Origin of the sequence: Micromonospora sp. NPDC050397 (assembly GCF_044901685.1) — a bacterium.
Classification (GTDB): Bacteria; Actinomycetota; Actinomycetes; order Mycobacteriales; family Micromonosporaceae; genus Micromonospora_G.
The window spans coordinates 1-115343 of the sequence record NZ_JBJDPS010000014.1; the positions used below are offsets into that span (position 1 = coordinate 1).

The window sequence follows — 115343 nt, forward strand, 5'->3', positions numbered from 1 at the left end:
CATAACAGCCGCCCACCCGGCAAGCACCCATCCCGCTCCGCTTCGCTACGCGGGATGCTGCCGCGCGTCTGCCTGCGGTTCGATTTTCGAGTTAGAAGCGGGGCATGCCGCCGAACTGGCGGTCACCGGCGTCGCCGAGGCCGGGCACGATGAACTTGCGCTCGTCGAGCTGCTCGTCGATGGCGGCGGTGACCAGGCGCAGCGGCAGACCGGAGCGCTCCAGCCGGGCGATGCCGTCGGGGGCCGCGAGCACGCAGATCACGGTGATGTCGGTGCAGCCACGGTCGGCGAGCAGCCGGCAGCAGTGCTCCAGCGAGCCGCCGGTAGCGAGCATCGGGTCGAGCACCAGCACCGGGCGGCCGGTCAGGTCGCGGGGCAGCGACTCCATGTACGCGCGCGGCTCGAAGGTGTGCTCGTCGCGGGCCAGCCCGACGAAGCCCATGGACGACTCGGGCAACAGGGCGAGCGCCGAGTCGGCCATGCCGAGACCGGCCCGGAGCACCGGGACCAGCAGCGGCGGGTTGGCCAGCCGGATGCCGTCGGTCTGGGCGACCGGGGTCTGGATCGGGTACCGCTCGATCGGGAAGGAACGCGCGGCCTCGTACACCAGGGTGGTGGTGAGTTCGTGCAGGGCGGCGCGGAACGACGCCGCGTCGGTACGGGCATCGCGCATTGCGGTGAGCCGCGTCTGGGCGACAGGATGATCAACGACGAGTACGTCCACGATCGTTCAACCTACCGAATGCGCCGACCGGCTGGGCCGGCCCCGGTCGAGCTGACCAGCCCGCCTGCCTGCGGGCGGCGTGCGCGTAGACGTCGCAGATGGCCTCGGCGTACCGCTCGGGGGTGTGTTCGGCGGCCCGGTCGGCGGCGAGTTGACCGAGTCGCCGGGCGGCGGCCGGGTCGCTGAGCAGACGGAGCAGGGCGGCGGCGAAGCCGGTCGGGGTCGGGGCGGCGCAGTCCGCGGCTCCGGCCAGCGGGCCGTGCCGGTGCAGCACCGGGTCGACCAGCACGGCGGGTACGCCGGCCAGGGCGGCCTCCTGCAACACGAGCGCCTGGGTGTCGGTGCCGGAGGGGAAGGCGAGCACGTCGGCGGCCCCGTACGCGGCGGCCACCACGCTCGGCGGTTGCTGCCCGATCACGTTGACCCGCCCGGCCACCGCCGGTCCGACGCTGCGGAGCAGTTCGGTGAGCCAGCGGGGTTCGTAGATCGCGCCGACCAGCACCAGCCGGGCCCGGGGGCAGTCGGCGAGCAGTTCGGCGAAGGCGTTGATCAGGAGGTCGACGCCCTTCTCCCGGTTGACCCGGCCGACAAAGAGGACCACCTTGTCGGTCGGGGCGAGCGCGTGGGTGGCCCGGAACGCGGCGACCTCCGCCGGGCTGGTCCGGCGGGCGCCGACGCCGGTCGGGACGAGGAAGACCCGGTCGGCGGGGACGGGAAGGCTGACCCGGTCGAGCACGGCCCGGGTCGGCACCACCACCGCGTCGGCACCCCCGAGCAGGAGCGAGTTGGTGGCGTCCAGCGCCGCCTGGCGGTGGGTTGCCGCCGGTGGCCGGGGTACGCCGAGCCGGTGGGCGTAGAGGCGGACGGCACCGCGCAGCGCCCTGGTCGGCACCCGGTACGCGTCGACGTACGCGTGCAGGTCGGTGTGGTACGTCTGGACCAGGGGCAGTCCGAGCCGACGGGCGGTCAGCACGCCGAGCAGTCCGACCGGGCCGGGGGTGTGCACGTGCACGATCTCGGGGCCGGTGGCGGCGATTTCGGCGATGGTGCCGGTCGCGCTGGCGCCGTGCAGCAACCAGGGCGAGAGCCGCAGGTCGGCGACGCCGCAGGGCACGGCCCGCAGCCGCATCAGGTCGGGTTCGCCGGCCTGCTCGGGGTGCCGGGGCACGACGGTCAGGCCGGGATGTCCCCGGTGGGCCAGCGCCCGCACCAGGGTGCGGATCGAGCTGACCACCCCGTCTCGACGGGGCAGGTAGGTATCGGTGAAGTGCACTGCTCGCACGCCGAGGACGGTGGGGGTTCGGTGCCAACAACGGATGTCGCTGGCTCGACCGGGCGGTGAAGTCTGGCAGTCCGGTCCGGCCGGTGACCAAGATCACATCGACGCGCGGGTGCGTAGACTTGCCGCCATGACGGCGACAACGACGTCGGCGGCGTCCGACCTTTCCGAGCTGGGACGGTCCGAGGCGACGCTGCGTACCTTCCTGCACGGGCTGCCCGGCGTCGACCAGGTCGGCGCGGAGCAGCGGGCGGCCATGCTCGGCACCCGGTCGATCAAGACCACCGCCAAGGCGTGGGCGATCGACCTGGCGATCCGCATGGTCGACCTGACCACCTTGGAGGGCGCCGACACCCCGGGCAAGGTGCGCGCGTTGAGCGCCAAGGCGCAGCGGCCGGACCCGGCCGACCCGTCCTGCCCGGCGGTCGCCGCCGTCTGTGTCTACCCCGCGATGGTCCCGGTGGCGGCCGAGGCGCTGGCCGGTTCCGGCGTCCACCTGGCCAGCGTGGCGACCGCGTTCCCGTCCGGGCAGGCGCCACTGGCGGTGAAGCTCGCCGACACCGGGGCGGCGGTCGCGGCCGGGGCCGACGAGATCGACATGGTGATCAACCGGGGCGCCTTCCTGGCCGGTCGCTACCGCGAGGTCTACGACGAGATCGTCGCGGTGAAGGCCGCCTGCGGCGACGCCCACCTGAAGGTCATCCTGGAGACCGGCGAGCTGGCCACGTACGACAACGTGCGGCGGGCCTCCTGGCTGGCGATGCTGGCCGGCGGTGACTTCATCAAGACCTCCACCGGCAAGGTCCCGGTGGCCGCCACGCTGCCGGTGACGCTGGTGATGCTGGAGGCGGTCCGTGACTTCCGCGAGGCCACCGGGCGCCAGGTCGGGGTCAAGCCGGCCGGCGGGATCCGGACCACCAAGGACGCGATCAAGTACCTGGTCACGGTCAACGAGACGGCGGGCGAGGACTGGCTCTCCCCGGACTGGTTCCGGTTCGGCGCCTCGACGCTCCTCAACGACCTGCTGATGCAGCGTACGAAGCTGACCACCGGCACCTACCCCGGTCCCGACTACTTCACCCTGGACTGATCATGGCTGTCTTCGAGTACGCGCCGGCGCCGGAGTCCCGGTCCGTGGTGGACCTGCGGCCGTCGTACGGCCTCTTTGTCGACGGACAGTTCGTCGACCCGACCGACGGCGGCAGCTTCAAGTCGGTGAACCCGGCCACCGAGGAGGTGCTCGCCGAGGTCGCCGAAGCCGGTCCCGGCGACGTGGACCGGGCGGTACGGGCGGCGCGCAAGGCGTACAAGAAGGTCTGGGGTCCGATGTCCGGCCGGGACCGGGCCAAGTACCTGTACCGGATCGCCCGAATCATCCAGGAGCGGGGCCGCGAGCTGGCGGTGCTGGAGTCGCTGGACAACGGCAAGCCGATCCGGGAGTCCCGGGACACCGACATCCCGTTGGTCGCCGCGCACTTCTTCTACTACGCGGGCTGGGCGGACAAGCTGGCCCACGCCGGCTTCGGCCCGGACCCGCGCCCGGTCGGGGTGGCCGGGCAGGTCATCCCGTGGAACTTCCCGCTGCTGATGCTGGCCTGGAAGATCGCCCCGGCGCTGGCCGCCGGCAACACGGTGGTGCTCAAGCCGGCCGAGACCACCCCGCTGACCGCGCTGCTCTTCGCCGAGATCTGCCAGCAGGCCGACCTGCCGCCGGGCGTGGTCAACATCGTCACCGGCGCGGGCGGGACCGGCCGGGCGCTGGTCGAGCATTCGGGCGTGGACAAGGTGGCCTTCACCGGCTCCACCGAGGTCGGTCGCTCGATCGCCCGCTCGGTCGCCGGCACCCGCAAGAAGCTCACCCTGGAGCTGGGCGGCAAGGCGGCCAACATCGTCTTCGACGACGCCCCGATCGACCAGGCGGTCGAGGGGATCGTCAACGGCATCTTCTTCAACCAGGGGCACGTCTGCTGCGCCGGGTCGCGACTGCTGGTCCAGGAGTCGGTCTACGAGCCGGTGCTGGAGTCGCTGAAGCGCCGGATGGCCCGGCTGCGGGTCGGCGACCCGCTGGACAAGAACACCGACATCGGCGCGATCAACTCGGCCGCCCAGCTCGACCGGATCCGGGAGCTCTCCGAGGTCGGCAGCGCCGAGGGAGCCGAGCGCTGGTCGCCACCGTGTGAGCTGCCGGAGCGGGGGTTCTGGTTCGCCCCGACCATCTTCACCGGGGTCACCCAGGCACACCGGATCGCCCGCGAGGAGATCTTCGGGCCGGTGCTGTCGGTGCTCACCTTCCGCACGCCGGCCGAGGCCGTCGAGAAGGCCAACAACACGCCGTACGGGCTGTCGGCCGGGATCTGGAGCGAGAAGGGCTCCCGGATCCTGTGGCTGGCCGACCGGCTCCGGGCCGGTGTGGTCTGGGCGAACACGTTCAACAAGTTCGACCCGACCTCGCCGTTCGGCGGGTTCAAGGAGTCGGGCTACGGTCGCGAGGGCGGCCGGCACGGGCTGGAGGCGTACCTCGATGTCTGATCTCGCGGACCGGCGGCAGCGGCTGGCGGTACGGAAGACGTACAAGCTCTTTGTCGGCGGGAAGTTCCCACGCAGCGAGTCGGGGCGGTCGTATCTGGTGCAGGACTCGAACGTGGCGCTCGCCTCCCGCAAGGACGTACGCGACGCGGTTGTCGCGGCTCGCGCCGCGGTGAAGGGCTGGGCCGGGGCGACCGCGTACAACCGGGGTCAGATCCTCTACCGGGTGGCCGAGATGCTGGAGGGGCGGCGGGACCAGTTCGTCGGCCTCGGGCTCGACGTGACCGAGGTGGACGAGGCGATCGACCGCTGGGTCTGGTACGCCGGCTGGGCCGACAAGATCACCCAGGTGTACGGCGGCGCCAACCCGGTCGCCGGCCCGTACTTCAATCTCTCCAGCCCGGAACAGACCGGCGTGGTCGGCATCGTGGCACCGGCCGACTCGGCGCTGCTCGGGCTGGTCAGCGTGATCGCCCCGGCGATCGTCACCGGCAACACGGTGGTGGTGCTCGCCGCCGAGCAGGCGCCGCTGGCCGCGATCACCCTGGCCGAGGTACTGGCCACCTCCGACCTGCCCGGCGGGGTGGTCAACCTGCTCACCGGCCGGGCCACCGAGACCGCGCCCTGGCTCGCCTCGCACGCCGACGTCAACGCGGTCGACCTGACCGGGGTGACCGACCCCGAGCTGGCCCGGTCCCTGGAGGAGGCGGCGGCCGGCACGCTCAAGCGGGTGCTCCGCCCGCCGGCCACTCCGACCGACTGGACCGCCGACCCGGGCCTGCGCCGGATGACCGTCTTCCTGGAGACCAAGACCGTCTGGCACCCCAAGGGCGTCTGACCCGCTCGGCTGCCTCACATCACGCGGCTCGGCTCCCGGTCGGGGTCATTGATTCAGTTTTTTCGTACACGTTCTTTCGTGTAGCCACATGGAAAAACGTGTACGAGAAATCCGCGTGACCGCTCCTTCTGGCAGTGCGTGGGTGGACCGGCGACCTGGGCTGTTACGACGGCGAGTAGTAGGCTTGGCCCGTGACACGACTGGGTGACCTCGAACGTGCCGTGATGGACGTGCTCTGGGACCGCGCCGCCGGCCCGCGCGGTGGCTCGGAGAGTGGCGCCGGGGTCACCGTGCGGGAGGTCGCCGACGCGTTGAGCGAGCGTGAGTTGGCGTACACGACCGTGATGACCGTGCTCGACCGGCTCGCCGGAAAGGGCATGGTCGAGCGGGAGCGGGAGGGCCGGGCCTGGAGTTACCGGCCGGCGGCCACCCGCGAGGCGCACATCGCCCGGCTGATGCTGGACGCGCTCGACCTGGCCGGCAGCCGGGACGCCGCCCTGGTGCGGTTCGCCCGGTCGGTCACCGGGACCGAGGCCGAGGTGCTGCGGGCGGCACTGACCGACGAGGCTGCGGACCGGCAGGGCTGACGCCATGACGTACGCCGCCCATCTCACCGGTACGGCCGTGGCGTGCTACCTCCTGGCCACCGTGCTGCAACGCTCCACCTGGACCTGGCGCAGTCCACGGGTGGCGATCGTCTGCTGGCAGGCGGTCGGGCTCGCCCTCGGCCTCTGCGCGATCGGGCTGCCGATGTCGATCGGGCTCGCCAGCTACGACGAGGGGATCGGCGACGGGCTGCTGCACCTGGCCCGCGACCTGTGGAGCGGGACCCTGCCGGCCGGCCTCGGTGTGACCCAGCTCGCCCTGGTCGGGGTGGGTCTCGGGGTCGCCACCGCGCTGCTCGGCTCGACGCTGCGGGGCCTGGTCACCGCCGTACGCGCGCAGACCCGGCACCGGCAACTGCTCGACCTGGTCGGCCGGGACGATCCGGCCGCACCGGGCGCGTTGGTGCTCGACCACCCGAGTGCGGCGGCGTACTGCCTGCCCGGGATGCGGCCGACTGTGGTGGTCAGTGCCGGCACCCTCGACCTGCTCGACGACACCGAACTGGCGGCGGTGCTGAGCCACGAGCGGGCGCACGCCGACGAGCGGCACGACCTGGTCCTGCTGCCGTTCACCGCGCTCTGCCGGGCCCTGCCGCTGGCGGGTCGGCTCCGGCAGGCGTCCGAGACGGTGGCCCTGCTGGTGGAGATGCGGGCCGACGACAAGGCGCGGCGACTGCACGCGGAGGGGCCGCTGGCCAACGCGTTGCTGCGGTTCGCCACCGCCGGACCCCGGGTCGCCCCGGCGGGCACCCTCGGCCTGGCCGACGCGAACCTGGACGTACGCGTCCAGCGCCTGCTGGTCACCGGACCGCGCCCGTGGCTGCGCGGCCTGAGCAGCCTGGCTGTCGCGACCACCCTGGTCGCCCTCCCGGTAACCCTCTTCTTCGCCTGACCCACCCGGGCCACCCCACTCCGAGCCCGTTGGCTCGCTATCTACTACAAATCGTCGTAGACTCTATTACTACGAGCAGTAGTATTTATAGGTAGTGAAGCTACGTGTAGGCTCGCTATGACATGTGAGTCGACTGGTTTTGGGGATGGCCATGGACGCACTGCTGATCGCTCGTCTTCAGTTCGCCAGCACAACTTCCATCCACTTCCTGTTCGTGCTGGTCACCCTGGGTCTGGTCACGATGCTGGTCTACCTTCAAACGGCCTGGGCGATCACCGGCAAGGCCGAGTACGAGCGACTGACCCGGTTCTGGGGCACGCTCTACCTGATCAACTACGTGCTCGGGATCGTCACCGGGATCGTGCTGGAGTTCCAGTTCGGACTGAACTGGAGCGGGCTCTCGCGGTACGTCGGCAACGTCTTCGGCGCGCCACTGGCAATCGAGACACTGGCCGCGTTCTTCCTGGAGTCGACGTTCCTCGGACTGTGGATCTTCGGCTGGCACCGGCTGCGGCGCGGGGCGCACCTGGCGCTGATCTGGGGCGTGGCCATCACCGCGTACGCCGTGGGTGGGGTGCAGCCGACCAAGTTCGGCGGCGACGCCGAGCGGTCCGACATCGTGGCCGAGTGGGTCGCGAGATTCGGGCCCGGTGACTACACCCCGCCGGTCTGGAGCAACGCCGCGCTCGGCTTCATGATCCTGATCGGCTTCGCGCTGCTGCTCGGCGCGCTCGCCGTGGCCGACTGGACGCTGCTCGCCCGGCGGGCCCACCGGGGCGCGCACGACCTCGCGCTCGGTCGCCCCCCGCAGCCCAGCGGGGACGACGCCGACGCCGAGCCCACCCACGTACTGGCCGGTTAGGAGACAACCGTGGAACTCGTCTGGTACGCGCTGCTCGGTCTCTTCTTCGCCACCTACCTGGTGCTCGCCGGCTACGACTACGGCGTCGGGCTGATGCTCGCCACCGACGGTGGCGAGCACTCCCGCCGCCGGGCGCTCAACGCGGTCGGCCCGTTCTTCCTCGGCAACGAGGTGTGGCTGGTCGCGGCGGTCGGCATCCTCTTCGGCGCCTTCCCGATGCTGGAGGGCGAACTCCTCTCCGGGCTCTACCCGGCCGTGGTCACCGCCCTGACCGGGGTGATCCTGGTCACCGCCGGGGTGCAGCTACGCAGCCGACCGACCGGCGCGGCCGGGCGGAGCGGGTGGGACCGCGTCGTGATCGGCGGCAGCGCGCTCGCCGCGCTGGGCTGGGGCGCGGTCCTGGCCGGGCTGCTCCAGGGGGTGCCCCTGCGGGCCGACGGGCACGTCGCCGGGGTCGGCCACCTGGTCACGCCGTTCGTCGCGGCGAGCGGGCTGGCCCTGGTCGGGCTGGTTGCCGTACACGGGGCGGTTTTCCTCGCCCTGCGACTGCCCGGCAAGGCCGGCGAGCGGCACCGACGGCTGGCCCGGCGCCTGGTTCCGGTCGCGCTGGTCGCGGCCGGCACGGCCGCCGTCCTGGGCCTGCTCACCGACCGGGTACGCGAAACCGTCCAGCAACCGGTCGCCGCGCTCGCCCTGCCGGTGCTGCTGGTCGCCGCGAGCACCTGGCCCTACGCCCTGGTCTCCAGCGTCGACCCCTCGGCCAGCCTGACCGTGGCCGATGCGGCGGCCAGCACGCCTACCCTGCGACTGTTGAGCTGGCTGCTGATCCCGCTCCTACCGGCCCTATTAGGCTTTCAGGTGATGAGCTGGTGGGTGTTCCGCGGACGGATCGACGGCCGGGCGCCGGTGTACTGGTGAGCCGACGCCCTCCGTTCGATCCACGGCTGCTGCGCCGGGTCCCTTCGACCCGGGGCCAGGTCGCCGTGCTCGGCGGGCTCGGTGTGCTCGCCGCCGGGCTGGTCATCGCCCAGGCCACCACCCTCGCCAACCTGCTCGCCACCGCCGCCGGGGGGCAGCTCGACCGGGCCGCCCTGATCGGCTTTGTCGCCGCCGTCGCCGGTCGGGCGACCGTGCTGTGGGCGCAGGGCACGGTCGCGGCCAGGATGGCGGCGACGGTCAAGGCGGCGCTGCGTACGGACCTGCTCGACGCGGTCGGGCAGCGGGGACCCGGTTGGCTCGCCGGCCAGCAGGCCGGACGGATCGCCACCCTGGCCGGGCGCGGGCTGGACGCGCTCGACGCGTACTTCACCGGTTACCTGCCCCAGCTCGTGCTGAGCGTGACCGTGCCGCTCGCCGTACTCGCCCGGCTCACCCTGGCCGACTGGAGTTCGGCGCTGATCATCGCGGCCACCCTGCCGCTCATCCCGATCTTCGGAGCGCTGCTCGGCTGGCAGGCCCAGGCCGCCACCGAGCGGCAGTGGCGCCGACTCAGCCTGCTCGGCGGGCACTTCCTGGACATGGTCGCCGGCCTGCCCACCCTGCGCGCGTTCGGCCGGGCTCGGGCCCAGGTCGAGGTGGTCCGGCGAATGGCCGACGGGCACCGGGCCGCCACCATGAAGACGCTGCGGATCGCGTTCCTCTCCGGGCTGGTGCTCGAACTGGTCGCCACCCTCTCGGTGGCGCTGGTCGCCGTCCCGATCGGGCTGCGCCTGCTCGGCGGCGGGCTGGCCCTGGAAACCGCCCTGCTGGTGCTGCTGCTGGCGCCGGAGGCGTACCTGCCGCTGCGTACCGCCGGCAGTCGCTTCCACGCCAGCATGGAGGGACTGACCGCGCTCGACGACGCCCTCACAGTGTTAGGAAGGGCCCCCAGTACAACGGAATCCGATAACAAGGGGCCCTTCCTTACCCCCGGGGAGATTCGGTTCGAGGGGGTGACGGTTGAGTACGAGCGGACGGTCGCGTTGCGGGACGTCTCGCTGACCATCCGGCCGGGTGAGCGGATCGCGGTGATCGGCCCGAGCGGGGCGGGCAAGAGCACGCTGCTCGGGTTGCTGCTCGGCAACGTGAGCCCGACCAGCGGCCGGATCACCGTGGACGGGATCGACCTCGGCACCGCCGACCTGGAGCACTGGCGCCGACAACTGGCCTGGGTGCCGCAACGGGCCCACCTCTTCGCCGCCTCGCTGACCGACAACATCCGGCTCGGCCAGCCCGACGCCCCGATCGAGGCGGTACACGCCGCCGCCAGCGCAGCCGCGCTCGACGACGTGCTCCGGGACCTGCCCGACGGGCTGGAGACCGAGCTCGGCGAGCGCGGCCACGGCCTGTCCAGCGGGCAGCGGCAACGGGTCGCGCTGGCCCGGGCCTTCCTGCGGGACGCACCGATCGTGCTGCTGGACGAACCCACCGCCCGGCTCGACGGCGGCTCCGAGGCCGCCGTACTCGCCGCCACCCGAAAACTGGTCGCCGGGCGTACGGCCGTGCTGGTGGCCCACCGGCCGGCGCTGCTCGCCGAGGCCGACCGGGTGCTCCGGATCGAGGCGGGCCGGCTGACCGAACTCGTACCCGGCCCGGTGCCAACCCCGGGCGGAGCGGTCGACGGGGCCTCCGCCACCGACCGGAGCGGGGCGGGGGCGGGGGTATGAGCGGTACGAACGGACGGCTCGGGGCCGAGCGGACGGTGTTGCGGCTGGCCCGCCCGTACCTGGGGCGGCTGGTCGGGGCCGGACTGCTCGCCGCCGGCACCGAACTGGCCGGGCTGACCCTGATGGCCGCCGCCACCTGGCTGCTGATCACGGCCGCCGGCCGACCACCGCTGGACGTACTGACGGTGGCGATCGTCGCGGTCCGGGCGCTGGCCATCGGCCGGGGCGTGCTGCGCTACACCGAGCGGTTGGCCGGGCACGACGCCACCCTGCGGATCATCACCGACGTACGGGCCCGGGTCTTCGCCAGCCTGGCCGACCGGCGGGGCGCGGCCGGCCACACCGGCGACTCGCTCAGCAAGCTGGTCTCCGACGTGGAGGCGGTGCAGGACCTGCTGCTGCGGGTGCTGGTGCCGGGGGCGGCGGCGGCCGTGGTGGGCCTGCTCGCCATCGCCGGTACGGCCGTCATCGCGCCCGCCGCGGTCATCCCGCTCGCGGTCGGGCTGCTGCTGGCCGGGCTCGCCCTGCCCGCCGCCGCCACCGCCCTGACCCGGCGAACCGCCGACCGGGTCGCACCGCTGCGTGGCGCGCTCGCGGTGGACGCGGTCGACCTCACCCACGGCGCGGCCGACCTGGCCGCCTTCGGAGCCACCGCGGTGGCGCTCGAACGGGCCGACCGACGGGCCCGTGAGCTGGCCGGGCTGGAACGACGGCTCGCCGCCGCCGGCTGGGCGATCGACGGGCTCGGGGTGCTGCTCTCCGGTGCCACCAGCGCCGCCGTGGTGGTCACCGCGCTCGGCGCCGGGGTGGACGGGGTCCTGGTCGGCGTACTGGCGGTCGGCACCCTGGCCGCCGTGGAGGTGACCCTCGCGTTGGTCGGCGCCGCCCGCCAGTGGACCCAACTCCGCGCCGGGCTGCGGCGGGTGGCCGTGCTGCTCGACCAGCAACCGACGGCACCAGCGGGTGCGGCGGCGACCGGTGCCGAGGCGGATTCGGCGGCGACCGGTGCCGAGGTTTGGCCCGCGTCCGGCGGCGCCGAGCTGGACCGGGTCACCGTCCGGTACCGGGCGGGCGCCCCGGCCGCGCTGGACCGGGTGAGCCTGACGCTGGGGCCAGGGTCCCGGGTGGCCGTGGTGGGGCCGAGCGGGGCCGGCAAGAGCACCCTCATCGGCGTACTCAGCGGTGCGGTCGGCCCGGACGACGGCCGGGTCAGCCTGGGCGGGCGGGACGTGTCGACGTACCGGGCCGAGGAGCTGCCCCGGATGGTCACCGGCCTGCTTGCCGAGGCGTACGTCTTCCACGCCTCGGTCCGGGAGAACCTGCTGCTCGGGCGGGCCGACGCGGGCGACGACGAGCTGGCCGCCGCGACCGCCGCCGCCGGCCTGCTCGACTGGGTACGGCAACAGCCGGCCGGCTGGGACACCGTGGTGGGCGAGGACGGCGGGCAGCTCTCCGGCGGCCAGCGGCAACGGCTCGCCCTGGCCCGCGCCCTGCTCGCCCGTCCCTGGCTGCTGGTGCTGGACGAGCCGACCGAGGGGCTCGACCCCGGGGCCGCCGACCAGGTGCTGCGGAGCGCGACCGACGCGGTTCCGGCCGACCATGCCGTACTCCTGGTGACCCACCGGTTGTCCGGCCTGGACCGGTACGACCAGATCGTGGTCCTCGACGGCGGGCGGGTGGTGCAGCGCGGGCGACACCAGGAACTGGTCGAACAACCCGGCTGGTACCGGGAGCAGTGGTTGGCCCAGCGGACCGCCGAGACCGGTTACCTCGCCCTGACCGGGTGCTGAGCGGCGTCCCGCCGGAGCGTCGGCGACCCTGAGCCGGCTCGGGGGCGCAACCCGGGGATCCGCCGGACCACAGCCCTCGCCCGGTCGTGGCAGGCTGGACGACATGTCGAGGCGCGGCGGCTCCCCGATCGACCATCACGTACGTCTGCTCGGACGACAGTTACGCGGATCCCGCCGGGTCAAGCGGGACCTGCTCGCCGAGGCGCGCGACAGCCTGTGGGGCGCCGCCGAGGGCTACCGCGACGGCGGGGTGGAGCCGGCCGAGGCGGAACGCTGGGCGGTGGCCGAGTTCGGGTCGGTGCCCCGGCTCGCCCGCGAGTACCAGACGGAACTGCTCGCCGGCTCGCTGCGCTCGCTCGCGATCCGGGTGCTGCTCGTGGGCGTCGTACTGGCCGTGACGGCTGATCTGATGTGGCACGGGGCGCCGTGGAACGGTCCCCGGCCGCCAACGGCGTACCTGCTCTTCTCCGGCTCGCTGGACTGGCTCTGGCGCGGCCTCAGCGCGGCGCTCGGGCTCGGTGTGGTCGCCAGCATCGCCGTCTACGTCTGGTCGGTGATGCTCTGGGACGCCGCCCTGACCTGGCCGCCGATGCTGATCGGCGGGGTCGCGCTGGTCGCCGTGCACGGCTGGCTCGGCAGGTGGGCGTGGGCCTGCCTGGCCACCACCGGCACGGTCCCGGATGTCGGGGCCGCCACGGCGGTTGGGGTCACCACCGGCGCGACCGTCCGGCACTGAGCCCACCGACGCCTTGCGGTACGTCGACCAAGTGGACGGACCGGACGACTGGACGGTCAGGCGGGCGGGGCTACAGCGGGCGGGGCGACCGTGGACCGGTCAGGCGGGTGCCTCGTTCGGGCCGTCGACGCCGAGGAAGCGGCCCACCGTGGAACTGAGTTCCCGCCAGCTCGCCCGCTCACCGGCGAGCGCCCGGTGCCCGGCACCGGTGAGCTGGTACGTCCGGCGCTCGCGCCCGTTGACGGTGCTCCAACTGCTTTCCACGTAACCGGCCCGCTCGAGCCGACGCAGGGCCGGATAGATGGTGCCGGTCGGCAGGGTGAGGGCCCCGCCGCTGCGAACCTTGAGCGCTTCGATGATGGCGTAGCCGTGCAGCGAGCCTCCCTCCAGCACCGAGAGCAGGAGTGCGTCGAGATGGCCGTGCAACGCCTGGGCCTTCATAGGTAGCAAGACTACTAATAGATGCTGGTTACGCCAACGGGGTGCCGGCACCCGCCCCGTCGGACGGCCGACTAGGGTGTGTGCGCAGAGTCACCCACCCGACAGTCCCACCCCGGATCGGGTGCCGCAAACCTTGAGTGCACACGGAGGTCAGCGTGGCCCGCCAGTCGCCCCACCGGCCCGAGGCCGACGAACCCGACACCGAGTTCGACGAGAGTAGCCGGCCCACCGACGCCGCGACCGACAGCGAAGCGGACGCGGCGACCGACCCCGTCGAGGCCGAACCGGACCTCGACGACGACGAGGCGGTAGCCGCACCGGCGAACCGCGCGCTCTGGGAAGACGTACGGATCGACCCGGTGGAGATCGCGCTGCCCGCCGGCAGCGGCTACACCCTCCGGGCGTACCGGATGTCAAACCAGGTCACCCCGACCGAGATCGGCGAGCGGGACGAGGACGACCCGTTCAACGCCCGCTCGCGTCGGGACGAGGACGAGGAGACGGTTGTCTTCCTCGACGAGGAGTTTGCCGAGAGCCTCGAATCCGAGGACCGGGAGATCGACCCGCGACGGGAACGCGCGGTCCGCGACGGTGACGACCTCGACGACGAGGACCCGGCCGACGAGGAGGAGGACGAGGAGCCAGAGGAAGCGGACGAAGACGACGAGGATGAGGAAGCCGAAGAAGTTGCGGTCTTTCTCACTCACCGGGGCAAACTGCTGCTCTTCAAGAGCCGGGAGTCACTGGTCAGCTTCGTCCTCTCCGGAGCACCGCACGACCTGTCCCAGCTCGACACCTGGGACGACCTGGTGGCCCGGGTCCAGCCAGCGGATATCGCCCCGCTGGAAGAGGACTCGTACGAACTCGACCTGGTCGTGGAAAACCTGCGCGGCGGGCACGACACCTGGGATCCGAAACTGTTGATCGCGGCCGGGGAAGTCGCCCGGGACCTGTCCTACGCGCTGCGCCTGCCGTCCGTACTGGATATGCTCTCGACCGGCTCCAGCCTCGATGACCTGGACGAGGCGCTCCGCGCGACGGCCAACGGCGGCCTCGGCGGATTCATGGGGCGGCGACGGCTGAAGAAAATCGGGGCACAAACCGCAAGTTTGGGTTGGCGCACGATTATCGGCAAGATCTCTGCAGCGGTGGACTGGCGCGACTGACCCCTTACCAGGGAGCATCAGTCTTTGGCACACACCACCTGTGTCTCGGGAGGAGGACGACGCCGTGGCGCTCGTGCGGGTGTACTGCGGTCTGGCCTCAGCGGATCCGTCCGCTGGACCGGCTTCGGCCGGATCCACGCTGACGTCTGCTGTGGTTGACGACGCAGGCCGGCTGCTCCACGTCGGCGAGATCGGCGACGACCCGGCTGGCTACGCCCAGTTCGGCTCGCTGCTCGTCGAACGTTCGGGCGGACTGAGCGGTGTGGCGATCGCCGCCGACAGCGACGACCACCAGGTCACCTCGCTGCTGAGCGCGGCCGGACGTCCCCTCGCGATCGCCGACGACGACTCGGTGGACGACTTCGCGGAGCGGTTCGCCGACGACGAGTCGGTGGAGGAGATGGAGGGCTCCCCGGCCCAGCGCCGGGCCATCGGTCTGGCCCGTGCGCTGCAGGCCGGGGCCCTCTCCGCGATCACCCTCCCGGCGCCCCGGGACCTGGCCGGCTACAAGCCGGTGCTGGCGGCCCACGCGGCGCTCGCGGGCGGCCGACATTCGGCCGCCGTGGCCCTGCGCGAGGTGCTGCGCGAGCTCTACCCGGCCGCCCTGCGCGCCTACCCGGACCCGGCCGACCCGGTGCCACTCGCGGTGCTCGACGCGCTGCCGGAGCCGGGCATGCTCGCCGGCACCGGCGGGCGCGGGCGGGACACCTCGGTGGCCGTCGACGCCATCACCGCACATCTCGCCGCCGACGGCGTCGCCGAGGCGGAGGAGATCTCCGAGGCGGTCACCGCGCTCCAGGTGGCGATCGCCGAGACCCCCCGCCGGGCGACGGTCAACAACAAGGCGGTCACCTCGGCCGTCGCCGAGGCCGTACGACAGGCCGTCGCCGCGGTACGCGCCTGCGACGCGGGTTGCGACGCGCTCGTCGCGACGCTGTCGGCCCGGTTCACCACGCCCGCACCGCTCGCCGGCCGCCGTACCGTACGACGTGCCGCGACGGCGGAGGGCACGACCGAGGTGGGGCACCCGACCGGGGCCCACGGCACGGTCGGCACCGGCAGCCACGGCGTACGCCCCACGGAGCAGGAACCGGTGCCGTCGGTGGGTCGGCGGGCCCGCCCGCAGCCGTCGCCGGCCAACGGCATGCCGGGCACGCCCCAGCCACTGACCGCGCCCCCGGTGGCGCCCGCGCCGCTGGCCGCGCCCCCGGTCGCGCCGCAGCCGATCCTGCCCGCCGCGTCACTGTCGGGACGAACCATCCCGCCGGTCGCGCAGCCGCAGCGGGACCTGCCCACCCCGGTCCCGGTGCCCCCGAGCGCGCCGTCCCAGTGGCGCGAGTCGCCGGCCAACCGTCCCGTCTCGGCCCCGCCCCCGCCGCCGCCGGGCATCACCCCGATCGTCCCGGCGCAGCGCAGTGGCAACGTGCCCCCCGTCGACGCGGGCGAGCCGTTCCGCGCGACGCTCACCACCGCCGCGATCAACAGCGCGCGGAGCGAGCGTCAGCGTCCGACGCCGATCGTGCCTCGGCCGAAGACCAAGGGCGAGCCCTTGCCTTCCACCGGTGGCTTCGGTGTCGCCGACCTCAGCGTTCCGGTGCCCACCTCACGACCGGACACCACCATGGCGCCGCCCGGCTCCCGCGCCAACTGGCCGCTGGTCAGCCCCGGGGACGACCGGGATGACCGGGCCGACCACGACCGGACGGAACGGGAACGGGCGGACAGAGAGCGTGCCGACCGGGAGCGTGCCGACCGGGACCGGGGACGTGCCGAGTTCGGCCGGCCCGATCTGAGTCGCTCCGACCTCGGCCGGTCCGACCTCGGCCGCTCCGACCGGGAACGCAACGAACCCGGCCGGGCCGAGCGCGGGCGCGACCGGAGCGGACGGGACCTGGCCGCCAGCGCCGAGCCGGCGTACCAGTTCGACAAGCGTTCCCCCGCCGGCCTCGACCTGCCCTCGCCGACCGGAGCTGGCGACGGTCGGGTGACCCCGCCGTGGCTCGCCGACGATCTGCCGCAGGAACCGCCCATGCTGCGCCTGGTCGAGCCCCCACCGCTGGCCGACCGTGCCCTGCGCGACCCCTCGGGTCCGGTCGCCGACCCGCGGCTGGACGGGCCGCCGCTGCGCCTGGTCGAGCCGGAGGAGCCGGACCGGAACGCCCGTCCCACCCGCTCGGCCCGCCGTGCCGCCGAACCGAGCGCACCTCCGGTCGCCGAGGGCGACGGAGACCTGCTGATCTTCGCCGCCGCCCGGTCGGCCTGGTTCACCGGACAGCCGGAGGACGAGACCGAGGTCGAGTGGTCCTCCACCGCCGACACCGGCTGGCGCGCCGCCGAGCAGGCGGCACGGCCGCAGGTCGGCGACGAGACGCGGGCTGGCCTGCCGCGGCGGGTCCCCCAGGCCAACCTGGTTCCCGGCTCTCCGCTGCGCGACGAACGCCCGCTGCGGATCGTGCGGGACGCGGCCCGGATCGCCGAGCACACGACCGGTTACTTCCGTGGCTGGCGGCGGGGCCAGGAGATCGGCGGCTTCGCCGTCGGCGGGCGCCCCGGACGCGAGGCCGCCGGTGGCTGGGACTTCAGCCGGGACCACAATGACCGTGACGACGATCGGGAGTACGAGTACCGGTCAGCCGGATACCGCTCCTGATCCGTGCGCTCCGCTCGACCTACCTGACGTACCGTCACGTGGCCCGAGCCACACCATAAATATTTGACGGCAGTACTATCCGCTCGGCAACATACCGGCGGGACAGTAGGCAGCCGGCGGACAAACACGGCTCGGAGAGGCGGCACCTGATGGCGAGACCGGCGATCGGTTCTCCCGCCCTGACTCGTCGAGGCCTGCTTCTGGCCAGCGCGTCCAGCCTCTTCCTGGCCGCCTGCGGTAGCGGCGACGGCGATGACGAGGGCGTGCAGTCAGGTCCCACCCGGGGCCCACAGGACCTGATCATCGGAGCCAACCTGGAGCTGACCGGGGCCGGCGCCGCCATGGGCATCCTCCAGGAACGGGCGCTGCGCATCACCGTCGACACGTTGAACGAAGAAGGCGTACCGGTCGGCAACCTTCGCCGCAAGATCCGCCTCGTGGTGCAGGACAACGGCAGCGACCCGAGGAAGGCCGCGGAGCAGGCAGCCGAGCTGGCCGGGCGCGAGCAGGTGCACGCGATCGTCGGAGGCACCCTCGCCGAGACGTCACTCGAAATCATCAAGGTCGCGCAGGAGGCACAGCTCCCGTTCATCTCGCTCGCCGCCGCCGACGAGATCGTGCTACCGCTGCCCCAGCGGACCTTCATCTACAAGCTCACGCCCGACGCGACCGACGTGGCGCGGCAACTGTCCCGCCTGATCAGCTCGCAGAAGCTCCGTAAGATCACCTTGCTGGCTGCACCAGGGCTGCACGGAAACTCCGGCGTACGGGCCGTCACGCAGGCGCTGAAGACCGGCGGGGCACAACTGACCCGGACGGTGCGACTGCCCGCCCCCGGGGCCGATCTAGGCTCCACCGCCGACCGCGTGGTGTCCAGCAAGCCGAACGGCGTCATCGTCTGGGCCTCCTCCCCCAGTTCCGGCGCGGCCGCCCGCGCGCTACGGGCGGCGGGCTACCAGGGACCGATCTTCTTCGACGCCGGTGCGGTCACCGAGGACACCCTCTCCGACGCCAACGCCAAGGCCGTCGAGGGCTCCTTTGTCGTCCACCCGTCGGCGCTCAGCGGCTCGTCGCTCACCAACACCACCAGCGCCGGCCTGGCCCGCCGGGACTTCGTCTTCCGCTACATCCAGGAACACGGTTCGTTCAGCGGCTTCGCGCCGTACGCCTCGGACGCGGTCCACCTGATCGCCGGTGCGGCCCGGCTCGCCAACAGCGTCGACCGGGGTCGTATCCGGGTTTACCTGACCCGTCAGGTAACCGAGGGGATCGCCGGCTCGTACGCGTTCACGCCGATCCGGCACAGCGGCATGGAGCCGGACTCGCTCGCCGTGTTCACGGTCACCGCCGGCGAATGGACCCGCATTTCCTGATCCGGCTGGGGTGGGAACCCGAACCCTACCCGGGGACCCGTGCCGACCGGTTGTCACCCCGTACGCGGAGTCCTGTTCGGACAGTCTTTCGTCCGAACGCCTGTCAGGGCTGGCTGCCCGACGGGCGCTCGCCGATGCTCGGGCTCACTGTCCTCACGGGAATCACGCCCGCGCGACCGGCGCCGTGCGCCCGACCGTTCATGGCTGGCCCCGGTCACGGCCGGGCCCTGTCATCGCTGGGCCACGGCTGGGCCCGGTCACCGCTCTCGGCCCGATCACGGCCGGCTTGACCGGATCGGCAGCCCTGGACCACGCGGAAGGGCCTGCGGGCACGGCGGTCCGGCCGGTGCGGTGCGCTGACCGACCGGCGAACACCGCCGTTACGGCCCAGCCCGGAGGCACGGTCGAGCGCCATCGGTCGTCGGACCCGTACGTCCTACGGGCGCCGGGCAACCGGTGCTCACACCAACCGCCCGGCCGGGAGCCGAGGCCCCTGACCAGGCGGTCGATCCGTTATGGCTCAGGCGGGTGCGCCGGCGCGTGACCTGCGCATGGTGAGTACGTACTCCACCAGCGAGATCAGCACGTGCTTGGTCGACTCGCGGTTACGCGCGTCGCAAGCAACCACCGGGACATCACTCGAGATGGCGAGTGCGTCCCGCACGTCCTGCGGGTCGTGGTACTGCATCCCGTCGAAGCAGTTGATGGCCACCAGGTACGGCAGCCGCCGATGCTCGAAGAAGTCGATCGCCGCGAAACAGTCGGCCAGTCGACGAGTGTCGACCAAGACCACCGCCCCGATCGCACCCCGTACCAGTTCGTCCCACATGAACCAGAAACGCGTCTGGCCCGGGGTGCCGAACAGGTAAAGGATCAGATCCCGGTCGATCGAGATACGACCGAAGTCCATGGCGACCGTGGTGGTCGTCTTGCCCGGCACCTGTCGCGTGTCATCGACGCCGACACCGGCGGACGTCATGATCGCCTCAGTGGTCAACGGCGTGATCTCCGAGACCGAGCCGACCAGCGTCGTCTTGCCGACGCCAAACCCACCGGCGATGACGATCTTCGCCGATGTCACGCGCCCGACCGTCGGGCGGTGCGACATGTCAGAGCCTGCGAAGTCCACTCAGCACCCTCTCCAGCAGTTCAGTGCCCACCGCGTCGTTAGAGTCGTCCAGGATTGTTGGTTCGTGCACCGCGACCAGGCCGTCGGCGGCCATGTCGGCGATGAGGACCCGGGCCACTCCGAGCGGTAGCTGCATCCGCGCCGCGATTTCCGCGAGCGATTGCAGCTGACCGTCACACAGCGCGGCGATGTATTGGTGCTCCCGACCCTGGCCGCCGTTGCCGTTACCGGCGGACCGGCCGCGCACCGTCGTTTCGACCAGTGCCTCCAGGGCGATGTTGAGCCTCGGCCGGGTGCGTCCACGAGTGACGGCATATGGCCTGACCAGCGCGCCAGTTGGCTCGTCGCGTTCAGCCACCGCCGTTCACCCCCTTCTCACCCTGTCCGTGACCCGAGCCCGTGGAGCTCGTCGTCATATCGTTGCCGTCGCACCCGTTGTTCGGGTGGCCGACCGGCGGCACTCCCCTAGCCCAGCATCCCCGCCGCGGCCCGCGGCGCTGGCGTGAGCGCGTCTCCCACCCGGTCGACGAGCAGTGCCATTTCGTACCCGACCTGCCCCACGTCACTGTTCCGGGCGGCAAGCACGGCGAACGACGAGCCGTCCGAGATGGACATGAGGAACAGGAAGCCATTGTCCATCTCGACCACGGTCTGCAAAACCGCGCCACCCTCGAAACAGCGTGCCGCGCCCTGGGTGAGGCTGACCAGCCCGGACGCGATGGCGGCAAGCTGGTCGGCCCGGTCGCGGGGAAGGTCCCGTGACGACGCGAGGAGCAGCCCGTCCGCGGAGACGGCGATCGCGTGTGCGACGCCCGGCACCCGGTCGGCGAAGTTGGCGAGCAGCCAACCAAGATCCTGCGTAGATGTCATGCTCCATGCTCCTTCTGACCGCTCCCGGCCGCGGGGCCTAAGCCGGCCTGCGGGGATTGCTGACCTCCCGGAGTCGCCTCCGGGTTGGTCGAAAGGTCTTCCGAGGGGTTGGTACGACCACGCTGCACCCCTCGGTGGTACGCGGACAACAGACCACGTACCGCCTCCGGTGTCCGGCGTTGCACCGAGACGCTCGGCTTTTCTACCGCACCGGGTACCAGTTGCGCCATCGGCACCCGCTTGGGCAGACCCTTCTGGGTCGTCTCGGCGACCGGCACGGCGGTGGCGGCGGAGGCCGCGCGCCAACCGTCGTCGGCAGCCGTCTGCCAACCACCCACCGGCGAGTCACTCGGCCGAGTGGCGCCGTTGCCGTAGCCGCCCGAGGCCCCCGCCGTCTCTCTCGCCGCGCCGGCTCCACGAGTCGACCCGGCGGAAACCGGAACGGCCATCGTAGGACCGGTTGCCGCGCCGGACGATCCATTCTGGACGGTACCCGGTGCGGCGGCGTCGGCGGTGACGTACTGGCCGTTGCCGGCCTCGTCGCCGCTGTCGCCGGAGCCGTTCTCCTCGCCGACCGTGCGCCGGGTACGGAACCAGGCGGACTCCAGCTCACGGAAGATCGGCAGCTCCATGGTCTCGTCGGCGAACCTCGGTCGGGCCTCGACCGCCGCGGCCGACGGGACCGGGATCGGCTCGACCGTGGGACGGACCACCCTCGGCAGCTCGGCTGTCATGTCGAGCGCCACGGCCAGCCGCTCCGGCACGCCCGGCGCCGCGACCTCACGATCGGCGGCGCTCACCGGCGGCCAGGCCGGTGGCGCACCCGCGGCCGGAACCGCGCTCGGCGGCGCTGGCGGCTGTGCGGGGGCCGACACGGGCGGTGCCGAGATCGGTGGCGCGGAGACCGGCGGGGCGGAGACCGGTGGCGCGGAGACCGGCGGCAGGGCTGGTGGGGCCGAGACCGGCGGCAGGGCCGGCGGCGCCATCCCGGCGTTGGTCGGCCGGACCTCGGGGCTCGCCGGCATCTGCCGGGGGATGTTCGTGCCCGGCGTGTTGCCCGACTCGCCCTCGACCGCGCCGCCCTCGGCGGCCCGACGCTGCGGAAGCGGGTCGACGCCCTGCCCGTTGGACGGACGCGGGCTGAAGCTGTCGGTGCCGTTGCTGCCGGTCTTCGCACCAGTCAGGTCGGACCAGGCGGGCATGCCGCGCCCAACACCGTTACCGAGACCGGAGCCGTTGCCCCGGCCGGAACCGTTGCCGAGTGCGCCGCCGCCACCCAGTGAACCGGAGCCGTTGCCCCGGCCGGAACCGTTGCCGAGTGCGCCGCCGCCACCCAGTGAACCGGAGCCGTTGCCGAGGCCGGCACCGAGACCGCCACCGTTGAGCGCGGCCGGCTCGAAGGGACGGCCGGTCGAACCGAAGTCCCGTTCCGGCGCCCGCTGTGCCGGTGGCACCGGGCTGCTTTCGAGCGCCAGTGGCGCACCGAAGTTCGGCCGATCCGTCGGCGGCTGCTGGGCCGGCGTGGTGTAGCCGCCGGACTGCTGTGCACGACCGGAGAGCGCTCGTGGTACGAGCACCGAGGTGGGCATCGTGACGTCGGCGACCGTGCCCCGGTCCGAGCCGGGACGCAGCTCGACCTTGACGCCGTGCCGGGCGGCCAGCCGGGCGACCACGACCAGACCCATCATCCGGGAGACCGCGACGTCCACCTGGGGTGGCGTGGCCAGCCGCTCGTTGAGCTCGTAGAGCTGGTCGGCGGCGATGCCGATGCCCCGGTCCTCCACGTAGAGCGAGGCGCGGTCGCCGACCCGGCGGGCCTCGACCATGACCTGCGAGTCGGGCGGCGAGAAGGCGGTCGCGTTGTCGAACAGCTCGGCGACCAGGTGGACCAGGTCGTTGACGGCGTGTGCGGCGACCTCGATGTCCCGGTCGACCACCCCGAACTCGATCCGGGTGTAGTGCTCGACCTCGGACTGGGCGGCCCGCAGTACGTCGATCAGCGCCGCCGGCTCCCGCTGCACACGGGTGGAGTCGGCACCGGCGAGCACCAGCAGGTTCTCGTCGTTACGCCGCATTCGGGTGGCCAGGTGGTCGAGCTGGAACAACTCCGCCAACCGGTCCGGGTCCTCCTCGCCGCGCTCCAGCCGGTCCAGGTGACCGATCAACCGGTCGACCAGGATCTGGGAACGGCGGGCCAGGTTGACGAACATCGTCGCGACCGAGGAACGGAGCGCGGCCTGTTCCGCCGCGGTCCGGACGGCCTCCAGGTGGACGGCGTTGAACGCCTCGGTCACCTGCCCGAACTCGTCCTTGCCCCGGACCGGCAGCGGCTCGGCGATCTGGTTCGCCAGTTGGACCGGCGACATCTGGGCCGACAGGGCCGGGTCACGCAGTCGGGCCACCGCCTGGGGCAGGCCGTACTGGGCGATGGAGAGCGCGCCGTGTCGCAGTTCGCGCAGCGAGCGGGCCATCGACCGGGCCACGATCCAGGCGAGCAGGATGGCCAGCAGCAGGGTGGCGAAGAGCAGCGTGGTCTCGACGAAGACCTGCTGCCGGACGTCGTCGCGGATCTCGGTCGCCCGCTCGACCGCGTCGGCGTCGAGCCTCGTCTCGACCGTACGGATCAGCTTGGCGTTGCCGACCATCGCCGCGTCCCACTTGTCCGCGTCGAACGGGGCGTCCGCCATGCTGTCGGTGGTCTTGGAGCGGAGGTAACCGTTGTAGTTCTCCGCCTCCCGCTGGTCGGAGCCGGCCACCGTCTGCTCGTAGAACTCGGCCTCGGGCCGGGTGGCCACCGACTGGAAGGCCTGCAACGCCTGCTGCTGACCGGTCAGGGTGGCGATGTAGTCGGTGCGCAGCACCGGCGTCAGCTCGTTCTGGATGAGCGCGCGGTGCACCACGACCCGGCCGATGGAGAGGAACTCCTTGGCCCGGGAGGTCGCCGTCGCGGCCCGCATCCGCTCGCTCAGCGCGCTGTCACCGGCGAGCTGGGAGCCCGAGTCGCGGATGTCGAGCAGGTCGCTGATCAGGCCCTCGTACAACTGCGATGCCTCGGTGACCTTGAGCTTGCCGTTGACCACCTGGCTGCGGGTGGCCGGCAGGTCGGCGAGGCTCCGGTCGATCCGGTCGAGCAGACCCTCGAAGTTCGCGGGCAGGCCGCCCAGCTCCGCACGCTGCTCGGAGTACGGGGCCTTGGCCTCGTCGATCCGGGGGTGCGACTTGCTGTAGGCGTCCTGGTACTTCCCCTTGAGCGGCGAGTTCGCCGCCTGCCCGAGCAGCAGAACGGCCGAGGCCCGCTCGTCCTGGAGACCGTCGACCAGTTCGCCGGAGGCCTGGGCCAGGTTGGCGAGGGTGCGCGCCTGCTCCGCGTTGTTGTACGTCTGCAGGTGGTCGATGAGACCGGTCGTGCCGACCACGATGGTGGCGAGCGTCGGCACGATCATGATGATGCCGAGCTTGGACCAGATCGGCATGTCACGGAGCCGGCCCATTGGCCGGCGGAGACGCGACAGGAAAGAGTTCGCCGTGTTCGGCCGCTTGCTCACGTCACCGCCCTCCCTTTTCGGCACCCGTGTGTCGCAGCGGGCACCGCCCATCGACCGACCCGGACGGGTCGGACCTCCGAGATTCCATCACGACACAAGTCAAAGAGAAAGCCCAGGTTGTCCGTCGCGGACCGTGTGATGGGATGTTCATGCAATTTGCTAGCAATCCGTCTGCTGGGAGTAACTCAAAGTAATGAGATCCTCTGTCGGAGTGGTGCTGCTCGCTGGCCCTTCAGGCTCTGGAAAGTCCTACATCGCCCGCCGCACCGGGCTTCCCGTGCTCTCCCTCGACGATTTCTACAAGGACGGTGACGACCCTACGCTGCCGCGTCGGGCCGGTCTTGCGGACTGGGAGTCACCACAGGCGTGGGACTCCGCGGCGGCCGTGGCGACGATTGCCGCGTTGGTGCGGAACGGCCGGGCTGAGGTGCCGGTTTACGCGATCGGCGCGGACCGGCGGGTGGACAGTCGGACATTCGATCTAGCCGGATCGCCACTCTTTATCGCCGAAGGGATTTTTGCTGCGGAGATCGTACCCGAATGCCGGCGACTGGGGTTGCTCGCGGGAGCGTACACGTTGCGGCGGCCACGCGGAGCGACCTTCTTTCGCCGTCTGACACGCGACCTTAGCGAACGCCGAAAGTCGCCGTCGCTGCTGCTGCGACGGGGCATCGCGCTGGCCCGTTCCGAACCGGCGGTGCTGCGCCGGCAGACCGGGCTGGGCTGCCTGCCGTCCCGGGGTGGCCAGGTGATCCGGCGGGTGGCCGCGCTGCACGCCGGCGTTGTCGACCCGGCGACGACCGAAGGCACGACCGCCGGGGGTACGACCACCGGCCCGGCGACGGCGAGCGGCCTTCGGACCGGCACCGGCACCGGCAATCGGGGCTGAGAACGGCAGGCGGGACATACCGTCAGGGAAGCAGTTTCGCGTACCCCGGCTTGATCACTTCGTTGATGATCGCGAGCCGTTCGTCGAACGGGATGAAGGCACTCTTCATCGCGTTGATGGTGAACCATTGCAGTTCGGCCCAGCCGTAACCGAACGCCTCGACCAGCAACGCCATCTCCCGGGACATGGAGGTGCCGCTCATCAACCGGTTGTCGGTGTTGACCGTGGCCCGGAACCGGAGGTCGCGCAGGAGCCCGATCGGATGTTGGGCGATCGAGGCGACGGCACCGGTCTGTACGTTCGAGGACGGGCAGAGTTCGAGCGGAATGCGCTTGTCCCGCACGTACGCGGCGAGGCGGCCGAGGACCGGAGTGGCGCCGGGGGTGATGTCGTCCACGATCCGGACCCCGTGACCGAGGCGGTCCGCGCCGCACCACTGGATCGCCTGCCAGATCGAGGGCAGCCCGAACGCCTCACCGGCGTGGATGGTGAAGTGGAAGTTCTCCCGCTGCAGGTACTCGAAGGCGTCCAGGTGCCGGGTGGGCGGGAAGCCGGCCTCCGCCCCGGCGATGTCGAAGCCGACCACACCCGCGTCCCGGAACCGGACCGCGAGCTCGGCGATCTCCTGCGAACGGGCGGCGTGCCGCATGGCGGTCAGCAGGGTGCCGATCCGAATCCGGTGTCCGGCCGCCGCGGCGAGCGCCGTCCCCTCGGCGAAGCCGGCGACCGTCGCCTCGACCACCTCGTCCAGGGTCAGGCCCCGGTCCAGGTGCTGCTCCGGCGCGAACCGGACCTCCGCGTAGACGACGCCGTCGGCGGCCAGGTCGACGGCGCACTCGGCGGCGACCCGGTGCAGCGCGTCGGCGGTCTGCATCACGGCCACCGTGTGCGCGAACGTCTCGAGATACCGCTCCAGCGAGCCGGAGTCGGCGGCGGTGACGAACCACCGGCCCAGTTCCTCCGGGTCGGTGCTGGGCAGGGTGTGCCCGATCTGGTCGGCGAGCTCGACGATGGTCGCCGGCCGCAGGCCGCCGTCCAGGTGGTCGTGCAGCAGTGCCTTGGGTGCCTTGACGATGTCTTCGTACTCGATTGCCACCATGACCAGACCCTAGTGCTCGACCAGGGATCGACCGGCGGGGCGCGGCCGGTCGCCGGGCCGCGCGGTCACGGGTCGGCGACGGTCTAGGCTGGCCGGGGTGAGCCCCGATCCGCTGCGGTTGCTGCGCTGCCCGCTCTGCGGTCAGCCGCTCGGCGGTCAACCAACCGGCGAGGGCGGCACGCGGACGCTGCGCTGTCCGCGCGGGCACAGCTTCGACCTGGCCCGCCAGGGGTACGTCAACCTGCTGGCCGGGCGCGCGTCGCACACCGGGGACAGTGCCGAGATGGTCGGTGCCCGGGAGGAGTTCCTCGGCGCGGGCCACTACGACCCGATCTCCACCGCTCTCGTCGCGGCAGCGATCGCCAGCGGGGCCGTCGACCGTGCTGGCGGCGGAGCTGACGGCACGTACCCGGAACTGGTGGTCGACGCCGGGGCCGGCACCGGCCGGCACCTCGCCGCGGTGCTGGACGCGGTCCCGGACGCGGTCGGCCTGGCGCTCGACGTGTCCAAGCCGGCGCTGCGCCGGGCGGCCCGGGCGCACCCCCGTGCCGCCTCCGCGCTCTGCGACACCTGGACGACCCTCCCGCTGGCCGACGCGTCGACCGCGCTCCTGCTCAACGTCTTCGCCCCGCGCAACGGGGCCGAGTTCCGCCGGGTGCTGCGTCCCGACGGCGCACTACTGGTGGTCACACCCGCCGCCGACCACCTCACCGAGCTGGTCGAGCGGCTGGATCTGCTGCGGGTCGACCCGGCGAAGTCGGACCGGGTCGCGGAGAGTCTCGACCGGGGGTTCGAGCTGGTCGACCGGGGTCGGCACAGCCACCGGATGTGGTTGCGCCGGCCGGAGGTCACCACCCTGGTCGGGATGGGTCCGAGTGCCTGGCACCTCGACCCGGACCGGCTCGCCGCCCGGATCGAGGGGCTACCGGAGCCGGTCGAGGTGACCGCCGCCGTCGAAGTCGGCGTCTACCGGCCGCGCTGAGCGCCGGTCAGGTCGAGAGGTCGACTTCCTCCCAGCCGGCCGGCGGATCGTGGTACGGCCCACGGAAGATGACCACCCACTCCAGTGCCCACCGGCGCTGCCCGATCGCGTTCGCGTCGATCATGCTCGGGTGACTGCCGCCCAGCCGCTCCAGTTCCAGGTGCCCCCAGTCGAGGCAGTAGTAGAGGTCGAGCAGGGCGGCAACCTCGATCGTGTCCCGGGGCGCGACCAGGGTCCGGGACCGCCACCCGGTGAACGTCTCCCCGCCCGGCAGGTCGGGCAGGAGCGCCATCAACCGCTCGTCGGTCGGCTCCGACGGGTCGAGGTGCTTGGTCAGCCCGAGCACCCAGGCGAGTGCGAAGACCGCGTCGTGGTGCAACACGAACGAGCGGTGGTCGCCCTTGCCGCCGATCACGAACTGCCACTCCGGCGGGGTGACGGTCTCGACCAGGTGCGAGCCGAGCAGCCAGCTCATCCCCGCCTCCGCCGGCATGCCGAAACAGCGCGCCAGGATCAGGTGCAGGACGGCCAACCGCGCCTCGACCTCAGCGGTCGGCCGCAGCTCGACCTGGTCACCCGGCTCCCAGACGAGCGGGAAGGTGGCCGGTGGCAGCGGCAGCCCGAGGCGGCTCATCTCGTCGAGACTTGCCGCGCGCACGGCCCGGGGGTCTGGAGCGGGTACGGTCACAGCTTCGTCCCTGCCAGTCAAAACAGCGGCTCAGCGCCGGATGGTCCCCCTTGGCCAGGGAGGATAGCCGCTCCGTCGCGGTGACACCATGCCGCCCCGCCGGCCGGGCTGGCCGCGCGGCCGATCCGCTCGATCGTCAGGGGGTCAGCCGATCCGCTCGATCACCAGCGGGGAGATGACCGGTGCGGCGTCGGCGACGGTGACCGCGGCGTCGGCGGCCGTACGGGCGGCCGGGATCCGCGACGCGGCGTCGGCGCGCAGCTCGTAGAGGACGTCGCCGGCCCGGACCCGGTCACCGGGGCGCCGGTGCAGCACGACCCCCGCCCCGGCGCTGACCGCGTCCTCCTTACGGGCCCGGCCGGCGCCGAGCCGCCACGCGGCGACCCCGATGCCGTACGCGTCGACGGCGGCGACGTACCCGTCCCGTTCGGCCCGGACCAGTTCGGTCTCGGCGGCCACCGGCAGCGTCGCGTCCGGGTCGCCACCCTGGGCCCGGACCATGGCTCGCCAGGCGTCCATCGCCCGTCCGTCGCGCAGCGCCGGTTCCGGGTCGACGTCGGGCAGACCGGCCGCGTCGAGCATCTCCCGGGCGAGCGCGAGGGTCAGTTCGACCACGTCGGCGGGACCGCCCCCGGCCAGCACCTCGATCGACTCGGTCACCTCGACCGCGTTGCCGACGGCCAGGCCCAGCGGGGTGGACATGTCGGTGAGCAGGGCAACGGTCCGTACACCGTGCGCGGTGCCGAGGTCGACCATGGTGCGGGCCAGCTCGCGGGCGTCGTCGACGGGCTTCATGAACGCGCCGCTGCCCACCTTCACGTCGAGCACCAGGGCGCCGGTTCCCTCGGCGATCTTCTTACTCATGATCGAACTGGCGATCAGCGGGATCGCCTCGACCGTCCCGGTGACGTCGCGCAACGCGTACAGCTTGCGGTCCGCCGGTGCCAGGTGCTCGCCGGCCGCGCAGATCACCGCCCCGGTGTCCCGGAGCTGGGCGATGAACTCGTCGTTGGTCAGCGCGGCCCGCCAGCCCGGGATCGACTCCAGCTTGTCCAAAGTGCCCCCGGTGTACCCGAGCCCCCGTCCGGAGAGCTGCGGTACGGCCGCACCACAGGCCGCGACGAGCGGGGTCAACGGCAGCGTGGTCTTGTCACCGACGCCGCCGGTCGAGTGCTTGTCCACGGTCGGCCGGTCCACACCGGAGAGGTCGAGCCGTTCCCCGCTGGCGATCATCGCGGCGGTCCACCGGGCGATCTCGGCCGGGGTCATGCCGCGCAGCAGGATGGCCATCGCGAGCGCGGACATCTGCTCGTCGGCGACCTGCCCCCGGGTGTACGCGTCGACCACCCAGTCGATCTGCCCGTCGCTGAGCACACCACCGTCGCGCTTGGCCCGGATCACCTCGACCGCACTGAACGCACCCATGGTCCTGACACCCTGCCTTAGAGAGGATTCGGTTCCGGACGTACCGGTTCGGTTTCCGACCCGCCCGCTTGCCTTCCGGCGGCCGTACCGCCTTTTCTACAACCGCTTCTACGCCGTGACGGCGCCCCGCGACCTGGTCAGTCGGTCTCCGACCCGGGCCAGCGAATCGGGATCTCCATCGGCGGCTCGCCCTCGCCGGCCCAGTAGAGGGTGCCGGCCGCGTCGACCACCACCACCCGGGGCGTACGGGCGTGTCCCCAGGTGATCGCGTCGGCGGGGTCGTCCCAACTCGGCGCCTCCTCCAGCACCCCGGTCGGCTCGTCGCCGTCGTCGCCGGCCGACCGCTCCCAGTAGCCGGTCCAGATCTGCTTCCCGCCCGAGACGTCCGGGTGGACAAAGACGGTGCCCCGGCCACGCCAGGCGGCGAGCCGCTCCGGCACCGTCGGCAGCACCGGCGGGGCGACAACCGCCTCCAGGTCGGCCACGTCGAAGGCGTGCGGCAGCAGTTCGGCCATGCTCAGCGGCCGGGGATGCGCCTCGACCAGGCACTCCGGGCCGCCCTGCTCCCACAGGAGCTGGCGGCACCGGCCGCAGGGCATCAGCGGCTCGCCGGTGGCGTCGACACACGACACGGCGACCAACCGGCCGCCGCCGGTGGCGTGCAGCGAGGAGACCACCCCGCACTCGGCGCAGAGCGCCACACCGTACGCGGCGTTCTCGACGTTGCAGCCGACCACCACCCGGCCGTCGTCAACCAGCCCGGCCGCCCCGACCGGGAAGTTCGAGTACGGGGCGTACGCGTGCCGCATCGCCTCGGTGGCGGCGGCGCGCAGTGCCGCCCAGTCGATCTCCATTGTCACGTCTCTATCCTGCCTCGCCGCTGGTCAGGACCGCTAACCGACCCGAAGACCGCTCGTCACGGCCGGTCAGTCGGTCGGCTACCGCCGCCGGGTCGATCCGGTGCCCGGTCGGTCCGGCGGTCAGCCCTTGATATAGGGCTTTCCGTCGGCGGCCGGCGCCCTGACCCGGCCGACCAGCCCAGCCACCGCCAGGATGGTGGCGAGGTACGGCAACATCGCCAGGAAGTCACTCGGGATCACACTGTTGATCGCGCTCAGGTAGGTGCCGAGCTGGTCGGCGAACCCGAAGAAGAGGGCGGCGAGCAGTGCCCCGGTCGGGCTCCACCGACCGAAGATCAGCGCGGCCAGCGCGATGAAACCCTTGCCGCCGATCATGTTCTTGCTGAACGTGTAGAGCGCCAGCGTGTACGAGGCACCGCCGACCCCGGCCACCATCCCGGCGAGCAGCACGTTGCGGTAGCGCAGCCGGAGCACCCGTACGCCGAGCGTGTCCGCGGCGGTCGGGTGCTCGCCGACCGAGCGGGTCCGCAGCCCCCACCGGGTCCGGAACAGGGCGAAGTGGATGACCAGCACCAGGACCAGGGCGAGGTAGAGGAAGATGTTGCTCTGGAAGATCGCCGGGCCGATCACCGGGATCTCCGACAGCAGCGGGATCGACCAGTTGCCGAAGTGCGGCGGCTGGTTGTAGGTGGCCGCGTCGGTCTGCATCAGCCGCTCGTAGAGGAAGCCGGTCAGCCCCACCGCCAGCAGGTTCAGCACGATGCCCATCACCACCTGGTCGACCAGGTAGCGGATGGAGAAAACGGCGAGCAGCAGGGAGATGAAGGCACCGCCGAGCGCCGCCGCCACCAGTCCGACCCAGACGCTGCCGGTCAGCGAGCCGAACAGCGCCCCGGCGAAGGCCCCCATCAGCAACTGGCCCTCGATCGCCACGTTCACCACGCCGGAACGCTCGCAGAGCACCCCGGCCAGCGCTCCGAAGATCAGCGGGAGGGCCAGCAGGAAGGTGTTCCGGACGATGTTGACCAGCGGCATGAAGTTCTGCCCGACCGGCGCGGACGAGACCTGCCAGCAGAGGAAGGAGAGCACGAAGCCGACCACGCCGATGCCGATCAGCACCGCGAACCAGCGCCTGGGCACGCCGACCAGGAGGGCGGCACCGGCCGCCGCGCCGACCAGCCCGAACAGGATCGCGCCGAACGTACCGTCGATCTCCAGTGCGGCGCCGGCCGCGTCCTCGCTCAGGGTGAACCGGGCGAGTTCGCCGGTGGCGAGCGCGCCGAACAGGATCGCCGCGAGCACACCGAACCCGAGCAGCCCGAGGCCGATTCGCCGGTCGCGGGTCCAGAACCCCTGGTGTACGGGGGCCAGGGCGACCTCCCCCACTGCCATCGTGGACATCGACTACCAGCCCTTCGCCAGGCTCGTCTGCAATCTCGCGGCCCGCGCGGCGCGGAGCTGGAAGATCGCCTTGATCAGGGCGGGTGCGGCGATGAAGATGACGATCAACGCCTGCAGTACGGTCACCAACTCCAGCGAGATCCCGGCGTACGACTGCATCCGGTTGCCACCGGCCTGCAACGCGCCGAAGAGCAGCGCCGCGAGCAGCACGCCCCAGGGTTTGACCCGCCCCAGCAGCGCCACCAGGATGCCGTCGAAGCCGATCTGCGCCACCACCAGCGGGGTGAGCGCGCTGGCCGTGGAACCGATCACCATGTTCGAGCCACCGAGTCCGGCGAGCGCGCCGGAGATCACCATGAGCAGCACGTACGTCTTGGTGACGCTGATCCCGGCGGTCCGCGCGGCGTCCGGGTTGGCCCCCACCGCGCGCAGCTCGAACCCGAAGGTGGAGCGGTTGAGCAGCCAGGCCACCGCCCAGGTGGCCAGCACGGCGAGCAGGATGCCGGCGTGCACCCGCAGGTCGCTGCCGAGCAGCCGGGGCAACTGCGCCGACGAGTCGACCGGTCGGCTGATCGCGTCGGTCCGGTCCGGGTCGTGCACGACTTTTTGCAGGATCACCCAGGAGAGCAGGTAGACCGCGACGTAGTTGAGCATGATCGTGTTGATCACCTCGTGCGCACCGGTCCGCGCCTTGAGGAAACCGGGGACGAAGCCCCAGATCGCACCGCCGAGCGCGCCCGCGATCAGCGCCACGATCACGTGCACCACCGGCGGCAGCGGGATCAGGAAGCCGGCCAGCGCCGCCAGGATCACGCCGATCGTGGCCTGCCCCTGGGCACCGATGTTGAACAGGCCGCCACGAAACGCCAACGCCACGGCCAGCCCGGTGAAGACCAGGGGCGCGGTGTACGTGAGCGTCTCGGAGATCGGCGCGAAGACGAGCTCCCAGCCGTTGGTGCCGTTGATCCAGCCCTGCACCGCGGCCGGGTCGACCACCGCACCCTTGAACAGGTTGGCGTACGCCTCGCTGACCACCGTCCAGCTCGAGTTGAGCGCGTCCTGTGGCCGGGCGGTGATGTAACTGTAGGTGTGCAGCACGTCCGGGTCGGAAATAATGATCAGGATCGCGCCGATCACCGTCGCCAGCACGATCGCGAGCACCGTCACGGTGACCGTGTTGGCCGCCCAGAGGTTCTGCAGGAAACTGCGGAGCAGGAGCGGACCCCGGCCCGGCCCGGTGGCGGGCGCACCGCTGCCCGGGGTGGGCGGATCGGCGTTCGCCGCCGCCGACCGCGCGGCCCGCGACTGCTTCGCCGGCTCCTTGTCCGGCGACGCGGCACCACCATCAAGCTCGCTCATGCCGCCGCCTCGCTCATGCCGTTTCCTCGTCGGTTGGGGTGCTGCCGGGAGTCGAGGTCGCGGCCTCGTCGGTGATCCCGGCCATCAACAGGCCGATCTCCTCGCGCGGGGTGTCCGGCCCGACGATGCCGAGGATCCGGCCTCGGTACATCACGGCGATCCGGTCGGCCAGGCCGATAACCTCGTCCAACTCGCTGGAGATCACGAGTACGGCGGTGCCGATGTCCCGTTCGCGGATGATCCGCTGATGGATGAACTCGATCGAGCCGACGTCGACTCCCCGGGTCGGCTGCGCGGCGACAAAGAGCTTCAACGGGCGGGACAGCTCCCGGGCCACGATGACCTTCTGCTGGTTGCCGCCGGAGAGGGTGCCGACCGGTGCGTCCGCGCTCGGCGTACGGACGTCGAACTGGGCGATCCGCTCCCCGGCCGAACGGGCGATCTCGTCCGGGCGTAGCCGCAGGCCGGCGCCGAACGGTGCCCGGTCGTAGATGTCCAGCACCAGGTTCTCGGCGACGCTGAACTCCTTGACCAGCCCGTCGACACTGCGGTCCTCGGGCACGTAGCCGACCCCGGCGCGGAGCACCCGCTTGGTCGACCAGCCGTCGATCCGCTCTCCGGCGAGGCTCACCGAGCCGGCCAACACCGGCCGCAGACCCATGATCGCCTCAACCAGTTCGGTCTGGCCGTTGCCCTGCACACCGGCGATGCCGAGCACCTCACCGGCGCGGACGGTGAGGTCGATCCCGTCCACCGCCCGGTACGCGCGCTCGTCGTCGACGACCAGCCCCTCGATCTCCAGGACCGGTTCACCCGGCTCGGCCGGTTCCTTCTCGACCACGAGGCTGACCGTACGGCCGACCATCTGGGCGGCGAGTTCGTCCTCGCTCGCCTGCGGGCTCGCCGTACCGACGGTTTTGCCGCGCCGGATGACCGTGATCCGGTCGGCGATCGCCTTGACTTCCTTCAGCTTGTGCGTGATGAACACGATCGACTTGCCCGATGCCTTGAGCGCCCGCATCACGGCGAGCAGTTCCTCGGTCTCCTGCGGCGTCAGCACGGCGGTCGGCTCGTCCAGGATGAGCAGGTCGACGTCGCGGGTCAGGGCCTTGACGATCTCGACCCGCTGCTGCACGCCGACCGGCAGGTCCTCGATCACCGCGTCCGGATCGACCCGGAGGTTGTAGCGGGCGGAGACCTCGGCCACCTCACGGCGGGCCCGCCGACGGTCGAGGAAGCCGGCGATGCCGCCACGGACCTGCTCGGCACCGAGCATGACGTTCTCGGCGACGGTGAAGACCGGCACCAGCATGAAGTGCTGGTGCACCATGCCGATCCCGGCGCCGATGGCGTCCGCCGGCCCCTTGATCCGCAGAGGTGCGCCGTTGACCAGGATCTCGCCCTCGTCGGGCTGGATCAGGCCGTACAGCACGTTCATCAGAGTGGACTTGCCCGCGCCATTCTCGCCGAGCAGCGCGTGGATCTCTCCTGGCTCAACCGTCAGATCGATGTGGTCGTTGGCGACCAGCTCACCGAACCGCTTGGTGATGCCGCGCAGTTCGAGTCTCAGCGCAACCTCCTGGAGTGCGGGCGATGGTGCAGCCTAGCCGCCCCCGGGCTGGGGCGGGAGGGTGAACGGGTCAGCGGGGTCGGCCCGTTCGGCCGACGGTCGAGCATGCTACGACCTCTGCCCGAACGCTCGATCAGGACCGTCCCGGTCGATGTCGTACGGACCGGGGCCGTGCCGAGCGGAGTGGTTCCGGGCAGAGCGCGGCACGGCCGCCCCGGTCCGTGCGACGAGTGCGCGAAGACCGGAGCGGCCGGCTGGTGTGGTGCTGGCGAACCGGCCATCGGAGGTGATGTTCCCACCTCCGACGGCCGGTCCGGCGTCACTTCGGCTGGGCCGGGGAGGTGACGGTGATGGTGCCGGCGGCGATGTCCGCCTTGAGCTTGTCGACCTCGGCCTTCAGCTCGGCCGGAACCTTGCTGTCGAAGTCGTGGTACGGAGCCAGCTCGACGCCGTTGTTGGCGAGGGTGCCGGTGAAGCCCGGGTCGTGCGCGAGCTTCTCGCCCTTGGCCGCCTTGGTCACCGCGTCCCGGACGACATCCGGGATGTTCTTGACCACGGTGGTGATCAGGGCCGGGCAGTTCGGGGTGCTCTCACAGCCGTCGACGTCGACCCAGATCGCGTTGAACTTGCCGCCGGAGGCCTGGGCCGCGGCGGTGGTGCCCTGACCGGCGCCACCGGCGACCGGCATGACGATGTCGGCGCCCTGGGCGACCAGCGTGTCGCTGACCTTCTTGCCCTCGTCCTGCTTCACGAAGTCGTTGGTGAAGGACCCGTCCTGGGTGGCCTTGTTCCAGCCGAGGATCTGGACCGACTTGCCCTTGACCTTGTTGTACTGCGCCACGCCGTCGGCGAAGCCGTCCATGAAGATCGTCACCGGCGGGATCTTCATGCCGCCGTAGGTGCCGACCTTGCCGGTCTTGGTCATGCCCGCCGCCAGGTAACCCGCCTGGAAGGCGGCCTGCGCGGTGTCGAACTGCATCGGGTAGACGTTGCTCTCCGGAAGCTTGGCGTCCACGATGCCGAACTGCTGGTCCGGGTGCGCCTTCGCGATCTTCGAGGTGGCGTCGCCCATCAGCCCGCCGACCGCGAGGATGAAGTCGCAGTCCTGGTTGACGTACTGGGTCAGGTTCGGCTCGTAGTCGGCCTCGGCCTTCGAGGCGACGTACTTGATGTCGATGTTCGGGTCCGCCGCCTTGGCCTCCTGCAGGCCCTTCCAGGCGGAGGTGTTGAACGACTTGTCGTCGATGCCGCCGACGTCGGTCACCATGCACGCGCTGTACTTGTCGGCGGCGCTGCCGCTGCCACCGCTCTCGCTCGGCGCCTCACCGCAGGCGGCGGCCACGCCCAGTGCGAGCCCGCCCACCGCGAATACCGAAACGATCCGCATCCCACGCACTGAGCGCAAGACGGTCTCCTTCCCCATGCACACCGACTCGCGGTGGCAGCCCTTGGCCGGCCTGCACCTTGCACCCGGCGTCCCACGTTAGGACGGGAGCGTACGCCCGCGCCCACCCACCGGCCGACAATCGTGCCCGACTGTTGAGGTGCTGTTACCCTCACGTAACTCTCTCGTGGTCGAAATCACTCCTCGTGCTGGTACGCCAACGACCACAACTACTTAAACGACCCTTAAGGGGAGTTTTCCCTGCTCAGGACGGCACCAGTGGGTGACTATCCGGAGACGCTTGGCCAAGTTCCGCGTTAATAACAATTTCTCAACCAACCGCATTCGACGGTATCCCGCACTTCTGCGTATCGACCGGAATGCGCTCGGTGATCACGATGACCGCCTTTCGGTGGCCGTCGACAACCACTCGGTTAGACCCGCCGCCCTCCGGGTACCCCCGCCCTAACCTGGTCGTCCGTTGTGCCCCGCGCCGACGGGCGACTGGGGCGGGACCCCTTGTGGTGGGGGGTGCGGATGGTGCCGCCGGTGCCCCGGGAGTGTCGTCCGGGGCACCGGCGTCGTCCGGGGCCCCGTCGGCGTCGTCCGGTTCCAACCCCGCTCACCCGTCGACGGTGCGACGCGCGGTGGCCCAACCGTCGGCCGTACGGGCGCCGCGTCAGCCGCTGAGATTGCCCAGCTTGTCGGCGATCCGGGCCATGCTCGCCCGCAGTTCCTCCGGTGTCGGCGCCGGTCGGGGCTCGGCCCGCTGCTGCACCGTCTCCGGTCCCGACTCCTCGTCCAGCAGGTCCTCGTAGTCACCGTAGATGTCGGCCTCGTCGGTCTGGACCGCGTCGTCCTCGGCCGCCATCCTGGACGCGGCGATCTCCCCCAGGATCTCGGCGGCGCTCAACCGGGGCAGCAGGGGTTCGACGACGGCCATCAGATCCTCGTCCGCCACCACCGACTCCGCGAGGGCCAGCGCCTGGGGCCGCTCGTACGGGCCGCAGACCACCGGCTCCCACTCGTCGTCGTCGCCGAGCGGGCCGAACGTGATGATCCACGGCAGTTCGTGGATCGGTGATTCGTCCGGCAGTTCCAGCGTCACTAGTGCGCCCACGGGAATCATCATGATGCGCGGCCCGGACGCCTCGTGGGCATTTGCCCGAATTGCCCCACCTTGAGGGCACCGCAGTACCGGCCCGGCATCGCCTCGGTATCGGCCCGGCGGTCGCCTCAGCTCAGGCAGCGACAACCGCCGGGGGCCCATCGGTGACCCGAGCCGCCAGCCGGTCGACGCACGCCGCCGCACCTGCTACGTGATCTTCACGGGCACCAGGTCAGCATGCCACCAAGTGGATCTTCGTTACAAGAGGCCGTGATGATCTCACCGTCTGTAGGCGTAAGGAAGGGCCCCTTATTAACGCATAGCGTTAATAAGGGGCCCTTCCTTACGCCTCAGCGGGGCTCGCCGAGGCGGGGCGGGCCGGGCGGGTGCGGGTCGTCGGCGGCCAGGTCGATCACCCGGCCCCGGTGACTCGTCGCGGCCAGCGCCGCGCCGAAGAGCAGCAACTGGTTGAGCAGGTAGAGGTAGACCAGCAGGCCGACGGTGCCGGCAACCGCCGTGTACGCGAGGTTCCGCTCGAACCGCACCACGTAGTAGCGGCCGAGCGAGTTCAGCAGGGTCACGCCCAGCGCCACCAACAGCACCGGCGAGAAGAGTCGGCGCGGCGTGATCCGCAACCGGGGCACGGCCAGCATGAGCGCCGTGGCCAGCACCATGTTGATCACCAGCGCCAATACCCAGCTCGTGATCGAGACCAGCAGCGAACGCGAGCCGAAGGCCAGGCTGAACAGCGACTGGAGGGTATCCACGGCACCGACCGAGATACCCAGCAGCAGGAAGACGCCGAGCACCACCACCAGGTCGATCAACTGCCGGATCACCACGTACCCGGGTTGCTGGTTGAGCCGATAGATCAGGCGCTGCGACGACCGGATCGCCTCCACCCAGCCGATGCCGGTGATCACCAACAGCACCAGGCCGATGATGCCGACCCGCCGGGCCCCCTGCTGGATCTGTTCCGGATCGAGGAACGGCAGGTTCTGCCGGAAGAAGTGCGCCGTTCCCTCGTTGACCCGCTCGCTCTCACCCAGCACCGTGCCGAAGATCCAGTACGCCACCAGACCGAGTGCGAAGACGGCAAAGAAGCCGTAGTACGCGATACCGGCGGCGAGCCGCCCGCCGAGCACCTCGACGTACCGTCCGACCGCCCGGCAGAAGTGGTCGAACACCGGCGACCGGTCACGCCAGAGCCGTACCCGCCGTTCGGCGCGCGCCACTATCCGATCCAGGACGTTCACGCCGTCATCCTCGCCGATCCACCGGGATTCGGCGCGTCGGCCACGCACGAACACCGGGTCGCGCGAAGTCCCCCTGCGGCTCAGCCGCCCAGCAGGTAGTCCCGACGGGGTTGCCAGCGTGCCTCACCGCTGTGCGAGAAGAGGGTGAAGCCGCGTACCTCGACCAGCGCCTCGAAGCCGGCGAGGTCCCGGTACACCCGGTCCAGCTCGGCCGGGTCCACGTCGTGGGCCACCGTGACATGCGGGTGGTACGGGAACCGGGTCTCCCGCCGCAGGCCGGGGGCCTGGTTGATTGCCTCGGCCAGCAGCTCGCACTCGCTGATCCCGGCCGCCACCGCCACGAAGACCACCTCGGTGATCGGGCGGAACGTACCGGTGCCCCGCAGGTGCAGGGTGTAGGACGGATGGCTGGTGGCGACCTTGTCCAGGTGTGCCTCGATCGCCGGCAGATGTTCCGGTGCGATCTCGGTCGGCCCGAGCAGGGTCAGGTGCGCCGGCACGTACGCCGCCTGTGGATCCCCCGCCTCGGCGCGACGCCGGGTGAGCAACTCGCCCCACGGCTCGGGGATGTCCACCGCCACCCCGATCCGGGTCGGGGTGCTGCCGGTCTGCTGCGACCCGTCCGTCCGAACCACGCTCCGCTCCCACGTCACCGGCGCCGGACGCCGGTGGTCGCTCATCCTCGCCGGCTCGACCCCGGCCGGTTCCCGCCGGACCGCCGGCTCGACGCCGACGGGTTCCCGCCGGACCGCCGGCCGGTCGTGCCGCACCGCAGGCTAGTCATGCCGGGCGGCGGGCAGGAAGCCGATCCGGTCGTACGCCGTGGCGAGCGTGGCCGACGCGACCGCCCGTGCCTTCTCCGCGCCGATCGCCAGCAGCTTGTCCAACTGTGCCGGATCGTCGAGGTACGCCCGGGTACGTTGCTGAATCGGCGTGACGAACTCGGTCACCACCGAGGCGAGGTCCTTCTTCAGGTCCCCGTACCCCTTGCCCTCGTACGCCGCGACCAGGTCCTCGATACCACGGCCGGTGAGCGCGGCGTAGATGGTGAGCAGGTTGGAGATCCCGGGCTTCTCGGTCGGGTCGAAAATGACCTCGCGGCCGGTGTCGGTGACCGCGGACCTGATTTTCTTCGCCGACTTCGCCGGGTCGTCCAGCAACTCGATCAGACCGGCCGGCGACGACGCCGACTTGGACATCTTCGCGCTCGGGTCCTGCAGGTCGACGATCTTCGCGGTGTCCCGCACGATGTACGCCGACGGCACGGTGAAGGTGCCACCGAAGAGGGTGTTGAACCGCTGCGCCAGGTCACGAGTCAACTCCAGGTGCTGGCGCTGGTCCTCGCCGACCGGGACCGCGTCCGCCTGGTAGAGCAGGATGTCCGCAGCCTGCAAGATCGGGTACGTGAACAGCCCGACGCTGGACCGCTCGGCCCCCTGCTTGGCCGACTTGTCCTTGAACTGCGTCATCCGGCTCGCCTCGCCGAACCCGGTGATGCAGCTCAGCAGCCAGGCGAGTTGGGCGTGCTCCGGCACCTGCGACTGGACGAACAGGGTGCACCGCTCCGGATCCAGCCCGACCGCGAGTAACTGCGCCGCCGCGACCCGGGTCCGCTGGCGCAGCACCGCCGGGTCGTGCCCGGCCGTGATCGCGTGCAGGTCCACCACGCAGTAGAACGTGTCGTGCGTCTCCTGCATCGCCACCCAGTTGCGGACCGCGCCCAGGTAGTTGCCCAGGTGGAACGAGTCGGCGGTGGGCTGGATGCCGGAGAGCACCCTGGGTCGCGCGGGAACGTCGGACATGCCGGCAATTCTGACAGCAAGCCCGGACCCGCGTCATGACGGCCCTGTGCCAAGTCGCCCTCACGACCGAACCCGCCCCGTGACGCCGCGCGCCGACTCCACCGGCGGCCGCTGCCGTACCCGGCCGGCCGGCGGGGTGGACCGCGTCGGCCGGCGGGGTGGACCGCGTCGCGCGGGAACCGGACGGAGCGGTCGGGACTCGTACGCTGGAGGATTGGAAGGGCGGGCGATCGAGTGCGCGACCAGCACGGCCGTGGCGAGACCAGGGCGGAGACGTCGATCGGCGAGCTTTACCAAGCCTGCTACCGACGCCTGGTCACGCAGGTCTACGCGTTCACCGTCGACCTGACCGAGGCGCAGGACGTGGTGCAGGAGGCGTTCGCCCGGGCGTTGGCCAGACCGCGCGGCCTCGACGACGTGGACAACCCCGAGGCGTGGCTGCGCACCGTGGCGGTGAACGTGGTCCGTCGACGGTGGCGGCGACGGCAACTGCTCGACACCATCCTGCGCCGGGACCGACCGGTGCTGCGGCTGGTCGAGGCGGCGCCCGGACCGGAGCGGACCGACCTGCGGGAGGCGATGGCCGACCTTCCGGTCGGCTACCGGGAGGTGCTGGTGCTGCACTACTTCGCCGACCTGCCGGTTGACGAGGTGGCCGAGGTGCTCGGGGTGGCGGTCGGGACGGTCAAGTCGCGGCTGCACCGGGGCCGGGCCGCAATCGCCGCCCGGCTCGGCGACTACCGCGACCCGGTCGACCCGCCCGGTGTCCCGACCGTTGACCCACCCGGTGTCCCGACCGTCGACCCGCCCGGTGTCCCGATCGTTGACCCAGGCGGGTCGGCCCGGGCGGCCGAGCCGGACCCCGCCGGGTCCCGGCCGATCGTCCCCCGAACCGAGACCGCCGCCGGCAGTACCGGCAGCACCGAGGTGACCCATGCCTGAGTCCCGACCCACCCCCGTCCCGCTCGACGATCGGCTGGCCCGCGGCCGGAGCGACCTGCTGGACCGGATCGAGCAGCCGCCGCTGGACCGAATCCGGCACCTGGCGGCACGCCGCCGGCGGCACGGTCGCACCCTGGGTACCGGTGCGCTCGCCGCCGTGGCGGTCACCCTCACCCTTTTGGTTCGACCGTGGACCGGCGGTGCCGGCCCGGCGCCCGCGCCACCGGTCGCCGCCGACCCGACCGGCGGACCGATCTACGGCGACGCCGGGATCATCATCAACGGGCTGACCGGGCCGGTGACGGACGTCCCCGGCACCATCACCGACGTCGAGTTCACCGACCCGGACCACGGTTATCTGCTCGCCGAGTGCGGCGAGGGGGCGACCTGCCCGGCCAGCGTGGCCCGGACCGAGGACGGCGGCGTGAACTGGCAGGTCACCGAGCTGCCCGACGCCACCCGGGGCCGTACCGACCTGGATCTGCTCGCCTTTCCGGACGGGCGGCTGGCGGTCGCCGGGGGGACGAGCTACGTCTCCACCGACGGTGGGCGTACGTGGCAGTTGGGTGGACGGGCGAAGCCCCTCGGGCCGCAGCCGGGCGACCGGCCGGTCCGCCAGCCCGGGTCGCGGGGTGCCGACGGCTGCGGCTACGGGGTGTCGATCTGGCACCCCGACGCCCCCGTCGAACTCGGTCCGGTCGACACCCTCGGGATCAGCGTCTGCTGGGTGGCCTCGGACGCCACCGCCGACGGGGGTTGGTGGATCGGCGGGACCCGCGATGGTCAGGCGGTCGCCGCGGTCAGCCGGGACGGCGGCGGGACCTGGACCGAGACGACCCTCGGACCGGCCGCCGGGCCGGCGCGGGTCCAGGTGGCGGTGCTCGGCGGGCGGGCGTACGCGGTGGTGACCAGTCCGGACGGCGAAATCCGTGGCTTCTTCCACTCCGTTGACGCTGGCCGGACCTTCACCCCGGTCGCGGCCGGGCCACCGGCGGGCGGGCCGGGCCACCTCGCCGGTGAGCTGGTGCCGCTGTTCGACGGCCGGCTGCTGGTGGCCGGGGCGGACAACCGCTGGTACGTCAGCTCCGACGACGGCGCCAGCTTCGGCCGAGCCGCCGGCAACCTGCCCACGGTGGGACGGTTGGCGCGTACGAACAGCGGTTACGTCGCGTACCAGTTGTTCAGCAACGGTTGGGTGGCGTACTCGGTGGACGGGGCGACCTGGCGCAAGCTCCAGATCCGCTGACCCGGCCCGTACCCGCCAGCCCGCCCCGCCTCGGCCCGACCCGACTCGGCCCGCCGCGACTCGGCCGGACTCCGCCCGACCGGGCTCAGCCGGCGCGGCGCTGGCCGGGCAGGTGGGCCGGGCAGATCGCGATCCGGGACACCCGGCGGCCGTCGAGGGCGAGTACCCGCAGCAGCCAGCCGTCGTCCTCCACGACCCGCCCCGCCCCGTCGTCGACCGGGACGCCACCCGCCCGGTCGGCGTCGCCGGGAATCCGGGCCGTGCCGCCGGCACCGGCCGGATCGGCGGTGACCCGCACCTCGTCGCCGGGGGTGGGAAGCCGCCCCAGCGCGGCCATCACGAACCCGCCCACGGTCTCGTACGGGCCGTCGGGCAGTGCGAACCCGGCCCGCTCGGCGAAGTCGGCGAGGTTGAGCCGGCCGTCGACCACGGCGGGCACGCCCGCCGGCAGCGGCTCCGGGGCGGCGTCGTACTCGTCGTGGATCTCGCCGACCAGCTCCTCGATCAGGTCTTCCAGGGTGATGATGCCGGCGGTGCCGCCGTACTCGTCGACCACCACCGCCAGGTGCTGCCGCTCCCGGCGCATCTCGGTCAGCGCGGCGAGCACCCGCTTGCTGCCGGGTAGCTGTTTGACCTCGCGGGTCAGGTCACGGATGGTGACCCGGCCGTCGTGGTCGGGCCGGAGCAGCACGTCGCGCAGGTGGACGAAGCCGATCACGTCGTCGTGCGGCAGGTCGACCACCGGGTAGCGGGTGTGTGTCTCCGCCCGGACCAGCTTGTCCGCCTCGTCGAGGGTGAGCCGGGCGTTGAGGAACACCACCTCGGTACGGGGCACCATCACCTCCCGGACCAGGCTCGCCCCGGCCACCAGCACCTCGTCGATGATCCGGCGTTCGACCGGGTCGAGCACGGTGTTCGCGGCGACCAGGTCCCGCAGCTCGGACTCGCTGATCCGTTCCCGCCCGGAGGTCGGGCTCGCCCCCAGCATGGAGGTGACCATCCGGGTGGCGGCGTCGGCCGCGCGGACGACCACCCGGGCCAGCCCCCGGGCGACCGGGCCCGGTTGTCTGGTAGGACGCCCCGGCGGTCTGCGCCGGGGCCCGGTACTGCCGGATACCCGCATGTCAGTGATGGTAGACACCGTCCGGGTACACGGTGGGGACATGGCGTCCGGCGAGTGGCATGTTCGACTCTGTTGGATAATGATTGAACGTGATGGGACCGCACAGGCGTCACCCAGCTCCGGCGACGCCCGTAATCTGTCCCGCACACCCCCGGGGTCCTCGCGTGCGCGGCGCACACACCCCGGCGGTCGGAGTCAGGGAGGGCACACCACGTGAAACTGCTCGTCACCGGCGGCGCGGGCTACATCGGCAGCATCGTCACCCGGCTACTGATCGATGCCGGACACCAGGTGGTCGTCCTGGACGACCTGCGTACGGGCCACGTCGAGGCGCTCGCCCCCGAGGCGACCTTCGTCCAGGCCCGGATCCACGACGCCGCCCAGGTGCTCACCCCGGACGCGGGCTTCGACGGGGTGCTGCACTTCGCGGCACTGATCGCGGCCGGCGAGTCGATGGTCCGACCGGAGATCTACTGGGAGAACAACACCGTCGGCTCGCTCGCCCTGATCGACGCGGTACGCGCCGCGGGCGTACCGCGGTTCGTCTTCTCCTCCACCGCCGCCGTCTACGGCAACCCGACCGAGCTGCCGATCACCGAGAACGCGGTCAAGGCACCGACCAACACGTACGGTGCCACCAAGCTCGCCGTCGACATGGCCCTCACCTCCGAGGCGATCGCGCACCAGCTCGGCGCGGTCTCGCTGCGCTACTTCAACGTGGCCGGGGCGTACATCCGCCCGGACCGGGCGCTCGGCGAGCGGCACGACCCGGAGAGCCACCTGATCCCGATCGCGCTGGAGGTCGCCGCCGGCCGCCGGGAGAAGCTGCAACTCTTCGGCGACGACTACCCGACGGCCGACGGCACCTGCGTCCGCGACTACATCCACATCGAGGACCTGGCCCGCGCCCACCTGCTCGCGCTCGACGCCGCCACCCCGGGCGAGCACCGGGTCTACAACCTGGGCAACGGCAACGGGTTCTCCAACCGGCAGGTGGTCGAGGTGGTCCGCGAGGTCACCGGCCACCCGCTGCCGGTCGAGATGGCCCCGCGCCGCGAGGGTGACCCGGCGGCCCTGGTCGCCTCCTCCGAGCGGGCCCGGACCGAACTCGGTTGGGTGCCGGCCAAGCCGACCCTGGCCGACATGGTCACCGACGCCTGGAGCTTCTACCGCTCCCACATCCTCACCGAGCCCGCCGAATGAGCGGCGAGGACCAGCACCGGGCCGCAGCGGACGTCGCGGCCCGCGCCACCGACGGCTTCACCTCGCAGTACGGCGACCCGCCCGCCGGCCGCTGGGCCGCCCCGGGCCGGGTCAACCTGATCGGCGAGCACACCGACTACAACGACGGCTACGTACTGCCGTTCGCCCTGCCGCAACAGACCGTCGTCGCCGCCACCGCCACAGGTGGACCCGGCTGGACGGTCTGGTCCGAGCAGTCCGGCGAGCGGATCGAGTTCGGCCCGGACGACGTGACCGAGCCGGGCACGGTCAAGGGCTGGGGCGCGTACGTCGCCGGCACCGTCTGGGCACTGCGCGACGCCGGTTTCGACGTGCCCGGTGCCCGGTTGGCGATCGCCTCCGAGGTGCCGCTCGGCGCCGGGCTCTCCTCCTCCGCCGCGCTGGAGTCGGCGGTGCTCACCGCGCTGGCCGACCTCGGCGGGCTGGACCTGCCGGTGGACGACCGGCCCGGACTGGCCCAACGGGCGGAGAACGCGTACGTCGGCATCCCGTCGGGGATCATGGACCAGTCCGCGTCGATCCGCTGCCGGGCCGGGCACGCTCTCTTCCTGGACTGCCGGTCGCTGGCGGTGGAGCAGATCCCGTTCGACCTCGACTCGGCCGGGCTGGCCGTGCTCGTGGTGGACAGCCAGGCGCCGCACCAGCACGTCAGCGGCGAGTACCGGGCCCGCCGCGCGGCCTGCGAGGCGGGCGCCCGGGCGCTCGGCGTACCGGCGCTGCGGGACGTGGCCGGCGACGAACTCGACGCCGCCCTGGCCCGGCTCGACGACCCGATGATCCGGCGCCGGGTACGGCACGTCGTCACCGAGGACCAGCGGGTGCTGGACACCGTCGACCTGCTCCGCGCCGGTCGGGTACGCGAGATCGGCCCACTGCTGACCGCCTCGCACGTCTCGATGCGCGACGACTTCGAGATCACCGTGCCGGAGGTCGACGTGGCGGTCGAGGCAGCCCTCTCCGCCGGGGCCTACGGCGCCCGGATGACGGGTGGCGGTTTCGGCGGCTGCGTACTGGCCCTGGTCGACGCCGACCAGGCGGACAACGTGGCGACCGAGGTGACCAGGGCGTACGCCGAACGGGGCTTCACCGCCCCCCGCTCCTGGCTCGCACTCCCCGCCTCCGGCGCCCACCGCCTCCCCTGAAGTGCAAGGAAGGGCCCCTTGTTAACGCATAGCGTTAACAAGGGGCCCTTCCTTGCACTTCAGGCGGCGTCGACGATCATCCCGGCGGCGACCGTACGGTTGGTCGTCTCGTCGATCAGGATGAAGCCTCCGGTGGTGCGGTTGCGCCGGTACTCGTCGGCGAGCAACGGCACCGTGGTACGCAGCCGCACCCGGCCGATCTCGTTGAGTCCCAACTCGGTGGCGGACTCGTCCCGGTGCAACGAGTTCACGTCGAGCCGGTAGTGCAGCCCGCGTACGACCGTCCGGGCCGTCCGGGTGGTGTGCTTGATCGCGTACTTGGCGCCGGTGCGCAGCGGGAGGCTCTCGTCCATCCAGCAGATCATCGCCTCGATGTCCTGGGCCACCGTCGGCGCGTTGTTCGGACGGCAGATCAGGTCACCCCGGGAGATGTCGATCTCGTCGGCCAGCCGGACCGTCACCGACATCGGCGGGAAAGCCTCGGCGACCGGCCCGTCGGCGGTCTCGATCCCGGCGATCCGGCTGGTGAGACCGGACGGCAGCACCATCACCTCGTCACCCGGCTTGAGTACGCCGGAGGCGACCTGCCCGGCGTAACCCCGGTAGTCGGTCACCGTGGTCGACTGCGGCCGGATCACGTACTGCACCGGGAACCGGACGTCGACCAGGTTCCGGTCCGAGGCGATGTGCACCCGCTCCAGGTGGTGCAGCAGCGACGGCCCCTCGTACCAAGGTGTGTGCTCGGACCGGCTGACGATGTTGTCACCGTGCAGCGCCGAGATCGGCACCACGGTCAGGTCCGGCACCTCCAGCTTGGCCGCGAACGCGGTGAACTCGTCCGAGATTCGCTCGAACACCTCCTGCGACCAGTCCACCAGGTCCATCTTGTTCACGCAGAGGACCAGGTGCGGCACTCGCAGCAGGGAGCAGAGGAACGCGTGCCGGCGGGACTGCTCGACCAGCCCCTTGCGGGCGTCGACCAGGATCAGCGCCAGGTCGGCCGTTGACGCGCCGGTGACCATGTTCCGGGTGTACTGGATGTGCCCGGGGGTGTCGGCGATGATGAACTTTCGCCGGGGGGTGGCGAAGTAGCGGTACGCCACGTCGATGGTGATGCCCTGCTCCCGCTCGGCCCGCAGGCCGTCGGTGAGCAACGCCAGGTTCGTGTACTCGTCGCCCCGGGCCGCGCTGACCGCCTCGACCGCGGCCAACTGGTCGGTGAAGAGCGACTTGGTGTCGTAGAGCAGCCGCCCGATCAGGGTCGACTTGCCGTCGTCCACACTGCCCGCGGTGGCGAACCGCAACAGGTCCATCGCCCGGCCCTCGACCGGCCCGCTCTCGGCGACCACGGTGACGCTCATCAGAAGTAGCCTTCCCGCTTGCGGTCTTCCATGGCGGCCTCGCTCACCCGGTCGTCGCCCCGGGTCGCCCCGCGCTCGGTGATCCGGGTCGCGGCGACCTCCTCGATCACCAACTCCACCGTGTCGGCCTCGGAGAGCACCGCCGCGGTGCACGAGGCGTCGCCGACCGTGCGGTAGCGGACCCGGGCCACGTACGGCTTCTCCGCCCCCCGGGGCTGGATGAACTCGTTCACCGCGTACAGCATGCCGTCGCGCTCGATCACCTCACGCTGGTGCGCGTAGTAGATCGACGGCAGCGCGAGCGCCTCCCGCGCGATGTAGTGCCAGATGTCCAGCTCGGTCCAGTTGGAGAGCGGGAACACCCGGATCGACTCGCCCGGGTGGTGCCGACCGTTGTAGAGCGACCAGAGCTCGGGGCGCTGGTTCTTCGGGTCCCACTGGCCGAAGTCGTCCCGGAAGCTGAACACCCGCTCCTTGGCCCGGGCCTTCTCCTCGTCCCGCCGGGCGCCGCCGAAAAGCGCGTCGAACCGGTACTTCTCCACCGCCGCCAGCAGCACCGGGGTCTGGATCCGGTTGCGCGTGCCGTCGGCCGCCTCCCGGACCAGGCCGGACTCCAGCGCCTCCGGCACGCTCGCCACCACCAGTTGCAGGCCGAGTTCACGCACGCGCCGGTCCCGGTACTCCAGCACCTCGGCGAAGTTGTGCCCGGTGTCGACGTGCATCACCGGGAACGGGATCCGGGCCGGGGCGAACGCCTTCTGCGCCAGCCGGAGCATGACGATCGAATCCTTGCCCCCGGAGAACAGCAGGACCGGGCGTTCCAGCTCGGCCACCACCTCGCGGATGACGAAGATGCTCTCGGCTTCGAGTGCGTCCAGATGCGACACCCTGTACGCCGCCGTGCCGCTCATGTGGTGCGCCCGCTGCGTCCGCCGCCCATGCGCATTCCAGACCTTTCCGGTCGGTTGGCTCCAGGAGTCTGGGCCTACGTTACCCGTAGATGCCGCCGCAACGCCGCGAGCAGCCGGGTACCAAGATCTTTCCGGCACACCACCAGATCCGGCAAGCGCGGATCAGCCTCGTTGTATTTCAGCGCAGAACCGTCGATTCGGGAAGCGTGCAAACCGGTGGCCGTCGCCACAGCCACCGGTGCCGCCGAATCCCACTCGTACTGGCCACCCGCGTGCACGTACGCGTCGACCTCACCGCTGATCACCGCGGCGATCTTCGCGCCGGCCGACCCCATCGGCACCAGCTCCGCGCCGACCTCGTCGGCCACCTCGGTCAGGAAGGCCGGCGGCCGGCTCCGGCTCGCCGCCAACCGGATCGTCCGCCCACCCGGCGAGGTCGCCGCCAACAAGGTCATCGGCGGGTACGCCGGCGGATGGTCGGTGCCGAGCACCCGATGCTGGGCGGGCAACGCCACCGCCCCACCGACCAGCCCGTGCCCGGCCGCCGCCCGCGCCCAGAGCGCCACGTGCACCGCCCAGTCGGACCGGCCCTCCTCGGAGAACTCCCGGGTCCCGTCCAACGGATCGATGATCCACACCCGGTCGGCGGTCAACCTCGGCGGCGCCGCCGGCCCCAGCTCCGTCGACCAGGCCCGACGTGCCCCCTCGTCCTCCTCGGACAGCACCGCGTCCGCCGGCCGCCAACGGGCCAGTTCGGTACGGAGCAGATCGTGCGAGACCTTGTCACCGGCCGCCTTCAACGCCCCCGGATCCGCGTGCCCCATCTCGGCCCGCAACTCCATCAACGCGTCCCCGGCCCGCGCGGCCAACCAGCGCGCGAAGGCGCCGTCGATCACCGGCGGGGTGGCCATCAGCGCGCTCCCCCGGTCGGGGCGACCCGAGCCACCACACCACGAACGATCACACTGACCGCCTCCTCAGCCGACGGAACCCGCGTCCCGGACCCTGTCCGGCACCCTACCGCCGACCCGACCGGCCTCAGGCGCTGTGGTACGCGTTCTGGGTCCACTCCAGCCCCCGGACGATCACCGACTCCACCACGTCGGCGGCCCGGTCGACCTGGAACTCCAACTCCTTGCGCTCCACGGTCGAGAAGTCCGAGAGCACGTAGTCCGCCGGGTCCTGCCGGCCCGGCGGCCGACCGATCCCGACCCGGACCCGGAGATACTCCTTCGTCCCCAACGACTTCGACATCGACCGCAGCCCGTTGTGGCCGCCCTCGCCGCCACCGATCTTCACCCGGAGCTGCCCGTACGGAATGTCCAGCTCGTCGTGGACCGCGACCACCTGCGCCGCCGGGACCTTGAAGAACTGGGCCAGCGCCGCCACCGGACCACCAGAGAGATTCATGTACGTCAACGGCTTCGCCAGCACCAGCTTCGGCCCGCCGAACCCGAGCCGCCCCTCGGCGACATCCGCCACCGCGCGCTTGTGCCGACCGAACTTCCCACCCACCCGGGAGGCGAGCAGGTCCGCGACCATGAAGCCGACATTGTGCCGGTTGCCGGCGTACTCCCGACCGGGGTTACCCAGCCCGACCACCAACCACGGATACGCCTCGTCCGACACACCTGTCTCCCTGCGCTCCACCGGTACGGAACAGGCGCCCCCGACCCGGTCGGGGGCGCCTGTGTCACGACAACGCTCAGGCCTGGGCCGAAGCCCCAGCCTGCTCGCCCTCGGTCGCCTCGGCGGTCTCGCCCTCGGCGGCTTCCTCGCCCTCGGCAGCCTCCTCGGCCTCCTCGGCCGGAGCCTCCTCGACCACCCCGGCACCCTCGGCCTCGAGCTGCTCGGCGGTCGGCGCGGCGGTGATCACCACGAGCACCGAAGCCGGGTCCGCCACCAGTTCCGCGCCCTGCGGCAGCTTCACGTCGGCGGCGGTGACCTGCGAGCCGGCCTCCAGGCCCTCGATCGAGACCTCCAGGTGATCCGGCAGCCGGGTCGCGTCCGCGCTCACCGCGAGGGTGTCGTGCTCGTGCATCACCAGGGTGTCGCGGGCCGGCTCGCCGACGAGCTGCACCGGAACCTCGACCGTGACCTTCTCGCCCCGCCGGACCAGGAGCAGGTCGACGTGCTCGAAGGTGTCCTTGATCGGGTCACGCTGGATCGCCTTCGGCAGCGCGAGCGCCTGGGAACCGTCGCTCACCTCGATCGCGAAGAGCTGGTTCGCGCCACCACGGCGGATCGCCGCGGCGAACTCACGCGCCGGAAGCGCGATGTGCTTGGGGGCCTCGCCGTGGCCATACAGCACGGCTGGCACCTTGCCGGCCCGACGGGTACGACGGGCACCACCCTTGCCGAACTCGGTACGGGGTTCGGCGCTGATCTTTACCTCGGACACGGGGAAACTCCTGATATCGTCGCTACGGCGGAACGTCGGCTGGCGGTGCTGGGGCGAGGGGCTCGCTGGGGCTCTGCGTGCAGAGCACTCCCCGGAGCACCGCGTCGATGACGGGCCCTCCGTGCGGCGCTTCTGTCAGCGGCCCGCTGGGCACCCTCGCCGTGGCAACCGCACTATTCTACCCGAGGTCCCACGAAGCATTCAGCCGGTACCCCAGGTAACCACGCCCGAGTGTCACCACCACCCGGGACCGCCCGGAAAGCACCCCCGCGGCACCCGGTGACGAGCCGCCCGGCAGCGCCGGCACGTCCCCCACCGGGAGCACCCGCGACCGCGCCTAGCTGAGACCGCCGAAGAGCGTGGTCACCGAACCGTCGTCGAAGACCTCGCGGATCGCCCGCGCCAGCAACGGCGCGATCGACAGTACGGTGATCTTGTCCAACTGCTTCTCCGCCGGCAACGGCAGCGTGTTGGTCACGATCACCTCACTGATCCGGCTGTTCTTCAACCGCTCCGTCGCCGGGTCGGAGAGAAGCGCGTGGGTCGAGGCGACGATCACGTCCGAGGCACCCGAGTCGTACAGGATGTCCGCCGCCTTGCGGATCGTGCCACCCGTGTCGATCATGTCGTCGACGATCAGGCAGACCCGGTCCTCCACGTCACCGACCACCCGGTTGGCCACCACCTGGTTCGGCTTGAGCGGGTCACGGGTCTTGTGGATGAACGCCAACGGGCAACCACCCAGCCGGTCCGTCCACCGCTCCGCCACCCGGACCCGACCCGAATCCGGCGCCACCACGGTCATCGGCCGTCCGGCGTACTGGCGCTCGACGTACTCGGCCAGGATGTCCATCGCGAACAGGTGATCCACCGGCCCGTCGAAGAAACCCTGAATCTGTGCCGTGTGCAGGTCCACGGTGAGGATCCGGTTCGCACCCGCCGTCTTCAACAGGTCCGCCACCAGCCGGGCCGAGATCGGCTCCCGCCCCCGGTGCTTCTTGTCCTGCCGCGCGTACGGATAGAACGGCAGGACGACCGTGATCCGCTTCGCCGAGCCGCGCTTCAGCGCGTCGACCATGATCAGGGTCTCCATCACCCAACGGTTCACCCCGTGGGTCACGGACTGGACGACAAACGCGTCCGAACCACGCACCGACTCCTTGAACCGTACGAAGATCTCGCCGTTGGCGAACTCGTAGGAGTCCGAGGGGGTCGGCGCCACCCCGAGTACCTCGCCGATTTCCTTCGCCAACTCGGGGAAGCCCCGCCCGGAGAAGAGCATCAGGCTCTTGCGGTTTTCGGCGACGATGCTGCCCATCGGCTCGTCTGCTCCCGTTGGTCGGTGGTGCCTGGCGGTGGACCAGGGACTATTCGGTTGCAGTATCTCCCTTGGCCGGGCCGGCGCCACCCGCATCGGTCGTCGCGTGGATTGCCTCACCCTGGCTTGCGCTGCCGCCGCCGAGCCGTGTGTCCTCCGCCGACCCGTCCTGCGCCCTCGGCGCCCCGGCCTGGGCCCGCTCCGCCGCCTCCGCCGAGCGGGTCCCGGCCCGACGACGGGCGACCCAACCCTCGATGTTGCGCTGCCTGCCCCGGGCCACCCCCAGCGCCCCCGGCGGCACGTCCTTGTCGATCGCGCTCCCCGCCGCGACGTACGCCCCGGCCCCCACCTCGACCGGGGCGATCAGGGTCGTGTCACAGCCGACGAAGGCCGCCTCACCCACCGTCGTACGGTGCTTGGCCACCCCGTCGTAGTTGACCACGACCGTCGCCGCGCCGATGTTCGCCCGCGCGCCGATCGAGGCGTCACCCACGTACGACAGGTGCGGCACCTTGGCGCCCGCCCCGACGTCGGAGTTCTTCACCTCCACGAACGTACCGACCTTTGCCTGCTCGGCAAGTCGGGCGGCCGGGCGCAGGTAGGCGTAGGGACCGACGCTCGCCCGGGGACCGATCTCCGCGCTCACCGCGTGGCTGCGAAGCACCGTCGCCCCGGCGCCGACGGCCGTGTCGATCAGGGTCACGTCCGGGCCGACAACGGCCTCCGCCCCGACCGTGGTCACCCCGCGAAGTTGGGTGTTCTGGTCCACCACCGCGTCCCGGTCGAGCGTCACCGTGACGTCGATCCAGGTGGTCGCCGGGTCGAGCAGCGTCACCCCGGCCCGCATCCAGGCCGTGTTCACCCGGTCCCGCAGCAGCGTACGGAGACTCGCGAGTTCGACCCGGTCGTTGCAGCCGAGGGTCTCGGTGGCGTCGGCGGCCACGTGCACGCCCACCGGCTCACCGGTCGCGACCAGCAGGCCGAAGACGTCGGTGAGGTACTCCTCGCCCTGGTCGTTGTCGGTCGACAGCTTGCCGAGGGTGTCCCGCAGCCGGGCCGCGTCGAAGGCGTAGATGCCGGCGTTGATCTCGCGAATCGCGCGCTGGGCCGGGCTCGCGTCACGCTCCTCGACGATCTGCTCCAGCCGCCCCGCCTCGTCCCGGACGATCCGCCCCAGGCCGGTCGGGTCGCCGACCTCGGCGGCGAGCACGGTCGCGGCGGCGCCGGCCGACTCGTGCGCCTCCACCAGTGCCTTGACCGTCTCGGGACGGAGCAACGGCGCGTCGCCGTTGATCACGATCACGGTGCCTGCCTGGTCCGGTACGGCGTCCAGCGCGATCCGTACGGCGTGGCCGGTGCCCCGCTGCTCGGCCTGGAGGACCGGGCTGGCGTCCGGCGCCACCTCGGTCAGGTGCCCGGAGACCTGGTCCGCGCCGTGGCCGACCACGACCAGCGTACGGTCGGCGGCGAGCGGCGCGGCGGCCGCCAGCACGTGACCGAGCAGGGTACGGCCGAGCAGTGGGTGCAGGACCTTGGGCAGTGCCGACTTCATCCGCTTGCCCTCACCAGCGGCGAGGACGACGATCGTGCGGACGCGGGGCTGGGACACGAGGAAGCTCCCGTCAGAGCGGTTGGCAGTCTGCGGCCCCATGCTAACCGCGTACCGGGGACCGGTCGCCGGGTTCCCCCAGACCGAATAAATCGGACCTAAGGGGACAGCTCGGCCGCCAGGGTTCGAACCTGAAATACGGGTACCAAAGACCCGGGTGTTGCCAATTACACCACGGCCGAAGGTAAAGCAGTGTCAGCGTAGCGCCTCCGCCGAGACCTCACCGAATCGCTTCAGTGCCTGTGCGGCGAGCGCCCTGTTGACGCCTTCGATCCTCCAGTACAGTTCCCTGCTCCCCGGCACGTCAATCACCATGCAGCCACGGTATGTCGCACCTGTGTTGCGCCGGTTCGTGGTTGACCGGTGCCGCTTCAGGGTGGGCGCCCGCACCCGCTCGGCGGGGATGCCCAGGGTCTCGATCCACCAGGACGTCACCGCCTCGACGTCCGCCGACTCGTGAATGCTCACCCGGTAGCTGGGCGTAGCGCGATCCACCCCGCACGACTCCAGGAACCACAGGAAGAGCGCCACCAGCCCGGGGTCGCTGTTGGTGAAGGTCAGACGGTCGTTGCGCCGCCACGGCTTCGACTTGCTCCCCTCGCACCAGTAGACGGCCGCACCGAGCAGCAGCAGATCCCGTTCGTCGAGCGAGCCGACCCGGTCGAGCTCGTCCGCGTGTACCGCCGCCTGCCGCTCGTCCCGCTCCCGCCGATGCTCCGCCCAACGGGCGTCGGTCATCCGCCGCGAGTGAGCCTGCCGCACACGGATCCGCTCCGAGTCGGGGTCCAGCGGCAGGTGCCGCACCCACTGGTACGCGGTCGACTTGGCGACCCCGAGCTCGGTCGCGATGTCGGTGACCGACCAACCCTCTCCCCGCAACCGGAGCGCTTCGGCGCGCAGGTCGTCCTTGGCGTTCGGGCGCCGGGTCCACTCGGGCGGCGGGACGCCGCGCAGCAGGTCGTACAACCGGTCCTTGCCGATGCCGAGACGGGCCCGGATCTGGGCCAGGGAAAGGCCTTCGGCGGTACGCAGCCGCCGCGCCTCGGCGGCCAGTTCGTCGCTCATGGACGGGGTGCCGAATCGCTCATGAGCAGCACGTTAGGACAGACGTACGACACGTTTTGTCAAGACCCCGTAGGGAACTCCCAGGATCTCACCCATGGCGACTTACGGTGCCGTAAGTTACGGTGACGTAGGCGTAACTTCGTGATCTCATCCCCGTCCCACTCATCGAGGTGCCATGTCGACCACCCTGACCGAACCACCCGCCGCGACCGCCGACAGAGGCCCCAAGCCGCTCACCGAGGGCAAGCAGCCGGTGGGCATCCTGATCGCCCTCTGGTCCTTCGTGATCATCCCGTTCATCGCCCTCCTCGCCGCCGTGCCGGTGGCCTGGGGCGGCTGGCTGACCTGGACCGACATCGCGATCGGCGCGGTCTGGTACGTGGTCGCCGGGCTCGGTATCACGGTCGGCTTCCACCGCTATTTCACCCACGGCTCGTTCAAGGCCAAGCGGTGGCTCCGGGTGACCCTCGCGGTGGCGGGTTCGTTCGCGGTCCAGGGCAACATCACCCAGTGGGTGGCCGACCACCGCCGCCACCACGCCTTCTCCGACGTCGAGGGCGACCCGCACTCGCCGTGGCGGTTCGGCGAGAGCGTCTGGGGGCTGACCAAGGGCCTCTTCTTCGCCCACATGGGTTGGCTCTTCCACCGCGAGCTCTCCAACCGGGCGCGGTTCGCGCCGGACCTGCTGGCGGACAAGGACATCAGCCGGGTCGACCGGCTCTTCCCGCTGCTGGTGACCATCTCGTTGCTCACCCCGGCGGCGATCGGTGGTCTGGTGACCTGGTCCTGGCAGGGCGCGCTGACCGCGTTCTTCTGGGCCGGGCTGGTCCGGGTCGGGCTGCTGCACCACGTGACCTGGTCGATCAACTCGGTCTGTCACGTCTACGGTGAGCGTCCGTTCGAGGTGCGTCAGGGTGACAAGGCGTCTAACTTCTGGCCGCTGGCGGTCCTTTCCTTCGGGGAGAGTTGGCACAACCTGCACCACGCCGACCCGACCTGCGCCCGGCACGGGGTGCTGCGCGGCCAGGTGGACATCTCGGCCCGGGTGATCTGGGCTTTCGAGAAGGTCGGTGCGGCGTTTGACGTACGTTGGCCGAAGCCGGAACGGATCGCGGCGAAACTGGTTAAACCGGCCGCTTCCCAGTGACCGTGCCGCGCCGGAGCGCTTCCCCGGTGGCGCCACCTGGCAGGATGGCCGGGTGACAGATAGCCCGAGCACGAGCGGGGGCAACGGGCGGGGGCGACCGCCGACGGCGCCGGCCAAGCCGAATTCCCGGGTACGGATGTCCGCGGCGCAGCGCCGTGAGCAATTGATTTCCATCGGGCGACAGATCTTCGCCGAGCGCGGTTTTGATGCCACCTCCATCGAGGAGGTGGCATCGCGCGCGAAGGTCTCCAAGCCGGTGGTCTACGAGCATTTCGGTGGCAAGGAGGGCCTCTACGCGGTTGTCGTCGACCGGGAGGTCCGGGCGTTGCTGGACCGGGTGGCGACCGCGCTGACGGCCGGTCATCCCCGGGAGTTGCTGGAGCAGGCCGCGTTGGCCCTGCTCGGTTACATCGAGGAGGAGACCAGCGGGTTCCGGGTGCTGGTCCGGGAGTCGCCGGTGATGTCGGCGACGGGGAATTTCAGCAGCGTGCTCAACGACGTGGCACACCAGGTGGAGCACATTCTGGGGGCGGAGTTCAAGAGCCGTGGTTACGACCCGAAGCTGGCCGAGTTGTACGCGCAGGCGTTGGTCGGCATGGTGGCTCTGACCGGCCGCTGGTGGCTGGAGGTGCGCAAGCCGCGCAAGGAGACGGTGGCGGCGCATCTGGTCAACCTGGCCTGGCACGGGCTTTCGCACCTGGAGGCGAAGCCGACGTTGCTGACCCGTCGGGGTCGCTGATCGGGTGTCATCCAATCCCGGCTCGGCGGGGCGGGGCAGACCGGGGCAGGCGACGTACCGGAGCGGGCGACGTACCGGGTCAGCCGGGTGAGGTCTCGGACGACGCGGCCCGCCGGTAGCGCCGCTCCTCCGCGGCGTGCTCCGGCGGCCCGACCTTGTCGTAGAGGCCGGTGGCGAGCATCACCAGGCCGAAGATCATCGAGACCACGACCGTGGCGATGGAGAAGTTGAGGATGTTGGCGTCGGTCTGGAGCACGGTCAGCATGACGAGTCCGACGACCAGGAAGACCACCCCGGCGGTCAGGTTCATGAAGTGGCCGAGGTTGCCGCGTTGAATCGCACCGATGATGATGACGATCCCGAAGAGGATCGACACCAGCGAGAAGGCCAGGTTGGTACGGAGTCCGAGGGCGTAGTCGCCGCTGCGGCCGAAGAGGTCCTCGCCGGCGGTCTCGACCAGGCCGAAGATCCCGAAGATCAGGATGTAGAGCCCGACGAGCCCGGAGAGGACCCGGTAGAGCGGGCGCGCCGGGTGGTTGATGGGGATGTGTGCCATCGACCTCTCCTCCCGTACGGGTGATGATTCTTCCGAATTGTCACCCAGGTCGGGGAGGCGTTTCCGGGGAACGCGGATCAGGGCCGTCCGATGCGGCCCCGATTCCCGGCGCGGAACCCGCTCAGAGCACCAGTCGGCCGTCCCGCCAGGCCCGTGCCTCGTCCTCGGAGCCGACCCGGCCGTACATGCCGGCCATCAGCAGCACCAGCCCGAGGAACATGGTGACCACGACCCCGGCGACGGTGAAGTTCAGGTAGTTGGCGTCGGTCCGGATGACCGCGAGGCCGGCCAGCGACACCACCATCAGCAGGTAGCCGAACCACTTGTTGACCGCGGCGTCGACGTTGCGGCCGACGCCGGTGGCGATCAGGGTGATCAGGCCGAGCACCGCGGCGAGCGCCGAGTGGCCGAGGTTGGTCCCCTGCCCCAGCACGGTGGTGGTCTGGTCCTGGACGAACAGTTCGCTGCCGCTGGTCTCGATGAGCCCGAGGACACCGAAGATGACCAGGTAGAGGCCGGTCAGTCCACCGATCGCGCGGTAGATCGGCCGCGCGGGGTGGTTGACGGGGTTGTGGGCCATAGTCGTAACTCTCCAACGCCGTTCCGGTGAGGGTCGTCAACGATTGTCCCGCATGCGTGGGTGTGACGCCGCACACGCCCGGCCGCGTGCCGTCCTGGTCCTCCTCGGGTGACCCGCCGGACCGCCCGGCGGTGCGCCTCAGTTCCCGGGGACCTGCTCGGCGAGGGCGAGCCAGGTCTCCTCAATCTGTTCGCGTTCGGCTCGTACCGTGCGCAGTTGGCCGTCCAGTTCGGCGACCTTGGCGTAGTCGGTGGCGTGCTCGGCGAGCTGGTCGTGCAGCGCGGCCTCGCGCTGTTCGAGCTTTCCGATCTGCCGTTCCAGCTTGCTCAGTTCCTTCTTGGCCAGTCGTACCTCGGCGGCGCTGAGCGTGGCGGGACCCTCGGCGGCGGCCCGACCGTTGTCGCCGGGGGCGGGGGTGGCCGCCGAGGCGCCGGTCGCGGCGGTCCGGCCCTGGCCGGAGGCGGCCCGGGTGAGGTATTCGTCGATGCCGCCGGGAAGGTGGACCAGACGGCCGTCGCCGAACATGCCGTAGACCACGTCGGTGACCCGCTCGATCAGGTACCGGTCGTGGCTGGCCACGATGACCGTGCCGGGCCAGGAGTCGAGCAGGTCCTCGAGTGCGGCGAGGGTGTCGGTGTCCAGGTCGTTGGTGGGTTCGTCGAACAGGAGCACGTTCGGCTCGGCGGCGAGCAGCCGCAGCATCTGCAACCGGCGGCGTTCGCCTCCGGAGAGGTCGCCGACCGGGGTCCAGAGTCGACGGTCGTCGAAGCCGAACACCTCGGCGAGTTGGCTGGCGGCGAGTTCGCGGTCGCCGAGCACCACCCGGCGGGCCACCTCCTCGACCGCTTCCAGCACCCGGAGCTGGTTGGGCAGTTCGGAGAGTTCCTGGGAGAGGAAGGCCGGGCGTACGGTCGAGCCGATAGTGATCCGTCCGGCCTCGGGTTCGCGTACCCCGGCGAGCAGGCGCAGCAGCGTGGTCTTGCCGGCCCCGTTGGCGCCGACGATGGCGATCCGGTCACCGGGTCCGACCTGCCAGGTGAGGTCGTCCAGGATCAGTTTCGGACCGGCCTTGAGGGTGACGTCCGCCAGGTCGTACACCTGCTTGCCGAGCCGGGAGGTGGCCATCCGTTGCAGCGACATGGTGTCGCGCGGCGGTGGCACGTCGGCGATCAGCGCGTTCGCCGCGTCGATCCGGAACTGGGGCTTGGAGGTCCGGGCCGGCGGGCCCCGGCGCAGCCAGGCGATCTCCTTGCGGAGCAGGTTCTGCCGGCGGGCCTCGGTGGCGGCGGCGACCCGTTCCCGTTCCGCCCGGGCCAGCGTCCAGGCGGCGAAGCCGCCCTCGTAGGCCCGTACGGTCTGGTCGGCGACCTCCCAGGTGGTGGTGCAGACGGCGTCGAGGAACCAGCGGTCGTGGGTGACGACGACCAGTGCGCCCCGGCGGCCGACCAGGTGCCGGGCCAGCCAGTCGACCCCGGCGACGTCGAGGTGGTTGGTCGGCTCGTCCAGGATGAGCAGGTCGGCGGTGCGGACCAGCAGGGCGGCGAGCGCGACCCGTCGCCGTTCGCCGCCGGACATCGGTCCGACCGGCTGGTCGAGCCCGAGGTACGGCATGCCGAGCCCGTCGAGAATGGCTCGTACGCCAGCGTCGCCGGCCCACTCGTGCTCGGCGCCCATGCTCTGGTCGAGCCAGGCGGTGCCGAGCACCACGTCCCGTACGGTCGCGTCGGCGTCCAGGTTGAGCGTCTGTGGCAGCCAGGCGACCCGCAGGTCTCGGCGGTGGGTGACCCGGCCGTTGTCCGGTTCCTCGATCTTGGTGAGCAGCCGGAGCAGGGTCGACTTGCCGGCCCCGTTGAGCCCGACCACACCGATCCGGTCGGTGTCGTCGAGGCCGAGGGACACGTCGGTGAGCAGTTGCCCGGCCGCGCCATAGCCCTTGGACGCCCGGTCCAGGTTGACGATGTTGGCCACGAGCCCACCTTTCATGATCAAAGGCGCCCCGGGGCCGGTCTGACCGGCACGAGGGGACGCCTGGAGTGTGTCAAGCCTACGCGGGTGGGGTGCCCGTCGGCCGGTCAGATCACCCGGGCGCCGGGAACCGGGCCGGTGGCCGGTCAGATCACCCGGGCGCCGGGAACCGGGCCGGTGGCGGTGCGGGCGGCCCGGCAGACCCCGGCGGCTTCCAGCTCGTCGGCGATCCGGGCGGCGCTGTTGCCGTCGGCGGCGAGGAAGACGCAGGTGGGGCCGGAGCCGGAGACCATGCCGGCGAGCGCCCCGGCGGCCTCGCCGGCCTTCAGGGTGGCGGCCAGGGCCGGGCGCAGCGACAGGGCGGCGGCCTGGAGGTCGTTGCCGAGATTCGCGGCGAGCACGGACGGGTTGCGCTGGCGGAGCGCGGCGAGCAGCCCGTCCGCCAGGGGCAGTGGGGGTGGGGCGGCGCCGTCGGCCCGCAGCCGGTCGAGTTCGCGGTAGGCGGCGGGGGTGGAGATGCCCCCGTCGGCGATCGCGACCACCCAGTGCCAGGTGGTGGGTCGGGCCAGTACCGGGCTGACCGTCTCGCCGCGCCCGGTGCCAAGTGCGGTGCCGCCGTAGACCAGGAAGGGCACGTCGGAGCCGAGGTCGGCGGCGATCAGGGCGAGCTGGTCGCGGGAGAGGTTGGTGCCCCAGAGGGTGTCGCAGGCGACCAGGGCGGCGGCGGCGTCGGCGCTGCCACCGGCGAGCCCGGCGGCGAGCGGGATCTGCTTGCGCAGGTGCAGCCGGGCGTGGGCGGGGACCCCGGCCCGGTCGGCGAGGGCGCGGGCGGCCCGGATGACCAGGTTCTCCTCGTCCAGCGCCAGCTCCCCGGTGCCCTCGCCCTCCATGGTCAGGGTGAGGGTGTCGCCACGCCGGGCGGTCAGCTCGTCGTGGAGCGCGATGGCGTGGTAGACGGTGTTGAGTTCGTGGTAGCCGTCGGGGCGCAGCGGGCCGACCCCGAGATGCAGGTTGATCTTCGCGGGGACGCGTACCTTGACCGGGCCGGTCGCTCCGCGTCGGGCCCGTTCGTCATCGTCGTCCGGCCGCCATGCCTCGGTCACCGGGCACGGCCCGGGACCCGGGACGCCACCGTCGCGGCGGCGTCGGGTGGGTACGGCACGGGCCTCGTTGCGAGCACGGGCGACAGCCTACTCGGCACGGTCCGGGGCGGCCGGGGCCGACGCGGCGATCGCGGCGAACTGCTCCACGGTGAGCGATTCGCCCCGCGCCCCGGGGTCGACGCCGGCCGCGACGAGCACCCGTTCCGCGTGGGCGGCGCCACCGGCCCAGCCGGCGAGGGCGGCGCGCAGGGTCTTGCGCCGCTGCGCGAAGGCGGCGTCCACCACGGCGAAGACCCGCTCCCGCGGTACGTCGGCGCGGGGCGGCTCGCGTCGGGTGAAGGCGACCAGGCCGGAGTCGACGTTCGGTACCGGCCAGAAGACGTTCGGCGGGACCTTGCCGGCGCCGCGCGCGTGCGCGTACCAGGCGAGTTTGACCGAGGGGATGCCGTACGTCTTGGAGCCGGGACCGGCGACCAGCCGGTCGGCGACCTCTTTCTGCACCATCACCAGCCCGGTGCGGAGGCTGGGCAGTTCGGCGAGCAGGTGCAGCACCACCGGCACGGCCACGTTGTACGGGAGGTTGGCGACCAGCGCGGTCGGCGCCGGTTCGCCCAGCGCGGCGCCGGTGGTCCGGAGCGCGTCGGCGTGGTGCACGGTGAGCCGGCCGGCCAGGTCCGGGCTCCGTTCGGCGACGGTCGCCGGCAGCGCGGCGGCCAGCGTCGGGTCGATCTCGACGACGTGTACGTGCGCGGCGGCGGTGATCAGCCCCAGGGTGAGCGAGCCGAGCCCGGGGCCGACCTCCAGCGCCACGTCGGTCGGGGTGAGGTCGGCGGCGGCGACGATGCGTCGCACCGTGTTCGGGTCGTGGACGAAGTTCTGGCCCAGTTTCTTGGTCGGCGCCACGTCGAGTCGGGCGGCCAGTTCGCGGATCTCCGCCGGGCCGAGGAGTCCGGTCATGAGGCCAGAGCCTACGGTGCGGCGCCGCACCGGCGGCCGGTACGTCGCCGACGGTGGACGCGCCACGCCGCGACCAGGGCTACCCGACCCTATTGGCGGCCGGTTCGATCCCGTCGCGTACAACTCTACTTTCATGATGAACTACTCGAAAATATGACATGTCACCGTTGCTGACCGGCGGTCCGTACTCCACGCTGGTCCCCGTGGAACGACCGAACCCGATGACATCCCCGGCGGTTGGCAGCACGATCGCGGCGCCGGCACCCGCCACTTCGTCGATCGTCGCGGCCCCGGCGACCGTGGTGACCCCGTCGGTCCTCGCGGCCACCTCGACCGACGTCACCCCGTCGGTCCTCACGGCCACCTCGACCGATGCGACCCCGCCGGTCCTCACGGCAACGTCGATCGTCGTGGCCACCTGATGCCCGGCGGCCCGTACGACCTCGACCCGACCGATCGACGCATCGTCGCCGCCCTCCAGGCCAACGGCCGGGCGAGTTGGACCGAGATCGCGGCGTTGATCGGAACCTCGGTGACCACCGTGGCCCGCCGGGCCCAGCAACTGATCGCCGACGGCCTGGTCCGGGTCGCGGTGGCACCGCAGCCGGGCGGTGGCCCGACCGACCTCCTGATCGTCCGGGTCCGCTGCGCACCGGGCAGCCAACTCCCGACCGCGCGGGCGCTGGCCGCCCGACCGGAGGTGCGGTTCGTGGCCGTGATGACCGGTGTGCACGACCTGGTCGCCGAGGTGCTCGTGCCGGCCGGGAGCAGCATGCACGGCGTGCTCACCGCCGTACAGCGCATCGCGGGGGTGCAGGCCACCGTTGCCGACCTGCTGCTGCACACGTACAAGTCGGACCACGAGTGGAGCCGGCGGCTGCTCGACGGGAACGCCGCCCCGGTGACGCCACCCGTACACAACTGCCCGCCGACCCATCTCGACGAGGTCGACGAGCGGATCGTCGCCGCCCTGCGCCAGGACGGGCGAACCAGTTTCCACGGCGTCGCGCTCGGGCTCGGGGTCAGCGAGAGCACCGTACGGCGGCGGTTCGAGTCGTTGTACGGCGCGGGCTGCGTACAGGTGATCACGCTGGTGCCGGCGGCGGCCCTCGGCTTCGAGGCGGAGTTGCTGTTCTGGCTCTCGGTCGCCCCGGCCCGGCTGGACGCGGTGGCCCGCGAACTCGCGGGCCTGCCCGGTGTGCGCTACGTCGCTGCCACCCTGGGGCAGGAGTCGCTGATGTGCGAGGTCATCCTGCCGACGCACGGCGACGTGCTCGAGTTCACCACCCGGACGCTGGCCCGGATCGACGGGGTACGGTCCTGGGTCGCCGGGGTGGAGTTGCTCACCGTGAAGCGGGGATTCGTGGTCACCCCGTGGGCGGCCCGGCGCATAGGCGGCACCCCGACCGACCCGACGGCCCGCCCCGTCGACGCCACCGGCGGCCCGGGCACCGATTCCGACGACGGCACCACACTGCCCCGGCCCCGCTCCGCGCGCGGCATCCGCCGGTCCACCCGAATTCCCGCCCGCCGCACCTGACTCGCCACAGGTGTTAGGAAGGGCCCCTTCCTATACAGAAAGCGATAACAAGGGGCCCTTCCTTTCACCAGGGGCCGAAGATGCGGTCGCCGGTGGCGGAGATGGCCGCGCAGAGCTTGTCCAGGTCCGCGCCGGTCGCCTCGGCGAGGGTACGGACGGTCAGTGGGATCAGGTACGACGCGTTCGGCCGACCCCGGTGCGGCATCGGCGTCAGGTACGGGGCGTCGGTCTCCACCAGCAACTGGTCGAGCGGGGTCGACCGGGCCGCCGCCCGCAGCGCACCGGCACTGCCGAAGCTGACCGTGCCGGCGAAGCTCAGCACAAAACCGCGCCGTACACATTCGACGGCGAACTCCTCGTCGCCGGAGAAGCAGTGCAGCACCACGGTTTCCGGCGCGCCCTCGGAGTCGAGGATCCGCAGCACGTCGGCGTGCGCGTCCCGGTCGTGGATGATCAGCGCCTTGCCGTACCGCTTGGCGATGTCGATATGCGCGCGGAAGCTCCGCTCCTGTGCCGCCCTGCCCTCGTCGCCGGTACGGAAGAAGTCCATTCCGGTCTCACCGATGCCGCGTACCCGCTCCTGCCCGGCGAGCGCCTCGATCTCCCGCAGCGCCTCGTCGAGGTCGGGCAGGCGCGGGGCGTCGTTGGGGTGCAGGGCGACGGCGGCGAGCACCGCCGGGTAACGGCGGGCTGCCTCGGCACCCCAGCGCGACGACGGCACGTCCACTCCGACCTGGACCAGCCGGTCGACCCCGACCGAGGCGGCGGCGGCGATCAGCGCCGCGACCGGGTCGTCGGCCGGGTTCTCACCCGGTTTGTCGATCGGGCCGTCGATCGGGCCGTCGACGGGTTCACCGACACCCGGGCGGGACGTCGGGGCCGGGCTGGCTGCGGCTGCGGCGGCACCGGGCCGGACACCCGGTACGCCGGCCTCGGTCACGGTGATGTCCAGGTGGGTGTGGCTGTCCAGCACGGGCAGGGGCAGCGGCTCCGGCGCGGGCGGGAACTCCCCGGCCCGGCGGGCAGCCCGCTGCCGGCGGGATTCGGTCGGCTCAGTCATCCCGGTCAGCATCACACATCCGGCGCGACCGGCCGTGGCGTACCCGGTGAGCCGATCGTGGCTCGGCCACCCGGCCGATGGAACACTCCGTCCGGTGGCCCCTGACCGGCCCTTCGGTCGCAGTCCCTGTCAGTTACCCGCCGTTCACCTGGACGGCACGGAGCCCTCCTAGCGTCGCGCGCATGAGCGTCACCCCTCAAACACGGGACGTGCCCGAGGCGCCGGCCGGGCTGGTGGTGACGTATGCCGGGGCAACGTACCCGGCCGAGGAACTGGCCCGGGGCGCGGCCTACGAACTGTTCAGTAACGAGGAACTGACCGGCTTCACCCGCGACCCCCGGCCCGACGCCCGTCGACCGTGGCACCGGTTCGTGCACGCGAGCGAGATCAGCGCGGTCTACGGCCCCCGGTCGAGTGGCGATCCGGAGCTGGAACGGCCGCTGACGGCACCGCTGAGCCGCGCCCGCAACTGGGACGACATCCACCAGCTCAGCCAGACCACGGCCGGGGCCGACGACCCGCTCCTGGCCAGCGTGCGCCACTCGGCGGTGATCGGGCAGGGCACGCCGATGGTCAAGGTGCTCTCCGCCCGCCAGCTCGCCGGCCACCTGCGCGGTTGGCTGCCGTACGGCTTCTGCTACCGCGAGTACGACATCGCCCACCTGCGTACCCCGGCCGACCTGGCGTTGCTGCGTACCGACCCGGAGGCCGGGCGGGACGGCGCGGACGTCGTCTACGTGCTGCGGTGGCGGGCGATCGACGCGATCGACTACGACATACCCGGGGGCGACCGACACGCCGGCCTGGTGGCGATCCCGCCGCACGACCGGGTCGGGCCACCGGTGCTGGGCACCGGCTTCACCCCGAGCGGGCGGCACCTGATCCCGGAGTTCGTCACCCGGGACATGGCCGACCTGCCGTTGCCGGCGAACGCCGCCCTGGTGGCGTACTCGCCGGCCGGCGACGAGGTGGTGCTCTACACGTACCAGCCGGAGCAGCGCGGCTGGCTGCGGATGGCCGGGCCGCGCTGGCGGCACCTGCTCGCGGCGGCGCCGGGTGTCTCACCGGACCAGGAGTACGTGCCGATCGGCAAGGTCGCCCGGACCACCCAGCTCGTCGGCGACTACCAGGGGCAGGAGTACGAGGCGATCGCCGACCTGCCGGGCGGCTTCCGGGTGCTGGCGATGACCCGGGCGGCGCGTTACCCGGTCGAGGGGGTCCGCCGTCGGGCCCGGTACGCGACCTGGCGGGGTGTGCTCTGCCTGGTGCTCGGCGAGGAGACCGGCTGGCTGCGGCTGCGGCTGTGCCGTCCCAACCCGGACAGCATCGCGATCTGCGGCGCGCAGTGCTACGAGCGCGGCATCTACGAATCCTGGGCACCGGCACAGGAGGTCAACGACGACCGGCTGATCGACCTGCCGTACGGCCGCTGACCCCGACCGTACGGCAGGCGGCTCACACCGGCTCACCCGGCTCAGCCCAGCGGCTTGGCCTTGTTCAGCCAGCCCGCGACGTCACGGTAGATCGGCGCGCTCGCCGCGTAGCTGTACGGGGCCGCCGGCTGCCACCGGTAGACCTGCCCGGCCCTGACCGCATCCAGGTTGGTCCAGGTGGCGATCTTCTCAACGGTCTCCGCCACCGTGGGCACCTCCCGCCCGTCGTAGACGACCACGTCGGCGGAGTAACGACCGGCCTGCTCCCAGCTCACCTCCTCGAAGTACTCACCGGGCTTCATCGGGCGGGACGGGGTGACGAACTTCGCCCCGAGCGAGGCCAGGTGCTTCAGGTCGGGGTGCGCGTCGGGGTCGGCGACGTAGAGCTTGGCCGGATCACGGGAGACGGCCAGCACGCGCAGTCCCGGCTTGGCCGCGATCGCCGCCTTGACCTCGTCGACCGCGCTCTGGAACCCGGTCCGGGCGGCCTGCACCGGCGCCGCGTCCGGGTCGGCACCGAGTTGCCCGGCGAGGGCCATGAAGTTCTCGATGATCGCCGGCAGGTCGAGGCCGGGCATCTTCATGCCGATCGAGGGCGCCAGCGCGTACACCTTGTCGGCGCTGCCCTGTGGGACGTACCAGAGGGTCTTGTCGTCAAAGGAGAGGTCGACCAGGAGTTCCGGACGCAGTGCGGCGTACCGCTCCAGGTTGAACTCGCCGTACGTCTTGCCGACCACCTCGATCTTGCCCAGGTCGATGTTGCCGGCCTGGTAGTTGAGCTTGCCGTCGGTGGTGCCCAACTCCCCGTACACGCCGGTGACCTGGAAGCCGGCGTCCCAGAGCGCGGCGGCGGCGCTGCTCTGCGCGACCACCCGGGTCGGGCGGGCGGCCAGGTCGACCGTGGTGCCGCGGCCGTCGGTGTAGCGGAACGGTCGCGCGCCACCGGACGCGCCGTCGCCGGTGCCGGCGGTGGACCCGGAGTCGCCGCAGGCGGCCAGGCCGAGCAGTACGCCGGTGGCGGTGGCGCCGCGCAGGAAGCCACGACGGGTCAGAAGGTGCGGGGACATGGTTCTCCAGTCGTCGGTGTGTCGGTCGGGTTCGGTTCGGACGCGGCCAGCCGCGAACGCGCGGGGCTATCCCAGGACGCGCAGGGACGCGCGGCTACCGTGCGGCGCGCCGGGCCTTCGGGATGATCAGTGGGGTGCCGGACTCGGGGTCGGCGATCACGCGACAGGGCAGGCCGAAGACCTCCTGGACGAGTTCCGCGTCGACGATGTCGGTCGGCGCGCCCTCGGCCACCACCCGGCCGTCGCGCATGGCGATCAGGTGGGTGGCGTACCGACAGGCGTGGTTGAGGTCGTGCAGCACCGCGACCAGGGTGTGGCCCTGTTCCTCGCGGAGCCGGGCGACCAGGTCCAGCACCTCGATCTGGTGGGCGATGTCGAGGAAGGTGGTCGGCTCGTCGAGCAGCAGGATCGGGGTCTGCTGGGCCAGCGCCATGGCCAGCCAGACCCGTTGCCGCTGCCCGCCGGAGAGCTCGTCCACGTACCGCCCGGCCAGGTCGGTGACGTTGGTCGCCGCCATCGCCTCGGTCACCGCGCTCTCGTCGCCGGGCGACCACTGGCGCAGCAACCCCTGGTGCGGATAACGACCCCGGGCGACCAGGTCCAGCACGGTGATGCCGTCCGGGGCGAGCATGGTCTGCGGCAGCAGCCCGAGCCGGCGCGCGACCTCCTTCGCCCGCAGTTCGTGGATCGACCGTCCGTCCAGGTGCACGGTGCCCCGGCGGGGTACGAGCAGCCGGGCCAGCGCCCGCAGCAGGGTCGACTTGCCGCAGCCGTTCGGTCCGACCAGGACGGTGAAGGAGTGGTCCGGCACCGACACGCTCAGCGACTCGGCGACGATCCGCTGGTCGTACGCGAGCGTGGCGTCCAGACAGCTCAGTCGGTTGGTCGTACCGGCCCGGTCGTCGGACCGTGTGCCGGACGTGTCGGCGGCTGCCGTGGCCGGGGCCAGCAGGTCGTTTGTCGAGCCGGTCATCCGAGTCCCTTCCGCCATTGCCGGGCGAGCAGCCCGGCCAGATAGAGCCCGCCGATGCCGGCGGTCAGCACCCCGACCGGCAGGGTGACGGGGTGGAACAGGCGCTGCGCGGCCAGATCGCTGACCAGCAGCAGGGCCGCGCCCGTGGCCGCCGACGCGACCACGTTCGGCCCGTCCGCGCGGGTCAGCCTCCGCGCCACCTGCGGGGCCGTCAGGGCGATGAACGCGATCGGTCCGGCCGAGGCGGTCGCGGTGGCGGTCAGCCCGACGCCGACCAGCACCACGCCGAGCCGGGTACGTCCCACCGGCACCCCGAGCGCCCGCGCCGCCTCGTCGCCGAGTTCGAGGAATCGCAGCTCACGACCGAGGTACAGGGCCACCGGCAGCAGCACCAGCAGGACCACGGCCAGCGGACGTACCTGTTCCCAGCCGCGACCGTCGAGGCTGCCGGTGAGCCAGAGGGTGCCCTCGCGGGCGTCGGTGTACTCGGCCCGCGTGATCAGATAGGCGTTGACCGAGGCAGCGAGCGCGCCGACGGCGATGCCGATCAGGATGAGCCGGAAGCCCGGTCCGCCGCGCCCGACCGCGAGCAGGTAGACCAGCATCGCGGTGACGATCCCGCCGACCACGGCACCGATCGCGACCTGACCGCCACTGCCGCCGATCAGCACGATCACCACCAGTGCGCCGGTGGCGGCGCCGGTGTCGAAGCCGACGACGTCGGGGCTGCCGAGCGGGTTGCGCGACATGCTCTGGAACAGCGCCCCACCGACCCCGAACGCCACCCCGACCAGTACGGCGGTGAGCAGGCGCGGCAGCCGCAGTTCCCGGACGATGAAGTCGAGCGCCGGGTCGCCGTGGCCGAGCAGGGTGCGGACCACGTCGACGGCCGGGATCGGGTAGTCGCCGGTGCCCAGGCTGAACACCCCGACGACGACGGCCAGCGCGGCCAGCCCGACGCAGACCAGGCTGGCCCGGCGGTCGACCCGGAGGCTGACCCGTCCACCGAGCACCCGCAGCCGACGGGGCGGGGACAGCGGGGCGGTCACGGGTGCGCCATCCGGGTCCGGCGGACCAGCGCGACCAGCACCGGCGCTCCCACGAACGCGGTGACGATGCCGACCTCGACCTCACCGGGACGGGCGATCATCCGGCCGATGACGTCCGCGCCGAGCAGCAGGATCGGTGCCAGCACCATCGAGTACGGCAGGATCCAGCGCTGGTCCGGGCCGACCAGGGCGCGCGCGACGTGCGGGACGGTCAGCCCGACAAACGCGATCGGTCCGAGCGCGGCGGTCGCCGCGCCGCAGAGCAGGGTCACCGCGAGCACCCCGACCCCCCGGGTACGTCCGAGGTGCGCGCCGAGCGACCGGCCGCTCTCCTCGCCGAGTGCGAGCGCGTTCAGCGGTCGGGCCAGCGCGAGCGCGCAGACCGCCCCGGCGAGCAGGAACGGGCCGACGGCGGCGAGCACCGACAGGTCCCGCCCGGCGAGGCTGCCGACGGACCAGAACCGGTATCCGTCGAACGCCCTCGGGTCGAGCAGCACCAGCCCGGAGATGTAGCCGGTGAGCGCGGCGGTGATCGCCGTGCCGGCGAGGGTGAGCCGGACGGCGGTGGCGGTGCCGCGCCCGCCGGAGCCGAGCAGGTAGACCACGGTGGCGGCGAGCGCGGCGCCGAGCAGGGCGAACCAGACGTACCCGATCGGGCTGGTGACACCGAGCAGGCCGATCGCGGTGACCACGGCGGCCGCCGCGCCCGCGTTCACGCCGAGCAGTCCGGGGTCGGCGAGCGGGTTGCGGGTGAGGGCCTGCATCAGCGCGCCGGCCAGGCCGAGCGCTGCTCCGACGGCGAGTCCGAGCAGCGTACGCGGTATCCGCAGGCCCCGTACGATGCCCGCGTCGTCGGAGCCGCTGGGCTGGAACAGTTCGTGCACAACCGTGCCGAGCGGGATCGGTTTCGCCCCGACCGCGAGGCTGAGCAGCGCCACCACCGCGACCACGGCGATCGCGAGCACCAGCCCGGCCAGCCGCCCGCTCACCGCCCGGCGCCGCGACGAGTGTCGCTCGTTCGGCGGTGCGGGTGGTGGCTGGACTGGCGCCAGGCTGGGAAGACCGACATCGGTGGACACGGGGGTTAGGTTAGCCTGACCTAAGCTTCAGGACGCAAGACCCCCGCCACCGGCAACGCTGTGGCCTGCGTCTCGCCGGTTCCGGTACGGTCGGCCCGCCAGAATGGACGGCAACGGCGATGGGGAGAGTGCGGAGATGGCATCGGTGGGAGAGGTCAAGGCCGGGCTGAGCCGGTTCACCGACGAGGCGGCCCGCCAGGCGGAGACCATCCGGTCCGTCGCCGATTCGATGGACCGGACCTCGGCGATGCTGCGCAGCCTCACCAGCGGCGCGAACGCCGCCCAGGTCGCCGAGGCGCTGGTCCGGCTGGAGCAGGCCAAGCAGCGGCTGCACGAGGCGGCCGCGCTCGCCCGGGGCGCGGTCGAGGCGACCAACAGCTACACGGCCGGCTTCTAGCCGCCGTCCCCGCCTCTACCAGCGGATTCAAGCTTCACCGAGGATCTGCGCCAGGCCGGTCGAGTTAGCTGTCCCGCAACGGCCGCCAGGTCCCCGTCGTCCCGGCACGGGGCTGGACGAAGGGGACCCGGCGGTGCGTACGTCGTCGGTCAGCCGGCCAGTCGGGCCAGCTCCTCGTCCACGATGGACGGGTCGAGCTTGCGGAAGACCGGCTTCGGGGCGGCCAGCGCCCGGCCCGCCTCGACCGGCGTCGACTCCCACCGCGCGCCGACCGTGTAGTCACCGGTCAGCACCGGGTACGACGGCCCGCCGTCCAGATCCTCCACCTGCACGATCGAGGGCATCGGCGCGTGTACGCCGGTGCCGCCGAGCAGTTCGTGCACCTGCTGCGCGGAGTGCGGCAGGAAGGGCGTGAGCAGCGTGTTGGCGTCGCTGACCACCTGGAGGGCGACGTGCAGGATGGTCCCCATCCGGGCCTTCTGGTCCTCGCCCTTGAGCTTCCACGGCGCCTGGTCGGAGAGGTACCGGTTCGCCTCGGCGACCACCCGCATCGCCTCGCCGATCGCCTGCTTCTGCCGGTGCCGCTCGATCAGGTTGCCGACCGTGGCGAAACCCGCGCGGGCGACCGCGAGAAGTGCCTCGTCCGCCTCGGTGAGCCCGGCCGGGTCGACCGGCGGGATCGCGCCGAAGTTCTTCGCCGCCATCGAGATCGACCGGTTCACCAGGTTGCCCCAGCCGGCGACCAGCTCGTCGTTGTTGCGACGGAGGAACTCGGCCCAGGTGAAGTCCGTGTCGTTGCTCTCCGGGCCGGCGACGGCGATGAAGTAGCGCAGCGCGTCGGCGTCGTACCGGTCGAGGAAGTCCCGGACGTAGATGACCACCTGCCGGGAGGAGGAGAACTTGCGTCCCTCCATGGTCAGGAACTCGCTGGAGACCACCTCGGTCGGCAGGTTGAGCCGGCCGAGATCACCCGGGTTGCCGTCCCGGTCGCCCTCACCGGAGTAGCCGAGCAGCAGCGCCGGCCAGATCACCGAGTGGAAGACGATGTTGTCCTTGCCCATGAAGTAGTAACCGGTGGCGTCCTTGCCCTCGCCGTCCGCCACCCACCAGCGCCGCCACGCCTCCGGGTCGCCCGAGCGACGGGCCCACTCGATCGAGGCGGAGAGGTAGCCGATGACCGCGTCGAACCAGACGTAGATGCGCTTGTCACCTCGGTCGCGCCAGCCGTCCAGCGGGATCGGCACGCCCCACTCCAGGTCCCGGGTGATCGCCCGGGGCTGGAGGTCGCCGAGCAGGTTCTTCGAGAACCGCAGTACGTTCGTCCGCCAGCCCTCGCGGCTGTCCAGCCACCTGCCGAGCGACTCGGCGAAGCCCGGCAGGTCGAGGAAGAAGTGCTCGGTCTCGACGAACTCCGGCGTCTCGCCGTTGATCTTCGAGCGCGGGTTGACCAGGTCGATCGGGTCGAGCTGGTTGCCGCAGTTGTCGCACTGGTCGCCCCGGGCGCTGTCGTACCCGCAGATCGGGCAGGTGCCCTCGATGTAGCGGTCCGGCAGCGTGCGGCCGGTGGACGGGGAGATCGCGCCCATGGTCACCTTGGGCACGATGTAGCCGTTGCGGTAGAGCCCCTCGAACAGCTCCTGCACCACCGCGTAGTGGTTGCCGGTGGTGGTCCGGGTGAACAGGTCGTACGAGAGGCCGAGCCCGTGCAGGTCCTCGACGATCACCCGGTTGTAGCGGTCGGCCAGCTCGCGCGGGCTGACCCCCTCCTTGTCCGCCTGCACCTGGATCGGGGTGCCGTGCTCGTCCGTGCCGGAGACCATGAGCACGTCGTGGCCCGCCATCCGCATGTACCGGCTGAACACGTCGGAGGGAACACCGAAGCCGGAGACGTGGCCGATGTGGCGCGGGCCGTTGGCGTACGGCCAGGCGACCGCCGCGAGAACGTGACTCATGAAGAGCAAGCCTAGTGACCGCCGTCGGGAGATCGCGAACCAATAGCCCCGATGTGGCCTGAGACCCCCCGCGACGACATCCGGGTACGGGCGCGGCCCGCAGCCGCCACCCGGGTCGGGGTTCTGCGCCCGATTTGTCGGCGACACGCACCCCAGGCTGCCACTTTGAACCAAGAGCGCATTGTCCAATACTTTCTGTGACCGGTAGACCAGACGGGCAAGAGCCAGCGACAGTCGACCAGGGCCGGGCCGACGGGGGCGCACCTCCCGCCGCCGATCCCGCCGCCGCCGATTCCTCCCCCGCCACCGGACCGGCCCCCGCCGCCGCCGACGGCACCGGGACCAGCGGCGACCCGCCGGCACCCACCCCGCCGACACCCGCCCAGCAGCAGCCCGACCTGCCCATACCGGCCCAACAGGCGGCGGGTGTACCCGTGGCGGAGCCGCCGGCCGGGCCGCCCGCGCCGACACCGACGGGGCTGCCGGCGCCGACCGGGCCGACCGGTGCCGCCGGCTCGCCCTGGCTCGCCGCACCGGTCTCCGCCGGGATCGAGCCGACCACCGGCGCGCCGCACGCGTCCCTGCCGGCACGGGTCCCCCGGATCAACGCGGCCGGCACGCGTACGGTCCCGTCGGCCGACGGTACGCAGAGTGCCGCACCCCCGTCGGCGATCTCGTCCCCGCCCCTGGCGCCGGAGGACGAGGACGACTTCTGGCTCCCGATCGAGCAGGTCAACTGGGACGGCACACCCGCCCGACCGGACCCGGACGACGGCCCGCGCCGGCTCTGGTCCTTTCCGATCGGACGCGTGCCGGCGGGCGCGTCACCGAGGCTGCCGAAGCCGCCGCGCCGGGTCGCCCCCGGCCTCGCCGGGCTGGTCCTGCTGGCGTTGCTCGCCAGCTTCTTCGCCTGGGTCAGCGTGGAACCGCTCTGGCTCGCCTTCGGCCACGGCGACCTCGGTACGGCCACCGTGATCGACTGCACCGGGCAGGGGCTGAACCAACGCTGCCGGGGCGAGTTCGTCTCGGCGGACGGCAGGTTCAGCGCCGAGGGGGTACGCCTGGCCGGCGTACCCGCCGAGGAGCAGCTCGAACAGTGGCAGCTCACCGCGCGGATGATCGACGCCGAGAGCGACACCGCGTACGTCGGCGCCGGCACCGGGCCGCTGCACCTGCGCTGGATCCTCGGACTGACCCTGGTGCTGCTCTGCGGCGTCGGCATCGTCTGGTCCACCGGTGCCGTACGGCTGCCGGACCGTTCGACCCGCCGGGGGGCGGTGATCGTCGGACTCGCCGGACCGCTGGTGATCACCGTGGGCTTCCTCGCCGCCTCCTTCTGACCCGGGTCGGGCGCGCGGTGCCCGGGGCGTCGCTACGAGTGGACGACGGTGTAGACGTCGCGGCGGCGCAGGGCGTACGCGGTGGCGACCTCGGTGATGGCGTCGCGGCGGGAGATGCCGGCGGCCTCGCGGGCGGCGACCGCCGCGCGCAGTTCGTCGTCGCCGGGACGGACGGCGGGTGTCGCGCTGGCCCCGGCGACCACCAACGTGATCTCACCACGGGGTTCACCCTCGGTGGCCCAGGTCGCCAGTTCGCCGAGCGGCCGTCGCAGGATCTCCTCGTACGTCTTCGTCAGCTCGCGGCAGACGGCGGCCGGGCGGTCCGGGCCGAACGCGTCGGCGAGGTCGGTGAGCGTTCCGGCGACCCGGTGCGGCGCCTCGAAGAAGACCAGGGTGCGCTCCTCGGTGGCGAGCGCTCGCAGCCGGGCTCGGCGGGCCCCGCCGGTACGCGGCAGGAAACCCTCGAAGCAGAACCGGTCGCAGGGCAGTCCGGAGAGGGCGAGCGCGGTGGTGACGGCGCTCGGGCCGGGCGCGGCGGTGACCGGGGCACCGGCGTCGACCACGGCTTTGACCAGGCGGTATCCCGGATCGGAGACGCTCGGCATGCCACCGTCGGTGACCAGGGCGACCAGTTCGCCGGCCAGCACCGACTCGACCAGACCGGGCGTACGCCGCTCCTCGTTTCCCTCGAAGTAGGAGACGATGCGACCGCCGATGGTGATCTCCAGGTCCCGGGCGAGCCGGGCCAGCCGGCGGGTGTCCTCGGCGGCGACCACGTCGGCGGCGGCGAGGATCTCGCGGAGCCGGGTGGAGGCGTCGGCCGGGTTACCGAGCGGTGCGCCAAGTATGACAAGACGCCCCTTACCCGACATATCTACCACCAGAAACGTCCCCTCATCGATACACATGACAGCGTCCTACGGGCGTAGGACGCCGCCGTCCGCTCCCGCAGCCTACGATCGCGGGGTGACCCTGGCGTCGACAGCGCAGACCGCGACCCGCGACAGCGACCGTGATCACTCGGGCGGCCCGACCACCGAGCCCCCCGACGGTCCCGCCGCCGACGTGACCAGCACCGGGCCGGCGCTGCCCGGCGGGCGCGGCGTACCGAACCTGCTACGCCGCCGGCTGGTGCCGTTCGACACCAGGTTGGAGCCGTACTCCTGGCTCGCCACCCTGGTGGTGGTCGCGATCGCCGCGATCGTGCGGCTGGTCGGGCTGAGCCACCCCAAGGGCAAGATCTTCGACGAGACCTACTATGCCAAGGACGCCTGGGGCCTGGTCAGCAAGGGCGTCGAGTGGAACTACAAGGACAACGTGCCGTCGTACGTGGTCCACCCGCCGCTGGGCAAGTGGCTGATCGGCATCGGCGAGTGGGCCTTCGGTTACTCCGACGCCGACGGCAACGTCGTCGCCGCCGGACACATCGTCACCACCTCCCCCGAGTTCGGCTGGCGCTTCTCGGCCGCGATCATCGGCACCCTCTCGGTGCTGCTGATGGTGCGCACCGCGCGTCGGCTCTTCGGGTCGACCGTGCTCGGTTGCGCCGCCGGCCTGCTGCTCGCCCTGGACGGTTTCCACCTGGTGCTCTCCCGCACCGCCCTGCTCGACGTCTTCCTGCTCTTCTTTGTCTTCGCCGCCTTCGCGGCCCTGGTGGTGGACCGGGACCAGCGCCGCCGCCGGTGGATGCGGGCGATCGAGGCGGGACTGGACCCGGGGACCTCGGGCCGGGCCGGGCGGCTGCCGCTCCGGTTCCCCGAGAGTGTGCCGTGGTGGCGACTGCTCGCCGCCGTGATGCTCGGCTGCGCGCTCGGGGTCAAGTGGAGCGCGCTCTACTTCGTACCCGCCTTCGCCCTGCTGGTGATCTTCTGGGAGGCCGGTGCCCGCCGCTCGGCCGGCGTACGTCGTCCGTGGCGGGACGCCCTGCTCGGCGAGATCGGCTGGCTCGCGCTGGCCGGTGTGCTGATCGTGGCCACGTACGTCGCCACCTGGTCCGGTTGGTTCCTCACCGACCACGGCTACTTCCGGCACTGGCTGGCCGACTCCGGGAAGTCCGAACCGCCGGTCGTCGGCGCGCTGGTGAACCTCTGGCACTACCACTCCGAGGCGTACAAGTTCCACACCACGCTGGTCACGCCGCACGTCTACCAGTCCTGGCCGTGGCAGTGGCTGCTGCTCGGCCGACCGGTCGCGTTCTACTGGTCCTCGGACGGCGGCTGCGGCGCGCCGAGCTGCGCGGCCGAGATCCTGCTGCTCGGCACCCCGCTGCTCTGGTGGTCCTTCCTGCCCGCGCTCGCCGCGACCGGCTGGCTCGGCATCGCCCGCCGGGACTGGCGGGCCGGGGCGATCATGCTCTGCGTCGCCGCCGGCCTGCTGCCCTGGTTCTGGTACGCCTTCGACGGTCGCACCATGTTCTCCTTCTACACCGCGCCGGCCCTGCCGTTCCTGATCCTCGCGGTGACCTACGCGCTCGGCGCGATCATCGGCCCGGCCCGCGCACCCATACCGGCCCGGTCCGTCGTGCGACCCTCGACACCCCCGGCAAAGGGCGACGCCGGCACGATCCAGCTCCCCGAGGAGACCCTGCCGGCCGAGTTGTCGAACCGCCCGGCCGACGAGCCGTCCGACGGCGGTGGGCTGGACCGGCGTACGGTCGGCGTCATCATCGCCGGGGCGTACGTCCTGCTGGTGGCGATCTGCTTCGCGTACTTCTACCCGGTCTTCGTCGGCCAGCTACTGCCCTACGCCGAGTGGTCCGCCCGCATGTGGCTGGGCAGCCGCTGGATCTGAGAAACCCTCGACCGCGCTCCGTCGACCGCGCCCTGCGGGGGCCCGCGCCGACGGGGTTACCCGCGCGGTTGGGGTTCACGGGTTGGCGGGTTCGGGGCGGGCGCCTCGGGGCGGGGGTCGTCGGCGGGTACGGCGACAAGGGGCGGACGGTTGGCGTTGGTGAGCCAGCGCAGGGCCCACTCGACCGGCCCGTAGCGGAACCGGCGCAGCCAGAGTGCGCTGACCGTCAGTTGACCGACGAAGACGAACAGGACAAAGGCGAAGAGCGCCAGCGGTGAGAAGGTGCCGGCAAGACCGAAGCCAATCCCGGTGAAGACGATCAGACCGGCGACGGACTGACCCAGGTAGTTGGAGAGGGCCATTCGGCCCGCCGGGGCGAGGGCGGCCCGGACGGCAGCCGTACGCGGGTCGTGCATCACCCGCAGCAGGGTCGCCACGTACGCGGCGGCCAGCAGTGGCGCGGTCACGACGCTGGCCGCGACGGCGAGGGTGTTGCCGTTCCCGCCACCGAGGGCGTAGACCACCGCGCCGAGCAGCCCGACGGTGAACCCGATCCACTGGAGCCGGCGCAGCACCGGTTCGGCACCGGTGACCCGGGCGAGCCACTGCCGGCGCCCGGCGACCAGACCGAGCAGGAAGAGGGCCAGTGCGGTCGGCCCCTGGAGGGTGACCGCCTGGAGTACGAGCAGCGGCAGCCCGGCGAGGTGCTCACCGATGTTCGGTCCCCAGCCGCCGAGCAGTGCCTGGGTCGCGTGTTCGGCGTTTGCCAACGCCTCGGCCTCGCTCGGCAGGAACGTCGACCGGTCGACGAGCAGGGCGCTGGAGAGCAGGCCGAGCAGGACAAGGACGTACAGGCCGACGGCGGTCCAGATCGCCGTACGGTCCTTCACCTTGCGGAGCAGGAGTAGCGCCAGGCAGGCCACCGCGTACGTGGTGAGCACGTCGCCGCCGTAGAGGAGGACGGTGTGCAGCGCGCCGATGACAAAGAGGCCGACGATCCGGCGGAGCATCCTCGCGGAGAAGGCCACGCCGGCCCGGCTCGCCGACTCCATCTGGAGCGTGAAGCTGTATCCGAAGAGGAACGAGAAGAGCACGTAGAACTTCATGTCGACGAAGACCGAGGAGAACGCGCGCACCGCGTCGTCCAGCCCCGAGCCGAAGTCGGGGTCGATCACCAGGTTCCCCGGATAGCCGGAGGCCATGAAGGTGACGTTGACGGCGAAGATCCCGAAGAGCGCGAAGCCCCGGACCGCGTCGACGTCGAGAACCCGCCGGCTGGAACTCTGAGTACTCACATCTAACCTCCCCGTAATCTATGTACGTGATACAGCGTACGAGATACAGAGTATCGGGATCTAGAGTGAGCACAAGGCCGGCGGTCGGGAAGGAGACAGGCCATCGTGGCGGAACACGCACTGCCGCCCGTCGTGGCGCGAATGTGGGGCCGCGAGACCGCGTCCCGGCACGGACCCCGGCCCAGCCTCGACGTGGCCACGATCGTCAACGCCGCGATCCGCATCGCCGACCGCGACGGCCTGGAGGGGGTCAGGATGAGCAGCGTCGCCGCCGAGGTCGGCGTGGCGACGATGTCGCTCTACCGCTACGTCGGCAGCAAGGACGAACTGCTCCAGGTGATGGCCGACGCCGCCACACCCGAACCACCCGCCCTCGACGGCCGGCGGTGGCGGGACTACCTGACCGAGTGGACCCGGGCCAACCGCGACTTCCTGCTGGACCGGCCCTGGCTGCTGCCGCTCATTCCGCGTACCCCGCCCGCCGGACCCCGGACGTTGCGTTGGCTCGACCGCGCGCTCGGCGCACTCGCCGGCACCGGGCTCCGTCCCGGTGAACGGATCAACATCGCGACCAGCCTCACCGGTTACGCCACCTGGCAGGCGGCCCTGGCGCACGGCCTGACCGGCGGCGCCGGACCCGCCGCGGGTGACGACCCGATCGCGGGACTTGCCGCCTACGGCGACATCCTCGGTCAGGTTCTCGACCCGGCGGAATACCCGGATCTGGCCGAGGCCGTACGGGGCGACGGGTTCGGCAGCGCCGAGGAGTGGGTCGACGACGCCGACTTCACCTTCGGGCTCGACCTTCTCCTCGACGGCGTGCAGGCACTGATCGACCGCCGGACCTGATCAACCCGCGGTCCTCAGCAGGGCCTGGACCAGGCCGTCCGGGTCGTCGACGGTGACCGTGACGGCGGGGTGACGCAGCCGGCCACCCGGGACGAGCCCGGGCACCGGGTCACGGAAGCGGATGCAGACACCGGCGGCCGCGGTCGTACCGAAGCTGACCCCCCGGTCGACCATCGACAGGTGCGGCCCGAGCACCCGCCACCACTTGTACGGGCCGGCCCGCTCGGCACCGGTCACGTTCTCCAGTGGGCTGTGCAGCCGCCAGGGCCCGTACCGGACGGTCAGGCCGTCGGGGCGGATGTCGACCCAGGCCGTGTCCGGGCGGACGCCGACAACCGCCAGCGGCAGCCGGAACGGCCGGGCGAACGCAAAACCGAACCGCCGCGTGCCCGTATCAAGGATTCGCCGCACGTCGCGGATCTACCCCGCCAGCGCCGTCCGACACACCCGGGAGCCCACGAGTACGGACGAGCGGGGCGGACCGGACACCTCCGGTTCCACCACGGTGAGTAGCCGCCACAGACCGCAGTGACAGGACTGGTACGTCACCGTTCCCGCGCTCGTACGGTGCCGGGAGCGGGTGCGCCAGACGTGATCGTCTTCGGTGTCCATGGACCAAGCCTGCTGTAATGCCATTGTGCATCTCAACCCTTACGGGCAGGACGCGGTCCGCCTCGCCGTCGAACTGGCCAACGACCGCCCCGCCAGCGTCGCCGACCTGGTACGACGCTGTGTCGCCGCCGGCCTGGTGGTGGACCTGCCGGTGGACGAGCGGGACCTGGAGGCCACCGGTCGACTGCTCGACCAGTGGTGCCGGATCGTCGACACCCCGGACGAGCGGGAGCGGGCCGGGCTGGTGAACGTGCTGCTGGCGGCGGCGTCGGCGTACCCCCGGCTGACCGACCACGGCGGCGCGGGCTGGCACCTGCACTACCGTGACGACGGCGTGCCACTGGCAACGGTGCTGCGGGCGCTGGTCAGCGTCGGTACGGCCCTGCACCTGGCCGGTCGGGGCATGGGTCGACTGGGGCGCTGCGCGCTCGTCGACTGCGCCACCATCTACGCCGACACCTCGCGCGGCGGACGGCAACGTTACTGCTCACCGGCGTGCGCCAACCGCGACGCGGTGCGACGTCACCGGGCGCTGCGCGCCGGCCAGGTGACCAGCCGGTAGACAGGGCGCCACCTGGGCGAATAGGTGCGCGCCCCGATCGCCTGCCACGGGGGAAGCGGGCGATTGGGGCGCGCACGATGAGCTTAACCATGCTGGTTCACCGAACACAACGGGTGATGTTGAGTCAGATTTCCGACCGACGTCTGTGCGTACAGAAGGTGCAAATCATTGGAAACGCCGTGGATGCTCATCAGCCAGCCCGGCCCCGGGATCGTCCCCAGCGCGCGTATGCGCTGGTGGGAGGGGTTGCGAGGCGATCACAACCGGGGTTTTGCTCGATCGTCGGATTCGCTACCGAAACATCGGCGTTACCGCTGATCGTCACCCCCGGTTGTAGCGGATGAACGGGCGGTGAACCCGCCGTCACCGGCGCCGGCGATTCCTTCCCGCGTGACCCGCGGGCACGACGGCTGCCGTTCCTGCGGGCCCTCCACTTGGAATCCCCGGAGGAGAACCATGTCCGATCTAGCCGAGCGCGTCAACGCGCTCACGGTCCCGCCGCCGGACCAGGAACTGGGGCTGCTGCCCCGGCAGATGCCCGTACAACTCGAACCGACCCCGGACGCCCTGCGGCGCGCCCGCGAGCTGCCGGTCGAACCGAAGTGGTACCAGCGGGCCATCTTCTACGAGATGTTCGTACAGGCGTGTTTCGACGCCAGTGGCGACGGCTTCGGCGACCTGCCCGGCCTGACCACCAAACTGGACTACCTGAAGTGGCTCGGGGTGGACTGCCTCTGGCTGCCGCCGTTCTACGACTCGCCCCGCCGCGACGGTGGGTACGACATCCGCGACTACTTCACCGTCGCCCCCGAGTTCGGCACCATCGACGACTTCGTGACGCTGATCGACGAGGCGCACGCGCGCGGCATCCGGGTGATCACCGACCTGGTCCTGAACCACACCTCGGACACCCACGAGTGGTTCCAGCAGTCCCGACAGGACCCGGACGGACCGTACGGCGACTTCTACGTCTGGCGGGACACCGACACCGAGTACGCGCAGGTCCCCGTCATCTTCTGCGACACCGAGCCGTCGAACTGGACCTACGACCCGGTACGCCAGCAGTTCTACTGGCACCGCTTCTTCGCCCACCAACCGGACCTGAACTACGACAACCCGGTGGTCCGCGAAACCATGTTCGACGTGGTCCGGTTCTGGCTCCGACTCGGGATCGACGGCTTCCGGCTGGACGCGATCACGTACCTCTTCGAGCGGGAGGGGACCGACTGCGCCAACCTGCCGGAGACCCACGCGTACCTGAAACGGCTGCGCAAGATGGTCGACGAGGAGTTTCCCGGCCGGGTCCTGCTGGCCGAGGCGAACCTCTGGCCGGCCGACCTCGTCGACTACTTCGGTGACCCCGAGGTGGGCGGGGACGAGTGCCACATGGCGTTCCACTTCCCGGTGATGCCCCGGATCTTCATGGCCGTACGGCGCGAGTCGCGGTTCCCGATCTCCGAGATCATCGCCCAGACGCCGCAGATCCCGCAGGACTGCCAGTGGGGCACCTTCCTGCGCAACCACGACGAGCTGACCCTGGAGATGGTCACCGACGAGGAGCGCGACTACCTCTACAACGAGTACGCCAAGGATCCCCGGATGCGGGTGAACGTCGGCATCCGGCGCCGCCTCGCGCCACTGGTCAACAACGACCGCAACCAGATCGAACTCTTCACCTCGCTGCTGCTCTCGCTGCCCGGCTCACCGGTGCTCTACTACGGCGACGAGATCGGCATGGGCGACAACGTGTGGCTCGGCGACCGCAACGGGGTGCGCACCCCGATGCAGTGGTCACCCGACCGCAACGGCGGCTTCTCCAACGCCGACCCGGGCGCGCTCTACCTGCCGGTCAACCAGGGCCCGGTGTACGGGTACCAGGCGGTCAACGTGGAGCGGCAGCTCGAACAGCCGGCCTCGCTGTTGCAGTGGACCCGACAGATGATCGCCGTACGTAAGCAGCACCCCGCGCTCGCCCTGGGCTCGTTCCGTGACCTCGGCGGCAAGAACGGAACCGTGCTCGCGTTCCTGCGCGAGTACGACGGGCCGGACGGGCACGAGGTGGTGCTCTGCGTACACAACCTGTCCCGGCATCCGCAGCCGGCTCAGCTCCCGCTGGGCAGCCGGTTCATCGGCCACCTGCCGGTCGAGCTGACCGGGCAGACGGCGTTCCCGCTGATCGGGGCGCGGCCGTACCAGCTCACCCTGCCCGGTTACGGCTCGTTCTGGTTCCAGTTGACCAGCAAGACGCCGAGACCGAGGACATCGCCGACGGACGACCTGGTCGCCGCCGGCTGACCGGACGTACGGTCCCTCCTGATCCGTCCGGGGTCGTACGGCGGCCGGTGCGTCCCACCGGCCCCGTACGGCACCGGCGGGCAGGGCCAGTCCTCGGTCGGGTCAGTCCGAGGTCGGCTGGTGCAGGGACGGCACGGCGACGAAGGTGTTGGCCGCCCGCCGGACCTGGCGTGGCCAGCGCGAGTCGGCGGCGATGCCGAACACCGCCCGGCGGACCCCGGGCGCCTCGGCGAGGTCCCGCAGCACCGCCAGGCACTCGGCCGCCAGGGCGCCCTCCCCGGCCTGCCAGTGCCGCAGCAGCGCGACCAGGACCATGTCCCGGACCTCGACCGACATCGGGATTCCGGCGCCGACCAGCCGACCGGCGGCGAGCACCTGCGGACCCGTGCCACCGGCCAGCCGGGCCAACGCGGGCTCCGTGGCCCGGCCCGCCCGCGCCAGCGCGAACGCCGCCGTTCCCCGGGTCGCCGGCTCGGCCATCAGGCCCAACCACTCGTCCTCCCGCCAGGACCTGGCCATCTCCCCGGCCGCCAGGTACTCCGCGACCGCCCGGGTGAGCGGCTCGACGTCGGCGCCCCGGGGCACGTACAGCCCGGTGGCGACGAGCAGTGCCCGGACCCGGCCCGGCCAGTCCCGGAGCAGACCGCCCGGCGGCACCGGGGCGTGCGCGTTCGCCCAGTCGACGGCGGCGGCGACCGCAGCACGGTCGCGCAGCCACCCCGTCCCGGCCGCCTCGCACAACCGCTCGACCTGCTCGTCGAGCCAGGCGGCGACGGCCGTACCCGGGTCACCCCGGCGGCCCAGCACGGCGGCGACCTCGTCCACCGCCGGGGCGCCGCTCTCGATCAGGTGTGGGACGAACCGGTCGAGCAGTTCGGCCGGTCCCGGCGGCAACGTGCCGGGACGGCGCTCCCAACTCAGCGCCGCGAGCGTGACCAGCAACGGGTTGCCGTCCAGCTCGGCCAGCTCCACCCGGGCCAGGTCGATCCGGAACCGGTCGGCGTCCCGGGCCGCCCGGTCGGGGTCCGGCACCCGGTCCCGGAACCACCGCCGGGCGAAGGTCGACACGTCGTCGGAGTCGAACGGCAGCAGGTGGTGCTCGGCGAAGTACGGCCGCAGGGCCGTCGCCTCCTCCCCGGCCAGCGGGCGGGTGGTCAGCAACAGCCGGTACGGGTGGTCGACCCGGGCCGCCCACTCGCGCAACTGGCCCAGCACCCGGGAACGGACGTTCGGGTCGCCGACCCGGTCCACCCCGTCGACCAGCACCAGCCACCTGCCGTGCCGGCCGGGCGGCTGCCCGGTCGAGAGCGTCGGCACCCCGAACCGGTACGCCTCGGCCAGCACCTCCGGCAACGACCGGTCGACCAGCGCGGTCGCCGGCAGGGCGAGCCCGACCTCCTCCAACGCACCGCCCCGGCCCCGACCGGTGCCGGTGAAGCCACGGGCCAACTCCCGCACCGCGTGGCCGACAAACGTCGTCTTGCCGCTACCGGCCGCTCCGACCAGCAACAGGTGCGCGTCGGTGTGCAGCAGCCGATCGGCCTCGACCGCCTGCGCCGGGCCGATCGGACCGACGCCCGGCACCACCCGCTGACGTACGTATATCGCGGAGAGCGCGGCCACCGAACCGTCGAGGAACTGGTAGGCGTGCGCCGGTACGGTGTCCCGCTGGACCGTCACCAGGGCGCGTACCGAGTCCACGGTCTCCGCGACCCGGCCCGGCCGACGGCGTTGCCAGGCCGCGCTGCCGCCGACCATCGCCAGTACGGCCACCGTCCCGACCACGATCGACACGATGTTGTCGAACCGTTCCACCCACTCGAACAGGTCGAAGCCCATCAGTCGGCCCCGCTGCCCTGGAAGTCGTACCGGCAACGCTCGCAGAACCGGCCCCGGCGCCGGGTCTGGCACTCGGGGCACTCGTCGAGCAGCGGTACGGCCACCGGTACGTCCACGCCCCCCGAGCGCTGCCCGGGGAGACCGTCCGGCCGTGGTGCGGAACCGTGCCGGGCAGCACCGCCACCCGCGCCAGCACCGCCACCCGCGCCAGCGCCACCACCCGGCTCGCCGGCACCGCCGCCCGCACCAGCGCCACCGTCCGCCACGCCGTCGGCCCGGCCTGGGGCGTCGGGGTCGGCCGGGCCGGTGGTGGCCCAGACCCTGGACTGGGGACCGGTCGCGGTCAGCACCTGCCAGTGTCCCGGGTCAACATCGGGGTGGAGCCGCACCCGTCCGGTCGCCGCGTCCTCGATCTCCACCACCCGGGCGAAGACCGCCACCTTGTCGTGCGCGCCGGCCGCGTACGCCAGCGCCACCGCCCGCCCCATCAGCGACTCGGCCTCGCCCAGCCGGCGCTCGTCGAACGCCTCCCAGGCCGTCCGGATCGCCGCCGCCAACTCCTGCTGCCGGGTGTAGTGGGCCACCGTCGCGTTGATGCCGGTGTAGCGGGCGATGTCCTCCGTCCACTCCACCGCCACCGCCGTCTGGCCGACCTCGGTGGTCGGCCCGCCCTGGTCCCCGGTCGGTTCGGCACCTGCCGGCACGGCCGGCGACGGGTCGGCCGCCGCCGGCACCAGCAGGCTCAGCCAGGCGACCCGTCGGGTCTCGTCGGCCGCCATCGGGCGTACCGCCAGCCCCACGTGGTAGTCCCGGTGACCCTCGCCCCAGGCCCCGATCGGATAGTCGGTGGTCTGCTCGTCCACCGGTTGGGCCAGCTCGGCGAGGTCGGCGATGGTCGGGTAGACCTGCTTGACGAACCGGACCGAGGCGAGCGCCGAGGTGCGTACCCGCAGCCGTACGTCGGCCGTGCGCTGACCGAGCGCGTTGGTGACGAGCCGGGTGAACTCGGCCGAGAGCCGGTCCAGGTCCTCCACCGGCACCACCGGGTTCGCCCCGAGCGCGTCCGCGATCCGGACCAGCTCGGTCCCCCGCCAGGCGTGCACCCCGGGCCGCTCGGCGATCGCCCGGCAGTCAACCATGTAGCGGCCGGCGCACTCGGTCAGCACCGCCTCCAACTCGCTGGCCGGCTCGCTCTCGTTGCGCCCGTCGGTCAGCAGGATCGCGTGCCGTACGCTCCCCGGCGCCTCCTCGAACAGCCGCGCCGCCAGGCGGAGCCAGTGGCTCATCGCGGTGCCACCGCCGGCACTCGTCCGGCGCAACGCCTCCTTGGCCGCCGCTCGGCTGGTCTCGCTCGCCACCATCAACCGGACCGACGCCGGGTAGATCATCTCCGCGGTGTGCGTACCGGCCACCACGGCGAACCGTACGCCGTCGGGCAGGGCGTCGATCGCGGCCACCGCCGCCCTACGGGCCTGGATCAGCTTGCTCATCGGCGAACCCATCGAGCCCGAGCAGTCCAGCAGGATCACCTCGGCCAGGTGCGGTGCCAGCGTCCCGGATCCGCCGTCGGCACCGGAGCCGCCGGTCGAGCGGACCGTGGCGACCACGTCGACCACGGTTCCCTCGGTCGGCAGGTACATCTCGTAGTGCGTGGTGATGTCAAAGCTCGATCCGGCGTTCACCGGTGCACCTCCACGGGTCGAAGCGTCACAGCCAGGTCCAGGGGCGCACCTGGTTCGCCCGGTCCACCAACGCGACCCGCTCCTGGCGCCGTACGCTCTGCCGGGCCAGCGAGCGGTAGACCCCGGCCAGCCGCTCGCGCAGCCGGTCCTCGACCAGCGGTACGCCGAACACCCGGCCGGGCGGATCGGACTGCGCCGGCACCTGCCCCGAGGTCCCTTTCGACATCAGCCCCGACGGCCGTTTCTGAGTCTGGTTCGGCGTCAGCCTCGGCACCGACCAGGCGAGCGCCTTCTCCAGCACCTCGGCGGTCAGGCTCTCCCGGACCGTGCCGGGCAGGTCCAGCGCCTCGACCGTGGCGGCTGCGTCGACCAGTTCGGCCACCCCCGGTCCGGCCGGGGCCACCCCACCGAGCAGCGCGCGTACCTTCGCGATCTGTGCCGTGCTCCGGTGGCTGGCCGTCTCGGGTGCCTGGTCGAGGGCGGTCGCCGCGCCCCGCCGGTCGCCCTGGCGCAGCCTGGTCCGGGCCAGCCCGAACAGGGCGCTCAGCGAGGACCGCTCGGTGGCCCAGACCGCCTCGTAGTGCCGTTCGGCACCGGCGAGGTCGCCGCCGAGTTCGCAGGCGACGGCGTAACCGAGCCGGGCGGGCAGCTCGCCGGGGAGCCAGCCGTAGACCGTGTCGAAGTGTTCCCGGGCGGCGCCCGCCTCACCCGACGCCAGCGCGACCAGCCCGTGGTGCCAGGCCAGGCGCCAGTCGTCGGCGGGTGTGCCGGGGCGGGCGGCAAGCTCGGTCAGGGTGCCGGCGGCCAACTCCGGCTGCCCGGCGTCCAGGTAGGCCCGGGTCAGCCGGAGCAGCACGTCCCGGCTGCGCTCCGGTGCCCGGCCGAGCAGGGCGATCAACTCGGCCGGCTGGACCGCGCCGATCGAGCCGAGAAAGCCCGCGCCGGAGTCGGCCAGGTCCATCAGCGGGGCCGGCAGCGCGGTCGCCAACGTCTCCGCCGCCAGCGGCGTGGTGAGATCGTCGTACGCGCCGAAGGGGCGCGGTGCGAGTCCGAACAGCGTCGACGCCTCCGGGGCCACCTCCTGGCCCTGCGCGGCGAGCACCTGGCGCAGCACGCCGCGCGTCTGCGCGTACATCTCGGCGGCCGAGGCGAACCGGCGCTCCGGCTTCGGGTCGGTGGCCCGGAGCAGCAACCGGCGGTACGACTCGTGCTCGTCGAGCAGTTGCGGCACCGTGTCCGGCGCCCGCCCGGACGGGAACCGGCTGAGGTACTGGCTGGTGTTCGCGGCGAGGCTGAGCGCGCCGAGGGTGCGTCCGACGGTGTAGATGTCGGAACGGACCGAGGCTGCCCGAGCACCCTCGCGGTGCACCTCTGGGGCCTCGAAGCCCCGCGTGCCGAGCAGCGGGCTGTCCAGGTCGTCGGCCCGCCGCGCGGCACCGAGGTCGAGCAGCTTGAGCCGGTTGCCGACGTGCATCACGTTGTCCGGCTTCAGGTCACAGTAGAGCCAGTCCTGTTCGTGCAGGTGGTCGAAGGCGTCGAGGATCGCCAGCCCGTACGCGAGCACCTGTGGCAACGGCAGCGGCCCGGGTACGCCCCACCCGGACGGGCGGGGGCGCATCTCGTCCAGCGACTGCCCACCGACAAACTCCATCACGATGTACGGCGTACCGTCGCCCGCCTCCGGCGGCACGAAGTCGTAGATCTTGACGATGTTCGGGTGGTCCAGCGCGATCAGCGCCCGCCGCTCTCCCACGAACGCCTCGGCAGCCGTCGAGTCCTCGGCCGCGCGCTGGCGCTTGAGCACCCGCCAGCTACCGTCCATGTCCTCGTCCCGGGCGGCGAAGATCCAGCCCATCCCGCCGTAGCCGATGCAACCCTTGATCCGGTAACGCTGCTTGATCACATCTCCGTCGTGCAGCGGGGGGACGAAGGAGAAGGGGGTGCCGCAGTGCGGGCAGAAGCCGGTGGTGAGCCCGGTCTCCGTACCCTCGGTGCGGCCGACCGGCCGGCGGCACGAGGACCGGGCGCAGATCCGGGCCCGCTCGGGCACAGCATGGTCGGCCCGGATCGCGGCGAGTGGGTCGCGGGGCGGCACCACCGGCATCTCGACCAGGCCGAACCAGCGCCGGGTGCCGCCGATGAACCCCGGTGGCGGATTGCCGCCACCGACCCGCCCGACCACGCCGCCACCGGACCCCGCACTGCCAGCGCCCGACCCCACGCTGCCAGCGCCCGACCCCGCACTGCCAAGACCGAACCCCGCGCTGCCGGAACCACCGCCACTCGAGCCCGCGTGACCAGTGCCGCCGCCACTCGACCCCGCGAGGCCGGTACCGCTGCCACTCCGCCCCGCCTCCCCGGTACCGCCAGCAGCGGTGCCTGGCTGGCCAGCACCGCCGTGAGCCGGGTTGACGTTCTCGGGCTCGCGCGGCCGGGGCACCCCGACAGCGCCGCCGGTCGGGCCGGCGGGGCGCCCGTTCGCGTCCGGGGAACCGGTGGACTGCCCGTTCGAGCCGGCCGACTGCTCGCCGGACTGGCCCAGGCACCGGTGCCCCCACTTGAGACAGAAGCCGTCGAGGTCGACGGCGCCCGGACAGTCGCGGGCGAGACAGCCGTTCACTCCTGCCCCTCCTCGTTCACCGCGTACAGGTAACGGGTCACCGCCCGGTCGGCGGCCGGGGCGTCGAACGGTTCCGTACGGAGCCGACGCCGGGCCTCGTTGTAGAGGTCGGCCAGCGCCAGGTCCTCGGAACGCCCGAGGCTGAACGCCTTGCGTTGGAACGCGTCCAGCCGTCCCCGCAACTCGACCCGCAGGTCGCGCAGGCGCTGCCGGTGTCGACCGGCCGCCTGGACGGCACGTACCGCCCGCTCGCTCGCCGTGCTCACCGCCACCTCGATCGCGGCCGGCTCGGCCTCCTCGTCGACCGCGTCCCACCACTTGCCGTGCCGGCACCGCCGCTCGATCGCGCGCAGGCGTACCCGCAGCGCTCCCGCCTGTGGCGCCGGGGCGCCGAAGCCGGGCGGACCGGCCGTCGGATCCGTGGCGTCCGGACCGGGGTCGCCGGCGGGACGGAGGTCGCCAGCCGGATCGGGGTCACCGGGGATCGGGGTCAGGCCACTCCAGGCGTGTCGCGCCTCGGTCTCGTCCGCGTCGAGCCGCCCGATCGACAGCCGCAGCTCGTCCACCAGGCTCGGCCAACGGCTACGCAACTCCTCGGCCCGGCCGACCCGGTTGGCGAACTCGGCGACCTGTCCGGCGAGCCGTCCGCGATCCGCCGCCCAGGTCACACTGTTGGCGGCGCCCAGCGGGTCACGGTCGGCCACCCGCCGCAACGTGTCCAGCTCCGCCTCCGCACCGGCCAACACCCCCTCCGGTACGGCGACCGCCAAGGCCCGCGTACGCAGCCCGGTCAGTCGGTCGGCGAGCGGCGCGAGCTGCCCCGCGACCGCCGTACGGGCCGCCGCCACCGCCTCGGCCACGGCCACGATGGCGGTGTGGTGCTCGCCCGCCCGGCCGATCACCTCGGGCAGCGGCAGCCGGATCACCTCGACCGGCGCCCCGGTCGCCGCGCCCAGCACCACCTCGACCGGCCCCCGGAGCAGCGCTGCCAACTCGGCGGCGGCGTTCGGCGCGGTCAGGTCGGTCGACGACTGGTCCGGCTCCACGCCGGGGTCGGCGCCGGGCCGAGGCGTCGGAGCCGCGGAGCGGCGTCGCCGCACCAGGTCCGCCCGGTCCAGCAGTTGCTGCGCGGCGGCGAGCTGGGCGGCGAGTTCGCCGATCCGCCACTGGACCTCCTGCCAGGCCCGTGCGGTGGCACCGGTCGGGTCCGGGCGGTCCGCCCGGCGGTGGCCGTCCGGGGCGTCCCCGATCATCAGCGCGTCGGCCAGCCGTGCGCACTCGGCCCGCAACCGACGCAGTTCCGCCTCCGCCGGCTCGATCCCGCCCTGCTGGTGCTGGCCCGAGGGCTGACGGCGCGACTCCGGCTCGGGCCGAACCGGCGGCCCGAGCCGGGGTGCGCGGTGTCCCTCTGGTCGAGGTTCTGGCATATCCGCCGTCACCTGCCCGGGGGCCAGCTCGGGTTCGGACCGTAGCGGGCCGGCGGTGGGCCGGCGTCCGGGTGGTCCGGCAGCCACTTCTGGTGCATCCGCGCCCACCGGCCGTCCTGCCGGATCTGTTCCAGCACGTGGTTGACGAACCGGAGCAGCGCGGTGTCGTCCAGCCGGGTGGCGATCGCGTGTGGCTCGTCGCTGAACCAGGTGCACGCCGACTTGGGCTCCGCGTGCCAGTCGCAGGAGGTGTCGCCCGGTGGCCGCCAGTCGGGTGGCTGGGTGACCATCCGGGTGGTCGGGTCGAGGTCCCGGAGCCCGAGCAGCACGTTGTGGTCGGTGGAGATCGCCTCGACCTGGCGCTGCTGCAACATGACGAGGCAGTCGGTCCAGTTCGGCACCGAAACCGGGATCGGCTTCTCCGGCCGAGCGCGGGTGTGCTCCAGCGAGGTGGTGCCGGTCGCCGCGCAGACCCGTTTGCCACCGAGATCGCCGATCCCCTGGTAGGGCGAGTTGCCACGGACCAACACGGTCTGCCCCGAGTCCAGGTAGTCGGTGGAGAAGGCGACCTCGGTGGCCCTGGCGCAGGTCGCGGTCATCGAGTCGGCGACGATGTCGACCGTGCCGTCCCTGAGCCGCGCCTGCCGCTCGGCCGAGGTCACCACGACGAACCGGAGCGTCTCCTTCGGATCCTTGCCCGGGAAGAGGGCCTTGGCGATCTCGTAGAGCAGGTCGATGTCGAAGCCCTGGAACTCGCCGGTCGCCGGGTGACGATAGGTCATCCGGGTCATGGTCTGGTCCACCCCGGCCCGGATGTACCCCTGCTGCACGTAGCGGGCCGGCGCTGTCGGGTCCGGCAGCAGGCTCCGCCGCGCGTCGCAGTCCGGCGGGTTGACCGGGCTCGGGGTGGGCGCCGGCTCCACCGCCCCGGCCGGACGCGGCGAGGCGACCGGTGGCGGCTGGTAGCTGTTCGCGCACCCACCCGCGGCGAGCAGCAACAGCGCCGCGAGCAACCCGGTGGTACGCCGGGACCTGGAGATCGCGGTTGTGCGACGTACGGCACCGTCGGTCGCGCGACGTACGGAACCGTCGGTGGCGCTAGGTGGCGCGCCGGAGTTGGCGGTCACTGGTACTCCCTCACCCGTACCCCGATGCCGACCGCCACGCCCGCACCCGCCAGCAGGCAGAGCAGCAGGGTGACCACGCCCAGCGAGGTCGGTGCCGGCGGGGTGGCGGTCAGCTCGCGGAAGATGTCCTGGTCCAACAGGGAGATCTCGTTCGTCAGCTCACTGTCGTAGTGCTGGAACGCGGTGGCGACCTCGCCACCGGGCAGAGCCGCGGTGACGGCTTCCCGGTGCGCGCCCAGCCGCTCGTTCTCCTCGACGTACCGCTGGTGGGTGTCGCACCAGGTCCCGACCAGGGTCGCCATCCGATCGGTGAAGCCCGTCGGCCGCTGCCCGCAGTGCGCGTCCCGCTCGAACCGCTCGTTCAGCGCCTCCATGCCGAACTGGTTGCTGTTGCCGCCGAGTCGCAGGTAGACGTCCGCGCGGGCCTGCAGGGCGGCGCGCTGGATCTCGATCAGGTCGCGGTGCCGCTCGAACTGGCGCTCGGCCACGGTCAGCCGCTCCTCGGCCTGCGGCCAGTGCCGCCAGGAGAAGACCAGCCAGCCGGTGGTGACGAGCATGGCGACGGTGGCCAGCACCAGCCCGGGGCTGACCCGTCGCTTGGTCCGTCGGCGCAGGTAACGCTGGCTCCACCAGAGCGCGAGCAGGGTGGCCAGGGCGGTGCCGATCGACCCGAAGAGCGCGAACTGGGCACCCCGCCGGGCCTCCCGCAGCCGGTCGGTCTCGTCCTGCCAGAGCCGCTGCGCGGCGGGGAGCAGCACCCCACGCAGATAGCCCGAAGCTTCCCGCAGGTACGCCGAGCCGAGCAGCGCGTCGGTCGGGTTGTCGGCCGGCTCGGCGCCGAGTTGCTGGGCGCGCTGCACCAGGTCGGTGTAGACCGGCAACTGGTTGGCCACCCGGGCCACGCCGGTCGCCCGGTCCTCGTCGCCCCCGGTGAGCCCAGCCGACTCGGCCAGCAGCCGGCGCACCTCGCCGAGCGCCTGCTCGTAACGTCGGTTGAGCTGTTCCCGCTGCCCCGAGTCGGGTGGGGCGAGGAAGCGGCCGGTCGCGGCGGCGTCCGCCTCGGCCAGCCAGCGGTGCATCCCCTGGGCGTTGCCACTCACCCGGGCGGCGCTGGTCACCATGAGCTGCCCGGCGTCGACCGCAGCCTGTGCGGCCAGTCCGGCGACCGAAGCGGTGAGCGCGAAGAACAGCACCAACATCACGCCGACCAGCACAAACCGGTTCGGGGTCGGCACCAGCAGGCCACGCAACCAACGGCGCCGTACGCCCCGACGACGCGTACGGCGTCGCGGATCCGGGGCGACGGCGGGACCGGCGGAAGATCCCCGGTCCAGTTCGGTCAGTGCCACCTTCACCACCTCTCCACCCATCGACGGGGCGGAGAGATCGTGACCCGTCCCACACCCGCACGCAATGCTACTGAGGCCATGCGACAGGTGAGGTCCCCGCTTCGGCGGTTAGGAAGGGCCCCTTCCTATACAAAATGCGATAACAAGGGGCCCTTCCTTACTCAGGTGGGGAGGAGGATGAGCTTGCCTCGGATGTGGCCGGTCTGGCTGATCCGGTGGGCGTCGGCCGCCCGTTCCAGCGGGAAGGTCTCCGCGACCGGCAGGGTGAAGGTGTCCTGTTCGATCAGGCGGGCGACCTGGTCCAGGGCCGGGGACGGGTCCTTGCTCCGCCCGCTGGAAAATCGTACGCCGTACTTCTGGGCTTCCGGGTCGGCGATGGTGATCACGTTGTCGGTGCCGTGGGAAAGTTCGATCAGGTCCGGCAGGCCGCCACGCCCGGCCACGTCCAGTGCCCGGTCCACCCCGCTCGGCGCGATCTTCCGGACCCGCTCCACCAGACCGTCGCCGTAGTTGACCGGGGTCACCCCGAGCGAGCGGAGGAAGTCGTGGTTCGGCTCGCTCGCGGTGCCGATCACCGTGGTTCCACGCAGCCGGGCGAGTTGGGCCGCGGCCAGCCCGACGCCGCCGGCCGCACCGTTGACCAGGACCGTCTGCCCCTCGGCGACGCCGAGTTCGTCGAGCGCGCGGTACGCCGTCTCGGCCGCCGTCGGCAGCGCGGCGGCCTCCGGCCACGGCAGCGCGGGTGGCTTGTGCGCGAACTGGTTCACCGCCAGCACCGCGTACTCGGCGTAGGCGCCGGTGGTGGTGAAGCCGAACACCTCGTCCCCGACGGAGACGCCGGTGATCCCGTCGCCGATCTCGTCGACCACACCGGCCACCTCGCCACCGGGAATGCTGGGGAACTCCAGCGGCAGGAACGCCCGCATGGCTCCGCTGCGGACCTTCCACTCCCAGGGGTTCACCCCGATCGCGTGGACCGTCACCCGGATCTGACCCGCTCCGGCGTGCGGTTCGGGAGCCTCGGCCACCCGCAGCACGTCCGGCTCGCCGTACTCGCTGAACTGCGCAGCCTTCACGTTGACCCCCTCGTCACAGGTTCTCGGGGCCCGGGACACCGGACCCGCATAGATCCTCCCCCGATTTCCGGCCGGCGATCCCGAATCGGGATTCGCCACCCGACCCGGGACGGGCCGGTGCCGGCGGCGTCGTCGGGGACGCGGAACCCCACGCGCACCCGGCGCGGAAACGGAAGCGGCCCGGGACCGCCCCCGCGAGGGCGGCCCCGGACCGGGGACGAGCTACCGCTTCAGTACGTCAGGCTCAGAGCCGGGCGCACTGTCCGGCGGCCGGACCGCGTACGGTGTTCGGCCGGTTGTCGTTGCCGGGCGCGGGCGTGTTGCCCGAGCAGGAGAGCGGGCCGTTGACCGTGTTCGCCGCCACCAGCACCGGCTGGCTGCCGGAGTTGCCGGTCAGGCTGACCGGGCCGGCGACGGTGAGCGTGTCGAGGCGTACCCCGCCGGTGTTGTTGGTGGCCGAGACCGGGCCGCTGATCCGGCCGGACTCCACCAGCACCGCACCGGTCGCACCGGTCACCGTCACCGGGCCCGAGACCGTGGTCCGGGTCAGGGTGAACAGCACCGGACGGGTGGCCGTGACCGGACCGGAGATCGTGCTTCCGGTGCTGATCAGGGACGCGCCGGGGGCGACCGTGACCGGCCCGGAGACCGTGGCGTTCTCCAGGCAGGTCAGGCCCGAGGCGACGGTCAGCGGCTTGCTCCAGCGGCCGGTGATCGTCGTGGTGCACTGCGGGCCGGGCTGGCCGACCGCCGAACGCGGCCGCGGGTCCGCGGTCACCGGCGAGTTCCGGCCGAGGTAGTCGATCAGCATGGTCAGGTCGTTGTCACCGGTGGTGGCCGGGTTGGTGCCGCCGCCGAGCGTGGTGAAGTTGTCCCCGCCGGCGGCGAGGAACGAGTTCACCGTGACCCGGTACGTCGCGGTCGGGTTGATCGCCACGCCGTTGAGCTTCATCGACGTGATCCGCGAACCCTGGGCGGCGTCCGGCAGGTACGTGTAGCTGAAGCCCTTGGAGGCACCCAGCCAGAGCACCGGCCGGGAGGCGCCCGCCGGCTGCCACTGCTGCTCCAGCACCTGCTTGATCTCGGCACCGGTGTAGCTCTTGGTCACCACGTCGTTCGAGAACGGCTGCACCGAGAAGGCGTCGGAGTAGGTGACCGTGCCGTCGGTGCGGTAGAGCAGGTCGGCGCGGAGTCCACCCGGGTTCATGAACGCGATCTGCGCCCCGCCCCGGCCGGGCGCCTCGGTCCCGGCCAACTGCACGTCGGCGACGAAGTTGCCGAGCACCGACTCGATGCCCCGGTTCTCCTGGCCGTTGGTGTAACCGCGCCTGACGTCGGCGGTGATCTTGCCGAGTTCGCGCTTGCCCAGCTCGGCGGCGTTCGCCTTGGCGGTGGCGACGATCGCCGCCACGGCCGGGTCCTCCGGGGCGCCGACCACGTCGAGCAGCGCCGCGTCGGCGGCGGTGACCGACTTCGTGGCCGGGTCGAAGGTCAGGGTGACCTTGCCCAGCTTCTGGCCGTAGTCCTCGGCCTGCACCACCGGACGCAGCTTGTCGGTGCCCGGGACCGGGACCTCGAAGGCGTACGGCTGGTGGGTGTGGCCGCTGAGGATGGCGTCGATCGTGGCGTTCGCCCGGGTGTACTTGCCGAAGACCGGGTCGTTCGCCAGTTCGGCGGCGGAGTCGATGTTCTCGGTGGCCGCGCCCTCGTGCGCGAGGAGCACCACCACGTCGGCCTCGCCGTTGGCCGGGTTGCCGTCCTTCAGCTCACCGGCGACCTTGTTCGCCTCCGCGACCGCGTCCCGGAAGGTCAGGCCGGCGATGCCGTCCGGGCTGACCAGGTTCGCGGTCTGTTCGGTGACCACACCGACGAAGCCGACCTTGACCCCGCCGACGGTGCTGACCGAGTACGCCGGCAGCACCCGCTCGTCGCCCCGGTAGACGTTGGCGCCGAGCAGCGGGAAGTCGGCCCGGTCGGTCACCCGGCCGGTCAGGTCCGCGAAGCCCTTGTCGAACTCGTGGTTGCCGACCGCCGAGGCGGCGACGCCCATCGCGTTCAGCGCGTCGATCGTCGGGTTGTCCCCGTCGATCGCCGAGACGAAGGTCGAGGCGCCGATGTTGTCCCCGGCGGAGACAAACGCGGTGTTCGGGTTCTCCGCCCGGAGCCGGTTCACCAGCCCGGCGAGCTGCGCCGCGCCGCCGACCGGCTGCCCGTTCACGGTGGCCGGGGACTCCAGCCGACCGTGGAAGTCGTTGATGTTCAACAACTGGAGGTTCACCGGCGTGGCGGTGGTACGCAGGCCGACCACGATCGGGTTGTGGTCGCTGGCCCGGTACGGGTTCGGCGCGAAGAACGCCGGGTGTCCGTCGTACTGGAAGGCAAACGACTCGTGCGAGTTGATCTGCCACACGTCGACCCCGGTGACCCTGGCCGCCAGCGACGGTGAGGCGATGGCGTGGTCCAGCGAGCCGGACTCGCCACCGAAGACGTAGCTCGCCTCGCCGGTGGTGTTCAGGTCGACGTACTGCTTGTCGTAGAGGACCTGCACCGGGTCCTCGTGGCTGTACGCGTTGAAGTCGCCGAGCAGCAGCACGTCGTCGCTGCCACTGTCGGCCTTGAGCTGGTCCACGAAGGTGGCCAGCGCCCGCGCCTGGCGGACCCGGTCACCGTTGAACGCGCCCTGGCCGTCGCCGGTGTCGGCGTTGTCGCCGGTGGCCGCGTCCGAGGTGCTCTTGGACTTGAGGTGGTTGGCGACCACGGTGAAGGTGACCGCGCCCGAGGTGAAGCTCTGCGCGATCGGCTCGCGCGCGTTGAACCAGACGGTCTCGTCGTTCACCGAGCGGGACTCGCCCGAGGTGGCGACCTTCGCCGGCTTGAAGATGATCGCCGTGGTGATGAAGTCCTGCTGGCTCGCGGGCGGCAACTGCGCCGGGGTACGGACGTAGTCCCAGGTGCCCGCGCCGGCAGCGGTGTTCAGGGCGGCGACGAGCCGCTTGAGCGCCTGCTGCGGGTCGGCGGTGTTGAACCGTACCGAGTTCTCGATCTCCTCCAGCGCCACCACGTCGGCACCGAGCGCGTTGATCGCCGATACGATCTTCGCCTCCTGCTTGAGCAGAGCGGCCTCGTCCTCCGCGCCGCGCGCCTCGCCACCGAAGTGGACGAAGTAGTTGAGCACGTTGAAGCTCGCCAGGCGGATGTCCCCGCCGACGTTCTCCGGTGCCGCCGTACGCGGGTTGGTCGACGCGAAGGTGGTCCGACCGGCCGGCGGGGTGGCCGCGTCGATCGGGGCGGTCGGCTGGAGCCGCCACTCGTTGAAGCCGTACGACAGCACCGTCGGGCCGAACGCCTCGACCCGGTCACCCACGCGCAGCGGGCTGGTCGGCGAGAAGTACGGCGGCAGGGTGTTGTCGGTGGAGAGGTTGGTGGTCCGGCCGTCGTCGATCAGCAGCCGGCCGAGCTTGTTCGCGGCGGCGACCTGCTGGGCCTCGGGGGTGCCGGGGCGGGCCAGGTCGGTCGGGATGACCGCCGCGTGCTCACCGGCGGCGAGCACGACCTCGCCGTACCGGTTGGTGTTGTAGACCTCGGAGACGGTGTACGGACCGACCGGGGTGACCAGCATCGACTCGGCCGACTCACGCCCGGCCGGGTCGAGCGGCAGGCCGAGCGTGACCGGCGCCGGCAGGGCCACGCCCTGGTCGCAGACCTGCACGTCGGCCTTGGCGCCGATGCTGACCTGGGTGAGCCCGTTGAACTCGCTCGCGGTGCCGCTGACCCGGACCCGGTCACCGACGGTCACCGCCGGGTGGTTGGCGGCGTTGCTGGTCAGGTAGACGAAGATGCCGTCCGAGGCGGTCCCGGCGGCCGGGGCGCGGCCGCCGCTGCCGACGGTCTGCACGGTGACGCCGTTGTAGCCGCCGGTGCGGTAGTCGCCGGTCACCACACCTTCGACGGTGACCCGGGTGCCGGCCAGCGGGGTGGCGTCACCGGTGCCCTGGACCTGGGCGATGGTGTGGGTGACGGCGACCTCGCAGCCGACCGGGTCGGGATCGGGGTCGGGGTCCGGGTCGCCGCCGGTGTTGCGTACGCCGAAGGTGTTCGGAGCCGCCTCCCGCCAGCTGCCGCCGATCTTCTGCAACGAGGAGCCGACCGGGCTGCTGGAGCCCTCGGCCACACCGATGTCGGTGCCGGTCAGCCCGTTGGCCGGGCCGCCGACGGCGGCGAAGGTGCCCTCGTAGGTGAGGTACTCCGCGACCGTGCCGCCGGGGGCGACCAGCGCGATCCCGTCCGGCGAGCCGTTCTGGACGCCGTCGACCGGGTAGCTGGCGACCACCACGCCGGCGGCCGGCACCGCGCCGCTGAGCGTACGGGTGTTGTACACGGCGCCGTTGTTGCCGTTGTAGAGGACGATCTGCCAGCCGGCCAGGTCGAACCCGGCGGGGGCCTCGATCTCGATCGCCTCGCCGGAGTCGGTGCCGGCGTTGTCGTAGTGGATTTCGCTGATGAACGGGTTCGCCGTCGGTTCGGCGGCCACTGCGGCGGTGCCGCTGGCCAGGCCGAGCGCGCTGGTGGTGAGGAGTACGCCCAACGCGTTCAGTGAGCGCGTGCGTCTGTTCCGGCGCATCAAACTAAGCCTCCGTAAAGGGGGGTAGACGCGCTGGAGCATATGCGGGAACGGTGTCGTTACATGAACTGCCGGGTGTACGGGGTGGTGTAAATATTCCGCGCTCCAGCCTGCGGAAACGGGCTATCGGGTGTGCTTCGGCCGTCGCTGACAAAACGCCCCGACCCACAAACCCTGACGGTACGGACGAACGGGAGTCCCCGCCGTCGGCATTCCGACGGCGGGGACTCCACGATGTGATGATCTGTTCGGGATGACGTTTTACCGGCGGGGCGCCGCCCGGCGGGTGGCTACTTCAGGGCGAGCGTGCGGGCGTCGGCGGCGATGACGCTGGCGACCTCGGCCGGGACCAGCTTGCCGGCCTGCCGGTCGACGTAACTGGCCAGCTCGGCGTACTTGTTGTCGACCAGCTTGGCGGTCATCGTGTTGATCGCGGCCGGGTCGGCGCCGGAGGTCAGGATGACGTAACCGAGTCCGGCCTGGCTCACCGTCACGGTGAAGGTGCTGGTCGCGGTAGCCGTACCCTCGGGGCCGGTCACCTCGGTGCGCACCGTGTGCCTGCCGGCGGTCAGCTTGACCAGGTCGAGCTTGCGCCCGGCGGCCGACTTGCGGCCGTCGACCGTGACCGTGACGGTGTCCGCGTTGGTCGCGGCGACCGCGATCACCGGGGACTGGGCCCGGTCCAGCCGGGTGCCGTCGGCCGGCGAGGTGATCTCCACGGTGGGATCGGCGGAGGCCCGCTGTACGAACGCCGAGTTCCAGCCGACCAGTTCGGCGGCGCGGTTGGTGATGACCGCGTCGGTGCCGATCCGCTCCAGCCGCTGCCACAGACCGGCCGAGTCCATCGTCCACGCCATCACCGCCACTCCGGCGGCGTGCAGCGGGGCGACCACCTCCGGCTTGGCGAGCAGCGCGTTGCCGTCCGGGTTGTACGCGGTCAGGTGCAGTTCCTTCGAGATCGCCACCGGGTCGGCGTCGAGGCTGCTGCGGAGCAGGCCGAGCGGCAGCTCGGGGGCCAGCTCGTAGGTGTACCTCAGGGCGTCGACCTCGAAGCTCTGGACGAACACCCGGTTGGTCATCTGCTCGTCGCGGATCACCTTGACGATCGTGGCGACCTCGTCCCTGGTGTGCTTGCCCTTGATCTCCAGGAGCAGGCTGCCACCACGGGTACGCAGGTCGGCGAGCTGTTCGGCGAGGGTCGGCACCCGCTCGCCGACGTACTGCGGGCCGAACCAGGAGCCGGCGTCGAGCGCCTTGATCTGCTCGGCGGTCAGGTCGCGGATGTTGCCGGTGCCGTCGGTGGTCCGGTCGACCGTGCCGTCGTGCAGGATGAACGGAATACCGTCCTTGCTCGGCTGGACGTCGTTCTCGATCCAGTCGGCACCGCCCTTGCGCGCGATCTCCTGGGCGACCAGGGTGTTCTCCGGCGCGGCGGCGGAGGCGCCCCGGTGCGCGATCACGGTGAACGGGCTGCCCTCGGGACGGATGTAGCCGTTGGGCGGCAGCTCGGTGACGGTGACGTCGTCGTACGAGACGGTGGCCCCGTTGACAAAGAGCCCCTGGACGCCGTCGGCCGAACGCTGGAGGTTGTTGGTCCGCATCGCCTCCCGCCCGTCGAAGATCCAGCGGGCCTGGTTGCCGTGCACCTCGACGGCGACCCGGACGTCCCGACCGGTGCCGGCGGCGTACGGGGCGGAGGCGGTGTTCGGCACGACCCAGGTGTTCGCGGTGGTCCGCTGGGCGAATTCGAGACCGTTGGCGGCGGTGGTGCCGCTGCGCATGGTGGCGATCCACCACGGGGTGGCGCCGTTGGCCGGAATGTCCAGGCCGAGCGAGGCCCAGCGGGTGGCGGCGGAGACGGTCTCGAAGCGCATCGTCGCCTCGATCCGGAAGTCGTTCAGGTGCCGACCGAAGGTGATCTTGTTGTTCTCGCTCGAACTGGCGGAGGTTCCGTACAGCCGGCCGTTCTCGACCTTCCAGGCACCGTCGACCGCGTTCCAGCCGGCGGGCAGTGAGCCGGAGGAGAAGTTCTCCGACACGACGATGTTGCCGGGTTCGGCCGCCGCGGGCGACGAGGCGGCGACGGCCACGGCGCCGACACCCCCGGAGACGGCGATCGCGGCGAGCACGGCGGCGGCCCGGGTACGCCCGGCGACGCGCCCCGTCCCGGCGCGGTCGAGCGGCGATGAGGCGGGAAGGACAGTCATGGCCGGGATGTTAGGGAACAGAGCCGAATCCATGATCAATCAGACGTGACCCCCGCCGGAACGCCCGGTGTACGCGACCGATCCTCACGAAACCGCTCCGACCAGGCACCCCGTCGATAGTGTCGGGGCATGAACGGAGCCGAGGCGCTGATGCGTACGCTCGCCGGGTCCGGTGTGGAGGTCTGCTTCGCCAACCCGGGCACGACCGAGCTGCACCTGGTCCGGGCACTCGACGCGGTGCCGCAGGTGCGGCCCGTACTCGGCCTTTTCGAGGGGGTCGTCACCGGCGCCGCCGACGGTTACGCCCGGATGGCCGGCAAACCGGCCGCCACCCTGCTGCACCTCGGACCCGGGCTCGGGCACGGCATGGCGAACCTGCACAACACCCGCCGGGCCAACTCGCCGCTGGTCAACATCGTCGGCGACCACCCGACCCGGCACAAGGCACAGGACCCACCGCTGGAGTCGGACATCGCCGCCGTCGCCGGCACGCTGCGCGGTCCCGTACGCCGACCGGAGAACCCGACCGGCGCCGGCCAGGACGGCGCGTCCGCGTACGCCGAGGCCCTCGAACCACCCGGCCAGATCGCGACGCTGGTGATGCCGGCGGACGTCTCCTGGGGCGAAGGCGGGACCGTGGCCGACCCGATGCCCGCCCGCTCCGTGCCACCGGTCGACCCGGCGGTGATCCAACGTGTCTGCACGATCCTGCGCGGCGACGAGCCGGCCGTCCTGATCATCGGCGGGCCGGCGGGACGGGAGCCGGGGCTGCGCGCCGCCGGCCGGATCGCCGCCAGCACCGGGGTCCGGGTGATGCTGGAGCAGTACGTCCCGCGCCTCGAACACGGCGCGGGGGTGCCGACCTTCGAGCAGCTCGCGGCCTACCCCGAGCAGGTGGCGAGCCAGCTCGACGGGGTACGGCAGGTGATCGTCGCGGGTGGCAAGGCTCCGGTCTCCTTCTTTGCCTACCCGGAGCAGCCGAGCTGCCTGGTGCCGCCGGAGGCGAGGACCCAGATCCTGGCCGAGGTCGGCCAGGACGTGGTCGGCGCGTTGACCGCGCTGGCCGACCTGCTCGACCCGGACAGCGAACCCGAACTGTCGACGTCGTCCCGCCCGGCGCTCCCCACCGGAGCGCTCACCGCGACGAGCTGGGCCCAGGTGATCGGCGCGCTGCTGCCGGAACGGGCCATCGTGGTCGACGAGACGATGAGCTGCCGTCCCGCGCTGGCCGGCGCCACCGCCGGCGCTCCCCGGCACGACCTGCTGGTGCAGCTCGGCGGCGCGATGGGCGAGGGCATGCCGATGGCGATCGGCGCCGCGATCGCCGCCCCGGACCGACCGGTGATCACGCTGGAGGGCGACGGCTGCGCGGTCTACACCATCTCCGCGCTCTGGACCCAGGCCCGGGAGAAGCTGAACATCACCAACGTCATCCTGACCAACCGCTCGTACGCCATCCTGCGCGAGGAGTGGGGACACCTGGTGGCCGGCGGGGTCGACGCCCGCTCCGACCGGCTGTTCGACCTCGGTGACCCGACCATCGACTACGTCAGCATCGCCGAGGGCTTCGGGGTGCCGGGCAGCCGGGCGACCACCGCCGAGGAGTTGGCCGAGCAGTTCTCCCGGGCGGTCGCCGAACCGGGACCGCACCTGATCGAGGCGATCTTCCCTCCGGTCGCCTGACCGGTCTCCCCGGGCGTCCTGGGGATGCCCGCTGGCTGAGCGCCCGGTCGATCCCGGCCTGGCTAGCTGAGCGCTCGGTCGATCGCGGCGCCGAGCCGGGGCGTGAGGCTGCGGGCGTAGGTGGCGGTCAGGTGGTTGCTGTCCCGGTAGACCAGCACGCCGCCGATCACCGGGGCGCAGTTGTCGGCCGGGCAGATGGCGTCGGTCAGGTCGACCAGGCTCACCTGCGAGAGCCCCTTGACCGCCTCCGCCTGGGCGGGGCCGGCGCTCCAGGAGACCGCGACCTCCCGGGAGGTCGCGCACTTGGTCAGCTTCGCGCGGTTCGCCGACACACACTCCGCCGCCCGTACGTCCAGCGCCGGGGTGTCGCGCAGCACCACCGTACGGACACCCGCGTCGGTCATCGCCCGCCAGGTCCGGCGCATCCCCTCGACCGTCGCCCGCTGCGCCTCGGCACCGCTGAGCACGGTGCCCCCGCGCATCGGGAGGTAGGACGAGTTGCTGGTGATCAACAGATCCGGCTTCTCCGACCCGGTCAGCTCCGTCCGCAGGTTGCTGTTCCACTCGGCGCACGCCGGCTGCCTACGGTCCATCACCGAGACCTCCAGGTCCAGGAACGGACAGGACCCCTTGAGGTACGTGACCAGCCGCCACTTCCGCTCGACCGCCATCGCCTGCAACGCCGGAATCCAGTTCGCGGCGTGCGAGTCCCCCGCCACCGCCACCGTGTAATCGGACTCACGGTCGCCGTAGACGCACTTGACCAGGTCGGACTTGGTCCCCTCGGAGAAACACTCGTGCCGGTAGACGTCCGGCAGGTCGTTCTTGGCGGCGAGCGGGTCCGGCACGATCACGTCCACCCTGTCCACCGGCACCCCCGCCCGACTGCTCCGGGGCGTCTCCCCGAGCACCGCCGCCCCGAGCGGACCGGTCGGCGAGGCCGAGACGCCGGGTACGGCGCCGGGTGAGGCGTTCAGCGGCGCGCTCAACGCGCTCGGCGGGAGCTGACGCGGCGGCGGCCAGACGGTGAACTGGAACAACAGCCCGGCCAGCACCGGTACGGCGGTGAAGAACAACCCCAGCCGCAGCGCCCGTACGGGATAGAAGGCCAGCCGCTTCGATCGCCGTACCGGGTTCTCCAGGTAGTGGTAGGTCAGCGCCGCCGGTATCGCGGAGAAGAGCACGACGGCGAGCCCGGCCGCCACGCTCAGCTCGCCGAACCGGGCCTGCGCCGCCACCAGCAGCGGCCAGTGCCACAGGTAGAGCGAGTAGGAAAGGGCACCGACCGCGCGTACCGGGCGCAGCCCGAGCAGCAGTTCGGGGCCGGTACGGCCGGCGGTGCCGGCGGCGATCACGGCGGCGGCACCGAGCGTCGGCAGCAGGGCGAGGTAACCCGGGAAGGCCGCACTCGGTGTGATCCAGAGCGCGGCGGCGGCGATCGCGGCGAGTCCGGCCCAGCCGATCGCGGCGGCGACCGGCCGGGGCAGGCGGGCCAGCCGGTGGCTGAGCAGGGCCAGTGCACCGCCGAGCGCCAGCTCCCACATCCGGGTGGTGGTGACGAAGTAGGCGCGGGCCGGGTCGGACTGGGTGAGGTGGATCGACCAGGCGAACGACGGGATCGCGATCAGCGCCAGCGCGGCCAGCAGCCAACCACGCCGGCTGACGCCCGTACGCCCGGCGACGCCGACCGCCTCGGCCCGGCGCCGACCCCAGCCGGACCAGCCGACCACGATCAGCAGGAGCGGCCAGACCAGGTAGAACTGCTCCTCGACCGCGAGCGACCAGTAGTGCTGGAGGATGCTCGGCGCGTCGCCGACCGCCAGGTAGTCGACCGCCTGCTCGGCCAGTCGCCAGTTCATCCCGTAGAGCCCGCTCGCCACCACGTCCCAGCCGGTGTCGGCCCAGCGGGTCTTCGGCAGGAAGAACAGGGTGAGCACCAGCGTGGTGCCGAGCACCAGGCCGGCGGCGGGCAGCAGCCGCTTCGCCCGCCGGGCGTAGAAGCCGGTCAGCGAGATCGTCCCGGTCCGCTCCAGCTCCGCCACCAGCAGCCCGGTGATCAGGAACCCGGAGATGACGAAAAAGACGTCCACCCCGACAAAGCCGCCGGGCAGGAAGTCCAGCCCCGCGTGCGACAACAGCACGAGTACGACCGCCAGCGCGCGCAGTCCCTCGATGTCACCTCGGTAGCCGGCCCGGATGTCGGTCTTCGGCTCCGGCCGGCTGTCCAGTTGAGTCATCTCCGCCAACCCCTTCAGCCCCGTCCCGTGCCGGCGGCGCGACCCGGCGGCCGAGGGGTGCGGCCGAGGCGGGTCGATGACGGGTACGACGGGTTTTAGGGCATGGTAATGCCGGAAAGCACCCGCTTAGCGCAATATGGACAAGTACCGGCGAGGTTGCCGACCATTCCCCGCCGGCCGGTGCGCCGGGGTCCTGCTCAGCGGGGTCCTACCAGGAGTTCCCGGTGGGCCAGCTCCGGTGGGAGCGGCACGCGGCGCAGTTCGTTGCCGAGCAGGTCGATCTCGGCCAGGACGACGTTCTCGCCCTCGCCGTCCGGGTACATCAGCCGGTCCCCCGCCACCCAGAAGGCGTCGCCGCCGGGCAGGCCGCGCACCACCTGGCCGGTCCTGGCATCGGTGAGCTGCGCCCGCGCACCCCGGACGACGACCAACTCGCCGTCCTCCGACCACGAGTACGGCCCGGTCACCTCGCCCCTGATCGGGAGCAGTCGGGTCGGCTCTCCGGTGGCGGCGGAGAAGAGTTGCAGCCCTCGCCTCGGATCGGGCCCCGATCCGGCGGGTGGCTGGCCGGGATCGGTCTGTGGCAGCACGATCTCCGTACCGTCGGGCGACCAGGTGAACTGGCAGGGGCCGGTGCACGGGTACCGCTCCCCGTCCACCGGGATCTCGCGCACCTGGTGGTCGGCGGCGGTGAGGATGACCGCGGTGAGACCGGTCGGCGACTCCTTGTTCGTCGCCGTGAGCAGCAGTCTCCCGCCGTCCGGGGACCACTGCGGCCGCTGGAGGTGGTTGCCGGTCCGGACCCAGTCGACCCTCCGGGTCGGCACGTCCACCAGGCCGGTCTCCTCCCGGCGGCTGTAGTCGTACGCCGCGGCGAGGTTGCCGCGCGGAGCGGCCCAGAGTTCGTCGTACTCGGCGAAGCTCGGGTAGCCGTCGCGGGTGCGGTCGAACGCGTAGGAGTGGACGCTGGGCGAGCCGGTGCTGGTCCCGCCAATGATCATCATGCTGTCGGAGAGCGGGAACGGGGTCCGGGTCCACTCGTCGCCGGGCGCGGACGGCGCGCCGGTCAGGGCGCCGACCGGCTGGACGTAATCCGGCCCCGAGCCGGGGCGCAGCCAGACGAAGGGCGCCGCGAGCACCAGGAACGCGGCGACGCCGGCGACGGTGCCGACCGCGCGGCGACGACGCCGTACCCGTCGGCCCCGGGCCATCGCGAGCGCCGCCAGACCGTCGACCCCCCGCGCCTCGTCGGCCAGTGCGCGTACGGCCCGACGGAGGGCCTCGTCGGTCGCGCGGCTCATCGCGCCGGCTCCCACCGGGTCCGGGGCTCCCGGTGCGCGGGTTTCCCGTACCGCCGGGACGACGCCTCGTCCCGGGTGGTCAGGTCGTCGAACGCGGGCACCAGGTCACGCAGCTTGGTCAGCGCCCGGGACGACTGGCTCGCCACCGTCCCGGTCCGGCAACCGAGCAGCTCGGCGGTCTGCTCCACGCTCATGTCCTCCAGATATCGCAGCACCAGCACCGCGCGCTGCCGGGGCGGCAGCATCCGCAGCGCGTCGCGCAACATCAACTGGAGCGCGGTCTCCTCTGCGGCGTCGCCACCGGCGGCGGGTTCCGGGGTGGACGCGAGCGGCACCTCGGGGCGTCGCCTGCGCCGACGCCAGCCGGAGATCTGGTCGTTGTAGAGGATCCGGCGTACGTACGGCTCCGCCTCGCCCCGGATCCTGGACCACCGGGCGTACGCCTTCGCCAGCGCGTCCTGTAGGAGGTCCTCGGCAGCGTACTGGTCACCCGCGAGTGCGTACGCGACCCGCAGCAGAGCCTCCCCGCGTTCGTTGACAAAATCGGTGAACTCCCGCTCGGAAGCCTGGTCCACGGCCCACCTCCGTCCTAACGACGCCGCCGGGGCCGGAAATGTTGCCTGTCGACCGGCCCCTTTCCCCCGAGTCATCGATCCCGTCACCGACCTGGGCCCACGCGATCCCGGACACGGTCGGCGCACCCCTGGTCACCGCCACGCCGGGCGGGCCCTAGGGTCGGGGTCGACCGTCCCGGACGACGGGACGAGGGGCGGGAGGCGCGGGCGGTGCGTGAGCTGCTGGTGATCGGTGTCGGTGCGGGCGACCCGGACCACGTCACGATGCAGGCGGTACAGGCGCTGCACACGGTGGACGTTTTCTTCGTCCTGGACAAGGGGCCGGCGACGGCGGACCTGACCGAGGCGCGGCGGCAGATCCTCGAACGCTTCGCCCGCCCCGAACGGCACCGCGAGGTGCTGGTCGCCGACCCGCCGCGCGACCGGGCCGCGACCGACTACCCGGACGCGGTACGACTCTGGCGCGACGCCCGCGCCGAACTGCTCGAACGGGTCCTCCGGGCCGAACTGGCCGACGGAGGACGGGGCGGTTTCCTGGTCTGGGGCGACCCGTCGTTGTACGACGGCACGATCCGGGTGCTCGACACCATCGTCGCCCGTGGCGTACTGCCGCTGGAATACCAGGTGATCCCGGGCATCAGCAGCGTGCAGGCGCTCGCCGCCCGACACCGGGTGACCCTCAACCGGGTGGCCGGCGCGGTGCACGTGACCACGGGACGACGGCTGGCCGACGGGCTGCCGGAGGGCGTCGACGACCTCGTGGTGATGCTCGACGCCCGGTTCGCCGCCAAGGCGTACCGGGACCAACAGATCGACATCTACTGGGGCGCCTACCTCGGTACGCCGGACGAGGTGCTGATCTCCGGCCGGCTCGGCGAGGTGGTGGACCGGATCGAACGGACCCGGAACGAGTTGCGCGAACGCAAGGGCTGGATCATGGACACGTACCTCATCCGCCGCAACCCCTGACCGGTGTCCACGGACACCGGACCATTGACTCGGGGCAATCCCGGAGATCCCCCTGACCTGCTCCGCCGGCTCTTCAGAACGGGTCGCACCGCGTGCTCGACTGGGCGCTCACCCGTCGATTGGAGCTGTCGCGTATGCGAAGAACATTCCGGGCCGCCGTCGGTGTGACGGCCGCACTGGTCCTCGTACTCGGTGTCGCCGCCGCACCCGCCGGGGCGGTGACCGGCGGCACCGGCGCCGAGCCCGGCACGGCCGACACCAGCACGAACGGTTGGCGACCCACGCCGCCCGACTGGAGGCCCTGCCTCGAGCAGCCGGACAGCGCCGACCTGCGCTGCGCCACCCTGCTCCTGCCGGTCGACTGGTCCCGCCCACGCGGCGCGACCTTTCCGCTGGAGATCGTCAGGCGCGCCGCCACCGGGCCGGCGGCCAGCCGGATCGGAGTGCTCCTGACCAACCCCGGTGGCCCCGGCGGCTCCGGCGTGGACGCGTTGATCGACCGTCCGGAGCGGTACGGCAGCGCCGAGGTGCGCGAGCACTTCGACCTGATCGGCTTCGACCCGCGCGGGGTGGGCCGGAGCAACCCGATCCGCTGTTCGGCGCAACTCCTGGCCGAGTTGCCCTTCCCCGTCCCGGCCGACGAGCGGGCGTACCGCGACATGGTCGCGTACAACCACCGGCTGTACGAGAACTGCCGGGCACACACCGGTCCGCTCCTCGATCACGCCGACACGGTGAACGTGGCGCACGACATGGACGCGATCCGGGCCGCGCTCGGCGAACGGCAAATCAGCTACAACGCCGCCTCGTACGGCACGCTGATGGGCCAGATGTACGCCGAGCGCTACCCGAACCGGGTACGGGCCATGGTGCTGGACAGCGTCATGGACCACAGTCTCGGCACGGCGGCGTTCATCCGTACCGAGGCGGTCGGCGCGGAGAACGCGTTCGAGCAGTTCGTGGCCTGGTGTGCCCGGGAGACCGGCTGTGTGCTGCACGGACGCGACGTACCCGGGCTCTTCGACCGGCTGATGCGCCGCGCCGAGGCCGGCGACCTGGTCGACCCCCGCTCCGGCCGGACGCTGACCTGGTTCGACCTGAGCGCCGAGACGCTTCAGGCGTTCTACGACCCGCGCTGGTCGGAGCTGGCCGACCGGCTCGCCACCCTGGCCGCGACGGACGCGGCGACGGATGCCGAAGGCACGGGAGAACGGGGCGGGACGGCCGCGGACGAGCCGGTACCGTTCGCCATGCCGATGTTCTGCCAGGACTGGGCGCTGCCGGTCGACAGCCTGGCCCGGCTCCACCGGTACGTCGAGATGTCCCGGGCGGTGGCACCGCACATGCGGGGGTCCGCGCCGGCTCTCATGGCCACCGGTCTCTGTCTCGACTGGCAGGGTCCGGTGGGCAATCCGCAGCACCGGCTCCGGGTACGCACCGACCTGCCGCTGCTGGTGGTCAACTCGCGGCACGACCCGATCACCCCGTACGAGTGGGCGGTGAACGTCGCGGATCAGTTGGGGCGCAACGGTCGACTCGTCACCTTCGAGGGCCCGGGTCACGGCGTCTACCCCGGTACGCCGTGCCTCACCGACTTTGTCGACCGCTACCTGATCGACCGGACACTCCCCCGGCACGGCGCCGTCTGTGCCGCTCCCGCGCCGACCGCCCGCCCGTACGCCGCCGAGCGGACCGCCCAGTCACCCGCGCCGACCGGCCCCTGGACGATGCCGCCCGTACGCTGACCCGCCCTCCGGTCCCGGCCGGCTGGTTAGGAAGGGCCCCTTGTACAACTGAATGCGATAACAAGGGGCCCTTCCTTTCGGGCGGCATGTTTGGCGGGCGTTGGGGAAGAAGACCGCTCGTGTACCAGACGGCCTCCCACACCGCCGCGCCGCGCCCGCCGCGCCCACGACGGCTGCTGCTACCCGCCGTGATCATCCTGGTCCTGGTCGCGATCGCGCTGGTGGTGGTCCAACCGCTCTGGCACGACCCGCCCCGGCCAAAGGCCACCCCCACACTGCCCGCCACCACCCGGATCCCCGGCCCGGCACCGGAACTGCCGTGGCCCTCCACCGGTCAGGCCGCGGTTTCCGTCGACGGGGTCGGCGACCTGGGCAGCCACGGCGCACCGACGCCGGTGGCGATCGGCAGCGTGGCCAAGGTGATGACCGCGTACGTGGTGCTGACCGACCGACCGTTGCGGGTCGGCGAGCCGGGGCCCAGCCTCACCGTCAGCAACGAGCAGGCCGGGGCGTACCCGGCCGAGCAGGCGCGCGGCGAGTCGCTGGTCGAGGTCGTCGCGGGGGCGCGTTTCACCCAGCGGGAGGCGTTGCAGGCGGTGCTGCTGCCGTCGGCGAACAACATGGCCCGGATCCTCGCCGCCTGGGACGCCGGCAGCGTGGCCGCGTTCGTCGCCAAGATGAACGCGATGGCGACCGGCCTGGGCATGCGGAACACCCGGTACACCGACCCGGCCGGGCTCGCCCCGGACACCGTCAGCACCGCCGTCGACCAGGTGATCCTGACCCGCAGGGCGATGGCCCTGCCGGCGTTCGCGGAGATCGTCGCCCAGTCGAAGGCGACCCTGCCGGTGGCCGGCACGGTGAACAACTACAACGACCTGCTCGGCCGGGACGGCGTGGTCGGGGTCAAGACCGGCTCCACCGACCAGGCCGGCGGCTGCTTTGTCTTCGCCGCCGCGACGAGGGTCGGCGGTGCCGAGTTCCTGGTCGTCGGCGCGGTGCTCGGCCAGCCGGGCAAGGACACCCCGGCCCAGCTCCGGTCGGTGTTCGCGGCGACGACGCCGCTGGTCCGCGCGGTGTCGGCCGCGCTCGGCCGGCACACGGTGGTGCCGGCCGGGCAGGAGGTGGCGACCGTACGCGGGCCGCTCGACGACCGCGCCAGCCTGCGCGCCGGGCACGACCTCGAAGTGATCGGCTGGCCCGGCCTCGAAGTGCGGCTCGGCGCCGAGCTCCCGCCCGTGCCGAGGCAGGTCACGGCCGGTGCCGAACACGGCCGGGTGGTCGCCACCGTCGGCGCCCAGCCACCGGTCGGTACGCCGCTGCGCGCGGACCAGCCGCTGGAGTCGCCCGGGGTCTGGGACCGGCTGACCCGGGCCGACACCTAACCCACGGGGGCGGCGAACAGGTCGCGCTGGAACATCAGGGTGTCGATCCAGCGGTCGTGCTTGAACCCGACCGACCTCAGCCGGCCGACCTCGACAAAGCCGTGCCGGCGGTGCAGCGCGATCGAGGGCTCCCCACCTTCGGTGATCATCGCGACGACCTGCCGCTTCCCGGCGGCGACGCAACCGTCCAGGACGGCACGCAGCAGCAGCGACCCGAGTCCCCGCCCGGTCCGGTCGGGTGCGAGGTAGACGGTGTCCTCGACCGAGTGCCGGTACGCCGGCTTCGGCCGGAACTGGCTCGCGTACCCGAAACCGGCCACCTCCCCGGCCGCCTCGACCACCAGGAACGGCAGCCCGGCCGCGCGCAGCGCCTCGGCCCTGTGGCGCCAGTCGGTCACACTCGGCGCGACCTCGTCGAAGGTGACCACGGTCTCGGTGACGTAGTGGGCGTAGATCTCCGCGACCGCGTCACAGTCTTCCGGCGTGATCGGACGCACCAGCACCGCCGTGCCCGGCATCGGTGGGATTCCTCTCCGTGGCGCCGGCGCCGACCGCCAGGTGATGCTGGATCTGTCCGTGACGGAACTGGTAGACGGCACCGGACTGGCGCAGGACCCCCCGGTGGTAGGCGTCCTCGAAGAAGGTGATCGTACGCCAGGGCAACCGGCCGGTGACCGGCAACCAGAACCGGGCCAGGATCAGCCAGCGGCCCCAGGCGCTGCCCAGCAGGGCACCGAGCAGCCCGCCCAGCAGGCCACCGAGCAGGCCGACGGTGATCCCGCCGAGGTAGCCGATGGTGAACGCGAAGACCAGCCCGAAGAGCAGGAGTTGGAGGACGGTGTTGCGGCGGTCGGCGGCGAGCAGCCCGATCGGGTTCACCGAGGTGCGTACGTCGATCGGGGCGGTGAACTCCCCGAAGCCGAAGACGAGCAGGACCGCCAGCCCGATCGCGATGCCGACGAGCAACCCGGCCGGCATGCCGGCCTCGCGGCCGAAGGCGAGGGTGAAGAGCAGACCGAGCACCACCCGTACCACCAGACCGATGGCGAGCCCGACGGCCAGCCACATGATCAGGCCACGCAGTACGGCGCGGCCCCGGCCACGCAGGCGCAACTGGGTACGGGACGGTTCCGGGCGCTCCCCGGCGAGCCCGAGCGCGAGCCCCACCGCCAACCCGACCGACAGCCCGACGGAGAGTCCGAAGGTGAGCCCCACGGTGAGCCCACCCAGCACCCCGACCGCCAGCCCGTGCGAGAGACCGAAGAGGACCCCGCGCAGTACGTTCCGCTCCGAACTGCGGACCCGTACCTGGCCCAGCGACGAGTCCGGTTCCTCCTCGATCGCCAACCCGTAGGTGAGACCGAAGACGACCAGGAAGATCGGGCCGGCGACGAGTCCGTAGGTGAGCCCGATGACAAAGCCGCCGGCCAGGCCGAAGGCGACCCCGGCGACCAGCCCGTACGTCAGCCCGCGCAGCGCGTTGCGGAGCAGGCTGCGCACGCGTACCTGGGTCCGGGTGGGCTTGGGACCCTCGACCGCCAGCCCGAAGGCGATCCCGCCCATGATCCCGAAGGCGAGCGCGAACGCCAGCCCGGCCACGATGCCCGCGACGATGCCGAACGCGACCCCGCCCAGCACCCCGTACGCCACGATCCGGGACGGGCGGCTGATCGTGCTGCCCAGTTGCCACCAGGCCAGGTCCCGGGTGTCCAGCGCGTCGAGATGGCCGGCCAGGTGGCCCAGCCACCGCCGGACCTGGTCCAGCTCCCAGTGCTGGTAACGGTGGCCGGCGGAGATCCGGTCGATGGTCGGCTGCTGGTAGACCGCCGGGACGAACGCCACGAAGAGGTGCTCGCGTACCGCTTCCGGGGTCGGGAACCGGCTCGGGTCCAGCAGCTCGCCGGGGTCGCGGCTCGCGGCCTCGCTGTAGATCGACCGGGCCAGGGCGACGATCAGCGGGCTGTCCAGGGCGGTGATCAGTGTCGCCGCGTGCGGGTCGTCCCGGTGCTCGCCGATCCAGCGGAAGAACGGGTCCCAGACCGTGCTGACCCCACCGCTGGCGTCGTGTGTCTTGCCGGTGGTCCGGGGCAGGTAACCGACCAGGTCCGCGAGTTCCAGCGGGAGCAGTTCGATCGCGGCGGCGGCGCGCAGTTCCCCACTGGCCTTGACGGCGGCGACGTACTCCTCCGGGCGGCTGGTGAGCAGCATCGGCATGCCGGTCTTGTTGAGCGCCCTGAGCGCGTCCCGGTGCAGTCCGTCGGAGATCTCGTCGAAACCGTCCAGCACCGGAAGGATGCGGCCGGCTTCGACCAGGGCGGCGGCGAGGCTCGACGCCTGCTCACCGGGGAGGCCGGCGGTGTCGAGCGGGGCCGCCAGGCCGGGATAGTCCCGGATGAGCTGGTGCACCAGCCAGTCACCGAAGTACATCGTGCTCGGGTCCCACGAGCCCAAGCTGAAGATCACCGGGATCGGCGCGCCCGGGTCCCGCTGGTCGATCAGGCCGAGCACGAACCGCATGGTGAGGATCGTCTTGCCGGAGCCGGCGGCGCCGAGCACGACCAGCCGGCCGGAGGGAATGCGCTGGAAGACCTCGACTATCTCACCGAGTTGGCTGGCCAGTTCCAACGGCCTCGGGTCGCTGCCCGGCGGTGCCCGGTGGATGTTGGCCCAGTGGTCCATCAGGTGCTCGTCGGCGAGCCGCCACCGTACGGCGAGCGGAAACGGGTCGTTGATCCGGCGTTGGTCCTCCTCCCGCCGCCAGAGCGTGCCGACCGCGTCGACGAGTTGTTCCATCGCCTCGCCGAGGGCGACCGGGCGCCCGAGCGGCCGGGTCTGCTCGCTGGCCTGGGCCCGACTGCCCTCGATCACGGCGACCAGCACCAGCAGTACGACAACGACGACCCAGATCCACGGCTTCCAGGACTTCGGCACCTCGATACTGCCGGTGGCGACATTGCCGAACAGGGCGAGCAGCGAGGCGGGAACCCCGACGATGGTCACGAGCGATACCCGCAACCGGCGCCTTCTTGTCACCGTGGGACCCCTTGCGCTCCGCGTGCACCGATGAACGACACATCCGATCGAGCGGTGTCGCTGACCGGCCGCCCGATGGTCTGAGTACGAAGATACGAGGGGTGTCGATGCGCTCACACCGCTAATGTGGACAGATATTTGCTGGTCACGGTTTCACGTTCCGCACACCCGGTTCCGCCGGTGAGCCGATCGGTGTCCGCCGACTCCGACGATCGGCGTAACACCGACCACATAACGACGGACGCCGACCACACAATGACGGACATCGACGCCACGGGAGCCGGTCGTAGCCCTCAACCATGACCGCCGGGGAGCCGGCGAACCGCTGCTGCTGATCCACGGGATCGGTGGCGACTGGCGGGTGTGGCAGCCGGTCCTGGACCGGCTGGCGGCACACCGCGAAACGATCGCGATCGACCTGCCCGGCTACGGCGACTCTCCCCGGGAACTGATCGGACCGGGGCCCGGCGACGGGTCCGCCGCCGGAATCGGACCGGGGCCCGGCGACGGGTCCGCCGCCGGAATCGGGCCGCTGGCGGGCGCGGTCGAGCGGTTCCTCGACCAGCTCGGTCTGCCGACCGCGCACCTGGCCGGCAACTCGATGGGCGGCTGGCTGGCACTCGAACTCGCCCGGCGCGGTCGGGCCCGTACCGTCACCGTGCTCTCACCGGCCGGCTTCTACGACAACCCGGAGGCCGCCTTCCTGCGGGCGTCGCTGCGGCTCACCGCGCGCGTCTCCCGGAAGCTGGCGCCGGACGCCGACCGGGTGATGGCCAGCCGGTTGCGCCGTACGCTCCTCTGCGCCCAGTTCTTCGGGCGGTCGTGGTTGCTGACCGCCCCGGAGGCAGCGCACATGTTGCGGGCCTTCGCCTCGTCCCCGGGCCTCGACGCCGACCTGGCCGCCATCGCCGAGGCACGCTTCGCCGGCCACCTGGACCTGGATGTCCCGGTCACGATCGGCTGGGGTCGACGCGATCGGCTGCTCCTGCCCCGGCAGGCGCGTCGCGCGCGCCGGGCGATCCCCGGATCCCGGCTGGTGCGCCTGCCCGGGGTCGGTCACATACCGACCTTCGACGATCCGGAACTCGTCGCCGACCTGCTGCTCGTCGGCAGCCGGCCGCTCTCCTGACCGGGGCGGGGCGGCCGGCTGTCCCGGCTACAGGTCGGACGGGTCAGTGTTCGCGCCGCAGAGCAGCACCGCCACCCGCTCCCCCGGCTCCGGGCGGTAGGCACCGGACAGCAGCGCGGCGTACGCGGCCGAGGCGCCGTGTTCGACCGCTGTCCGCCACCCGTCCCAGAGCCGCCGCCGCGCGGCGACCAGGTCGTCGTCGGAGACGAGTACGCTCCGTACCCCGGTCCTGCAAGCGACCTCGTACGCGATCTCGCCGATCCGCCGCGCGCCGAGCGAGTCCGCCGCGATCCCCGACACCGGTACGTCGACCGGCCCGCCCTCGGCGAGCGCGGTGTGCAGCGTGGGGATGGTGACGGGTTCGACCCCGACGACCCGGGCGACTCCCTCGGTGGCGGCGGCGACGCCCGCCATCAACCCGCCCCCGCCGACCGCGACCAGGATGGTGTCGACCCGGCCGTCGAGCTGTTCGACCAGTTCAGTGCCGATCGTGCCGGCACCGGCGACGATCTCCGGCTGGTCGTACGCGTGACAGTGGACCGCCCCGGTGTCGGCCACCGCCTTCTGCGCCGCCTCGTACGCCTCGGCGTACTCGTTGCCGTGCTGGACCACGGTGGCGCCGTACGCCCGCAGCTTCGCCACCTTCACCGCCGAGGCGATCAACGGCACGAACACGGTCGCCGGTACGCCCAGCGCCCGCGCCGCGTACGCGTTGGCCAGCCCGGCGTTGCCGCCGGAGGCGACCACGATGCCGACCGCCGGGTCGAGTTCGCCCGACTCGCGCGCGGCGAGCACCCGGTTGACCGCCCCGCGCGCCTTGAACGTGCCGGTGTGCTGTAGGAACTCGCACTTGAACCAGCCCGGCCCGCCGGGCTCGTCCGGACCGATCTCGATCACCGGGGTACGCCGCACGTGCCCGGCGATCCGGGCCGCCGCCGCGTCGATGTCTGCTCGTTGGACCATGCCCAGCAGTCTCCCCCCGTGCCCGGGTCCCGACCAGAGAAGGTAATCAGGGCCACGCGTCAAAGCTCGGGGGCGCTTTGTCAACATGAATCCTGGCGGAACGGACCCAATCGAAAATGGCATTTGCCTTGCTTGATGACGTGTACTTCAATGCCTTCTGGTTCCGCGCGGACGACGCGGAACGCACGGGGAGGAAGTACATTTTGATCGGACATCGCGTACGTCGGGCGGCGGTCTCGCTGCTCGCACTCTCGGTGGTGACGAGCGGTATCGCCGTCATCGGCGCCACCGCCCCGGCAGCCGCCGCGCCGCACTGGCAACGGCCACCGTCGCTGCAGGTCGGCCACACCGACTCGGCCACGCCGAAGACGGCCTACCCGAACGACCACCAACAGCACATGCCGCTCGGGACCTGGCTCGACGAGGCCGGCGCGGTGCACACCTCCAGGGTCTATGCCACCTTCGACATCAGCATGTTCGAGGGAACGAAGATCTACGACGGTGACCTGTTCATCCGGGAGAGCAGCGCCGCCGACTGTTCGAAGCGGGCGATCGAGGTCTGGCGCACCAAGCCCGTCGTCGGCATTCCCACCTGGAACCGGGCACCGGCACCGCTGGTCAAGACCGACGAGATCCTCACCCCCGAGTTCTGCCCGACCGCCTCGATCACCTTCGAGGTGGCGGACGCGGTACGGGACGCGGTGCAGAAGCGCCAGCGTTACGTCACGTTCGAGATCCGGGTGCCCGAGCAGTACGAGACCGACCCGAGCTACGGCCGCCG

At 71.8% G+C, this 115343-nt stretch carries 94 protein-coding genes and 1 tRNA gene (1 of these 95 running past the window's edge); 36 read left to right on the plus strand and 59 right to left on the minus strand.

The annotated features are described in order from the left end of the window. Window positions 1-91 precede the first annotated feature (91 nt). Together upp and ACI2K4_RS29745 are read right to left on the minus strand one after the other, a co-directional pair. Window positions 92-724, minus strand: a complete 633-nt coding sequence (gene upp, locus ACI2K4_RS29740) for a uracil phosphoribosyltransferase (protein ID WP_404516108.1) — start codon at window positions 722-724, stop codon at window positions 92-94. Further along, window positions 705-2006 carry a glycosyltransferase gene (locus ACI2K4_RS29745; RefSeq protein ID WP_404516110.1) on the minus strand — a complete coding sequence of 434 codons (1302 nt, stop codon included), beginning with the start codon at window positions 2004-2006 and terminating at the stop codon, window positions 705-707. Before ACI2K4_RS29745 ends, upp begins: the two co-directional genes overlap by 20 nt. Window positions 2007-2133: 127 nt before the next feature. On the opposite strand from ACI2K4_RS29745, the gene deoC reads away from it, so the two are divergent. The 10 genes from deoC (at window position 2134) to ACI2K4_RS29795 (ending at window position 12897) form a co-directional block, all read left to right on the plus strand. Beyond that, complete coding sequence (gene deoC / locus ACI2K4_RS29750) at window positions 2134-3093, plus strand: deoxyribose-phosphate aldolase (protein ID WP_404516112.1); 960 nt, start codon at window positions 2134-2136, stop codon at window positions 3091-3093. A 2-nt stretch (window positions 3094-3095) separates the two neighbouring features. Further along, the gene (locus ACI2K4_RS29755) at window positions 3096-4532 is read left to right on the plus strand and encodes an aldehyde dehydrogenase family protein (protein WP_404516114.1); all 1437 of its coding nucleotides are present in this window, start codon (window positions 3096-3098) and stop codon (window positions 4530-4532) included. After that, entirely contained in the window at window positions 4525-5367 is an 843-nt protein-coding gene (locus tag ACI2K4_RS29760; RefSeq protein WP_404516116.1) for an aldehyde dehydrogenase family protein, read from the plus strand. Before ACI2K4_RS29755 ends, ACI2K4_RS29760 begins: the two co-directional genes overlap by 8 nt. A 191-nt stretch (window positions 5368-5558) precedes the next feature. Then, window positions 5559-5954 carry a BlaI/MecI/CopY family transcriptional regulator gene (locus ACI2K4_RS29765; protein ID WP_404516118.1) on the plus strand — a complete coding sequence of 132 codons (396 nt, stop codon included), beginning with the start codon at window positions 5559-5561 and terminating at the stop codon, window positions 5952-5954. A gap of 4 nt (window positions 5955-5958) precedes the next feature. Beyond that, the gene (locus tag ACI2K4_RS29770) at window positions 5959-6864 is read left to right on the plus strand and encodes a M56 family metallopeptidase (protein WP_404516120.1); all 906 of its coding nucleotides are present in this window, start codon (window positions 5959-5961) and stop codon (window positions 6862-6864) included. A gap of 151 nt (window positions 6865-7015) precedes the next feature. Then, window positions 7016-7726 carry a cytochrome ubiquinol oxidase subunit I gene (locus ACI2K4_RS29775; RefSeq protein WP_404516122.1) on the plus strand — a complete coding sequence of 237 codons (711 nt, stop codon included), beginning with the start codon at window positions 7016-7018 and terminating at the stop codon, window positions 7724-7726. 9 nt (window positions 7727-7735) lie between these two features. Continuing rightward, on the plus strand, window positions 7736-8644 hold the full coding sequence (locus tag ACI2K4_RS29780) for a cytochrome d ubiquinol oxidase subunit II (RefSeq protein ID WP_404516124.1): 909 nt from the start codon (window positions 7736-7738) through the stop codon (window positions 8642-8644). Further along, window positions 8641-10371, plus strand: coding sequence for a thiol reductant ABC exporter subunit CydD (gene cydD / locus ACI2K4_RS29785; RefSeq protein ID WP_404516126.1), 1731 nt, complete (start codon window positions 8641-8643; stop codon window positions 10369-10371). Before ACI2K4_RS29780 ends, cydD begins: the two co-directional genes overlap by 4 nt. Continuing rightward, a complete protein-coding gene (cydC, locus tag ACI2K4_RS29790; RefSeq protein WP_404516128.1) occupies window positions 10368-12161 on the plus strand; it encodes a thiol reductant ABC exporter subunit CydC in 1794 nt (597 codons plus the stop codon). Before cydD ends, cydC begins: the two co-directional genes overlap by 4 nt. 103 nt (window positions 12162-12264) lie before the next feature. Continuing rightward, window positions 12265-12897 (plus strand): permease prefix domain 1-containing protein, encoded by a 633-nt coding sequence (locus ACI2K4_RS29795; RefSeq protein ID WP_404516130.1) that lies wholly within the window; start codon window positions 12265-12267, stop codon window positions 12895-12897. Window positions 12898-12996: 99 nt separating this feature from the next. Here ACI2K4_RS29795 and ACI2K4_RS29800 read toward each other — a convergent pair whose 3' ends face one another. Then, window positions 12997-13338, minus strand: a complete 342-nt coding sequence (locus ACI2K4_RS29800) for a PadR family transcriptional regulator (protein ID WP_404516132.1) — start codon at window positions 13336-13338, stop codon at window positions 12997-12999. A 155-nt stretch (window positions 13339-13493) separates the two neighbouring features. On the opposite strand from ACI2K4_RS29800, the gene ACI2K4_RS29805 reads away from it, so the two are divergent. The 3 genes from ACI2K4_RS29805 to ACI2K4_RS29815 all read left to right on the plus strand — a co-directional run bounded on the left by ACI2K4_RS29805 (window position 13494) and on the right by ACI2K4_RS29815 (window position 18527). Beyond that, a complete protein-coding gene (locus ACI2K4_RS29805) occupies window positions 13494-14504 on the plus strand; it encodes a DNA primase (protein ID WP_404516134.1) in 1011 nt (336 codons plus the stop codon). A gap of 40 nt (window positions 14505-14544) precedes the next feature. Further along, window positions 14545-17154, plus strand: coding sequence for a transposase (locus tag ACI2K4_RS29810; protein ID WP_404516136.1), 2610 nt, complete (start codon window positions 14545-14547; stop codon window positions 17152-17154). A gap of 149 nt (window positions 17155-17303) precedes the next feature. Next, window positions 17304-18527 (plus strand): ABC transporter substrate-binding protein, encoded by a 1224-nt coding sequence (locus tag ACI2K4_RS29815; protein ID WP_404516138.1) that lies wholly within the window; start codon window positions 17304-17306, stop codon window positions 18525-18527. A gap of 520 nt (window positions 18528-19047) precedes the next feature. Here ACI2K4_RS29815 and ACI2K4_RS29820 read toward each other — a convergent pair. From ACI2K4_RS29820 to ACI2K4_RS29835, 4 genes are all read right to left on the minus strand, one after another. After that, the gene (locus ACI2K4_RS29820) at window positions 19048-19635 is read right to left on the minus strand and encodes a GTP-binding protein (RefSeq protein ID WP_404516140.1); all 588 of its coding nucleotides are present in this window, start codon (window positions 19633-19635) and stop codon (window positions 19048-19050) included. 1 nt (window position 19636) lies between these two features. Further along, complete coding sequence (locus tag ACI2K4_RS29825; protein ID WP_404516142.1) at window positions 19637-20014, minus strand: DUF742 domain-containing protein; 378 nt, start codon at window positions 20012-20014, stop codon at window positions 19637-19639. A gap of 107 nt (window positions 20015-20121) precedes the next feature. Next, entirely contained in the window at window positions 20122-20526 is a 405-nt protein-coding gene (locus ACI2K4_RS29830) for a roadblock/LC7 domain-containing protein (protein WP_121157211.1), read from the minus strand. Beyond that, complete coding sequence (locus ACI2K4_RS29835; RefSeq protein WP_404516145.1) at window positions 20523-24071, minus strand: nitrate- and nitrite sensing domain-containing protein; 3549 nt, start codon at window positions 24069-24071, stop codon at window positions 20523-20525. The genes ACI2K4_RS29830 and ACI2K4_RS29835 overlap by 4 nt, the downstream gene beginning before the upstream one ends. Window positions 24072-24282: 211 nt before the next feature. Here ACI2K4_RS29835 and ACI2K4_RS29840 point away from each other — a divergent pair, with 211 nt between their 5' ends. Beyond that, window positions 24283-24960, plus strand: coding sequence for an ATP-binding protein (locus ACI2K4_RS29840; RefSeq protein ID WP_404516147.1), 678 nt, complete (start codon window positions 24283-24285; stop codon window positions 24958-24960). A 22-nt stretch (window positions 24961-24982) separates the two neighbouring features. Here ACI2K4_RS29840 and ACI2K4_RS29845 read toward each other — a convergent pair whose 3' ends face one another. After that, window positions 24983-26059, minus strand: a complete 1077-nt coding sequence (locus ACI2K4_RS29845) for an adenosine deaminase (RefSeq protein ID WP_404516149.1) — start codon at window positions 26057-26059, stop codon at window positions 24983-24985. A 97-nt stretch (window positions 26060-26156) separates the two neighbouring features. Between ACI2K4_RS29845 and ACI2K4_RS29850 the strand changes: the two genes are divergently transcribed. Further along, window positions 26157-27041 (plus strand): putative RNA methyltransferase, encoded by an 885-nt coding sequence (locus ACI2K4_RS29850; RefSeq protein ID WP_404516151.1) that lies wholly within the window; start codon window positions 26157-26159, stop codon window positions 27039-27041. A 7-nt stretch (window positions 27042-27048) separates the two neighbouring features. Here the strand turns inward: ACI2K4_RS29850 and ACI2K4_RS29855 are convergent, their stop codons facing one another. From ACI2K4_RS29855 to trpS, 11 genes are all read right to left on the minus strand, one after another. Continuing rightward, on the minus strand, window positions 27049-27729 hold the full coding sequence (locus tag ACI2K4_RS29855; RefSeq protein WP_404516153.1) for a DUF4272 domain-containing protein: 681 nt from the start codon (window positions 27727-27729) through the stop codon (window positions 27049-27051). A 144-nt stretch (window positions 27730-27873) separates the two neighbouring features. Continuing rightward, a complete protein-coding gene (locus ACI2K4_RS29860) occupies window positions 27874-29154 on the minus strand; it encodes a thymidine phosphorylase (RefSeq protein ID WP_404516155.1) in 1281 nt (426 codons plus the stop codon). A gap of 137 nt (window positions 29155-29291) precedes the next feature. After that, on the minus strand, window positions 29292-30008 hold the full coding sequence (locus ACI2K4_RS29865; RefSeq protein ID WP_404516284.1) for a cytidine deaminase: 717 nt from the start codon (window positions 30006-30008) through the stop codon (window positions 29292-29294). A 126-nt stretch (window positions 30009-30134) separates the two neighbouring features. Continuing rightward, window positions 30135-31415, minus strand: a complete 1281-nt coding sequence (locus tag ACI2K4_RS29870) for an ABC transporter permease (RefSeq protein WP_404516157.1) — start codon at window positions 31413-31415, stop codon at window positions 30135-30137. Between the two features lie 3 nt (window positions 31416-31418). Continuing rightward, on the minus strand, window positions 31419-32774 hold the full coding sequence (locus ACI2K4_RS29875; RefSeq protein ID WP_404516159.1) for an ABC transporter permease: 1356 nt from the start codon (window positions 32772-32774) through the stop codon (window positions 31419-31421). 13 nt (window positions 32775-32787) lie between these two features. After that, window positions 32788-34344 (minus strand): ABC transporter ATP-binding protein, encoded by a 1557-nt coding sequence (locus tag ACI2K4_RS29880; protein ID WP_404516285.1) that lies wholly within the window; start codon window positions 34342-34344, stop codon window positions 32788-32790. Between the two features lie 319 nt (window positions 34345-34663). Next, on the minus strand, window positions 34664-35731 hold the full coding sequence (locus ACI2K4_RS29885; protein WP_404516286.1) for a BMP family protein: 1068 nt from the start codon (window positions 35729-35731) through the stop codon (window positions 34664-34666). 676 nt (window positions 35732-36407) lie between these two features. Beyond that, window positions 36408-36848: a hypothetical protein gene (locus ACI2K4_RS29890; RefSeq protein WP_404516162.1), complete on the minus strand. Its 441-nt coding sequence runs from the start codon at window positions 36846-36848 to the stop codon at window positions 36408-36410. 338 nt (window positions 36849-37186) lie between these two features. Beyond that, complete coding sequence (locus tag ACI2K4_RS29895) at window positions 37187-38092, minus strand: YihY/virulence factor BrkB family protein (RefSeq protein ID WP_404516164.1); 906 nt, start codon at window positions 38090-38092, stop codon at window positions 37187-37189. An 80-nt stretch (window positions 38093-38172) separates the two neighbouring features. Further along, the gene (locus ACI2K4_RS29900; protein ID WP_404516288.1) at window positions 38173-38772 is read right to left on the minus strand and encodes a 2'-5' RNA ligase family protein; all 600 of its coding nucleotides are present in this window, start codon (window positions 38770-38772) and stop codon (window positions 38173-38175) included. A 96-nt stretch (window positions 38773-38868) separates the two neighbouring features. Continuing rightward, window positions 38869-39894 (minus strand): tryptophan--tRNA ligase, encoded by a 1026-nt coding sequence (gene trpS / locus ACI2K4_RS29905; protein WP_404516166.1) that lies wholly within the window; start codon window positions 39892-39894, stop codon window positions 38869-38871. A gap of 234 nt (window positions 39895-40128) precedes the next feature. On the opposite strand from trpS, the gene ACI2K4_RS29910 reads away from it, so the two are divergent. Continuing rightward, a complete protein-coding gene (locus ACI2K4_RS29910; protein WP_404516168.1) occupies window positions 40129-40836 on the plus strand; it encodes an RNA polymerase sigma factor in 708 nt (235 codons plus the stop codon). Then, a complete protein-coding gene (locus tag ACI2K4_RS29915; RefSeq protein WP_404516170.1) occupies window positions 40829-42082 on the plus strand; it encodes a WD40/YVTN/BNR-like repeat-containing protein in 1254 nt (417 codons plus the stop codon). Before ACI2K4_RS29910 ends, ACI2K4_RS29915 begins: the two co-directional genes overlap by 8 nt. An 85-nt stretch (window positions 42083-42167) precedes the next feature. On the opposite strand, the gene ACI2K4_RS29920 is transcribed toward ACI2K4_RS29915, so the two are convergent. Beyond that, entirely contained in the window at window positions 42168-43205 is a 1038-nt protein-coding gene (locus ACI2K4_RS29920; protein ID WP_404516172.1) for a hemolysin family protein, read from the minus strand. Window positions 43206-43418: 213 nt separating this feature from the next. On the opposite strand from ACI2K4_RS29920, the gene galE reads away from it, so the two are divergent. Next, complete coding sequence (gene galE, locus ACI2K4_RS29925; protein ID WP_404516174.1) at window positions 43419-44408, plus strand: UDP-glucose 4-epimerase GalE; 990 nt, start codon at window positions 43419-43421, stop codon at window positions 44406-44408. Next, window positions 44405-45589 carry a galactokinase gene (gene galK, locus ACI2K4_RS29930; RefSeq protein ID WP_404516177.1) on the plus strand — a complete coding sequence of 395 codons (1185 nt, stop codon included), beginning with the start codon at window positions 44405-44407 and terminating at the stop codon, window positions 45587-45589. The genes galE and galK overlap by 4 nt, the downstream gene beginning before the upstream one ends. Window positions 45590-45648: 59 nt before the next feature. On the opposite strand, the gene ACI2K4_RS29935 is transcribed toward galK, so the two are convergent. The 9 genes from ACI2K4_RS29935 to ACI2K4_RS29975 form a co-directional block, all read right to left on the minus strand. Next, complete coding sequence (locus ACI2K4_RS29935) at window positions 45649-46950, minus strand: sulfate adenylyltransferase subunit 1 (protein WP_404516179.1); 1302 nt, start codon at window positions 46948-46950, stop codon at window positions 45649-45651. Further along, window positions 46950-47861, minus strand: coding sequence for a sulfate adenylyltransferase subunit CysD (gene cysD, locus ACI2K4_RS29940; RefSeq protein WP_404516181.1), 912 nt, complete (start codon window positions 47859-47861; stop codon window positions 46950-46952). Before cysD ends, ACI2K4_RS29935 begins: the two co-directional genes overlap by 1 nt. A 74-nt stretch (window positions 47862-47935) precedes the next feature. Further along, window positions 47936-48772, minus strand: a complete 837-nt coding sequence (locus tag ACI2K4_RS29945; protein ID WP_404516183.1) for a 3'(2'),5'-bisphosphate nucleotidase CysQ — start codon at window positions 48770-48772, stop codon at window positions 47936-47938. A gap of 127 nt (window positions 48773-48899) precedes the next feature. Then, a complete protein-coding gene (gene pth / locus ACI2K4_RS29950) occupies window positions 48900-49490 on the minus strand; it encodes an aminoacyl-tRNA hydrolase (RefSeq protein ID WP_404516185.1) in 591 nt (196 codons plus the stop codon). Window positions 49491-49566: 76 nt separating this feature from the next. Then, entirely contained in the window at window positions 49567-50262 is a 696-nt protein-coding gene (locus ACI2K4_RS29955; protein ID WP_404516187.1) for a 50S ribosomal protein L25/general stress protein Ctc, read from the minus strand. A gap of 337 nt (window positions 50263-50599) precedes the next feature. Then, window positions 50600-51580, minus strand: a complete 981-nt coding sequence (locus ACI2K4_RS29960; protein ID WP_363601916.1) for a ribose-phosphate diphosphokinase — start codon at window positions 51578-51580, stop codon at window positions 50600-50602. Window positions 51581-51629: 49 nt separating this feature from the next. Then, window positions 51630-53189, minus strand: a complete 1560-nt coding sequence (glmU, locus tag ACI2K4_RS29965; RefSeq protein ID WP_404516189.1) for a bifunctional UDP-N-acetylglucosamine diphosphorylase/glucosamine-1-phosphate N-acetyltransferase GlmU — start codon at window positions 53187-53189, stop codon at window positions 51630-51632. A 110-nt stretch (window positions 53190-53299) separates the two neighbouring features. After that, window positions 53300-53371 (minus strand) — tRNA-Gln (locus ACI2K4_RS29970). 13 nt (window positions 53372-53384) lie between these two features. Next, window positions 53385-54254, minus strand: coding sequence for a helix-turn-helix domain-containing protein (locus tag ACI2K4_RS29975; protein WP_404516190.1), 870 nt, complete (start codon window positions 54252-54254; stop codon window positions 53385-53387). A 175-nt stretch (window positions 54255-54429) separates the two neighbouring features. Here ACI2K4_RS29975 and ACI2K4_RS29980 point away from each other — a divergent pair, with 175 nt between their 5' ends. Both ACI2K4_RS29980 and ACI2K4_RS29985 read left to right on the plus strand, forming a co-directional pair. Beyond that, window positions 54430-55401, plus strand: a complete 972-nt coding sequence (locus ACI2K4_RS29980; protein ID WP_404516192.1) for an acyl-CoA desaturase — start codon at window positions 54430-54432, stop codon at window positions 55399-55401. A gap of 52 nt (window positions 55402-55453) precedes the next feature. Continuing rightward, window positions 55454-56140: a TetR family transcriptional regulator gene (locus ACI2K4_RS29985; protein WP_404516194.1), complete on the plus strand. Its 687-nt coding sequence runs from the start codon at window positions 55454-55456 to the stop codon at window positions 56138-56140. A 79-nt stretch (window positions 56141-56219) separates the two neighbouring features. Here ACI2K4_RS29985 and ACI2K4_RS29990 read toward each other — a convergent pair whose 3' ends face one another. The 5 genes from ACI2K4_RS29990 to rsmA form a co-directional block, all read right to left on the minus strand. Then, the gene (locus tag ACI2K4_RS29990) at window positions 56220-56696 is read right to left on the minus strand and encodes a DUF4383 domain-containing protein (protein WP_404516196.1); all 477 of its coding nucleotides are present in this window, start codon (window positions 56694-56696) and stop codon (window positions 56220-56222) included. 121 nt (window positions 56697-56817) lie between these two features. Further along, a complete protein-coding gene (locus ACI2K4_RS29995; protein ID WP_404516198.1) occupies window positions 56818-57276 on the minus strand; it encodes a DUF4383 domain-containing protein in 459 nt (152 codons plus the stop codon). A gap of 138 nt (window positions 57277-57414) precedes the next feature. Further along, window positions 57415-59244: an ABC-F family ATP-binding cassette domain-containing protein gene (locus ACI2K4_RS30000; protein WP_404516200.1), complete on the minus strand. Its 1830-nt coding sequence runs from the start codon at window positions 59242-59244 to the stop codon at window positions 57415-57417. Window positions 59245-59387: 143 nt separating this feature from the next. Then, complete coding sequence (locus tag ACI2K4_RS30005; RefSeq protein ID WP_404516202.1) at window positions 59388-60344, minus strand: 4-(cytidine 5'-diphospho)-2-C-methyl-D-erythritol kinase; 957 nt, start codon at window positions 60342-60344, stop codon at window positions 59388-59390. A gap of 87 nt (window positions 60345-60431) precedes the next feature. After that, a complete protein-coding gene (gene rsmA / locus ACI2K4_RS30010) occupies window positions 60432-61301 on the minus strand; it encodes a 16S rRNA (adenine(1518)-N(6)/adenine(1519)-N(6))-dimethyltransferase RsmA (protein WP_404516204.1) in 870 nt (289 codons plus the stop codon). A 203-nt stretch (window positions 61302-61504) separates the two neighbouring features. On the opposite strand from rsmA, the gene ACI2K4_RS30015 reads away from it, so the two are divergent. After that, the gene (locus ACI2K4_RS30015) at window positions 61505-61723 is read left to right on the plus strand and encodes a hypothetical protein (RefSeq protein WP_404516206.1); all 219 of its coding nucleotides are present in this window, start codon (window positions 61505-61507) and stop codon (window positions 61721-61723) included. Continuing rightward, on the plus strand, window positions 61723-62841 hold the full coding sequence (locus ACI2K4_RS30020; RefSeq protein ID WP_404516208.1) for an Lrp/AsnC family transcriptional regulator: 1119 nt from the start codon (window positions 61723-61725) through the stop codon (window positions 62839-62841). Before ACI2K4_RS30015 ends, ACI2K4_RS30020 begins: the two co-directional genes overlap by 1 nt. 64 nt (window positions 62842-62905) lie before the next feature. Here ACI2K4_RS30020 and ACI2K4_RS30025 read toward each other — a convergent pair whose 3' ends face one another. Continuing rightward, window positions 62906-63913: a TatD family hydrolase gene (locus ACI2K4_RS30025; protein WP_404516210.1), complete on the minus strand. Its 1008-nt coding sequence runs from the start codon at window positions 63911-63913 to the stop codon at window positions 62906-62908. Window positions 63914-64083: 170 nt separating this feature from the next. Here ACI2K4_RS30025 and ACI2K4_RS30030 point away from each other — a divergent pair, with 170 nt between their 5' ends. Then, entirely contained in the window at window positions 64084-65334 is a 1251-nt protein-coding gene (locus tag ACI2K4_RS30030) for a hypothetical protein (RefSeq protein WP_404516212.1), read from the plus strand. A gap of 41 nt (window positions 65335-65375) precedes the next feature. Here ACI2K4_RS30030 and ACI2K4_RS30035 read toward each other — a convergent pair whose 3' ends face one another. From ACI2K4_RS30035 to ACI2K4_RS30050, 4 genes are all read right to left on the minus strand, one after another. Further along, the gene (locus ACI2K4_RS30035; RefSeq protein ID WP_404516214.1) at window positions 65376-66401 is read right to left on the minus strand and encodes an ABC transporter substrate-binding protein; all 1026 of its coding nucleotides are present in this window, start codon (window positions 66399-66401) and stop codon (window positions 65376-65378) included. A gap of 94 nt (window positions 66402-66495) precedes the next feature. Further along, window positions 66496-67374: an ABC transporter ATP-binding protein gene (locus ACI2K4_RS30040; RefSeq protein WP_404516216.1), complete on the minus strand. Its 879-nt coding sequence runs from the start codon at window positions 67372-67374 to the stop codon at window positions 66496-66498. Then, entirely contained in the window at window positions 67371-68423 is a 1053-nt protein-coding gene (locus ACI2K4_RS30045; protein WP_404516218.1) for a FecCD family ABC transporter permease, read from the minus strand. The genes ACI2K4_RS30040 and ACI2K4_RS30045 overlap by 4 nt, the downstream gene beginning before the upstream one ends. Continuing rightward, complete coding sequence (locus ACI2K4_RS30050; protein ID WP_404516220.1) at window positions 68420-69502, minus strand: iron chelate uptake ABC transporter family permease subunit; 1083 nt, start codon at window positions 69500-69502, stop codon at window positions 68420-68422. The genes ACI2K4_RS30045 and ACI2K4_RS30050 overlap by 4 nt, the downstream gene beginning before the upstream one ends. A 136-nt stretch (window positions 69503-69638) precedes the next feature. Here ACI2K4_RS30050 and ACI2K4_RS30055 point away from each other — a divergent pair, with 136 nt between their 5' ends. Next, window positions 69639-69899 carry a hypothetical protein gene (locus tag ACI2K4_RS30055; protein WP_404516221.1) on the plus strand — a complete coding sequence of 87 codons (261 nt, stop codon included), beginning with the start codon at window positions 69639-69641 and terminating at the stop codon, window positions 69897-69899. 149 nt (window positions 69900-70048) lie between these two features. On the opposite strand, the gene metG is transcribed toward ACI2K4_RS30055, so the two are convergent. Further along, a complete protein-coding gene (gene metG, locus ACI2K4_RS30060; protein ID WP_404516222.1) occupies window positions 70049-71851 on the minus strand; it encodes a methionine--tRNA ligase in 1803 nt (600 codons plus the stop codon). A 197-nt stretch (window positions 71852-72048) separates the two neighbouring features. On the opposite strand from metG, the gene ACI2K4_RS30065 reads away from it, so the two are divergent. Further along, the gene (locus tag ACI2K4_RS30065; protein WP_404516223.1) at window positions 72049-73191 is read left to right on the plus strand and encodes a hypothetical protein; all 1143 of its coding nucleotides are present in this window, start codon (window positions 72049-72051) and stop codon (window positions 73189-73191) included. Window positions 73192-73223: 32 nt separating this feature from the next. On the opposite strand, the gene rsmI is transcribed toward ACI2K4_RS30065, so the two are convergent. After that, the gene (gene rsmI, locus ACI2K4_RS30070; RefSeq protein ID WP_404516289.1) at window positions 73224-74063 is read right to left on the minus strand and encodes a 16S rRNA (cytidine(1402)-2'-O)-methyltransferase; all 840 of its coding nucleotides are present in this window, start codon (window positions 74061-74063) and stop codon (window positions 73224-73226) included. Window positions 74064-74157: 94 nt separating this feature from the next. Here rsmI and ACI2K4_RS30075 point away from each other — a divergent pair, with 94 nt between their 5' ends. Further along, the gene (locus ACI2K4_RS30075; RefSeq protein ID WP_404516224.1) at window positions 74158-75981 is read left to right on the plus strand and encodes a dolichyl-phosphate-mannose--protein mannosyltransferase; all 1824 of its coding nucleotides are present in this window, start codon (window positions 74158-74160) and stop codon (window positions 75979-75981) included. A gap of 56 nt (window positions 75982-76037) precedes the next feature. On the opposite strand, the gene ACI2K4_RS30080 is transcribed toward ACI2K4_RS30075, so the two are convergent. Further along, on the minus strand, window positions 76038-77276 hold the full coding sequence (locus ACI2K4_RS30080; protein ID WP_404516225.1) for a DUF418 domain-containing protein: 1239 nt from the start codon (window positions 77274-77276) through the stop codon (window positions 76038-76040). A 105-nt stretch (window positions 77277-77381) separates the two neighbouring features. Between ACI2K4_RS30080 and ACI2K4_RS30085 the strand changes: the two genes are divergently transcribed. Further along, entirely contained in the window at window positions 77382-78125 is a 744-nt protein-coding gene (locus ACI2K4_RS30085) for a TetR/AcrR family transcriptional regulator (RefSeq protein ID WP_404516226.1), read from the plus strand. On the opposite strand, the gene ACI2K4_RS30090 is transcribed toward ACI2K4_RS30085, so the two are convergent. Together ACI2K4_RS30090 and ACI2K4_RS30095 are read right to left on the minus strand one after the other, a co-directional pair. Continuing rightward, window positions 78126-78536, minus strand: coding sequence for a hypothetical protein (locus tag ACI2K4_RS30090; RefSeq protein ID WP_404516227.1), 411 nt, complete (start codon window positions 78534-78536; stop codon window positions 78126-78128). A 9-nt stretch (window positions 78537-78545) separates the two neighbouring features. Continuing rightward, window positions 78546-78737, minus strand: a complete 192-nt coding sequence (locus tag ACI2K4_RS30095) for a hypothetical protein (RefSeq protein WP_404516228.1) — start codon at window positions 78735-78737, stop codon at window positions 78546-78548. 25 nt (window positions 78738-78762) lie between these two features. Here ACI2K4_RS30095 and ACI2K4_RS30100 point away from each other — a divergent pair, with 25 nt between their 5' ends. Both ACI2K4_RS30100 and treS read left to right on the plus strand, forming a co-directional pair. Continuing rightward, window positions 78763-79299, plus strand: coding sequence for a CGNR zinc finger domain-containing protein (locus ACI2K4_RS30100; protein WP_404516229.1), 537 nt, complete (start codon window positions 78763-78765; stop codon window positions 79297-79299). Between the two features lie 456 nt (window positions 79300-79755). Then, on the plus strand, window positions 79756-81594 hold the full coding sequence (gene treS, locus ACI2K4_RS30105) for a maltose alpha-D-glucosyltransferase (protein ID WP_404516230.1): 1839 nt from the start codon (window positions 79756-79758) through the stop codon (window positions 81592-81594). A gap of 102 nt (window positions 81595-81696) precedes the next feature. On the opposite strand, the gene ACI2K4_RS30110 is transcribed toward treS, so the two are convergent. From ACI2K4_RS30110 to ACI2K4_RS30150, 9 genes are all read right to left on the minus strand, one after another. After that, complete coding sequence (locus tag ACI2K4_RS30110; RefSeq protein WP_404516232.1) at window positions 81697-83433, minus strand: NACHT domain-containing protein; 1737 nt, start codon at window positions 83431-83433, stop codon at window positions 81697-81699. After that, complete coding sequence (locus tag ACI2K4_RS30115; protein ID WP_404516233.1) at window positions 83433-85115, minus strand: VWA domain-containing protein; 1683 nt, start codon at window positions 85113-85115, stop codon at window positions 83433-83435. The genes ACI2K4_RS30110 and ACI2K4_RS30115 overlap by 1 nt, the downstream gene beginning before the upstream one ends. A gap of 25 nt (window positions 85116-85140) precedes the next feature. Further along, a complete protein-coding gene (locus ACI2K4_RS30120; RefSeq protein WP_404516234.1) occupies window positions 85141-87297 on the minus strand; it encodes a tetratricopeptide repeat protein in 2157 nt (718 codons plus the stop codon). A 434-nt stretch (window positions 87298-87731) separates the two neighbouring features. Next, window positions 87732-89162 carry a hypothetical protein gene (locus tag ACI2K4_RS30125; protein ID WP_404516235.1) on the minus strand — a complete coding sequence of 477 codons (1431 nt, stop codon included), beginning with the start codon at window positions 89160-89162 and terminating at the stop codon, window positions 87732-87734. 8 nt (window positions 89163-89170) lie between these two features. Further along, a complete protein-coding gene (locus tag ACI2K4_RS30130) occupies window positions 89171-90289 on the minus strand; it encodes a transporter substrate-binding domain-containing protein (protein ID WP_404516237.1) in 1119 nt (372 codons plus the stop codon). Next, window positions 90286-91638, minus strand: coding sequence for a hypothetical protein (locus ACI2K4_RS30135; RefSeq protein WP_404516238.1), 1353 nt, complete (start codon window positions 91636-91638; stop codon window positions 90286-90288). The genes ACI2K4_RS30130 and ACI2K4_RS30135 overlap by 4 nt, the downstream gene beginning before the upstream one ends. Window positions 91639-91799: 161 nt before the next feature. Next, complete coding sequence (locus tag ACI2K4_RS30140) at window positions 91800-92714, minus strand: NADP-dependent oxidoreductase (RefSeq protein WP_404516239.1); 915 nt, start codon at window positions 92712-92714, stop codon at window positions 91800-91802. A gap of 244 nt (window positions 92715-92958) precedes the next feature. Continuing rightward, window positions 92959-97335 carry an ExeM/NucH family extracellular endonuclease gene (locus ACI2K4_RS30145; RefSeq protein ID WP_404516241.1) on the minus strand — a complete coding sequence of 1459 codons (4377 nt, stop codon included), beginning with the start codon at window positions 97333-97335 and terminating at the stop codon, window positions 92959-92961. 290 nt (window positions 97336-97625) lie between these two features. Beyond that, on the minus strand, window positions 97626-99542 hold the full coding sequence (locus tag ACI2K4_RS30150) for a glycerophosphodiester phosphodiesterase (protein ID WP_404516242.1): 1917 nt from the start codon (window positions 99540-99542) through the stop codon (window positions 97626-97628). 129 nt (window positions 99543-99671) lie between these two features. On the opposite strand from ACI2K4_RS30150, the gene ACI2K4_RS30155 reads away from it, so the two are divergent. Continuing rightward, the gene (locus tag ACI2K4_RS30155; protein ID WP_404516243.1) at window positions 99672-101225 is read left to right on the plus strand and encodes an acetolactate synthase large subunit; all 1554 of its coding nucleotides are present in this window, start codon (window positions 99672-99674) and stop codon (window positions 101223-101225) included. 62 nt (window positions 101226-101287) lie between these two features. Here the strand turns inward: ACI2K4_RS30155 and ACI2K4_RS30160 are convergent, their stop codons facing one another. From ACI2K4_RS30160 to ACI2K4_RS30170, 3 genes are all read right to left on the minus strand, one after another. After that, window positions 101288-103462 carry an acyltransferase family protein gene (locus tag ACI2K4_RS30160; protein ID WP_404516244.1) on the minus strand — a complete coding sequence of 725 codons (2175 nt, stop codon included), beginning with the start codon at window positions 103460-103462 and terminating at the stop codon, window positions 101288-101290. Between the two features lie 197 nt (window positions 103463-103659). Next, window positions 103660-104763 carry a hypothetical protein gene (locus ACI2K4_RS30165; protein WP_404516245.1) on the minus strand — a complete coding sequence of 368 codons (1104 nt, stop codon included), beginning with the start codon at window positions 104761-104763 and terminating at the stop codon, window positions 103660-103662. Continuing rightward, a complete protein-coding gene (locus ACI2K4_RS30170; RefSeq protein WP_404516246.1) occupies window positions 104760-105338 on the minus strand; it encodes a SigE family RNA polymerase sigma factor in 579 nt (192 codons plus the stop codon). Before ACI2K4_RS30170 ends, ACI2K4_RS30165 begins: the two co-directional genes overlap by 4 nt. A gap of 210 nt (window positions 105339-105548) precedes the next feature. Here ACI2K4_RS30170 and cobF point away from each other — a divergent pair, with 210 nt between their 5' ends. The 3 genes from cobF to ACI2K4_RS30185 all read left to right on the plus strand — a co-directional run bounded on the left by cobF (window position 105549) and on the right by ACI2K4_RS30185 (window position 109437). Beyond that, a complete protein-coding gene (gene cobF / locus ACI2K4_RS30175; RefSeq protein WP_404516247.1) occupies window positions 105549-106307 on the plus strand; it encodes a precorrin-6A synthase (deacetylating) in 759 nt (252 codons plus the stop codon). Between the two features lie 134 nt (window positions 106308-106441). After that, window positions 106442-108052, plus strand: coding sequence for an alpha/beta hydrolase (locus ACI2K4_RS30180; protein WP_404516248.1), 1611 nt, complete (start codon window positions 106442-106444; stop codon window positions 108050-108052). Window positions 108053-108171: 119 nt separating this feature from the next. Beyond that, window positions 108172-109437 carry a D-alanyl-D-alanine carboxypeptidase family protein gene (locus ACI2K4_RS30185; RefSeq protein ID WP_404516250.1) on the plus strand — a complete coding sequence of 422 codons (1266 nt, stop codon included), beginning with the start codon at window positions 108172-108174 and terminating at the stop codon, window positions 109435-109437. On the opposite strand, the gene ACI2K4_RS30190 is transcribed toward ACI2K4_RS30185, so the two are convergent. Together ACI2K4_RS30190 and ACI2K4_RS30195 are read right to left on the minus strand one after the other, a co-directional pair. After that, entirely contained in the window at window positions 109434-109955 is a 522-nt protein-coding gene (locus ACI2K4_RS30190) for a GNAT family N-acetyltransferase (protein ID WP_404516251.1), read from the minus strand. The genes ACI2K4_RS30185 and ACI2K4_RS30190 overlap by 4 nt on opposite strands. Beyond that, a complete protein-coding gene (locus ACI2K4_RS30195) occupies window positions 109906-112452 on the minus strand; it encodes an NACHT domain-containing protein (RefSeq protein ID WP_404516252.1) in 2547 nt (848 codons plus the stop codon). Before ACI2K4_RS30195 ends, ACI2K4_RS30190 begins: the two co-directional genes overlap by 50 nt. Before the next feature lie 352 nt (window positions 112453-112804). On the opposite strand from ACI2K4_RS30195, the gene ACI2K4_RS30200 reads away from it, so the two are divergent. Continuing rightward, window positions 112805-113599 carry an alpha/beta fold hydrolase gene (locus tag ACI2K4_RS30200; protein WP_404516290.1) on the plus strand — a complete coding sequence of 265 codons (795 nt, stop codon included), beginning with the start codon at window positions 112805-112807 and terminating at the stop codon, window positions 113597-113599. A gap of 27 nt (window positions 113600-113626) precedes the next feature. Here ACI2K4_RS30200 and ACI2K4_RS30205 read toward each other — a convergent pair whose 3' ends face one another. Continuing rightward, the gene (locus ACI2K4_RS30205) at window positions 113627-114562 is read right to left on the minus strand and encodes a threonine/serine dehydratase (RefSeq protein WP_404516253.1); all 936 of its coding nucleotides are present in this window, start codon (window positions 114560-114562) and stop codon (window positions 113627-113629) included. Between the two features lie 203 nt (window positions 114563-114765). Here ACI2K4_RS30205 and ACI2K4_RS30210 point away from each other — a divergent pair, with 203 nt between their 5' ends. Continuing rightward, window positions 114766-115343 carry the 5' portion of a hypothetical protein gene (locus ACI2K4_RS30210; protein WP_404516255.1) on the plus strand. It continues 1330 nt past the right edge of the window, so 578 of the gene's 1908 nt are visible here — the first part of the coding sequence; the start codon lies at window positions 114766-114768; its stop codon lies off the right edge, out of view.

Excerpts from the sequence above, each read along its gene's own strand:
- deoC (WP_404516112.1), top strand. The coding sequence starts at position 2,134 with ATGACGGCGACAACGACGTCGGCGGCGTCCGACCTTTCCGAGCTGGGA.
- ACI2K4_RS29755 (WP_404516114.1), top strand. The coding sequence starts at position 3,096 with ATGGCTGTCTTCGAGTACGCGCCGGCGCCGGAGTCCCGGTCCGTGGTG.
- ACI2K4_RS29760 (WP_404516116.1), top strand. The coding sequence starts at position 4,525 with ATGTCTGATCTCGCGGACCGGCGGCAGCGGCTGGCGGTACGGAAGACG.
- ACI2K4_RS29770 (WP_404516120.1), top strand. The coding sequence starts at position 5,959 with ATGACGTACGCCGCCCATCTCACCGGTACGGCCGTGGCGTGCTACCTC.
- ACI2K4_RS29775 (WP_404516122.1), top strand. The coding sequence starts at position 7,016 with ATGGACGCACTGCTGATCGCTCGTCTTCAGTTCGCCAGCACAACTTCC.
- cydC (WP_404516128.1), top strand. The coding sequence starts at position 10,368 with ATGAGCGGTACGAACGGACGGCTCGGGGCCGAGCGGACGGTGTTGCGG.
- ACI2K4_RS29795 (WP_404516130.1), top strand. The coding sequence starts at position 12,265 with ATGTCGAGGCGCGGCGGCTCCCCGATCGACCATCACGTACGTCTGCTC.
- ACI2K4_RS29800 (WP_404516132.1), bottom strand. The coding sequence starts at position 13,338 with ATGAAGGCCCAGGCGTTGCACGGCCATCTCGACGCACTCCTGCTCTCG.
- ACI2K4_RS29815 (WP_404516138.1), top strand. The coding sequence starts at position 17,304 with ATGGCGAGACCGGCGATCGGTTCTCCCGCCCTGACTCGTCGAGGCCTG.
- ACI2K4_RS29820 (WP_404516140.1), bottom strand. The coding sequence starts at position 19,635 with ATGTCGCACCGCCCGACGGTCGGGCGCGTGACATCGGCGAAGATCGTC.
- ACI2K4_RS29830 (WP_121157211.1), bottom strand. The coding sequence starts at position 20,526 with ATGACATCTACGCAGGATCTTGGTTGGCTGCTCGCCAACTTCGCCGAC.
- ACI2K4_RS29845 (WP_404516149.1), bottom strand. The coding sequence starts at position 26,059 with ATGGTGGCAATCGAGTACGAAGACATCGTCAAGGCACCCAAGGCACTG.
- ACI2K4_RS29860 (WP_404516155.1), bottom strand. The coding sequence starts at position 29,154 with ATGGGTGCGTTCAGTGCGGTCGAGGTGATCCGGGCCAAGCGCGACGGT.
- ACI2K4_RS29865 (WP_404516284.1), bottom strand. The coding sequence starts at position 30,008 with ATGGAGATCGACTGGGCGGCACTGCGCGCCGCCGCCACCGAGGCGATG.
- ACI2K4_RS29870 (WP_404516157.1), bottom strand. The coding sequence starts at position 31,415 with ATGTCCACGATGGCAGTGGGGGAGGTCGCCCTGGCCCCCGTACACCAG.
- ACI2K4_RS29875 (WP_404516159.1), bottom strand. The coding sequence starts at position 32,774 with ATGAGCGAGCTTGATGGTGGTGCCGCGTCGCCGGACAAGGAGCCGGCG.
- ACI2K4_RS29885 (WP_404516286.1), bottom strand. The coding sequence starts at position 35,731 with ATGCGGATCGTTTCGGTATTCGCGGTGGGCGGGCTCGCACTGGGCGTG.
- ACI2K4_RS29900 (WP_404516288.1), bottom strand. The coding sequence starts at position 38,772 with ATGAGCGACCACCGGCGTCCGGCGCCGGTGACGTGGGAGCGGAGCGTG.
- trpS (WP_404516166.1), bottom strand. The coding sequence starts at position 39,894 with ATGTCCGACGTTCCCGCGCGACCCAGGGTGCTCTCCGGCATCCAGCCC.
- ACI2K4_RS29915 (WP_404516170.1), top strand. The coding sequence starts at position 40,829 with ATGCCTGAGTCCCGACCCACCCCCGTCCCGCTCGACGATCGGCTGGCC.
- ACI2K4_RS29920 (WP_404516172.1), bottom strand. The coding sequence starts at position 43,205 with ATGCGGGTATCCGGCAGTACCGGGCCCCGGCGCAGACCGCCGGGGCGT.
- galK (WP_404516177.1), top strand. The coding sequence starts at position 44,405 with ATGAGCGGCGAGGACCAGCACCGGGCCGCAGCGGACGTCGCGGCCCGC.
- ACI2K4_RS29935 (WP_404516179.1), bottom strand. The coding sequence starts at position 46,950 with ATGAGCGTCACCGTGGTCGCCGAGAGCGGGCCGGTCGAGGGCCGGGCG.
- cysD (WP_404516181.1), bottom strand. The coding sequence starts at position 47,861 with ATGAGCGGCACGGCGGCGTACAGGGTGTCGCATCTGGACGCACTCGAA.
- ACI2K4_RS29945 (WP_404516183.1), bottom strand. The coding sequence starts at position 48,772 with ATGGCCACCCCGCCGGTGATCGACGGCGCCTTCGCGCGCTGGTTGGCC.
- ACI2K4_RS29960 (WP_363601916.1), bottom strand. The coding sequence starts at position 51,580 with ATGGGCAGCATCGTCGCCGAAAACCGCAAGAGCCTGATGCTCTTCTCC.
- ACI2K4_RS29975 (WP_404516190.1), bottom strand. The coding sequence starts at position 54,254 with ATGAGCGACGAACTGGCCGCCGAGGCGCGGCGGCTGCGTACCGCCGAA.
- ACI2K4_RS29980 (WP_404516192.1), top strand. The coding sequence starts at position 54,430 with ATGTCGACCACCCTGACCGAACCACCCGCCGCGACCGCCGACAGAGGC.
- ACI2K4_RS29990 (WP_404516196.1), bottom strand. The coding sequence starts at position 56,696 with ATGGCACACATCCCCATCAACCACCCGGCGCGCCCGCTCTACCGGGTC.
- ACI2K4_RS29995 (WP_404516198.1), bottom strand. The coding sequence starts at position 57,276 with ATGGCCCACAACCCCGTCAACCACCCCGCGCGGCCGATCTACCGCGCG.
- rsmA (WP_404516204.1), bottom strand. The coding sequence starts at position 61,301 with ATGACCGGACTCCTCGGCCCGGCGGAGATCCGCGAACTGGCCGCCCGA.
- ACI2K4_RS30020 (WP_404516208.1), top strand. The coding sequence starts at position 61,723 with ATGCCCGGCGGCCCGTACGACCTCGACCCGACCGATCGACGCATCGTC.
- ACI2K4_RS30025 (WP_404516210.1), bottom strand. The coding sequence starts at position 63,913 with ATGCTGACCGGGATGACTGAGCCGACCGAATCCCGCCGGCAGCGGGCT.
- ACI2K4_RS30030 (WP_404516212.1), top strand. The coding sequence starts at position 64,084 with ATGAGCGTCACCCCTCAAACACGGGACGTGCCCGAGGCGCCGGCCGGG.
- ACI2K4_RS30035 (WP_404516214.1), bottom strand. The coding sequence starts at position 66,401 with ATGTCCCCGCACCTTCTGACCCGTCGTGGCTTCCTGCGCGGCGCCACC.
- ACI2K4_RS30040 (WP_404516216.1), bottom strand. The coding sequence starts at position 67,374 with ATGACCGGCTCGACAAACGACCTGCTGGCCCCGGCCACGGCAGCCGCC.
- ACI2K4_RS30055 (WP_404516221.1), top strand. The coding sequence starts at position 69,639 with ATGGCATCGGTGGGAGAGGTCAAGGCCGGGCTGAGCCGGTTCACCGAC.
- metG (WP_404516222.1), bottom strand. The coding sequence starts at position 71,851 with ATGAGTCACGTTCTCGCGGCGGTCGCCTGGCCGTACGCCAACGGCCCG.
- rsmI (WP_404516289.1), bottom strand. The coding sequence starts at position 74,063 with ATGTCGGGTAAGGGGCGTCTTGTCATACTTGGCGCACCGCTCGGTAAC.
- ACI2K4_RS30095 (WP_404516228.1), bottom strand. The coding sequence starts at position 78,737 with ATGGACACCGAAGACGATCACGTCTGGCGCACCCGCTCCCGGCACCGT.
- treS (WP_404516230.1), top strand. The coding sequence starts at position 79,756 with ATGTCCGATCTAGCCGAGCGCGTCAACGCGCTCACGGTCCCGCCGCCG.
- ACI2K4_RS30110 (WP_404516232.1), bottom strand. The coding sequence starts at position 83,433 with ATGGGCTTCGACCTGTTCGAGTGGGTGGAACGGTTCGACAACATCGTG.
- ACI2K4_RS30125 (WP_404516235.1), bottom strand. The coding sequence starts at position 89,162 with ATGCCAGAACCTCGACCAGAGGGACACCGCGCACCCCGGCTCGGGCCG.
- ACI2K4_RS30145 (WP_404516241.1), bottom strand. The coding sequence starts at position 97,335 with ATGCGCCGGAACAGACGCACGCGCTCACTGAACGCGTTGGGCGTACTC.
- ACI2K4_RS30150 (WP_404516242.1), bottom strand. The coding sequence starts at position 99,542 with ATGACTGTCCTTCCCGCCTCATCGCCGCTCGACCGCGCCGGGACGGGG.
- ACI2K4_RS30155 (WP_404516243.1), top strand. The coding sequence starts at position 99,672 with ATGAACGGAGCCGAGGCGCTGATGCGTACGCTCGCCGGGTCCGGTGTG.
- ACI2K4_RS30160 (WP_404516244.1), bottom strand. The coding sequence starts at position 103,462 with ATGACTCAACTGGACAGCCGGCCGGAGCCGAAGACCGACATCCGGGCC.
- ACI2K4_RS30165 (WP_404516245.1), bottom strand. The coding sequence starts at position 104,763 with ATGAGCCGCGCGACCGACGAGGCCCTCCGTCGGGCCGTACGCGCACTG.
- ACI2K4_RS30180 (WP_404516248.1), top strand. The coding sequence starts at position 106,442 with ATGCGAAGAACATTCCGGGCCGCCGTCGGTGTGACGGCCGCACTGGTC.
- ACI2K4_RS30190 (WP_404516251.1), bottom strand. The coding sequence starts at position 109,955 with ATGCCGGGCACGGCGGTGCTGGTGCGTCCGATCACGCCGGAAGACTGT.
- ACI2K4_RS30205 (WP_404516253.1), bottom strand. The coding sequence starts at position 114,562 with ATGGTCCAACGAGCAGACATCGACGCGGCGGCGGCCCGGATCGCCGGG.